Genomic DNA, 101499 nt, shown 5'->3' with positions numbered 1-101499 from the left:
CGTCAATCAGCATCGCAGCCAATCAAGGAAACACTAGAGCGAAGGTCTTCGTCGCCAGCAGCGCCGCCGCCCTCGTCAGTGATCGGGCTTATAGACCCTACCCATCGAACTAGTCAACACCAGCATTGTAAAAATTCTGACATTTTTGTAAGCAACTGATTTTAATAGGTAATTTTAGGAATGTGTGAAAAATCTGGTGTTTTATACCGGATCCTACGCGTTTTCCGGATTCATTTTACGCCTATTGCCGGAATCGCCCAGATCCGCACCCCAAACCAGCGCAAATCGCGCCGCCTGCGCAGACCCCCGGCCTCTCATTGCCAGCAAAACGCCCAGGACCTAATAGAGATCAAACGAACAGGGGAAGCAAAGCATGTTGCTTCTTCACAAGGAGCGGGCGCAAACGGGTTTGCCACACGAATCCGGCACCACTCTATATAGAGCGATATGGAGCCAGCAGGCGTGACATATAAAGTGCCTCCATTGCCGGAGCTTCCGGTCTCGCATGTGCTTGGCGATATCGGCACTGCGCTTTCCGGCCATGGGCGTGCGGTGCTGTCCGCGCCGCCCGGCGCCGGCAAGACGACGCTGGTGCCACTTTATCTTCTGGGACAGCCATGGCGCGGCGATGGCAGAGTCATCCTTCTGGAACCCCGGCGCCTAGCGGCGAGAGCTGCCGCCGCCCGCATGGCCTCATTGCTCAACGAGCAGGTGGGCGACACTGTCGGCTATCGCATGCGGCTCGACAACCGCATCTCTTCCAAGACGCGGATCGAAGTGGTGACGGAAGGCGTGTTCGCAAGGATGATTCTCGACGATCCCGAACTCTCGGGCATTTCGACCGTCATCTTCGACGAATTCCACGAGCGCTCGCTGGACGCCGATTTCGGCCTGGCGCTGGCGCTCGACGTGCAATCGGCATTGCGGGACGATCTGCGTATTCTTGTGATGTCCGCGACGCTGGATGTCGAGCGGGTCGCCGGCCTGCTCGGGCAACCGCCTGTTATTGAAAGCATGGGGCGAAGCTTTCCGATCGATATCCGCCATCAGGACAGGCCCGCGGGAGAGCGGATCGAGGATACGGTGACACGAGCTATCCTCGATGCGCAAGCCAGCGAACGGGGGTCTATTCTCGCCTTCCTTCCGGGACAAGCCGAGATCACCCGAACGGCGGAGAGGCTTCAAGGCCGGTTCGGACCGGAGACGGTGATTGCGCCGCTCTACGGCAATCTTAGCCAGAAGGAACAGGATGCGGCTATCCGGCCCGCACCGCAGGGCACGCGCAAGATCGTGCTTGCGACCTCGATCGCCGAAACCTCGATCACAATCGACGGCGTGCGTATCGTCATCGACAGCGGCCAGCAGCGGCTACCCGTTTTCGAGGCCTCGACCGGTATCACGCGCCTGGAGACGGTGCGAGTGTCGCGTGCCTCCGCCGATCAGCGTGCCGGCCGCGCCGGGCGAACCGAGCCCGGCATTGCCATTCGCCTTTGGCATCCCGGCCAGACGGCGGCACTCCCCGCGTTTACGCCGCCGCAGATTCTTTCCAGCGATCTCTCGGGTCTGGCGCTCGACCTCGCGCATTGGGGCGTGCAGGACCCCTCGACGCTTGCCTTCGTCGACCAGCCGCCGGCAACCACGCTCGCGGAAGCACGGACGCTCTTACGGCAACTGGGGGCGCTCGACGCCGAAAACGGACTGACGGCGCATGGCCGGCTGATGCGCGAGCTCGCCCTTCCGCCACGGCTGGCGGCCATGGTGATCTCAGCTGCGGAATTCGGCCAGGGGCGCGAAGCGGCGTTGCTGGCTGTGCTGCTGACGGAGCAAGGGCTCGGCGGCCAGAGCATCGATCTCGAGGAAAGGCTGCGCCGCTTCAAGACGGAAAAGGACGAGCGAGCGGAAGCCGCCCGCCGGCTGGCCGGGCGGCTTGCGTCTGCGGCCGGCGGCAATGGCGCCGTCACCACTGCCCCTTCCCTTGCGGGTTCGCTGCTGCTGCACGCCTTTCCCGATCGCATCGCCTTGCAGCGCGGCGGCCGCGGCCGTTTTGTCATGGCCAATGGGCGGGGCGCCGAACTGCCGGAGACCGAACGGCTTGCCGGCTCGCAGATGCTCGTGATCGCCGATCTCACCGGCCGGGCGGCGCAGGCACGTATTCTCGCGGCGGCGGAGATTTCCCGCACTGATGTCGAAGACCATCTGCCAGGCGAGATCCGCACCGAAGATCAGAGCTTTTTCGACAAAGCGAGCCGCCAGGTGCGGGCACGGCGAGCGACGAGGCTCGGCGCCATCATCTTCGAGGAGACGCCTCTGCCCCGCCCCTCCGGCGAGCAGGCTGCCAGGGCGCTGGCCGAGGGGATTCGCGAACTGGGGATCGACGTCCTGCCCTTTTCCAAGGAGGCGGCGCAGCTGCGCGACAGGATCGGCTTCTTGTATAAGACGATCGGCGATCCCTGGCCGGATATGCGCGACGAAGCGCTGCTTGCGCGGCTCGACGAATGGTTCACGCCTTTTCAGAACGAGGCGCGCGGCCTCTCCGATATTTCCGCCGGCGGACTTTCCAACGGGCTGATGGCGCTGGTGCCGCATGAGCTGCAGCGCGATCTCAGCCGGATGGCGCCGACGCATTTCGAAGCACCGACCGGGCAGCGTCATCCCATACAATATGATGGCGAAGAGCCACTTCTGACCATTCGCGTTCAGGAGCTGTTCGGACTGAAGCAGCATCCGGCGGTCGGCGGCGGCAGGCTGCCGCTGCTGTTGGAATTGACATCTCCGGCCCACCGGCCGATTCAGACGACGCGCGACCTGCCGGGCTTCTGGGCCGGATCCTGGAAGGATGTGCGCGCCGACATGCGCGGGCGCTATCCTCGGCATCCCTGGCCGGAAGATCCGGCCGATGCCTTGCCGACCACGCGCGCCAAGCCAAGGGGGACCTGACAATGGCACGATTCTTCCGAGGATTGGAAAAGCTGTCCGAGGCCGAGATCCGGGCGCAGGACGACCATCATAGCAGCCGGCGAGTGAGGTTGCAGACGCTGGTGCGCCTGCGCTGGCTCGCGGTCGGCGGCCAGACTGTCACTGTCATGATCGTCGCCTTCTGGCTGAAATTCCCCATGCCGCTAATGCCGTGCGGCGTGCTGATCGCCTGTTTGGCCTGGATCAACTTCTTCCTGACCCTGCGTTTTCCCCCGACGCACCGGCTGGAACCGCCGGCCGCCTTTGCCCTGCTCGGCCTCGATCTTCTGCAGCTCAGCGGGTTGCTGCTGATTACAGGCGGACTTGCCAATCCCTTCTCGGTGCTGGTCTGCGTGCCCGTCATCATTTCCTTTGCCTCGCAGCCGATTCGCTACAGCGTGACGCTGATCGCGCTTGCGATGATCTGCATCACCGGGCTTGCCTTCTCGCCCTTCCCGCTTCCCTGGTACGAAGGCGTCGCCGTGAACGTTCATAGCGTCATGCAGCTGGGCGTCTGGTGCTCAATCGCCTCGACCATGGCCTTTGCGGCCTTCTACGCCTATCGCGTCTCGATGGAGGCGTCACAGCTTGCCGATGCCCTTTCGGCAACGGAGCTGGTGCTGCAGCGGGAGAAGCATCTGTCGCAGCTTGACGGACTGGCGGCGGCGGCGGCGCACGAGCTCGGGACGCCGCTTGCGACCATCAGCGTCGTCGCCAAGGAGATGGAACGCGAGCTGCGCGAGGACGACCGTTTTCGCGAGGATGTGGCGCTGCTGCGTAGCCAGAGCGAAAGATGCCGCGACATCCTGCGGCGGCTGACGACACTTTCCTCGGAAGACGAAGCGCATATGCGGCGGCTGACGCTGTCTTCGATGATGGAAGAGATCATTGCTCCCCATCGCGAATTCGGCATCGCGCTGGAGCTGATCGAGAAGAGCCCACGCGCCGGCGAGCCGGTACTGTCGCGCAATGCCGGCATCATGTACGGGCTCGGCAATCTGATCGAGAATGCCGTCGACTATGCCCGCAAGACGGTGACCGTCACCGTGGAATACACGACCGACGTGCTGACGATCGTCATCGAAGACGACGGCAGCGGTTATTCGCCCGAAATCCTGGCACGGATCGGAGAGCCCTACGTCACGTCCCGGCAGCGCGACGATACGGCCGGGGGCCTCGGGCTTGGCCTCTTCATTGCCAAAACGCTGCTGGAGCGCTCCGGCGCCGCCCTTTCCTTTACCAATCGCGACCCGGAGACGCCCGGAGCCCGTGTCCGCGTCGAATGGCCGCGCGTGTTGATCGACAGTAATTCGACAAAATGATTTTCACGGCTTACAACAGCCTTGGTCAAAATCGTTAGAATATGCAGGCGGATGGTCGCCGGGATAGAAGATAGAATGACGGAAAAAGAGATCGCAGCCACACATATCGTGGACAAGGATGCCGCGGCCTATATCGGCGCGGATGCGACATTGCTGATCGTCGATGACGACGGCCCCTTTCTGCGCCGGTTGGCGCGTGCAATGGAAACGCGCGGCTTCGCGGTGGAGACGGCGGAATCGGTGGCGGAAGGCGTCGCCAAGACCAAGATCACCCCCCCGAAATATGCGGTCGTCGACCTTCGGCTCGGCGATGGCAACGGCCTCGAGGTCATCGAGGCAATCCGCCAACGGCGCGATGATACGCATATCGTCGTCCTGACTGGGTACGGCAACATCGCGACAGCCGTCACTGCCGTCAAATTGGGTGCAATCGACTATCTGGCAAAGCCCGCCGACGCCGACGATGTCTTTGCGGCCCTAACGCAACGTCCCGGCGAAAAGGCCGAGGTGCCCGAGAACCCGATGTCGGCGGACCGCGTGCGCTGGGAGCATATCCAGCGCGTCTATGAAATGTGCGAGCGCAACGTTTCCGAGACGGCACGCCGGCTCAACATGCATCGCCGTACGCTGCAGCGCATCCTCGCCAAGCGCGCGCCGAAATAACGCAATACCAAGAAAAGCGTGCGGCGGTTTTCCTTGAAGCACCGCCGTCGCTTGAGGGCTATTCCGAGGTGAAGGACTTGCCCGTCGCCCATTCGGCCAACAGCAGGCGCTGGGCCGCTGCGCGGGAGAAGTTCAACGTCACCGATTTGCGCGTCGCCGGCGGGAGGCGATGCTCGGGCGCTTCGCGGATCATGTGGGCGCCATAGCCATCCGATAGAAACAGCCCGCACTCCTCCGGAAATATATCCAGCGGCACCTCCTTGTGCGTGGCGAAGAACAGCCGGTCGCAATGCTGCCGATATTCGGGCCATTTGCGGTCGACGCGGAAATCCTCGATCGAGGTCTTGATCTCGATGATCCAGATCTCGCCCTTCTCGGAAATCGTGATGAGGTCGGCCCGGCGGCCGCTGGCAAGCGGCAACTCGGGCAAGATCGCGTGGCGCATCTCATGCAGTAATAGTTGCACGCCCTTGCGTACAAGCATCGCCCGTTCCGACTGCCGGCCATCTATTAACGGATTGTTATTGTAAACGTTCAAAATCGTCATGAATTGCCTCAAGGACAGGCAAGCATTGTTGCAAAAAAACCATGTCCCTCTAATTTGCGCGGCGACGCTATTTTGTAGCGTCAGAGCAGCTTGCAAAGTTTAGTTTAATGGAAAATAAACCGTAGACAACGATGGTAGATAACCATCCGATCCCCGCCACGAAATTTCAAGAGACTTCCATGCGCATCCGTAATGCTATGACCGCACTCGGCCTTGTCGCAATGCTCGCATCGGCTGGCTATGCCACCACTGCCGCAGCCGCGCCGACCGCTACCGCAAAAACCGCTGCTGAGACCATCAAGACATTCGATGGCGACTATGGCATCACCAGCGACAACGGTTTTCAGCTGCCGGCTATCCCGATCCAGAAGGTAAAGCCGCAGTTCCGCCGCCAGATCGTCGAGTACAAGTCCGACGAGGCTGAAGGTACGATCATCGTCAACACGCGCGAGCGCCACCTCTATTACATCCTCGGCAATGGCGAAGCGATGCGCTACGGCATCGGCGTCGGCAAACAGGGCTTCTCCTGGTCCGGCACCGCCTATGTCGCCTGGAAGCAGGAATGGCCGAGCTGGCATCCGCCGAAGGAAATGGCCGTCCGCCGCCCGGAAATCGCAAAATATGTCGACGGTGGCATGAACCCGGGCCTTTCAAACCCGCTCGGTGCTCGCGCCATGTACCTCTACAATGAAAAGGGCCAGGACACGCTGTTCCGCCTGCACGGCACGCCGGAATGGGCGTCTATCGGTACGGCAGCATCTTCCGGCTGCATTCGCCTGATCAATCAGGACGTGATCGACCTCTACAGCCGCGTCCTGCCGGGCCACAGCACCAAAGTCATCGTTATCCAGTAACTCGCTGGCATCGGAATTGAAAAAAAGGCCGCCGGATCGCGATCCGGCGGCCTTTTTGTTTGGGAAATTCCGGGGCGACGCTACGCCACTCCAACCCATCCTCGTCCTTCGAGGCTCCGCCTTTCACTGCGCGCCTCAGCAGGGGGGCTGATCTCCTCCCCCTCGCCACAAGGGTCTCTCCACCTCATCCCGAGGTGCCTTGCCGTCAAAGCGTCAGCGCAGACGACAAGGCCTCGAAGGATCGAGATGAACCCTCACGGACAGAAGGATCAACCCGCCTGCTTTGCCTTCAGTTCGATACGGCGACGATGCAGAACCGGTTCCGTATAGCCATTCGGCTGCTCGCGTCCCTTGAGCACGAGATCGAGAGCTGCCTGGAAGGCGACGGAGCCGTCGAAATTGCCTGACATGGCGATGTAGTTGGGATCATCGGCATTCTGCTGGTCGACGACGGCGGCCATGCGCTTCATCGTCTCGATGATCTGCGCCTCGCTGATGACCTTATGGTGCAGCCAGTTGGCCATGTGCTGCGCCGAGATGCGCAGCGTAGCGCGGTCTTCCATCAGGCCAACATTGTTGATGTCTGGCACCTTCGAGCAGCCGACGCCCTGATCGACCCAGCGAACGACGTAGCCGAGAATGCCCTGGCTGTTATTGTCGATTTCGCGCTGGATTTCCTCCGGCGTCCAGTTCGGCCGCGAAGCGACCGGCACGGAGAGGATATCGGAGAGCTTGGCGCGGGCGCGGCTCTTCAGGCTCTTCTGCACGTCGGCGACGTTGACGCGGTGATAATGCGTGGCGTGCAGCGTCGCGGCCGTCGGCGACGGTACCCAGGCGGTGTTGGCGCCCGCCTTGGGATGGGCGATCTTCTGCTCCAGCATGGCCGCCATCAGATCCGGCATGGCCCACATGCCCTTGCCGATCTGCGCATGGCCGGACAGGCCGCATTCGAGGCCGATATCGACGTTCCAGTTCTCGTAGGCGCCGATCCAGGCGGCCTGCTTCATGTCGCCCTTGCGGATCATCGGGCCGGCTTCCATCGAGGTATGGATCTCGTCGCCGGTGCGATCGAGGAAGCCGGTGTTGATGAAGGCGACGCGTTCGCGGGCGGCGCGGATGGCCTCCTTGAGGTTGACCGTGGTGCGGCGCTCCTCATCCATGATGCCCATCTTCATCGTGTTTCTGGGCATGCCGAGCAGATCCTCAACGCGCGTGAATATATCGACGGCAAAGGCGACTTCTTCCGGACCGTGCATCTTCGGCTTGACGACATACATCGAGCCGGTACGCGAATTCTTGCGGCGGCCATTCGGGCCGATGTCGTAAAGCGCGATCAGGCCGGTGATGACGCCATCCATGACGCCTTCCGGCACCTCGTTGCCATCGCGGTCGAGAATAGCGGGATTGGTCATGAGGTGGCCGACGTTGCGCACCAGCATCAGCGAGCGGCAATGCAGATCGAAGGTGCTTCCATCCGGCGCGGTGTAGGTCACGTCGGGATTGAGGCGGCGCGTGAAGGTCTTGCCCCCCTTGGCGACTTCTTCCGTCAGATCGCCCTTCATCAGGCCGAGCCAGTTGCGATAGACCTCGGCCTTGTCCTCGGCGTCGACGGCCGCGATCGAATCTTCGCAATCCATGATCGTGGTGATGGCGGATTCCAGGCGGACATCGGAAATGCCGGCCGGGTCGGTCTTGCCGATGGTCGTGGTTGTATCGATGACGATTTCGATATGGATACCGTTCTGCTTCAGCAGGACATGCGTCGGGTTGGCGGGAGCACCGAGGTAGCCGGCGAAATGGCTGCCATCCATGAGCTTCGATGCACCGTTCTTGGTGGCAATTGCAAGGGCGCCATCCTTCACGGCAAGGCCGGTGACGTCCTTCCAGCTTGCGCCGGCGAGCGGGACAGTGGAATCGAGGAAATCGCGAACCCAGGCGATGACCTTCTCGCCGCGCTTGGGATTATATCCTTTGCCCTTCTCAGCGCCGTCGGTCTCGGGGATGGCGTCGGTGCCGTAGAGCGCGTCATAGAGCGATCCCCAGCGCGCATTGGCGGCATTCAGCGCATAGCGCGCATTCATAACGGGAACGACGAGCTGCGGACCGGCGATCTCGGAAATTTCCGGATCGACATTTGCAGTCGAAATCGTGAAGGCCGGACCTTCCGGCACGATGTAGCCGATTTCCCGGAGGAAAGCGTCGTAGGCAGCGAGATCGATGGGAGCGCCATTCTTGCGATACCAGTCGTCGAGGGCCACCTGCATGCGATCACGCTTGGCGAGAAGCTCGCGGTTCTTCGGCGCGAGGTCGTGAACGATCTCGGAGAAGCCTGCAAAAAACGTCTCGGCGTCCACGCCCGAGCCCGGAAGAGCTTCCTTGACGAGAAAATCATAAAGTACCGGTTCGATCTGCAGACCGTTCTTTTCAATGCGGCTCATGCCAAATACTCCTCAAGGCCGTTTCACGGCTCAATTTTCATATGCTGCCACTTTGCGGGTTGTTTCGCTCTCCGTCAATTTGGCAATAATTCGAAAGATTTATGCAACACGGGAAACAATAGCCGGCAGCAATCGGAAAGTGTCAAAAAAGCCAAGCGGTTCAGTTTTTCGCTGAAACTCTGAACCGCTCAATCTCTTTGAATCTACGCATCAGGCTTTCCGAAAATCGTGTCAGATTTTCGGGCCGATGGCGTAGAATTGCTTTATCGCCGTGTCACGCGCATCGGCAATCCGCCGCGCGGCTGGGTCGTCAGCTTCTGCACCGGCCAGGGATCGGTGCCGTCGATCGCGTCAAAGCGGAAACGCCGCATCATCACGGCGAGGGCGATGACTGCCTCCTGCAGGGCAAAAGTTGCGCCGATGCAGACGCGCGGACCGGCGCCGAAAGGGAGATACTGGAAGCGATTGATCTTGCCGCGGTTCTCCGGAAGGAAGCGCTCCGGCATGAAGGCGCGCGGCTTCTCCCAGTGGAGCACATGGCGATGCAGGGTCCATGGCATGATCAGGACGGTGATCCCCTTCTCAATCGTCACCCGCTCGCCATTGGGGCTGGTCCATTCGTCATCGGTAATGGCGGCACGATTGATCGAGGGCGCCGGCGGATAGAGACGCATGGCCTCTTCGAAAGAGGCGCGAACATAGGGCATCAGATCAAGCCAGGCGACCGGCTCGGCATCGGTTGTAAGCACCCGGTCGATTTCCTCTTCCATGGCCTGACGGATATGCGGGCTTTTGGCGACGCAATAGAGCGTCCAGGCCAGAGCGCGTGCCGTCGTCTCATGGCCGGCGCCGATGAAGGTGAGGATATTGTCCTCGATCTCCTCCATCGTCAGCCCGTCGGGGCCGGCCTTCTCCAGAAGTAAGGTCAGAAAGTCGTCCGGTGCGCTTGCGCGATCCCGGCGCATACGCTCCAGGCGCTGGTCCATGGCCTTGTGGACGATGCCGCGGAACTTATCGAGCATGCGCTGGCCGCCAATGCGGGTGAGACGCGGCACCCAGGAAGGTGCGCGCAGGAGATCCATGGGATCGACGCGGCCCATGCGATGCAGCAGCTCGTTGACGTCGTCGGCGAAATGCTCGCTTTCGGTAACGATCTCGCCGGAAAACAAGGTTTCTGTCAGGATGGCGAAGGTCAGCTCGGTCATGTCGGCGGCGATGTCGAACACGGCACCTTCGCTGCCGATCCCCTCATATTTGTGCATGTATTCCAGGCTCTGGCTCAGCATCTGTCCGGCGAAGCCCTGAGCGTGGCGCGGCGTGAAGACGGGTGCGACGGCCTTGCGCGAGCGCTTCCAGACCGGACCTTCCGCCGTCAGCAGGCCATCACGCAGGATAGGGCGAAGCACGAGCTGGCGGATGTCGGCCATGCGGTAGTTGGCGGCATTGTCGACCAGAACATGCTTGATCAGGCCGGGATCGTTGACGATCAGCGTTCGCTCGTTGAAGAACTTCGTCTTGATCCAGGGCAGCGTATAGGAAGGTTCGCCCCAGAGTTCGAGCGGATTGCGCAGGATGGTCTTGATGATCGTCCAGCGCGACGGCGGAACGGTGCGTGGGATGGGCGCCGGCGGGGAGAAGGCTTCCGGAAGCATGTCCATGGGATCAATTCTCCTCGAAGGCCGGGCCATTGCCTGATCAAAGCCGCCCGAGCGGCGCACCCATCCGATATGGGGAACGCCGCCCGCAAAATCCAGACGATAGAACGTCGCGTTGGAATGCTTAGAGCAACGACTTCAGGTCGCTCAGCTTATCGTTGATGAGCCAGCCGTAGTAGTTCTCCTCCGGCCAGACAGGCTGAGAAGAACCGCGGTTCTTGGCTGCAAGGGCGGCGGCGCGCTTGCGGGAATTGCCGAGGTTGTAAAGCGTCGCGGTGATGCCGGGATTGCCTGAAATATCCATGCCGGCGATCGAACGATAGTCATCGATCGATTTGCGGATGGAAGCAGCGACGAAGGCCAGCGACAGATCGGGATCCATGATCGCCTTGTAGACGCCGCCGGCATCCTTCTCATCCAGCTTCGGGATACCCGAGGTGCGGCTGACCAGATCGGAGAGCTCCAGCGCCGTCAGCGGATTGACCTGGCCGAGGCCGAAGGTCTGGCCCGCATAGAAGGGCTGGAAGAAGACGGCGCTGAAGCGATTGTCCGGATAGGACTTGCCGCCGACCGTCTTGCCGCGGAAATCGTCTTCCCAGACATCCTCGCGGCAGATCCAGAGGCTGTAGGAATCTTGTCTGCTCTTGCAGGCGTCGAATTGCGGCCGGGCGATGAAATCGTCGACGTTTTCGCCGTTATAGGCGAAGCGGAAGCTCTGGCCCGCATAGGAGGCCGCCTTCACATAGTAGGACTGCAGACCATCATAGGCGTCGACATTGTAGGTGTGCTCGCCGACCAATGCGCCGATGATATGGATCGGATCGATGCCGTAGGCGCGCGCTGTCGACTTGATCTTCGACATCAGCTTCTTGTCGGTCGCCAGCAGCTCGCGCACCTTCTGGTATTTGCGATCGAAAGTGGAGCTGGTGCCGCGCGTGCGCCGCACGGACGCGCCGGGAACCGGCGGCTGCTCGGCATTGCGGTTGCCTGGAGGCACGGAGGTCGCGGCGTCCGCAGAGGCGGGGATCCAGGAGAGGCTGACAACCGCCAGAAGAAGAGTGATCAGTATACGTCGCAAGATGGCTGTCCTGTCGAAGTTTCAACCGATGTTTCCGTGCGACGGACTGGCGGATAATCTTGGCCGAATAAAGCCATCCGACATAAGGAAACGGGCCCTTAACTAAAAAGTTAAGGGCCCGTTGTCGAGTGTTTACTGTTTTAGATCGCCTTCAGCTGCCCGGTTACAGGATGAAGCGCGACAGGTCCGTGTTGGTTGCGAGGTCGCCGACATGCTCACGAACATAGGCGGCATCGATGGTCACCGACACGCCAGCGCGATCCGAAGCATTGTAGGAGATATCGTCCAGCACCCGCTCCATGACCGTCTGCAGGCGACGGGCGCCGATATTCTCGACAGTGGAGTTGAGATGCACGGCGACGTCGGCGAGCGCGTCGATCGCATCGTCGGTGAAGTCGAGCTTCAGGTCTTCCGTTTCCATCAACGCCTTGTACTGACGGATAAGGCTTGCCTGCGGCTCGGTGAGGATGCGGCGGAAGTCTTCCTTGGTCAGCGGGCGGAGCTCGACGCGGATCGGCAGGCGGCCCTGCAACTCCGGCAGCAGATCCGAAGGCTTCGAAACGTGGAATGCGCCGGACGCGATGAAGAGGATATGGTCCGTCTTGACCGGGCCATACTTCGTCGAAACCGTCGTGCCCTCGACCAGCGGCAGCAGGTCGCGCTGCACGCCTTCGCGGGAGACGCCGGCGCCCATGCCACCGTCGCGAGCCGCGATCTTGTCGATCTCGTCAAGGAAGACAATGCCGTCATTCTCGGCGGATTGCACGGCTTCGCGCTGGATCGCCTCGTTGTCGATCAGCTTGTCGGATTCGTCGCGCACGAGTTCCTTGTAGGAATCCTTGACCGTCGTGCGCACCTTCTTCGTGCGGCCACCCATGGCCTTGCCGAACATTTCGGAAAGGTTGAGTACGCCGATATTGGCGCCGGGCATGCCGGGGATTTCGAAACCGCCGGGCATGCCGGAGCCGGTATCGGACACTTCAATATCGATTTCCTTGTCGTCGAGCTGGCCATCACGCAGCTTCTTGCGGAAGCTGTCGCGCGTTGCGGGCGAAGCGGTGGCGCCGACCAGCGCGTCGAGCACGCGCTCCTCGGCGCTCATATGCGCCTTGGCCTGCACCTCATTGCGCTTCTTTTCGCGCACCAGGCCGATGCCGACCTCGACGAGATCGCGGACGATCTGTTCGACATCACGGCCGACATAGCCGACTTCGGTGAACTTGGTGGCTTCAACCTTGATGAAAGGGGCGCCGGCAAGCTTGGCAAGGCGACGGGAGATTTCCGTCTTGCCGACACCGGTCGGGCCGATCATCAGGATGTTCTTGGGCATGACTTCGTCGCGCAGATCGGGCTCGAGCTGCTGGCGGCGCCAGCGATTGCGCAATGCGATCGCCACGGCGCGCTTGGCCTCATGTTGGCCGACAATATAACGGTCGAGCTCGGAAACGATCTCGCGGGGGGAAAAAGTGGTCATTTCGCGTGTTCCCTGTCAGGGCTAGAAACTATCAAGAGAGGAACGTCTTAGGCTTCGGCGTCGAGCGTTTCGACGATCACATTGTGGTTCGTGTAAACGCAGATGTCGGCAGCGATATCGAGGGCGCGGCGGGCGACGTCTTCTGCTGACTTGTCGCTGTCCATCAGCGCGCGGGCGGCGGCGAGTGCATAATTGCCGCCAGAGCCGATTGCGAGCGCACCATGTTCCGGCTCAAGCACATCACCGTTACCGGTGATGGCGAGCGTTATGTTTTTATCGGCAACCAGCATCATGGCTTCGAGGTTGCGCAGATATTTGTCCGTGCGCCAGTCCTTGGCGAGCTCGACGGCAGCGCGCATCAACTGACCGGGATATTGTTCGAGCTTCTTTTCGAGGCGTTCGAGCAGGGTGAAGGCATCGGCGGTCGCGCCTGCGAAACCGGCGATAACATCGCCCTTGCCGATGCGGCGAACCTTGCGCGCGTTGCCCTTCATTACCGTCTGGCCAAGGCTCACCTGGCCATCACCAGCCATCACGACCTTGCCGTTCTTACGAATAGTTACGATTGTCGTCATTTAACACCTGTTTGCCCCCGTTCCGGCGGGCTTTCTGCCGGGCCGCGTATCGGCCCCGTCAGCACCTATGTAAGAGGGGTTTTGGCGATTGCAAATGGCAGCCGAACCGGATTGGTTCGAGCGAGCCGGCTAAAGACGAAGGCCACACGCGTAACTTCTGGATATTTCTCGATCCGCCTGATAAGGAACGGCCGTATTCCGATGGAGCATCCCATGGCAGAGACCGCAGCAAGCCGCACGGCAAGCGTTTCCCGCAAGACCAACGAGACCTCGGTCTCCGTTTCCGTCAACATCGACGGCAGCGGAAAATCGACGATTTCGACGGGGGTCGGCTTCTTCGACCATATGCTGGAACAGCTGTCACGACATTCGCTGATCGACATGGAGATCGACACCAAGGGCGACCTACATGTCGACGATCATCATGCCGTCGAAGATACCGGCATCGCGATCGGTCAGGCGATTGCCAAGGCGCTGGGCGACCGGCGCGGCATCACGCGCTACGCCTCGATCGATCTCGCCATGGACGAGACGATGACGAAAGCGGCCGTCGATCTTTCTGGGCGACCTTTCCTCGTCTGGGACGTTTCCTTCAGCGCCCCGAAGATCGGCACCTTCGATACCGAGCTGGTGCGCGAATTTTTCCAGGCGCTGGCGCAGAATGCCGGCATCACGCTGCATATCCTCAACCATTATGGCGCCAACAATCACCATATAGCCGAGACATGCTTCAAGGCCGTTGCGCGCGCATTGCGCACCGCAACCGAGATCGATCCGCGGCAGGCAGGCCGAGTGCCATCGACGAAAGGCACGCTCGCCTGAGCCCCAACATGGGGAATTGAGGAAATGGCAAGCTATCTGATTTTGTCTCCCCCCGGAGCGCCCAATCGATCCGAAGTATCGGATCGGTATCGTGATAGAACGCGATTCATCCGCGACGGCTTTTCGTGGAAGGCGTTTTTGTTTCCAGCGTTCTGGATGCTCTTCAATCGCCTCTGGCTGCACGCCGTCGCCGCCATCCTCTTGCAGGGCTTTGCCTTGGAGCTGATGCGCCAGCCGGGATTTTTCATTGCCGGAGCAGCCATTTGGCTGGGCGTTCACATTCTGGCGGGACTTGAGGGGCCGGATGCGGTGGGACAGCGGCTGATCAACCGCGGCTGGAAGATCGAAGATCTCGTTTCTGCGCACGATCTGGCAACTGCGGAAGAGATCCACTTCTCTCAAATCGAGCAGGAGTCAAAAGCGGATATCCATCCGAAGAATTGGAATATTCCGGCACCTAATAGCAATATCAGCCGCCCAGGCCCGAGCTTCGGCCTTCCCGGCTATGACGGAGGACGCTGACCATGCGCGTCGCGATTATCGACTATGGTTCCGGCAATTTGCGCTCGGCGACGAAGGCTTTCGAGCGGGCCGCCCGCGAGGCCGACATCGACGCAGCGATCGACCTGACCGATGACGCCGAGCGCGTCGCCACGGCAGATCGCATCGTGCTCCCCGGTGTCGGCGCCTATGCCGATTGCCGCCGCGGCCTCGATGCCGTGCCCGGCATGGCGGAAGCCGTTATCGACGTCGTCGAGCACAAGGCCCGTCCCTTCCTCGGCATCTGCGTCGGCATGCAGCTGATGTCGTCGCGTGGGCTGGAAAAGACGATCACGAAAGGCTTCGGCTGGATCAAGGGCGACGTCAAAGAGATGACGCCGAGCGATCCCAGCCTGAAGATCCCGCAGATCGGCTGGAATACGCTGGACCTGCGCCATCCGCATGCCCTGTTCGACGGGATCGCGACGGGGCCTGACGGCTTGCACGCCTATTTCGTCCATTCCTACCATCTGGCGGCCGAACATGGCGAGGACGTGATCGCGACGACGAGCTATGGCGGGTCGATGACCGCCTTCGTCGGACGAGACAACATAGCGGGCGCGCAGTTCCATCCGGAAAAGAGCCAGAAGCTCGGCCTTGCCCTCATCGCCAATTTCCTGCGCTGGAAGCCATAAGGCTCGCGCTCTAAGGACAGACACCATGATTCTTTTTCCCGCTATCGACCTAAAAGACGGCCAATGCGTGCGCCTCAAGCTCGGCGACATGGAGCAGGCGACGGTCTACAATCCCGATCCCGGCGCACAGGCAAAAGCCTTTGAAGACCAGGGCTTCGAGTGGCTGCATGTCGTCGATCTCAACGGCGCCTTTGCCGGCGAGACCGTGAACGGCGCTGCCGTCGACGCCATTCTCAAGGCGACCAAAAACCCCGTGCAGCTCGGCGGCGGCATCCGCACGCTCGACCACATCGAAAACTGGCTGTCGCGCGGGCTTACCCGCGTCATCCTCGGCACCGTCGCTGTGCGCGATCCGGCGCTGGTCATCGAAGCCTGCCGGAGATTTCCGGGCCACGTCGCCGTCGGCATCGACGCCAAGGGCGGCAAGGTGGCGGTCGAGGGCTGGGCGGAGGCTTCCGAGCTTGGCGTGATCGAGCTTGCCAAGAAATTCGAAGGTGCCGGCGTTGCCGCGATCATCTATACCGATATCGACCGCGACGGCATTCTGACTGGCATCAACTGGGCCTCGACGCTGGAACTGGCCGATGCCGTTTCCATCCCCGTCATCGCCTCCGGCGGGCTAGCCTCGCTTGACGATATCCGCCGCATGATCCAGCCGGATGCCCGCAAACTGGAAGGTGCGATTTCCGGCCGCGCGCTTTATGATGGCCGCATCGACCCGAAGGAAGCACTGGCGCTGATCAAGCAGGCCAAGGAGGCAGCGCAATGACCCTGAAAGCCCGCGTCATCCCCTGCCTCGACGTCAAGGACGGCCGCGTCGTCAAGGGCGTCAACTTCGTAAATCTCGTCGATGCCGGCGATCCAGTCGAAGCAGCGAAAGCCTATGATACCGCCGGAGCCGACGAACTCTGCTTCCTCGACATCACCGCCTCTTCCGACAATCGCGATACTATCTTCGACGTGGTGGCCCGCACCGCGGAGCAATGCTTCATGCCGGTAACGGTCGGCGGCGGCGTGCGCGCTATCGCCGATATCCGCAAGCTGCTGCTCTGCGGCGCCGACAAGGTCTCGATCAATTCGGCGGCGGTGAATAACCCGGATTTCGTGGCCGAAGCGGCCGATAAATTCGGCAACCAGTGCATCGTCGTTTCCATCGACGCGAAGCGGCGGCGCACCGAGGCACTCGGCGGCGACAATATGAGCGCCTGGGAGATTTATACCCATGGCGGCCGCAACGCGACCGGCATCGACGCCGTCGATTTTGCCCGCAAGATGGTCGAGCGCGGCGCCGGCGAGTTGCTCGTCACGTCCATGGATCGCGACGGCACCAAGGTCGGCTACGATCTGGAGCTGACGCGGGCGATCGCCGATGCGGTGCGCGTTCCCGTCATCGCATCCGGCGGCGTCGGCGATCTCGATGATCTCGTCGCCGGCGTCAAGGAAGGCCATGCCACGGCGGTTCTGGCCGCCTCGATCTTCCACTTCGGCACCTATTCGGTAGGCGAGGCAAAGCGCTATATGGCCGAGCGCGGCATTCCCATGCGGCTGGATTAGGAGACAGCGTAGCGATGAGCGGATTTACCCTTTCGGACCTCGAAAAAATCGTAGAGGAACGCTCCAAGGCATCGCCCGACGAATCCTGGACCGCCAAGCTTGTTGCGGCCGGCCAGCCGAAAGCCGCCAAGAAGCTGGGCGAAGAGGCGATCGAGGCCGTGATGGCGGCCGTCACCAACGATCGCGACAACCTCACCTATGAGGCTGCCGACGTGCTGTACCACCTTTTGGTCGTATTGAAGATTGCAGGCATTCCGTTGCAGAATGTCATGGGCGAGCTCGAAAGGCGCACCGCCCAATCCGGCCTTCAAGAGAAGGCGAGCCGGTAAAAAGTCATGACCTCAGCGACCAAGACCCAGCCTGCACCCGAGACGCTCGATATCTTCCAGGCGAAAGCCTATTCGCCCTATTTTTTCTTTTCCTCGGAGGAATGGGCAAAATTCCGGGCGGATACGCCGCTGACATTGACCGCAGACGAAGTGACGCGGCTGCGCTCAATGGGCGACCCGATCGACCTCAATGAGGTCCGGCGTATCTATCTGTCGCTGTCGCGCCTACTGTCCTCGCATGTTGAATCCTCGCAGATCCTCTTCGAGCAACGCAACCGCTTCCTCAGCCTCTCCGATGTCGCCAAAACGCCGTTCGTCATCGGCATCGCCGGCTCTGTCGCCGTCGGCAAATCCACCACCGCCCGCGTCCTGAAGGAATTGATGGGGCGCTGGCCGTCAAGCCCGAAGGTCGATCTGGTCACGACAGACGGCTTTCTTTATCCGAACGCCGAGCTGCAGCGCCGCAACCTGATGCAGCGCAAGGGCTTTCCGGAAAGCTACGATACGGCAGCGCTGCTACGCTTCCTTTCGGCGATCAAGGCCGGCCAGCCGAATGTGCAAGCGCCCTCCTACTCGCATCTCGTCTATGACGTGCTGCCGAACGAGTTCAAGACGGTCGACCGCCCGGATATCCTGATCTTCGAGGGCATCAACGTGCTGCAATCGCGGCATCTGCCCGCCGACGGCAAGATCGTGCCGATGGTCTCGGACTTCTTCGACTTCTCGATCTACATCGACGCCGACGAGGATCTGATCCACAACTGGTATGTCGCCCGCTTCATGAAGCTGCGCGAAACCGCCTTTCGCGACCCCCACTCCTTCTTCCATCGCTATGCCTCGATCAGCGAAGAGGAAGCGCTGACGATCGCCGAAGGGCTTTGGAAGAACATCAACCTCAAGAACCTGCGCCAGAACATCCTGCCGACGCGGCCGCGTGCCGATCTCATCCTGCAGAAGGGCAAGAACCATCTGATCGAGCAGGTTGCGCTCAGGAAGCTTTGACTGAGGCGTCCGCGATTGCATCCGCCGCGCCGGTTTCCGGCGATGCTCCATTGCGTTGGATGCAAATGAGCATGCACACCGCCAAACCGGCCGGGAACAGAGCTCCGAGCGGCATGATCGATGACGCAATCTGCTGATTGAACACGGGGTAGAGCCAGGCGAAGCCGAGTAAGGGCAGCAATCCCCGAGAATTGACGAAAAAATATAGAATGGCGACACTCAGAGGAATTGTGTCGTAGATGTAACCATAAGGCATGGCGACGAGCGCCAAGGTGGCCGTCAGGCAGACCCTGCTGCCGTGATCGACGCCCATCTTGCCGCGCCAGAGCCATATAGTCGCAACAATGGCCGCCATGGAAGCGATCAGCTGAAACGAATAGGATGCGGCAAGGCCTAGTCCGAATGACCGCGCCAGCATGAAGATTGTCGCCGCATTCATCTGATAGCCCTGTGGAAACGGGGCTTCCAGGATCGCCGTCATCAGCGGCCTCGTCTCTGTCACGAACAACCACCAGACCTCGAAACCGAACAAGAGACCTGTCGTGACCACTAGAAAAACCGCCGTTGCAGCAGCGGAGAGAATGGCACGGTAGTTGCCGCTGGCAAGCAGACAAAAGGGCACCAGCACACCCAATTGCGGCTTGACCGTCAGCAGACCAAACAAGATGCCTGCAATGATTGGTCGGCTCGGAGCAAGAAGCAATCCGGATAGCAGCAGGGCCGTGGTCAAGGCGCCATTTTGTCCGAAGATGACGTTTAGGATGGCCGCCGGCGAGGCAATGAGAAGAATACGCAGCCACCAAGCCAGATCGAGTGGCTTTGTCGCCAAGAACAGCAGGAGGAGCGTCCCCGAAGTCCAGACAGCGTATGCGGCGAAAATCGGCAACCTCGCCAAGGGAATACCGATCAGCAGCATAGAGGGCGGATAGCTCCATTCCTGGTCGGGCAGCAGGGGCGACAGGATCAGTCGAAGTTCCCGCCGATACGCCTCGGCATCGAACAGATAAGCGACGTTTCCCTTCTCGGCCATCAGCGTGCCACCCCAGAGATTGGTGAAATCCCAATAGGGCAATCGGTCGGAAAGGCTAGAGAATCCATCCGGTGTCAGGGTCCACAGACACTTTAGGAGATAGAGGCCGCATGCCAGTCCCAAGGCACCGATCAAAGCCGCAAAAAACTGTTCCGCCCTCGGTCTTGCCACGATGGTCCCTAACGTCCCCGGCTCCGGTCTATTGATCCATTTATGAAGTTACCCGTCTTAAGGTCAGGTTTATCCGGCCGCCGTTCTTCAGCAATGTCGATGTCGTCGGATAGATGCGGTCGACGCCGTGGAAGCAGAGTCTGCCTTCGCCACCGAGGACGATGATGTCGCCGCTCGTGAGCTTGAGGGACAGCGTGCGATCATTGCGGTTGAGACCGCCAACCCGAAAAAGGCAGGTGTTGCCGAGCGAAATCGACAACACGGGCGCATTGAGATCCTGCTCGTCCTTATCCTGATGTAGGCCCATGCGGGCGTCGTCGGCATAGAAATTCACAAGACAGGCCTGCGGCGGATTTTCATAACCTGCTATATCTCTCCAGAGATCGAGCAGTTGCGGCGGCAGGGCCGGCCAAGGTCTGTTGGTGACGGGATGAGTTGGCTGATAGCGATAGCCGCGCTGCTTGTCCGTGACCCAGCCGAGCTCGCCGCAATTGGTCATGCGTACCGACATTTCCTTGCCCGTGCCGGGCATGACCGGCGTGAACAGCGGCGCCTCCGTCACGATGGCGCGAACGGCCTCGACGAGCGCCTCCTGTGCAGGGCGATCGAGATATCCGGGCAGGTGGCGAATTCCGTTCGGAAGCAGCATTTGTGTTTTCCTGATGTTGCCGGCCAGGTGAATATGCCGATGCCAACGCCTCTGTGCTTGGCCCCTCACCCCAGCTCTCTCTCCGCTGGCGGGGAGAGGGAGCTTATCTTAGCCGACGCCAGCTTACTGCAAGTGGGAACTTTACTGTCTCGCTCGGTCGTCCTTTCTCCCCGCATCGCGAGGACAAGGCTAGATGAGGGGCTGAGCACAGAGCTGCCGCAAGGCAAAACCCGCCTGACAGCCCCAGCCACTAACTTAAGTGTGGAATCGTTTGAATCATCGTTAGCAATACCCCTTACAACGCCGGTTGTCGGGGGTAGTGTCTGCGCCAGAGGTTTTTTTGGAAGACCCAACGCGGCTTCGACGTCCTCTCCAAGACGTCCTGTACTTCGGATAGTCGCCAAGCACGAAAAATTGCGCAATTATGTAAGGCCCACCACGGTGAGCTGATCAGACTGGGACCAGTCCGTGGCGGAGCATGATCTCATTGACCTTAGCGAGATCCGGTTTGCCGGGCACGTTCACCGCCTCGGCAATTTCTTCGAAATAACGCCGTCCAATTGTACCCGGCGTGATGGTCGCCAAGACCTTGGCTGTGCCATCATGCAAGTTCTCATGATGGTGTACCGACCCTCGCGGAATGAATATGGCGTCGCCGGCGCGAATCTCGTGGGTTAGCCCATCGACGAGGACAGTGAGCGTGCCTTCGAGGCCGTAGAGGAATTCGTCGGCATCCCGATGATGATGTGGAGCGGGGACGCGCGCCCGAGATGGCACTGTGAATTCGAACACCGTCGCGCCGACTTCACTGATGAGAAAGCGCAGTTCGAGTTGCCCGATCCGCACAATGTCGTTTCGTACCGCTTCCATATGAGGCCTCCTCAATGTAAAGTAACTTTACATCAACAAGTAAAGTGACTTTACATATATGTCAATCCCATTGCTCCCGAATTCCATTCCCGACGCGTTGCCCGGCCCGCCGTTCTTCGGTGCGCTGCTGCGCGTTGTCTGGCAGCATGTGCGAGACCGCATGCTGCAAGCCATCCACGAGGCGGGGTTTGCTGACTTCCAGGAGGCGCATTTTGCGGTGTTCTCGTTTCCGCTGCCGGATGGCACGAGACCGTCCGAGCTCGCGCGTCAGAAGCGGATGTCGCGACAAGCCGTGAATTATCTACTTAGCCAGCTTGAAGACCTGGGCTATGTCGAGCGGCGCGCAGCCGACGACAGCGATCGCCGACTGGTCTATCTAACGCCACGGGGGCATGAAGTCGTCGCAGCCATTTTCGGATGTCTTCGGCAGTTGCATGAACAATGGTCCAAAGAGGTTGGCAAGGAGCGCTTCGATGACTTCGTAGATGTGTTGAAGCAGCTGTCGACCAAAGCACAGGAACCGACGAACCGTTGAGAAACTCAACTTTGCGACGGCGATAAGGCTGCCTCAGAACGGTTCGCGAACCGTACTCCGAAGGTAAGCCGCCCTGAACGCATAAATATTAGCCCATCGAAGTCTACGGGGAGTGAGGCCGCCTGGGGCCGAAAGCGGTCAAAGCTAAGAAATGTGGGACCGTAAAATTTTAGCGATTCCACATGTACGTTAATGGCTGGCCTGACAACCACCATTTTGCTCAACCAAGCCAAAATCGCAGCCCGAAAACTTAGTCGCCACCGACCTTGCCGCGCATCTTCTTCACTTCCGATCGCCCGGATTTCTCCTTCAGCCGGCGCTCGATAGAGCCCTTGGTCGGCTTTGTCTTCTTACGCGGCGGCGGCGGCGGGGCAGCGGCCTCGAGGATCAGCTCCTTCAATCGCTCACGCGCATCCTCGCGGTTGCGGTCCTGGCTGCGGAAACGGCTGGCCTCGATCATCAGGACGCCGTCCTTGGAGACGCGCCGCCCGGCAAGCCTGGTGGCGTTCGCCTTCACTCGATCGGTCAACGACGGCGAGTTCTGGACGTTGAAGAAGAGCTGGACTGCCGTCGCTACCTTGTTGACGTTCTGACCGCCGGGGCCGCCTGCCAGGACGAATTGTTCCGTCAGCTCCCAGCCGGCGATGGTAATCCGGTCGTTGATGTAAAGCGCTTCGCTGGCCATGGTTTTCTCCGCGACTGCAGAGGTCGAAGGATATCCGGCCGAAGCCGCCTCCCCGCTCTATCGGCAATCCAAGCATTTCCGGGCGGAAAACCGCTGAGCACTTTTCCTGAAATCGCTCTATTCCACATTGCAACGCGCTTGAAAACATCAGGCGAAACGAAAAACCCGGCGGAATGACCGCCGGGTTTCACGTGAGTCACTGCTGTTGCGAAAAGTCTACTCCGCCGCAACCCGCATTCCCGGCGCCGCGTCGCGGACATTGCCGTCCACATGCGCCTCGAACTTGGCAAAGTTGGTGACGAACATCTGCACCAGCTTCGCGGCCTGCGCATCATAGGCTTCGCCATCGGCCCACGTCGAACGCGGATCGAGGATAGCGCTCTCGACGCCTTCGACGGCAACAGGCACCGCGAAGCCGAAGTTCGGATCGATACGGAATTCGACATTGTCGAGATCGCCGTTCAGGGCTGCGGCCAGAAGCGCGCGCGTCGCCTTGATCGGCATGCGACGGCCGGTGCCGTAAGCGCCGCCGGTCCAGCCGGTGTTGACCAGCCAGCAGCCGGCGCCATGACGGGCAATCTGTTCCTTCAGCAGATTGCCGTACTCGGCCGGGTGACGCGGCATGAACGGTGCACCGAAGCAGGTCGAGAACGTGGCTTCCGGCTCGACAACGCCCTTTTCCGTGCCCGCGACCTTGGCGGTGTAACCCGACAGGAAGTGGTACATCGCCTGATCCGGCGTTAGCTTGGCGATCGGCGGCATGACACCGAAGGCATCGGCCGTCAGCATGATGATCGTCTCGGGGTGGCCGGTAATGCCGGATTCCGAAGCGTTCGGGATGAAATGCAGCGGATAGGCGCTGCGGGTGTTCTCCGTCAGCGAACCATCGTCGAGGTCCGGCCGGCCATGCTCGTCGAGCACGACATTTTCGAGCACAGTGCCGAAACGGCGCGTTGTTGCGTAGATTTCCGGCTCGGCTTCGGCCGACAGACGGATAGTCTTGGCGTAGCAGCCGCCTTCGAAATTGAAGATGCCGTTTTCACCCCAGCCATGCTCGTCATCGCCGATGAGCGTGCGGGTCGGATCGGCCGAAAGCGTCGTCTTGCCGGTGCCGGACAGGCCGAAGAAGATCGCTGCGTCGCCATCCGGGCCGACATTGGCCGAGCAGTGCATCGGCATGACGCGGCGTTCGGGCAGCAGGTAGTTCAGCGCCGTGAAGACCGATTTCTTCATTTCGCCAGCATAGGAGGTGCCGCCGATCAGAACGATGCCGTTGACGAAATCGCAGGCGATGACCGTCTCGCTGCGGCAGCCGTAGCGCTCGGGATCAGCCCGGAAGCTCGGCAGGTCGATGATCGTCAGCTTCGGCACGAAGCTTTCCAGCGCCGAGCGTTCGGGACGGATCAGCAGATTGCGGATGAACAGCGAGTGCCAGGCGAATTCGGTGATGACGCGTGTCGTCAGAGCATATTCGTGGTCGGCGCCGCCGATGAGATCCTGAACGAACAGGTCCTTGCCGCGCGCATGGGCCAGCATGTCTTCATGCAGCAGCGCAAAGTGTTCCGGCGACATCGGCTTGTTGTTGTCCCACCAGATCTGGTCTTCGGTGGTGGCATCGCGCACGACGAACTTGTCCTTCGGGGAACGGCCGGTGTGCTGGCCGGTGATCGCTCTCAGTGCGCCGTCGGCCGTCAGGTCGGCTTCGCGGCGGCGAATCGCCTCCTCATAAAGGTGAGCCTCCATGAGGTTATAGCGCACGCTGGCGGCGGCTCCCAGGCCGATCGATCCCAGTTCAGTCGCGGGATTACGGACGCCGAATTGCTCCATCACTTTTTTCCTCTGCAAGGGCTTGGACGTTAGAATTGTCTAAAGCGTAGATGTGTCTTTTTAAAAGCACAAGAGCAGAAAGCTAAAAATATTTAATGATATCAGATATTTAATCGATTTAAATAAAACGACGCAATTTTAAATCGTTTGAATGATGGACATCGGGACGTTTCGTCGCACAACCCTTGAGCAAGCAAATTGCTCCGCGACAATCCTCCCCTTTATCTTTGCCACAATTTGTTCCACCTTTATCCTCATAAGCGCGCCAGGTTATCGCCAACCGAGCTGGCAGACCGCCTGGGCTGGATTCCAAATCCGGGAGACGCGCACTGATGACGGAGACGAATACCATGTTGACAATCGCGCTCGTTGACGACGACCGCAATATCCTGACTTCCGTATCGATTGCCTTGGAAGCGGAGGGATATAAGGTAGAGACTTATACGGACGGAGCTTCGGCGCTTGACGGCCTGCTGGCACGGCCGCCGCAATTGGCGATTTTCGATATCAAGATGCCTCGCATGGACGGCATGGAGCTGCTGCGCCGCCTGCGCCAGAAGTCCGATCTGCCCGTGATCTTCCTGACGTCCAAGGACGAGGAGATCGATGAGCTTTTCGGCCTGAAGATGGGCGCCGACGACTTCATCACCAAGCCTTTCTCGCAGCGCCTGCTAGTCGAGCGCGTCAAGGCCGTGCTTCGCCGCGCTTCGGCCCGCGAAGCCGCGAACGCTGCCGGCGGCGGCAACGCGGTCGCGAAGCCGGGAGCGACACAGCAAGCCCGCTCGCTGGAGCGCGGCCAGCTCGTCATGGACCAGGAACGCCATACCTGCACCTGGAAGGGCGAGCCGGTGACGCTGACCGTGACCGAGTTCCTGATCCTGCATTCGCTGGCCCAGCGCCCTGGCGTAGTCAAGAGCCGCGACGCCCTGATGGACGCCGCCTATGACGAACAGGTCTATGTCGACGACCGCACGATCGACAGCCATATCAAGCGGCTGCGCAAGAAATTCAAGATGGTCGACCTCGATTTTGATATGATCGAGACGCTGTATGGCGTCGGCTATCGCTTCCGCGAAGCCGCTTAGAGCCGGATGATTTTAGGTCGAACGACCTAAAATCTGAATCCGCTCTAGGATCTAAAGAATGGAGCATGATGTCGTCCGAAAACCGCTTACACTTTTCGGCATCATGCTCGGATAGTTAACTGGACCATACGGCGCCCAATGGAATAAGAGCATGCGGACGGGATCGCCGATCCCGTTCTTTGAAAGGGCCGTAGGCTTGGCACAGCTGGTGCAGGACAGAGATATAGACGACTCGGAAAGCCCGAGCGGCGCTCGAATCGCGCGCCGCCGATGGACTCATCCGTTCGTTCTGATCCGCCGGATCTTCGGCAATGCCGTCTTTTCCAGCCTGACGCGGCGAATCCTGTTCTTCAATCTTGCCGCCCTCGTCGTGCTCGTCGGCGGCATTCTCTACCTCAATCAGTTTCGCGAAGGCCTGATCGACGCCCGCGTCGAGAGCCTGCTGACGCAGGGCGAGATCATCGCCGGCGCCGTCTCGGCATCCGCGTCGGTCGACACGAACTCCATCACCATCGATCCGCAGAAGCTTCTGGAGCTGCAGGCAGGCCAAAGCATAACGCCCGTTCCGAACGACGAGGATCTGGAATTCCCGATCGATCCGGAAAAGGTGGCGCCGGTGCTGACGCGGCTGATTTCGCCGACGCGTACCCGCGCGCGCATCTTCGATGCGGACGCGAACCTGCTCCTCGACAGCCGCCATCTTTATTCGCGCGGGCAGGTGCTGCGCTACGATCTGCCGCCCGTCGACGACGAGAAGCAGAGCTGGTCCGACTGGTTCAGCGGCCTGCTCAACAAGATGCTGCAGCCGGGCAATCTGCCTGTTTACAAGGAAGCGCCCGGCGGCGACGGCTCCATCTATCCGGAAGTCATGAATGCGCTCACCGGCGTGCGCGGTGCCGTGGTCCGTACTACGGAGAAGGGCGAGCTGATCGTTTCGGTCGCCGTACCGGTCCAGCGCTTCCGCGCCGTGCTCGGCGTGCTGCTGCTCTCGACCCAGGCCGGCGATATCGACAAGATCGTCCATGCCGAGCGCCTGGCCATCATGCGCGTTTTCGGCGTTGCGACACTCGTCAACGTCGTGCTGTCGCTGCTCTTGTCCTCCACGATAGCCAATCCGCTGCGCCGGCTTTCGGCTGCAGCCATCCGCGTGCGTCGCGGCGGGGCGAAGGAGCGCGAGGAAATTCCGGATTTCTCCGCGCGCCAGGACGAAATCGGCAATCTGTCGATCGCGCTGCGCGACATGACATCCGCGCTCTACGATAGGATCGACGCGATCGAAAGCTTCGCCGCCGACGTCAGCCATGAACTGAAGAACCCGCTGACATCGCTGCGCAGCGCCGTCGAAACGCTGCCGCTTGCCAAAAGCGACGATTCCAAGAAGCGGCTGATGGATGTGATCCAGCATGACGTGCGCCGCCTCGACCGCCTGATCAGCGACATCTCGGATGCCTCGCGTCTCGATGCCGAACTCGCGCGATCGGATGCAAGAACGCTCGATCTGGAAGTGCTGCTGCGCGACATGATCGATATTTCGCGGCAGGTAGGGCACAGCAAGAAGGCGGTCGAGATCGAATATGTGATCGACCGCAAGCCGGCCAACAAGGCGAAATTCACTGTCGAAGGTCACGACCTGCGTATCGGTCAGATCGTAACCAATCTGATCGAGAATGCCCGGTCCTTCGTTCCGAACGATACCGGCAAGATTACGGTGCGGCTGACGCGCACGCGCACGCGCTGCGTCATCTATATCGAGGACAACGGTCCGGGCATCCAGGCGGAAGATATCGATCGGATCTTCGAGCGCTTCTATACCGACCGGCCGGAATCCGAAGGTTTCGGGCAGAATTCCGGCCTCGGTCTCTCCATCAGCCGGCAGATCGCCGAAGCGCATGGCGGATCGCTTCGGGCCGAAAACATCATCGACAGCGACGGCACGACGCTGCTCGGCGCACGCTTCATCCTCTCGCTGCCGGCACAAACGACGGCATGAGCGGCCGCATGCCCGACGAAGCAACGAATATTCACGCCACTGCCATCGTCGTCGGCAAGACCGGGCTTCTGTTTCTCGGCCCCTCCGGAAGCGGCAAATCCACCCTCGCCTTTTCCTGCCTGGCAGCTGCCAAACCGCTGGGGCTCAACGCGATGCTGGTCGCCGACGACCGTGTGCTGATAGCAAAGCGTGAGAGCTCTATCATTGCCGAATGTCCGCCCTCCATCGCCGGTCTGATTGAAATTCGCTATACCGGCATCGTTCGCATACCTTACGTTTCAAAGGCGGAGATGCATTTTGCCATCCTTCCGGTCGATCCAGCCACCGCCGACCGATTGCCGCCGGAAGACGAACAGATCGACATTACGGACTCGATCCAGTTGCCTTTGATCCGATTGTCCGCAACCTCAGCGAACCCGCTCGCGGTAATAACTGCAAAAATCGGCGCAAGACTGGATTAAATGGCCCATTTGGCCCCGACACGCGCTCTAATCCTATATTTTAAGCTTGCACTTCGTCTTTTCATGGCCAAGATGTCCCCCCACCGGTGGACGCCATTGCTGCATTGCGATATGGGCCACCTGTTTGCGTAATGCGATGGGAGCAGTAATATCATGATCGGACTTGTGCTTGTCACTCATGGCAAGCTGGCTGAAGAGTTTCGGCATGCGGTCGAGCATGTCGTTGGTCCGCAGAAGTTCATAGAGACGGTATGCATTGGTCCCGAAGACGACATGGACAAGCGGCGGCAGGACATTCTGCAGGCTGTTGCCGGCGCCGATGACGGCCATGGCGTCATCATCCTGACCGACATGTTCGGCGGCACTCCTTCCAATCTCGCAATTTCCGTGATGAACAGCGGCCACACCGAGGTGATCGCCGGCGTCAATCTGCCCATGCTCATCAAACTCGCCGGCGTGCGCGGCGACAACAATATGGAAAAGGCGCTGGTGGAAGCATCGGAAGCCGGTCGCAAATACATCAACGTGGCCAGCCGCGTGCTCAGCGGCAAATGACGAGACAGCACCGCCTCCAATGACAGAGCTTTCCCGGGAACTCCTCATTATCAACAAGCGAGGCCTCCACGCCCGCGCCTCCGCCAAATTCGTTCAGACCGTCGAAGCCTACGACGCTGCCATTACCGTTTCCAAGGACGGCACGACGGTCGGCGGCACCTCGATCATGGGCCTAATGATGCTGGCCGCAAGCCCGGGCTGCAGCGTCATGGTGACGGCCAGCGGCAATCAGGCCGCCGAAGCGCTCGAGGCACTGGATCAGTTGGTCGCCAACAAATTCGGCGAGGAAATATAGGCTTTCCGGCCTGCCATCGCCTGGATATAAAGATATAAAGACTTCTTTATATCATCATTGATTTCCACTCTGAAGCCTGCTACACGGCATCATCCACACGCTATCGCGTGCAATTTTGGTTGCATTCGGCCGAGGCGTTTGTCCTTGGCGCGACTGCATCGTTCAGGCTGGAGACTTTCATGAGCACTGAAAAGGACTACGTCGTCGCGGATATCGGCCTTGCCGATTTCGGCCGTAAGGAAATCTCGATCGCCGAAACCGAAATGCCGGGCCTGATGGCTTGCCGCGCCGAATTCGGCGAAGCACAGCCGCTGAAGGGCGCCCGCATCACCGGTTCGCTGCATATGACGATCCAGACCGCCGTTCTCATCGAGACGCTGGTGGCACTCGGCGCTCAGGTACGTTGGGCATCGTGCAACATCTTCTCAACCCAGGACCACGCCGCCGCTGCGATCGCCGCCTCCGGCGTTCCGGTCTTCGCCGTCAAGGGTGAGAGCCTCGAAGACTACTGGATCTACACCGACAAGATCTTCCAGTGGACCGACGGTGGCGTGTCCAACATGATCCTCGACGATGGCGGCGACGCCACGATGTACATCCTGCTCGGCGCCCGCGCCGAAGCCGGTGAGGACGTACTCTCCAATCCGCATTCGGAAGAAGAAGAGATCCTCTTCGCCCAGATCAAGAAGCGCCTCAAGGCTTCGCCGGGCTGGTTCACCAAGCAGCGCGACGCCATCAAGGGCGTGACCGAAGAAACCACCACGGGCGTCAACCGTCTCTACCAGCTCAGCCAGAAGGGCCTGCTGCCCTTCCCGGCCATCAACGTCAACGACAGCGTCACCAAGTCGAAGTTCGACAACAAGTACGGCTGCAAGGAATCGCTGGTTGACGGTATCCGCCGCGCCACCGACGTCATGATGGCCGGCAAGGTTGCCGTCGTCTGCGGTTACGGCGACGTGGGCAAGGGTTCTGCCGCTTCGCTTTCCGGCGCCGGCGCTCGCGTCAAGGTAACCGAAGTCGATCCGATCTGCGCCCTGCAGGCCGCCATGGACGGCTACGAAGTCGTTCAGCTCGAGGACGTCGTTTCCTCGGCTGACATCTTCATCACCACGACCGGCAACAAGGACGTCATCCGCATCGACCACATGCGTGCGATGAAGGACATGGCGATCGTCGGCAACATCGGCCACTTCGACAACGAAATCCAGGTTGCCGCTCTGCGGAACCAGAAGTGGACGAACATCAAGCCGCAAGTCGACATGGTCGAGTTCTCCAAGGGCAACCGCATCATCCTGCTCTCGGAAGGCCGCCTCTTGAACCTTGGCAACGCCACCGGCCACCCGTCCTTCGTGATGTCGGCTTCCTTCACCAACCAGACGTTGGCCCAGATCGAGCTCTTCACCAAGCCCGACGAATACAAGAACGAAGTCTACGTGCTGCCGAAGCACCTCGACGAGAAGGTCGCTCGCCTGCATCTCGCCAAGCTTGGCGTGAAACTGACCGAGCTTTCCGAAGAGCAGGCTTCGTATATCGGCGTGACGCCGAAGGGCCCGTTCAAGTCGAACCACTACAGATACTGATTGCTAAAACAGTATCCACAACATCTTGTGGCCCTGGCATTGACAAATGCCGGGGCTTATTTTTTAGCCAGCTCCCTTCCCGCAGATTCCCTTAGGCAGTATTGTTTTTACACTTGATTCGTGACGAACCGGGCGTGCCCGGAGCCATGAAAATGGGATGTCTTGTCAGGATGCGGCACAGTAGAGCCGGATGATTTTAGGTCTGTTCGGCCTAGAATCTGAATTCGCTCTACAATCAGATAAGTAGAGCATGATCTCGTCCGAAAACCGTTTACACTTTTCGGCATCATGCTCTGAAAGACGGAGACAGACCTCTTATGTCTGAAGGGGAAGACAACCTGCATCAGCCAGCGCTAAACCGAGCGGCGGCGCGACTGCGGCAGGGTGGTGCATATTGGCTTTCGGCGAAGGCGAAGCGCGGCAAGGGCCGCTTGGCCTCCTTCAGCCGCATGCTGCGGCTCAGCGTTTTCGGCGGTCTTGTTACCGGCCTCGCGGGACCTGTTCTCGCTCAAAGCGACGTTGCGGCCCAGACGACTGTGCGCCTCTTCACCTCTTCCGAAATGGCCGTCTTCTCCGTCATCATCGGCGTCATTTCCGCAGCCCTGCTCTCGACCGTCTGGATGGTTCGGCAACGCGGCAATCTGGAAAGCGAAAGCCGCGAGATCCGCACGGCGCTCTCCGACGCCAACCAGCGCATCTCCCAATATCAGGCACTGATCGCCGACAAGAACCGCCGTATCGTCATCTGGGACGGCCAGGACGCACGGCCGGAACTGCTCGGCCAGCTGCCCGTCGAAACCGGCGCGCCGCAGGATAACGAGTTCCTCGCCTTCGGCCGCTGGCTGAAATCATGGTCGGCAGGCGAGCTCGACAAGGCGATCGACAAGCTGCGCGGCAGCGGCCAGAGCTTCGACATGGTCGTCGAGACCAACCGGGACGAAATTCTCGAAGCGCAGGGCCGCATTTCCGGCGGTCGCGCCTTCGTCCGCTTCATCGCACTCAACAATCTGCGCGCCGAACTGGCCGAGCTGAAGATCGAGCGCGATCGGCTGATGACCTCGATTTCGGCGTTCCAGAATCTGCTCGATGCCATCGACCTGCCGGTCTGGCAGCGCGATGCGGAAGGCAAGCTCACCTGGGTCAACCAGGCCTATGGCGAGGCTGTCGAGGCTATTTCGGCGGAAGAAGCAATTCGCGAAGAGCGTGAATTCCTGACGACGGTGGCCCGCGAGCGCATCCGCGCATCGGCAACGCCGGAATCGCCCTTCCACGACAAGATTTCAACCGTCGTGCACGGCAACCGCACGTTCTTCGACGTCATCGACGTCAAGTCGCCCAACGGCTCCGCCGGCATGGCGATCGATGTTTCCGAGGCGGAAGCGGTTCGGGCCGAACTGGCGCGCACGCTGAAGAGCCACGCCGAAACCCTCGATCATCTGGCGACGCCGGTCGCGATCTTCGACGGCGACCGGCGGCTGCAATTCTACAATCAGGCCTTCGTCCAGCTCTGGGAGCTCGATATCGCCTTCCTCGAGAAGCGTCCTGACAATAGTGAGCTTCTGGACCGGCTGCGCGGCGCCAAGAAGCTGCCGGAACAGCTGAACTGGAAGACTTGGAAGGACGGCGTCCTTTCCGTCTATCGCGCGCTCGATACGCAGACCGATCTCTGGCATCTGCCGAACGGCCAGATCCTGAGGGTGTTCGCAACCGCGCATCCGCAGGGAGGCGCGACCTGGGTGTTCGAGAACCTGACCGAGCAGGTCGATCTCGAAACGCGCTACAATACGCTGGTCAAGGTTCAGGGCGAGACGATCGACCATCTCTCCGAAGGCGTCGCCGTTTTCGGTCCCGATGGCCGCATCCGCCTGTCGAACCCGGCTTTCCGCATTCTCTGGAACATTACCGAGGCGCAGGCCAAGCCCGACACGCATATCCAGGCGCTGGCCGAAGCCTGTGCACCCTCCTACGATCGACCCGACGGCTGGAAGCGCTTCGCCGAACAGATCACCAGCTTCGACGACGAGCGGCCGTCTTCGCAGGGTACTCTGGAGCTCTATTCCAATCTCGTGCTCGACTACGCCGTCATTCCGCTACCGAACGCGCAGACAATGCTGACCTTCGTCAACAAGACCGACAGCGTCCGCGCCGAACGCGCACTCACCGAAAAGAACGATGCACTGCTGAAAGCAGACGAACTGAAGAACGACTTCGTCCAGCACGTCTCCTACGAGCTGCGCTCGCCGCTGACCAACATCATCGGCTTCACCGACCTTTTGAAGACGCCGGGCATCGGCTCGCTGAACGATCGGCAGGCCGAATATATCGACCATATTTCCACCTCCTCATCGGTGCTTCTGACGCTGGTCAACGACATTCTCGATCTGGCTACGCTCGACGCCGGCATCATGCGGCTCAACTATTCCGAGATCGAGCTCAGCGACCTGCTCGATGAAGTATCGATGCAGATCGCCGACCGGCTGCAGGAAAGCGGCGTGACGCTCGAAATCACCGTGCCGGCCCGTCTCGGCTCCATCGTTGCCGATCAGCAGCGGCTGAAGCAGATTCTGCTCAAGCTTCTGACCAATGCCGCGAACTTCGCCCCCGAGGGCTCGACCATTGCGCTGAAATGCGGACGCGAAGGCACAGATTTCGTCTTCTCGGTCGCCGACAAGGGTCCCGGCATACCGGAAGAGCTGATCCACAGCGTCTTCGATCGCTTTGCCTCGGGCGGCAAGGGTGGCAAGCGCAGCGGAGCAGGCCTTGGCCTTTCTATTGTCGAAAGCTTCGTCAGCCTGCATGATGGCGAGGTTTCCATCGAAAGCCAGCCGGGCAAGGGGACGACCGTCACCTGCCGCATCCCCTCGGCTGAACTACCCCACTCCGTCGCAGCAGAATGACAGCCTCAAACAGCAGCATTTCCCTCTTCCTCGCAGACGACGCCGCCACGGCAGAGCTTGGCGAGGATCTGGCGCTGGCCTTGAAGGTTGGCGACTGCTTGGCATTATCAGGCGATCTCGGCGCCGGCAAATCCTCGCTCGCACGCGCGCTGTTGCGCGCCATGGCCGACGATACCGAGCTTGATGTGCCGAGCCCGACCTTTACGCTCGTGCAATCCTATGAGCTGCGCATTCCGGTCTCGCATTTCGATCTCTATCGCCTCGGCGATCCCAGCGAGTTGACGGAACTCGGCTTTGACGAAGCCCTGCAGATCGGCACCTGTCTCGTCGAGTGGCCCGAAATGGCCGAAGGCGAGCTCCCGAAGGATCGTATCGACCTCAAGCTCACACATGAAGGCGAAGGACGGCGGGTCACGATCACGGCACCGGCCAAGCAGATGGCGCGCATCGAGCGCGTGCTTGCCATCCGCGCCTTTCTCGATACGCACGGCTATCGCGGCGCGCACAGGCGCTTCCTGACCGGCGATGCCTCGCTGCGGGCTTACGAATCCATCCATCCGGCGAATGGCGGCAGCCGCGTGATCCTGATGGATTGGCCGGGTCTGCCCGAAGGACCGCCCGTGCTCGACGGCAAGCCCTATCCCAAGGTCGCGCATCTTGCCTGGGATACCTATCCGTTCGTGGCGATCGCCAATATCTTGCACGAAAACGGCTTTGCCGCTCCGGAAATCTTCGCCGCCGACTACAATCAGGGCATCCTACTGATCGAAGATCTCGGCACCGATGGCGTGCTCGACGCCGAGGGCAAACCGATTGCCGAACGCTATCGCGAAAGCGTCGCCTGCCTCGCGCATCTGCACGGTCTGTCCATTCCACACGATATTCCGGTGACGCCGGATCACATCCATCACATTCCGGATTTCGACCGGACCGCGATGAAGATGGAAGCGCGGCTGCTGCTCGACTGGCATCTGCCCTGGAAGCGCGGCACACCGGCGAGCGATGAGGAACGTGCCGACTATCTGGCGATCTGGGACAAGCTGATCGATCAGCTTGAAGATACGGAAAAGAACCTGCTGCTGCGTGATATGCATTCGCCCAACATCATCTGGCGGGCGGCAAAAAAGGGCATCCAACGGATCGGCCTCATCGACTTCCAGGACGCGATGATCGGGCCGACCTCCTACGACGTCGCTTCACTCATGCAGGATGCCCGGGTGACGATCGAACGCGACCTGCATGACCAGCTGATGTCGGACTATCTTGCGCTCCGGCACGCCCAGGGCGGCTTTGATGAGGCCAAGTTCCTGAAGAGCTGGGCGATCATGTCGGCGCAGCGCAATTGCAAGCTCGCCGGCCTCTGGGTGCGGCTTTTGCAGCGCGACGGCAAGCCGGGATACCTGAAGCATATGCCACGCACGCTCGCCTATCTCGCCATCGCCTTCGAACACGAAGCGCTCGCACCCCTACGCGAATGGTGCGAGAAGGCCGGGATCGGCCGGGTTTAGGTTGTAGTAACGTTTCAACAGATGAGCGAAGTCAGAACATGCTTTTAGAGCGAAGGACGTTGTTTTCGATCGCTTGGCTCTCCGGCTGCATCTTTTTGGCAAAGCGCGTTTTTGGACAAGAATCGGCCGGTGCTGATAACCCAGAACCATTCGGTTACAAGACTGGCTGGTTGGCGATTAGCACCAGCGATACGACTGCCGTCATTGGCCAACTCGAACTCACCCAGGTGCAGGCCGCGACATGGCGACGAGGGCTCGAAGAAACTCATGTCTATCCCCCGAATGGGGTTCCCGTTTTTGTGTGCCCGCCGATCAATGGCTGGACGCTCATTGTCACCGGGCTAAACGTTGATGGTGATAGTAAGGCTTTGCGGAAAACCTTATGCGATCTATCGAAAAGATTTGGTGATGCCCAATACTTTGCCTCTTATCGCGTGGTCAACGCGCAGGTGTGGCAACGCGCACGCCACGGCGCAATGGAGCGGGCATTTAGCGTAGCTGATGGTACCGTTACTCTGAACTTTGGCGCGACAACGCGCGACGAAATGGATCTCGGCTTGCCGGAAATTTCGGCGCTTACACCAGAGTATCTCACCAAAGCATCCGATCCTTTATATGACCGTTGGATTCTTGGCTCAGAGGACAATCCATCACTGCTTGCCGAGAAGTGGAGTATCAATCCATTAAAAATTGGTACTGACTTCGCGACAACACCTTCGATGGGGCACTTAGCTCAGATGCGGTCAATCTGACAGACGGATCGGTGGCGAAGTGAAGCGGAAATAATCCGATAAACCTAGACCCCGCGACGGCTTTCCGGCCTTGTGCTAAGGAAAGCAGATAGCGAATCGAAAGTTCGAGACGAGATGACCATCAAGCAAGCCATGGTATTGGCCGCGGGACTCGGAACCCGCATGCGGCCGATCACCGACACCATCCCGAAGCCGCTGGTGAAAATCGCCGGCAAGCCGATGATCGACTATACGCTGGATGCTTTGGTGCAGGCAGGTGTCGAGCGGGCCGTCGTCAACGTCCATCACCACGCCGATCAAATGGAAGCGCATCTGCGCGGCTATCGCGGCCTTGAAATCCTGATCTCCGACGAACGGGACGCGCTGATGAACAATGGCGGCGGCCTCGTCAAAGGGCTGAAGCTGTTGAGCCGCGATCCGGTGTTCGTCATGAATGCCGATCTGTTCTGGGTCGGCGAGGAGCCCGGCCATCCAACGAACCTAGAACGCTTAGCCGGATTCTACGATGAGCAACGCATGGATATGGCGATGCTCTGCGTCGATCTGGAGCGAACTACGGGTCATAACGGCAAGAATGACTTCGGCATGGCGCAGGACGGCAGGCTTGCCCGCTATCGCGATGTCGGACGCGACGGCGTTGTCTATGCCGGCGCTATCGCGATGAGCCCGTCCTTTTTTGACGACGCGCCGAATGACGCCTTCAACCTCAACATCTATTTCGACAAAGCAATCCAGCGCGGCCGGCTCTATGGCACCATGCTCGACGGCCATTGGCTGACAGTCGGTACGCCTGAGGCGGTTGGCGAGGCGGAGGAAGCGATCCGGACATTCCGGGCGTTTGCGTGAGCCTATGGCGGGCGGACACCGGCAACGCATCCTGACGATTCCGGCAGGCCTGCCCTTCCTGAAGACTCTTGCGACTGCTCTTTGCGACGGCCGGCTGACGGAGCATTTTCGCCATGATCCGGAAGACCCGTTATCGCTCGCCAAGGTCAGCATATTCCTGCCGACGCGGCGTGCGGTGCGCGTGTTGCGCTCGGAATTCGTTGACCTGCTCGGCGGCCGTTCCGCCATTCTCCCTGTCATTCGCCCGCTCGGCGAAACCGACGACGACAGCGGCTATTTCGAGGAAAACCTGCCTGAGACAGCCGATCTGGCACAGCCGCTTGCCAACACGGCGCGGCTCCTGGAACTGGCACGGCTGATCCTTGCCTGGCGCAACAGGCTGCCGCAGGTCGTGCGCGACATTCATTCCGATTCGCCGCTGGTAGCGCCGGCAAGTCCGGCAGATGCCATCTGGCTCGCGCGCAACCTCGCCGAACTGATCGATTCGCTGGAGACCGAAGATCGCAAATGGAGCGAACTTGCCAATCTCAGCGCCGAAGAACATGCGCTCTGGTGGCAGCTGACGGCTGAATTCCTGCGGATCGCGAGCGCCTTCTGGCCGGCTCGCCTCGAAGAACTCGGCAAATCCTCGCCCGCCCGCAACCGCAATGCCGTTCTTCGCGCCGAGGTGCAGCGGATATCGACCATGCGGCATGCCGGGCCTGTCATCATCGCAGGTTCGACCGGTTCGGTGCCGGCGACGGCAGAACTGATCGCTGCCGTCGCCTCACTGCCGCAGGGCGTGATCGTACTACCCGGCCTCGATCTTTCGATGCCGGAAGAAGACTGGCAGCTGGTAGCGCCGGAAACGGCCGCCGGCGAGCGATCCGACCCCACCACCCGCAGCCATTCGCAATATGGCCTGTCGCTGCTGCTCAAGCGCCTGCACGTCACCCGCCGGGATGTGGAAGCCGTCGCAGAGGCCTCTGAAGCCATGCAGATGCGGGCAGAAATCCTGTCGCGCGCGCTGGCGCCGGCGAAAGCGACGAGCGGCTGGGGGGGCTGGCGCGAGACGCTTGCCGCTGACGCCATTGGTAACGCCTTCGCCGATGTCTCCCTGATCGAGGCATCGAACGAACGCGAGGAAGCGACGGCAATCGCTATTGCCTTGCGGCTGGCACTGGACAAGCCCGGGCGCAACGGTGGCGAGAGCCAGGCGGCGCTGATCACCCCGGACCGCAATCTTGCCAGGCGAGTCACGGCAGAGCTTGCGCGCTTCGGCATCAGCGCCGACGATTCGGCTGGCACGCCGCTCAACGCCACGCCGCAAGGCACGCTGCTGCAATTGCTGCTCGAAGCCACGCTTCGCCCCGGCGATCCCGTCGCGGTCGTCGCCTTGCTCAAACATCGCCTCGCCCGTTTCGGCGTTTCGCCGGAAGCGCACGGCCTCGGTGTCGATGCGCTGGAAATCCTGGCGCTCAGAGGCGGCGTCGCCAATATCGACGTCGGCACGCTGGAAAGCCTGCTGGATATCAGCATCGCCGAGCAGGCCAGCGACAGGCACGCGCCGCAATGGCGCAAATCGCTGCCGCCCGAGGCCATCGAATACGCACGCGAACTGGCGCGGCGGGTGACTGCTGCATGCGATCCGCTTACATCCGCGCTCTCCCTGCGGACTGTCGAAGGTCTACTGACCCTTTCGGAATGGGCGGAACGCACCGGCCGGGCACTGGAGGCGGTGGCCGCCGATGAGCGCGGCAACCTGGCCACCCTTTGGTCCGGGGAGGCCGGGGATACGCTCGCCAGCCTGCTGAAGGAGGTCATCGACACCGAGGGCCAGCTCGAGGCCGATGGCGTGCAGTGGATAGACATCACGACGGCGCTCTGTGTGGGTCAGGCGGTGAAGCCGCGGGCGCTCAGCCATCCGCGCCTCTTCATCTTCGGTACGCTGGAAGCCCGCCTGCAGAGCGTCGACACGCTGATCCTCGGCGGCCTGAACGAAGGATCATGGCCGGGACAGACGGCAAACAACCCCTTCATTTCCCGCAGCATGAAGACCGAGATCGGCCTTGAGCCGCCGGAGCGCCGTATCGGCCAGCTGGCGCACGATTTTGAAATGGCGAACGGCACCCGCGACCTGATCTATTCGCGTGCGCTGCGTCAGGGCTCAACCCCGACGGTCGCCTCGCGCTGGCTGCAGCGGCTGATCGCGCTCGGCGGCGAGGAACTGGAAAACGCTATGAAGGCTCGCGGCGACCAGTATCGCCATTGGGCCGGCATGATCGACGAGGGCGAAAACCAGGCGCCGGCGCTACGCCCGGCACCGAAACCGCCTGTGGAGTTGCAGCCGAAAAGCTATTCCTTCAGCGAAGTGGGGCGGCTGCGTCGCGACCCCTATGCCATCTATGCCCGGCGCGTGCTGCGGCTCGATCCGGTCGCCCCATTCAACCGCGATCCCGGCCCGGCCGAGCGGGGCACGCTCTACCACAAGATCATCGATCGTTTCGTCCGCGAGGGGCATATTGCCGGCACGCCGGATGCGACGCTGGCCATGGATCGCATCATCGCAGACCTGTTCGATGCCGAACGGCTGCCCGTTCATATCGACAGCGTCTGGCGGCCTCGTTTTCGCGAAGTGGCACGTGCTTTCCTTGACTGGGAAGCGGAACGGCGGCCGGGGGTTCACAAAACGGCGACGGAAGTGCCTGCAGGCGTCGAGATCGAGCCCATTGGCATTCGTCTTACCGGTGTTGCCGACCGCATCGACGTCAAGAGCGACAAGGCAGCCGACCTCATCGACTACAAGACCGGCTACAATCCCTCGCCGTCACAGGCGCGCGCGCTGCTCGACCCGCAGCTGGCGCTCGAAGCCTATGCGCTGAAGGCGGGCGCCTTCCGCAATATAGGCGCGCTGCTGCCCGAAAACCTGCTCTATGTCCGGCTGCGGCCCGGCGATCGCTTCAAGGTCGACCAGGTCAACAACGAGCATTCCAGCCGCGGCGGCAAAACGGAAACGAAGTCGGCTATGGATCTGGCGCAGGAATCGATGGACCAGCTGGTGAAATTCGTCTCGCTGCTACAATCGGGAGAGAAAGGCTTCTCCTCACGGTTGATCCCAGCCCAGCAGTTCGAGTATGGCGGCGATTACGATCACCTCGCCCGCGTATCGGAATGGTCGACGGCAGAGAGCGAACAGGAAGGCGGCGGCGATGAGTGAGCTTCCCGCCGACGACTTCGCCAACCTGCCCGAAAGCGACGATCCCGGCGTCTGGATCAGCTGGACGACGATCCAGCAATCCATCGCCTCCGACCCCGAGCGCTCGGCCTGGGTCTCGGCCAATGCCGGCTCCGGCAAGACGCATGTGCTGACGCAGCGCGTTATCCGTCTGCTTCTTGCAGGCGCGCGCCCTTCGGCCATCCTCTGCCTTACCTATACCAAGGCGGCGGCGTCCGAGATGTCGAACCGCGTCTTCGATCGCCTCGCGGCCTGGGCAACCATGCCGGACGAGGAGCTGAAGACGCGCATAGCCGACATCGAAGGCAAGGAGCCTGACATCTTCACGCTTGCCGAGGCACGGCGGCTCTTTGCCAAGGCGCTGGAAACGCCGGGCGGCCTGAAGATCCAGACCATCCACGCCTTTTGCGAGGCTCTGCTGCATCAATTTCCGCTCGAGGCCAACGTTGCCGGGCACTTTTCCGTGCTCGACGACCGGGCGGCGGCAACCTTGCTCGACGATGCCCGCCGCGCGCTGCTTTCATCCGCAACGCCGCATGGCGATGCCGAGCTGGCGGAGGCCTTCGCCTATGTGCTCGATCTCGGTGACGAATCTGGCCTGGAAACGCTGCTCGCCGATATCGTCGCCAATCGCAATGCCATCCGACGCTTCACCGAGGCAGCCGAGCGGCAAGGTGGCTTTGAGGCGGCCTTGCTGGCGCGGCTCGGCCTCTCCACCGGCGACACGGAAGACGGCATCGCCGGGCAATACTGGCCGCTTCCCGGCCTCTCCGGCACAATGCTTGAGCTCTATCTGACGCTTGCCGACCAGAAGGGCGGCGCCAAGGCGCAAGAGGTCGCCTACGCCCTGCGCCTCGCCAAACGCGAGACGGATCCGATCGCCCGCGCTGAAATCCTCGAAAAAACCATGCTGACGGCCAAGGGCGAGCCGAAATCCGACAGCCAGTTCTTCGTCAAGGCAATGCTGGCAGATGCCCCTGCCCTTGCCGAGGCTGTCGCTGAGGCACGCGCCCATGTGGTTGCCTGCCGCGACCGGTTGAAGCTGATGCGGATGTACCGCGCAACGCGGGCCGCCCTCATCCTCGCCGACCGGCTGAACCGGGATTACGAGGAGCTGAAGAAGCGTCGCAGCCAGCTCGATTTCGAAGATCTCATCACCCGCACGGCCGATCTCCTGACCAAGAAGGATGTCGGACCCTGGATTCACTACAAGCTGGATCAAGGCATCGATCATATTCTGGTGGATGAGGCGCAGGACACCAGCCCGATCCAGTGGAGTGTCATCCAGTCGCTGGCGGAGGATTTCTTTTCCGGCGAAAGCGCACGGCCGACGCTGCGGACGATCTTTGCCGTCGGCGACGAGAAGCAGTCTATCTACTCGTTCCAGGGCGCCCGTCCCGAACGCTTTTCCGAGGAGAGCGACCGCACGAGACGGCGCGTGGGCGCGAGCGGCCAGCAATTCTCGTCGATCCGCCTGCCGCTGTCCTTCCGCTCGACCGCCGATGTGCTCGGCGCCGTCGACCATGTTTTCACCAGCCCGGAGAATGCCCGTGGACTGAGCGCCGTCAACGAGCCGGTGGTGCACCGCTCTAGCCGCATCGGCCATCCCGGCGCCGTCGACCTTTGGGAGATGATCGCACCGGAGCCGGCCGCCAAGGAAGAAGACTGGACGGCACCTTTCGACTCGACGCCGGAAAGTGCTCCAGCCGCCATCCTGGCGCGACGGATGGCACTGACGATCGGCAATCTCGTCGGGCGGGAAACCATCATCGAGAAGGGCAAGGCCCGGTTCATCGAGGCCGGCGACATTCTCGTGCTGGTGCGCAAGCGCGACAGCTTCGTCAACGCGCTGACCCGCGCTTTGAAACGACGCGGCAATATTCCGGTCGCCGGCGCCGATCGTCTGGTGCTGACCAGCCATATCGCCATTCAGGATCTCCTCGCGCTCGGCCGCTTCCTGCTGCTGCCGGAAGACGATCTTTCGCTCTCCGCGCTATTGAAAAGCCCCTTGTTCGATCTCAGCGAAGACGATGTCTTCGCCGTCGCCGCCTATCGCGATGAAGAGGAAAGCGTCTGGAGCCACCTGCAGCGATTTGCCGAGGATGGCCATGATCGTTTCAAGCAGGCAGCCGAGCGGCTGAAAACCTATCTTTCGCTGTCGAAGAGCCTGGCCGTTCACGACTTCTACGCGCGCGTGCTCGGCTGCTTCGGCGGCAGACGGCAGTTTCTGGCGCGACTCGGCACCGAGGTCAGCGATATCCTTGACGAATTCCTGACTTTCGCGCTGGACCATGAGACCAGCGGTCTGCCTGGGCTGCAATCCTTCATCTCGACGCTGGAGCTTGAAGCGCCGACCGTGAAGCGCGAGCAGGACAAGGGCCGCAATGAAGTGCGGATCATGACGGTGCATGCCTCGAAGGGGCTGGAGGCGCCGATCGTCTTCCTCGTTGATGGCGGCGGCAAGGCCTTCACCCACACACACCTGCCGAAGATGCGGCTGATCGAGACCGGCCGGGACCAGATTCCGCTGCCGGTCTGGGTGCCTGTCTCGGCGCTTGCCAATTCGCTGACGCAGGCCGATACGGCGCGGCTGCAATCCCTTGCAGAAGAGGAATATCGCCGCCTGCTCTATGTCGGCATGACGCGCGCCGCCGACCGACTGATCATCTGCGGCTATCGCGGCATCCGCGAGAACGCCGATACCTGGCATGCCATGATTTCCACGGCACTACGCGGAGACGAGCAGCACTGCACGCCGAAGACCTTCTCCGGGCCTGATGGCGATTGGGACGGTTTGAGCTGGCACGTCGCGCAGGTGCAGCGCGAGTTCGAAACCATGCGCGAACCGGAAAAACGCACGGAGCGTACCGGCCTGCCCGCCGGCCTCAGCCGGCCGCTGCCGCCGTCGCGAAACCTGCCGCGCCCCCTCAGCCCATCCGGCGTCGGCACCGTTGTCGACGATGAGGCCGACAACCTGCTCGTCACGTCGGCGCTTTTCGGCGAAAAGGCGAAATCGGACCGCGCCCTGCAGAAGGGCCGCTTCATCCACCGCATGCTGCAAACATTGCCCGATATCGCGCCGGAAGACCGTGTCGATGCCGCACGGCGCTATGCCGAGCGGGCGGCTCGCTTCTGGCCACAGGCCGAACGGGAAGCCTTGATCAGGGCCGTCATGGCGCTGCTTGACCATCCGGAGCTGCAAGGCACTTTCGGCGCGCATGCACAGGCGGAAGTCTCGATCATGGGAACGCTGAAACTCGGCGGCCAGTCCTATGCCGTATCGGGCCGTATCGACCGCCTGGCTGACCTTGACGACCGCATCGTCATTCTCGACTACAAGACCAACCGAGTGCCGCCCCGCAACGAAAGCGACATCCCTTTCGCCCATAAAGCGCAGCTCGCCATCTACCGCGCCATCCTCTTGCCGCTCTATCCGGGAAAGCGCGTCGATTGCCTGCTGGTCTACACCGAAAGCGCAGCGATCTACACGCTATCCGAAGAGGCGCTTGCATGGGCGCTTGCGGAGCTCGAGACAAAGTGAAATACCAAATATTGAAATTTGGGCACCGCACCATCACATATTTAGCAACCGCAAATCCTGGTAAAGGAGCAGCCTATGGCTACCGTTAAAGTCGATACCTCCAACTTCGCTGCCGAAGTCCTGCAGTCCGCCGAGCCCGTCGTTGTTGATTTCTGGGCCGAATGGTGCGGTCCGTGCAAGATGATCGCTCCCGCTCTCGAAGAACTCGCAGTGCAGTTCGAAGGCAAGGTCAAGGTCGCCAAGCTCAATATCGACGAAAACCCGGAACTGGCTGCACAGTTCGGCGTTCGCTCGATCCCAACGCTTGCCATGTTCAAGGGCGGCGAAGTTGCTGACATCAAGGTCGGCGCCGCTCCCAAGACGGCCCTGCAGAACTGGATCTCCAGCGCATCCTGATCTCGGTATCGATCGCATGAAAAAAGCCCGGCTCGACCGGGCTTTTTTGTTGATCTCGATTTGGCTTACCGCGGCGGCGTGCCATTGTCGGCAAGCACATCGCCAACCAGATAGAGGGAGCCGCCGATCAGGATGCGCGGAGGTGGCGAGGCTGGCGCCGCGATAGCCTTAATCGCATCCAGCGCCTCGCCGACATCAGACATCGGTTCGGCCACCAGGCCGGCATCATAGGCGGCATTGGCCAGAATAACCGGATCGATCATGGCATCGCTGCCGCGGATCGGTACGCAATAGACCTTCTCGGCAAGACCGGCGAAAGCCTTGAAATAGCCTATCGGATCCTTGGTGTTGATCATGCCGATGATCAGGAATAACGGTCGCGGCTGGCGCTCCTCGAAATTAGCCATAGCCTCGGCAATGACTTCGCCGGCGCCGGAATTATGGCCGCCATCGACCCAAATCTCCGCCCCTTCGGGCGCGTGTGGCAGCAGATTGCCTTCGGTCAGCCGCTGCAGGCGGCCAGGCCACTCGACCGAGGTCATCGCCTTTTCCATCATCGCTTCGGTGACGGTGAAACCCGCAGCCTTGACGGCGCGGATGGCGGCAGCGGCATTGCCATACTGGTGACGGCCCGGCAGGCGCGGCAGTGGCAGGTCGGCCAAGCCGAATTCGTCCTGATAGACCAGCTTGCCATATTCCTCGTGGGCGGAAAAATCCTGGCCGAAAATGGCGGTCGGGCAGCGAAGCCGCTCGGCCGTCGCGATCAGCACATCGAGCGCGGCATCATATTCCTGATGGCCGATGACGACGGGATGACCAGATTTCATGATGCCGGCCTTCTCGGCGGCGATCAGCTCGACGCGATCGCCGAGATAGGGCTGGTGATCGAGCGAAATCGGCATGATGACCGAGACGGCCGGATCGGAAATAACGTTGGTGGCATCGAAGCGACCGCCAAGGCCGACTTCGATGACGGCGGCATCGGCTGGATGTTCAGCGAAGAGAAGGAAGGTTGCAGCCGTCAGGATTTCGAAGACGGTGATCTTCTGGCCGGCATTGGCAGCAGCTATGCGACGCAGCGCATCGGCAAAGACGGCATCGTCGACGAGTTGACCACGGCCACCTTGGATGCCCATGCGGTAACGCTCGTGCCAGTTCACAAGATGCGGCGAAGTATGGACATGCACGCTGTAGCCGCCGGCCTCGAGCAAGGCGCGGCAAAAAGCTGTGACCGATCCCTTGCCGTTGGTGCCGGCGACATGGATCACCGGCGGCAGCTTCTTGTGAGGATTGCCGAGGATATCGAGCAGCCGGGTTATTCTCTCTAGGGAGAGATCGAAACCCTTGGGGTGCAACTCCAAGAGTTTCTCGATTTCCCGCGCTGCTTCGCTCTTTGCGGATTGATCCATAGCCGTCATCCCGCACCTCCGCCTTTTGGCTATCTAGAGCGCTTCCGATCTTCTTCAAATCGCGAAATGCTCAGCCTCTTGGTTTCACGCAATTCCGAACGGGGAACCGCTACGCACTTTTCCTGGAAATGCTCTGTGATATCAGGCCTTCGCCGCTACCGGCAATGCAGCGCCGTTCTTGCTCTTGGCGGACACATCGTTTGCCGGCGCCTTGGTCAGAATCTTGAGAAGCGTAGCGAGAGTATCCGGAATGTCATGCCGCTTCACGACCATATCGACCATACCGTGCTCCAGCAGATATTCGGAGGTCTGGAAGCCTTCGGGCAGCTTTTCGCGCAGCGTCTGCTCGATAACGCGCTTGCCGGCAAAGCCGATCTCCGCACCCGGCTCGGCCATGTGGATATCGCCAAGCATGGCGTAGGATGCGGTAACGCCACCGGTGGTCGGGTTGGTCAGAACCACGATATAGGGCTGGCCAGCTTCCTTCAACAGGTCGACGGCAACCGTCGTGCGTGGCAGCTGCATCAGCGACAGGATGCCTTCCTGCATGCGTGCACCACCCGAAGCCGGGAACATGACCAACGGGCACTTCTCCGCAATCGCGCGCTCGAAGGCCTTCACGATGGCCTCGCCGGCCGCCATGCCGAGCGAGCCGCCGATGAAGTTGAATTCATGGACGACAGCCACGAGCTTCACGCCGCGAACCTTGCCGAGGCCAGCGAGAACGGTGTCTTCCTGCTCGGTCTTCAGACGGCTGTCCTTCAGGCGATCGATGTATTTCTTCGAATCGCGGAACTTCAGCGGGTCCTGCGCCACTTTCGGCTGCGGCAGGGCTTCGTATTCACCCTTGTCGAAGAGATCGGCAAGGCGAGCCTTGGCCGGCATCTTCATATGGAAGCCGGAGGCTGGAATGACCCACTTGTTGTCTTCCAGATCCTTGTGGAAGACCATCTCGCCCGTCTCGGGGCACTTGATCCAGAGATTTTCCGGAACCTCGCGACGGCCCAGCATGGAATTGATCCGCGGGCGGACGTAGTTCGTGATCCAGTTCAATTCGAAACTCCTAATCGACCGAATTAATCGATATCCTAGTCGCCACCAAATGCCCATAGGGCTCTTCCTCAATCCGCGAGGGATTGGGGAAAGGCCTATATGGGAAAACTATTCGGCGGCAACAAGGCGCGCAGAGCGCGTTCCTGTCGACAGGCCGCGCACAAGCGTGGCAACGGCCTGGATGGTATCTGAAGTCGCCTTGCCATCCTTGGTAAGGCTGGTGGCGATCTGGTTGACGATGGCGGTGCCGACGACGACCCCATCAGCCGAAGCGCCGATCAGCTTGGCATGTTCGGCCGTCTTGACGCCGAAGCCGACGCAAACCGGCAGCTCCGTATGCTGCTTGATGCGCTTGACGGCGCCCGAAACCAGCGACGGATCCGGCAGAGCCGAACCGGTGATGCCGTTCATCGAGACGTAATAGACGAAGCCGGTCGTGTTCTTGAGAACCGTCGGCAAGCGTTTGTCGTCGGTCGTCGGTGTCGCCAGGCGGATGAAGTTGATGCCCTTGCGGATGGCCGGAATGCAGAGCTCGTCATCCATTTCCGGCGGCAGGTCGACGACGATCAGACCGTCGATCCCAGCGGCAAGCGCGTCATCGAGGAACTTTTCGACGCCGTAGATGTAGATCGGATTGTAGTAGCCCATCATCACGATCGGCGTATCGGCATCGACTTTACGGAAATCGGCAGCAAGCTGCAGCGTCTTCTTCAGCGTCTGGCCGGCCTTCAAGGCGCGCTGGCCGGCAAGCTGGATCGCCGGGCCGTCAGCCATGGGATCGGAAAAGGGCATGCCGAGCTCGATGACGTCGGCGCCGGCTTCCGGCAGCGCCTTCATGATGCCGAGCGAGGTGTCGTAATCGGGGTCGCCGCCCATGAAATAGGTGACGAGTGCCGGGCGGCCTTCAGCCTTCAGAGCGGCGAAGCGTTTGTCCATACGTGCGGTCATGGCGTCTAACTCACATTCCCAGAATCTTGCCGACGGTGAAGATGTCTTTGTCACCACGGCCGGAGAGGTTCATCAGGATGATCTGGTCCTTGCCCATCTTCGGGGCGCGCTTAATCACCTCGGCGAGCGCATGGCTCGGCTCGAGCGCCGGAATGATGCCTTCGAGGCGCGTCAGCGTCTGGAAGGCATCGAGCGCCTCATGGTCCATGATCGGAACATATTCGGCGCGGCCGATATCGTTCAGCCAGGAGTGTTCCGGGCCGATGCCGGGATAATCGAGGCCGGCCGAAATGGAATGACCTTCCTTGATCTGGCCGTCGCCGTCCTGCAGCAGATAGGTGCGGTTGCCATGCAGCACGCCGGGCGAACCGGCGGTGATGGAGGCGCAATGCTCGTCGCCCTCAAGGCCCTTGCCACCGGCTTCGACGCCAACGATCTTGACGCCCTCGTCATCGAGGAAAGGATGGAAGATGCCGATGGCATTCGAGCCGCCGCCGACGGCCGCCACGACGAGATCCGGCAGGCGGCCTTCTGCCTCCAGGATCTGCGCGCGGGCCTCCGTGCCGATCACGGCCTGGAAATCGCGGACCATTTCCGGATAGGGATGCGGGCCGGCGGCCGTGCCGATCAGGTAATAGGTGTCGTCGACATTGGTGACCCAGTCGCGCAGCGCCTCGTTCATCGCGTCCTTCAGCGTGCCGCTGCCGGCGGTGACCGGGATAACCTCTGCACCCAAAAGCTTCATGCGGAACACGTTCGGCGCCTGGCGCTCGACATCGGTCGCGCCCATGTAGACCACGCAAGGCAGGCCGAAACGGGCGGCAACGGTCGCCGAGGCAACGCCGTGCTGGCCGGCGCCGGTTTCGGCGATGATGCGGGTCTTGCCCATACGCTTGGCAAGCAGGATCTGGCCGATGCAATTGTTGATCTTGTGCGAGCCGGTGTGATTCAGCTCTTCGCGCTTGAAGTAGATCTTCGCGCCACCGAGTTCGGCCGTCAGGCGCTCGGCGAAATAAAGCGGGCTCGGGCGGCCGATATAATGCGTGCCCAGCGACTTCAGCTCCGCCTGGAAGACCGGGTCGTCCTTCGCCTTGTTCCATTCCTCCTGCAAATCCAGGATCAGCGGCATCAACGTTTCGGCTACGAAACGACCGCCGTAAATGCCGAAACGGCCGTCCTCATCGGGGCCGGAGCGGAAGGAATTGGGTTTAGGCGTCTGGTTCACTTTCTACTCCCTGCTGCCGGTTCCGGCAGACATGCTTCTGCAAAAGCGTCGAAAAATTGGTCGATCTTGCCCAAATCCTTCACACCCGGCGCGCTTTCAACGGCGGAGGAAAGATCGATGCCCGTGGCCTTGGTGGATGCCAGCGCGCGGGCAACATTGTCCTTGTTGACACCGCCCGACAGCATGTAATCCACCCGATCGTCGAGCCAGCTCATCAGGCCCCAATCGAAGGACACGCCGTTTCCACCCGGCAGCTCCGAGCCAGCGGGCGGCTTGGCGTCGAACAGGAAGCGGTCGGCAATGCCGATATAGGATTCCACCCGCTTCAGATCGTCGGCGTCGCGCACCGACATGGCCTTCATGACGGGGACATTATAGACCGCTTTGATGGTCAGCACACGCTCCGGGCTTTCATTGCCATGGAGCTGCAATATGTCGGGCCGCACCAGCGACATGATCTCGTCGAGATCGTCATTGCTGGGATTGACCGTGACGGCAACGACCTTCGCCTTGCCGCGAGCACGCTCGGCCAGCAGGCCGGCCATGTCGGGCTCGATATAGCGCGGGCTCTTTTCGAAGAAGATAAAGCCGATATGGGTAGCGCCGCGCTCAAGAGCACGATCCACCGCTTCCGGCGTCTTCAGACCACAAATTTTGACATCGGGGTTCATGGCAGCGGAGTGACACGAAAATTGGAAAGAGTCGAGCCTAAAGGCGACGTTGGCGGGATTTTTGCGGGGCTCCAGGACCATTGTCTATGAAATAAAAGTGCCCCTCACCCCAGCCCTCTCCCCGTTTTGACGAGGAGAGGGGGCGACCTCACCAAACCTCTCCGCCCCGCGTGCGGGGAGAAGGTGGACTCGAACAGATGAGCGAGGCGAAGCTGTGTGAGGACGGATGAGGGGCTAACCTGTCCATATGCAGTCGCAAGCAATTGCCTTGGGCGCACTCCAGCTTGCTCCGGCAGAATGCCACTCAATCAAAATCGATTGCGTGCAGCTGGCTGCCGTGGCGCTTCAACCAGGCTTTGGCTTCGTCCATGTCGGGGCAGAGCTTGAGGCAGAGCGCCCAGAAGCGCGGGCCGTGGTTCATCTCGCGCAAATGCGCGACTTCGTGGGCGGCGAGGTAATCGATGACCAGCGGCGGCGCCATGACGATGCGCCAGGAAAAGCTGAGATTGCCCTGCGAGGAACAAGAGCCCCAGCGGCTGCGGGTATCCTTCATGGTGATGGAGGAGACAGTCGCGCGGATGGTCTTGGCGTGGATTGCGACGTATCTTTCCAGATCGGCGCGGGCCTCTTTTTTCAAGAAGGTGGCGATGCGGCGGCCGGCATGTTCGGGCATGCCGCTGACGCGCAGCACCGGCCGGCCATCGACGATAACGGCTTCGGTGAGGCCGCGCAGGGTGCCGGTATGCTCGATGTGGTGGCGCACGCCGCGCAGGAGGATTTCGCTGCCGCCGCGCAGGCTGTTGTCCGCCGTGAATTTCGCGAGCTTGGTCAGAAGCCAGCCCTGATGCCGGTCGAGGAAGGCATTGACTTCGCGGGCAGAAAGGCCGCGCGGAACAGTCATCTTCAGGGCCTTGCCGCCGGGCTCGATCCTGAGCGTAATGCGGGTTGCCCGCTCATGCTGGCGGATCGTCAGCGGCATCAGGCGGCCGGCGACGTCAAGGGTACGTGTTTCCTGCGCAGGCGGCTTGGCCTGCGGTTTGCGGGATCTGGAGAGCAGTGGAAACATGAGGCAGTTTTATATGATTCGCGGGAGGATCTGGCAAAGAAAAACCGGCACCCGATGATGCCGGTTTCGACTCTATGATGCGGCCGCTCTCACAGCCCGTCACGGGGTCTGGAATTCGGTCGGCGAGCCGCCATTGTCATGGCGCTTGACGCTGTTGCGTTCGCGCATGAAACGGTCAAACTCTTCCTGATCCTTGGCGCGGCGCAGTTCGCGAGCATAGGCGTCGAACTCGGCGCGCATTTCATCCAGCTTGCGGCGTTCCTGCTCGAGGCGCTCAAGCTCTGCCCGGCGCCAGTCGTCGAAGGCGACGTTGCCGGTCGAGGAGAAGGAATGGCGATGACGATTGCGATAGCGTCCGCAGCCACCAAACATGCCGTCGGTCCTTTCGTTTACATCCCGTTTGAATTCCCGCAAACGTTCCCCGAAGAGAATATAGGCGAGCATGGCGAGGCCGAGCGGCCAGAAGACCACGAAGCCTAGTACCATCAGGGCAATAGTAGCCGGAGTCCAATCCGGGCGAAGCAATGCAGATTGGTTCATTGTCAGGTATCCTCGCACGACGCATTGCCCTCCGACCGATACCGACCGATGGAAAGGTTTCTGCGCGGTTTTTAAAGCTCTACCTGCATCTCAGCGCGTTCCAAGGACGCGCGGCGCGGTAAACGGCCCGATCTCTGCGGTACCGCTGGAATCGAGATGGTAACCTCTTCGTGAGGCTTCAATGGGATCGCCTGACGGAATCCGACAAGTGTTTGAATCCGGCGGAATAATTCAACAAAAGCTAATAGTTTGCTGTTCCGACATGGCTGCAAGTTGCAGCCAGCCCGAAATCAATTCATCTATCTGATTTTATTGATATTTATGCCGATTTCCCGCCCTTGATGACACGCTTGACGACCGGGCGACCGGTGCGGGCATGTTCGCGCGTGAAGGCCAGGATACGCGGCGCGATCTCGCGGCGGAAACGCGAGCCGTTGAAGACACCGTAATGGCCGACATCTGGCTGCAGATAGTGCATGCGCATATGATCGGGGATATTGGTGCAGATGGTCTGCGCCGCATGCGTCTGGCCGACACCGGAAATATCGTCGTTTTCGCCTTCGACGGTCAAAAGCGCGATATTGCGGATGGCGGAGGGATCGACGCGCTGGCCGCGATGCATGAGCTCGCCCTTGGGCAGCGCATGCTTGATGAAGACCTGATCGACCGTCTGCAGATAGAATTCCGCCGTAAGGTCCATCACGGCCAGATATTCATCGTAGAAATCGCGATGCTTTTCGGCCGGCTCGCCGTCATTCTTGACGAGATGCACGAAGAAATCCTTGTGCGCGATCATGTGCCGGTCGAGGTTCATCGACATGAAGCCGGAAAGCTGCAGGAAGCCGGGATAGACCGGACGCATAAAGCCCGGCTGCGGCCAGGGCACATTCATGACGACATTGTCGGCAAACCATTCCAGCGGCTTGTCCTTGGCGAGCTGGTTGACGGCAGTCGGATTGATGCGGGTATCGATCGGACCGCCCATCAAGGTCATCGACGAGGGCGCCAGGCGATCGCCTGCCGCTTCCATGACGGCAGCGGCCGCCAGGACCGGCACGGACGGCTGGCAGACGGCAACGACATGTGTGTCCGGCCCAAGGTGGTGCAGCATCTCGATGACGTAATCGATATAGTCTTCCAGATCGAAGGTGCCTTCCGTCATCGGCACCATGCGGGCATCGATCCAATCGGTGATGTAGACGTCAGCGCCCGGGAGCAGAGCTTCCACCGTGCCGCGCAGCAGCGTGGCGTAATGACCCGACATCGGCGCGACGATCAGGATACGCGGATCGGCGGCATGTCCGGCCGGCATGCTGCGCTCGAAACGGATGAGATTGCAGAAGGGCTTCTTCCAGACGATCTTTTCGTACACGGACACCGGCTTGCCGTCGATCACAGTCTCATGCAGCCCGAATTCCGGCTTGCCATAGCGCCGAGTGGTGCGCTCGAAGACCTCTAGGCTTGCCGTCAGCGTACGGCCAAAGGCCGTGTGCGAGAGAGGATTGAGAGGATTGGCATAGGCCAGGCGCATCATATCGGCCGCAACGCGAAAAGGCGCGAGAGCCGCGTGATTGAGTTCGTAAAACTGATAAAACATGGGGGCTTTACCTTTCGTGATGCGGGCACCAGCAGCCTCGCAAATCACCTGATCAATAAAACGCACGCGCCTTGCGTGTCGCTTGCCTTTGCTGAGGCGCTCCTCCGGTCGCGCCGTACAGCAGGATGATCGCGGCTCCTCGGGCGCAATCCTCATCCTTTAAGCTCTTACTATCCAGCCTAACAGCTTTTTGCTGCAGAGCAACATAACCGCCGCCGGTTCTTGCGATAAAAAATGCCGGAGAATCGCTCTCCGGCATCAACATTGATCTCAAAACGTTAAAGTCCCTAAGCCTGCACGTCTTAGGCGTCAGCGAGGAACGTTTGCTTCTGGGTGCCGAGGCCTTCCATGCCAAGCTCAACGACATCGCCCGGCTTCAGATACTGCGGCGGCTTCATGCCCATACCGACGCCAGGAGGCGTGCCGGTGGAGATGACATCGCCGGGATGCAGCGACATGAACTGGCTGAGGTAAGAGACGAGGAAGGCAACGCCATAGACCATGGTCTTGGTCGAGCCGTTCTGCATCGTCTTGCCGTTGACCTTCAGCCACATGCCGAGGTTCTGCGGATCTGCGATTTCGTCCTTGGTGACGAGCCAGGGGCCGATCGGGCCGAAAGTGTCGCAGGACTTGCCCTTGGTCCACTGTCCCGAGCGCTCGGTTTGGAAGGCGCGCTCGGAAACATCATGCGAGACGCAGTAACCGGCGACATAGTCAAGCGCGTCGGCTTCGCTCACATATTTTGCCGTCTTGCCGATGACGACGCCGAGTTCGACTTCCCAGTCGGTCTTTTCAGAGCCGCGCGGGATCAGCACGTTGTCGTTCGGGCCGACGATAGCGGAGCTTGCCTTCATGAAGATGATCGGCTCCGGCGGCACGGTGGCGCCGGTTTCGGCGGCGTGGTCGGAGAAATTCAGGCCGATGCAGATGAACTTGCCGGTGCCGGCAACGCAAGCCCCGAGACGGCCTTCCGGCAGCTCCGGCAGGCTCTTCGGATCGAGGGCTGCGATCTTCGCGAGACCGGCAGGCGAGATAACCTCGCCGCCGATATCTGCGACATGAGCGGAGAGATCGCGGATTTTGCCATCGCTATCGAGAAGCGCCGGCTTTTCCTTGCCGACTTCGCCAACACGCAACAGTTTCATGGATTTTCCTTCCCTGCATTTTCAAAGACGAGATTGCTTTCAAAGCCAAGATTGATGGCGCCACATATGAACGAATTATTCACCAGTGTCACCAATCGATTTCGAAGAGCATAGCATGTCCGGCTTTCCCGCGCCGTAACAACGGTTTCTCTAAAGCGCGTCGCGATCTCTAAGAATCACTTCGTGCGCTTTAGCTTTTTGATTTTACGCATGTCGTTACCGCAAAACCGCTGCACACTTTTGCACGACATGCTTCAGGAGGCAGGCAACGATCTGGCGATTTCAAGGATGACGTTGAAAGCCGTGTCGATGTCATCGGCCGTCGCCTCGAACTGACCTGCCTGGAAACGAATGACGAGACGGCTGTCGACGCGGGTCTGTGTCAGATAGATCCGGCCGTCATTGTTGATTGCCGTTATCAGGCGCTGGGTATGCTCCTCCTGCGCGACGCCCGCAGGCGCCTTGTGATCGAAGGAGAACAGCGACAGGAATGGCTGGGTGACGATCTCGAAATCCGGTTCCTCAGCGAGGCGCTTAGCCAGATTCTGCGACCAGGTGACGTGATTGCGGATCATCGTCCGCAGCCCTTCCAGACCATGATAGCGCAGCAGGAACCAGAGTTTGAGCGCACGGAAACGGCGGCCGAGTGGCACGGACCATTCCGAATAGTTGATGATGCCGTCGTGACCATGCGTGCGCAGATATTCCGGCTGGATCGCCAGGGTCCTTACCAGGGCATCCGGTTCGCGGACGAACTGGACGGAGCAATCGAACTGCGCGCCGAGCCACTTATGCGGGTTGAAGACGACGGAATCGGCCCGCTCGACACCCCGCCACAGATCACGGAATTCCGGGCAAATCATCGCGGAGCCGGCCCAGGCGGCATCCACATGCACATAAAGGCCGTTTGCATGGGCAACATCGACGACGGCAGCGATATCATCGCAGGCACCGACGCTGGTGCCGCCGACGCAGGCGATGACGCCGGCGGGCAGCAGACCGGCGGCGCGGTCCCGCTCTATCGCGGCGGCAAGCGCCTGCGGATCCATTGATTTGTTCGGGCCGCCGGAGGGAATGCGGACCAGATTTTCAGCGCCGACGCCGGCAATCCAAATGGCGCGATCGATCGAGGTGTGAACCTGATCGGTGGAATAGATGCGCACGGTCTTGTTGGCCGCGAGGCCACAGCTGTTTCCCTGCCAGTCAAGCGCTCTCTCGCGCATGACAAGCACGGCTGCAAGAGTTGCCGTCGACGCAGAATCCTGTATGACGCCGGTGAAGCTTTCCGGCAAGCCGAGAGCCTGGCGTAGCCAATCGACCACCTTCGTTTCAAGCTCGGTGGCGGAGGGCGATGTCTGCCAGAGCATGCATTGGGCGGCGATGGCGCTGACCAGATATTCGGCGACCACTGAGACCGGAGCTGCATTGGCAGGGAAATAAGCAAAGAAGCGCGGATGCTGCCAATGGGTCATCCCAGGGACGAGGATATCCTCAAAATCCTTGAAGATATCCTCCATGGCTTCGCCTGTTATCGGTGGAGAATCAGCAATATGCGCCGATATTTCGCCCGGCGCCATCTTCGCCCGTACCGGCCTGTCGCGAAGCGAGGCGCGATAGTCCGCGCCCCAGTTTGCCGCCTTCTCAGACCATTGCCGGAACTCTTCCCAATTCATGACGGTCCTCCCCGCTTTATCGATTGAGGCGGACCTTAGACCGGTTTTGGCATAGGGTCGAGTATCAGAAGAGCTCGCCGAGAGCAGGCCCAAGCGGCACGATACCGCTCGGATTGAGCGTCGCTATCGAGTAATATCCGCGCTTGATGTGATCGAAATTGACCGTCTCAGAAATACCCGGCCAATCCAGCATGCGACGGCAGAAAGATTGAAGATTGGCATAGTCCGAGAGCCGGCGGAGATTGCACTTGAACAGGCCGTGATAGGCGACGTCGAAGCGGACGAGGGTGACGAACAGCCTGATATCGCTTTCGGTGGGATGGTTGGCAAAAAGGAAATCCCTGCCTTCCAGCTCCGCCTCGACGCGATCGAGACAGTCGAACACCTCGTTGAAGGCTTCCTTATAGGCAATCTGTGTTGTGGCAAAGCCGGCGCGATAGACACCGTTGTTGAGGGCGGGATAGATCCGGGCGTTGAAGCTGTCGATGTGCGCTCGTTTGGATGCCGGGTAAAGATCGATATCCTGACGGGCGAGATCGCCGAAGCCGTCATTCAGCATCCGCAGAATATCGGATGACTCGTTGTTGACGATCGTGCCGGTCTTCTTGTCCCAAAGGACGGGCACGGTGGCGCGGCCGTTGAAGGCAGGATCGGCCTTGGTGTAAATCTCGTGCATGTAGGTGGCGCCATTGACGACGTCATTCGTGGCGCCGGGATAGTCACCGAAACGCCAGCCCTGTTTGGAGAGCACGGGTTCAACGACGGAAACGGAAATGACCTCTTCCAGGCCCTTCAGCCTGCGCCCAATCAGCGTGCGCGATGCCCAGGGGCAGATCAACGCGACATAAAGGTGATAGCGGCCGGCTTCCGCCTTGAAACCACCCTCGCCCGTCGGGCCAGCCCGGCCATCGGGCGTGACCCAATTGCGAAAGCTCGAGGTCTGGCGGACGAAGCCGCCCTTTTCATCCTTGGCCTGGACCGGCTGCCAATCTTCCGTCCATTTTCCGTTTACCAGCAAAGCTCAGTCTCCGCGCGCGCGTTCCTTGTTGAGCCACAGCATAGCGGAACAGAATTTCACTGGAATAACGCAAACTTGAAACAGACTGTCTACCTGGCGCAAGCAGATGCGGCTATGTATGAAAACCTGCAACTTTTGATCAAGTTCACTGGAGCATCCTATGGCGAAATCCGTTTCCACGGTCCGGACCGATCATGCCAGCCGCTATCTGCAGCAACTCTGCAAGCACTGGAGCCACAAATTTGAGGTGGAATTCAACGAGACCGCCGGCAAGGTGCCGTTCAGCCCGGAGACATCTCTCGAGTTGGCGGCAGATGCGACCAACCTGGTGCTGACGTTGAACGTCGAAAAATCCGAAGATCTCGAGCGCATGCAGAATGTCGTGGCCGATCATCTCAAGCGCTTTGCTTTTCGCGAGGAGCTCGACTTCGTGTGGATCGCAGACGCAAGCGCCGCATAGAGCGTTTCCGCTTTTCTTGGAATCGCAAAAGCGCTCTATCTTTTGCTCTTACGCATTCCGAACGGAAAACCGCTTCGCACTTTTCCTGGAATTGCTCCAAATTTCCACCCAACTCCCAAGACCCACAACCGGTTCACTTTGACGAAAGAAGCCCCGATGACATCAAGCAACAGCCGCGAATCCCAATATCCGATCGACAAGCTTTTCCTGGACCGCTGGTCGCCGCGCGCCTATTCCAACGAACCCATGCCGGAAGCCGACCTGCTGACCATCCTCGAAGCCGCCCACTGGGCACCGTCCGCCTCGAACCTTCAGCCCTGGCGCTTCCTTTATGCCCTGCGCGGCTCGGAAAACTGGGACAAATTCCTGAGCGTTCTGATCGAATTCAACCAGGGTTGGGTGAAGTCCGCGGCCGCGCTGCTTTTCGTCATTTCCCGCACCCATAGCGGCGAGCTTGGCTCCGACGAACAGAAACCCAGCTACAGCCACTCCTTCGACGCAGGTGCAGCCTGGGGCTTCCTGGCGGTTCAGGCACACCTAGCCGGCTACGAAGCACACGGGATGACCGGCTTCCATGTCGAAAAGTCCTACGAAGTTCTCGGCATTCCGGACGGCTTCCGCGTCGAGGCCGCCGTCGCTATCGGCAAGATCGGCGACAAGAACCAGCTTCCGGAAAAGCTGCGCGAGCGTGAAGTTCCGAGCCAGCGCAAGCCGCTTTCGGACGTCGCCTTCAATGGCACCTTCATCGCCAAGTAATTGATACGAACGGAAAAGGCCCGCCTGGTCCATCCAGGCGGGCCTTTTTCTTTTTGACAATTTCGCGTGGAAGGCCGCTGCGGCGCTTTTCCTGCAGGCGCTGAGATCAGATGTCGAGGTTGGCGACGTTCAGGGCGTTGTCCTGAATGAATTCGCGCCGGGGCTCGACCTCGTCACCCATAAGGCGGGCAAACAGGCCGTCGGCATCCGTAGCATCGTTGACCCTCACCTGCAGCAGCGTGCGGACGTTCGGATCAAGCGTCGTTTCCCAGAGCTGTTCGGCATTCATTTCGCCGAGACCCTTGTAGCGCTGCATGGTGAGACCCTTGCGGCCGGCGGTGAAGATCGTTTCCAGCAGCTTGCGCGGTCCGGAAATCTCGGTCTCGCCATCACGGCGTACAAGCTTCGGCGGCACAATGTAGGTCTCTTTAAGCCGGGCGCCGAGCTGGTCAATGAGGCGCGCGTCCTGCGAACCGATCAACGCCATGTCGAGAAGAATGACTTCCTTGACGCCGCGCACCATGCGCTCGAAGCGCAAACCACCCTCGCCCGTGACGATGCCGTTCCAGCCGCGCTCGGTTTCCTCGGCAATAAGGTCGAGCCGCTTGGCGACGTCGTTCGCAAGAACCGTCGCCCGCGCCTGGTCGCTGACCAGTTCAGCATTGAGCGCGCCGGCAATCGCCGCCTGCTCGACGACATCGCGATTGTAGCGCGAGTGCAGATTATCGATCAGCGTGCGCAGGCGCAGTGCATCCGAGATAACCTCGCGCAGATCCTGGCCGGCGCGGACTTCGCCGCCGCCGAGCCGCAGGCTCGCATCGTCGAGGCCCTGCCCGATCAGATATTCTTCCAGCGCCTTCTCGTCCTTCAGATACTGAACCGACTTGCCGCGCGTCACCTTATAGAGTGGCGGCTGGGCGATATAGAGATGGCCGCGCTCGATGAGATCAGGCATCTGGCGGAAGAAGAAGGTGAGCAGCAGCGTACGGATATGAGCGCCGTCGACGTCTGCGTCCGTCATGATGATGATCTTGTGGTAGCGCAGCTTGTCGGCGTTGAATTCGTCCTTGCCGATGCCGGTGCCGAGCGCTGTTATCAGCGTGCCGATTTCCTGGCTCGACAGCATCTTGTCGAAACGAGCGCGCTCGACGTTCAGGATCTTACCGCGCAGCGGCAGAATGGCCTGGTTTTCGCGTGAGCGGCCCTGCTTGGCCGAGCCGCCTGCCGAGTCACCCTCGACGAGGAAGACTTCAGACTTGGCAGGATCGCGCTCCGAGCAATCGGCAAGCTTGCCGGGCAGCGATGCGATATCGAGCGCACCCTTGCGACGGGTCAGTTCACGCGCCCTGCGGGCTGCTTCGCGGGCGGCCGCAGCTTCGACGACCTTGCCGACCAGAACCTTGGCTTCGGAGGGATGCTCTTCGAGCCAGGTGCTAAGGGCTTCGTTGACCAGGCTTTCCACGACCGGGCGAACCTCGGAAGAAACCAGCTTGTCCTTAGTCTGCGACGAGAACTTCGGGTCGGGAACCTTGACCGACAGCACAGCCGTCAGACCTTCGCGGCAGTCGTCGCCCGTCAGCGTCACCTTCTCCTTCTTGGTGATGCCGGACGTGTCGGCATAGGAGGTGATCTGGCGCGTTAAGGCAGCACGGAAGCCGGCCATATGCGTGCCGCCGTCGCGCTGCGGGATGTTGTTGGTGAAGCAGAGGACGTTTTCGTGATAGCTATCGTTCCACCACATCGCCACTTCGACCGTGATGCCGTCCTTTTCGCTGCGGATCGACACAGGTTTCTGAACCAGCGGCTTCTTAGCGCGATCGAGATAGGCGACGAAGGCTTCCAGACCGCCGTCATAGAGCATCTCTTCCTGCTTGACGTCGGAATGCCGCTTGTCGGTCAGAAGGATGCGGACGCCGGAATTCAGGAAGGCCAGCTCGCGCAGGCGATGCTCAAGCGTACCGTAGTCGAACTCAATCATGGTGAAGGTTTCGGAGCTCGGCATGAAGCTCACTTCGGTGCCGGTCAAGTTGCCGGAATCACCTGTTTCCTTCAGCGGCGCATCGGCAACGCCGTGGGTGAAGCTCATTTCATGAATCTTGCCCTGGCGGCGAATCTTCAGCTTCAACCAGACGGACAGCGCGTTCACGACGGAAACGCCGACACCATGCAGACCGCCCGAAACCTTGTAGGAATTCTGGTCGAATTTGCCGCCGGCATGCAGCTGGGTCATGATGACTTCGGCAGCGGAGACGCCTTCGCCGGTGTGGATATCCGTCGGGATGCCACGGCCGTTGTCGGTGACCGTTACCGAGCCGTCCGGATTAAGAGTAACAGTGACGATATCGGCATGGCCGGCCAAAGCTTCGTCAATCGCGTTGTCGACGACTTCGTAGACCATGTGGTGCAGGCCCGAGCCATCGTCCGTATCACCGATATACATGCCGGGACGCTTGCGCACGGCATCGAGGCCCTTCAGAACCTTGATGCTGTCTGCGCCATATTCGGCGCTACCGCCATTTTCGGAAATATCGGTCATTTATTGAAGTCTTTCCAGTGTTTAGAGAATCTCGCCGATCGCTGCCGAATCAGCGGTTTTTCTTGCCCTGAATATAGGATGTTTCACCCCGAACTTCCAAACGGAAGGCCTCCACATACGGCATAAAGCAGGGGATTAAGGCGCTTTTCAGCCGGTTTTTCCGCCATTTTCCAAAACGCGGGCTAGCTCTTGGATCGTTGCGGCGTCAATGTTGCGAATCTTGACCGCCAGATGGTTGACGAAGGCCGTGTGTTCGGCCGAAAGCCCTGATGTATCGACCACGATGCGCGGGTCGGAAAATCGAGCGAGCAGAAACAGTTCCTCGGCCTCGTCCCAGATGATGTTGAAGTAGCCCGCGATGCGTTGCAGCAGATCGAAGGTCGGTGTGCCGCGCTTTCCATGCTCCAATGCGGATAGATAGGCCGGCGTCACATTCAGGGCCGCGGCCATCTGCTTCTGCGACACACCCTTGCGCAATCTCAGTTTACGTACCGCTTCGCCGAAGGGAGTCAAAGCTTCTCCCCTTTCCCGCGCGAGAGACGAATGTAAAGTGCGCCGTCGCCGCCATGGTGTTGAGCCGCCGTCTCGTAGGACGAGATCAGGAAGCGAAACTCGGGCTTGGAAAACCAAAGCGGCACGGCGCGCTTGAGCGCCCCTTCACTGCCCATCGAGCTGCCTTTGCCTGTTATGACGAGCACATGGCGCAGCCCGCGACTGTGGGCCCGCAGCAGGAAATCCAGAAGCATGCCATGCGCCTCGCTTTGGATCAGGCCGTGAAGATCGATGCGCGCCTCCAGAGCGAGCCTGCCCTTGGCAATCTTGCGCTTTACGGGACGTTCGAACGGATGATGCTGGCCGGAAGGCTGCTTTGCCGATGTCTGCGCATTTTGAGTGTCGACGGCTGCCGGAGCTGTTGCCGCCTTCGCGGCGCGGGTCTTTTCCTCGTTCTCCGCTTCCGCTGCCAGCGCTGCCTCGAACGCCTCCAGGTCGGCCATTCGACCAGGCATGGGCCGGGCGCTCTTGGCGACCCTGCCCCAGAGGATACGATCCTCCGTGCTGAGTTTGCGCTCCTTATCCTTTCGTTCCGGGGCCATCAGCCAAACCTTCGCGCTGCCGCCTTTGGAATGAATATGTAAAAATCGGCATCATCGCGCACGATGCCGGCGAGCTCGCCGGCATCATAGCCCGAACCGGTGAAGATATCGCCGCGCGCCGGGCCGACAATGGCGGAGCCGGTGTCGAGCGCCAGCATAAGCCGGGCAAACGACCTGCCATTATCAAGGTGCTTCAGGCTTTCCGAACGGATGAAGAATGGGAAGCCGAAGGTATGGATCAGACGGTCCACCGCCAGCGAGCGACCGGCAACCAAAGGCACCTTTGCGGCCGCGATCGGGCCGAGAGCCTCATCGCTGACATCGGCCTCGCGGAAGAAAATATAAGACCGATTGTGCGCCAGGACTTCGTCAACTTCTTCCGGATGCGCATAAAGCCAATCGCGGATCGTCTGCATGGAGATCGTCGCACGATCCAGCAAACCGCGATCGATCAGCAATCGTCCGACGGCTGAGAAAGGGTGTCCAGCCTTGGCGGCATAGGTGATGCGGCCAAGCCTTCCATCGGGATAACGCAGGCGCGCCGCACCCTGCACGTGCACGAAGAAGATATCGACCTTGGATTTGGCCCAGGCGATTTCCAAGCCCTTACCTTCAAGGTAGCCGCGATCGATCTCGCCGCGATCCGGATAGGCCGAGATCACCCCATCGCTGAGGCGCCCGAACATGTAGGAGGGGTCGAGGGTGGACGGTCGGTTGCTGTCATCAAGGTCGATCAGATCGTCCGGCCGGCGATAGAAGGGATAGCGATAGGTTTCATCCGCTGTGGCCGAGACTTCGATTTCCGGCTCGAAGAATGCCGTCACGAAACCGCTGCCGCCATCGCCGCGACGAATGAAGAAAGGCTGGCAATGTTCCTCGAAGAATGCGCGGGCTTCGGCCGCGCAGCTCGGCTCTCTCCCCTCTGCGGCGTCGAGAAGCGCCAGGAGATCGTCGGCCGTCAATCCGGTCTCGCCCGTGCGGTAAGGCTTCACATCGCGGATGTGGGTCCGACAGTCCCTCATGGCGCGAAAAAGGCTGGAAGGATCATCATCCTTCCAGCCCTTCAGATCAGCGAAGGTTGCCGGCTCAAGCCTGAATTCCTGCGATGGACTTGTCATTGTTCGGATTCGGTCGCCACAAGTTTCCAGTTGGGATCGCGGGAACGCGTGTCGCGGGCAAAGGTCCAGAGATCGCTGACCTCCGCCACGGCCTCGGCATCGCCGTCGATCAACGCGCCGGTCTTGTCGTAGGTTGCGGAGATCATCTGGCTGACGATGCGCATCGTAATAAGCGCTTCCGTTGCCTTCACGTCGGCGGTGACGATATCGGCCTTGTCGATACCGACGAAGGTGGACTTGACCTTCTCGCCCTTGGCTTCGCGATCGGCGATGGCGGCGTCGAAGCCCTCATAGACTTCGCGCGACAGAAGCCCCTTCAGGGACTTGCGATCGCCTTCGGCGAAAGCCATGACGATCATCTCGTAAGCCATACGCGCGCCGTTGGTGAACTCCTTCGGATCGAAAGAAGAATCGGCCTTGCTGACTTCACGCAGCGAATCATTGAGCTGGGTGCCGGCCGGCGTAAAGGCATCGATGGCGGCAAAATGGTCTTCCTCTTCGGTCGCATCGCGGCGCGGCAGGGTCACCACCTTGCCAGCGTCCGGCGAGGCTGGGCCACTTGCCGGGTCGGCGGAGCCATAGAGATCGCGCGGCGGCTTCTCGTTCCCCGTGCGGCGGCCAAGGACATTGCGCAACTGAAAGAAGATCAGTACCGCCGCCACCAGGAAAAAGATCGTCACAAAGTCGTTTGCACCCATCTCGTATCGGAACCACCGTTAAAATTAAAAGATCAATCCCCATATAGTCCGCATCGATCTATCATTCAAATAGCGGACCAGTTTCTTTATTATATGCGAGAAACCGCCGTTTACGCGAATAAACCCGCTATCAGGACCACCGTAACATGCGCCTATCACTTCTTCCTATCTTCGTTTTTCTGATGCCGCTGGCCGAAATCGCCGGCTTCATCGTCGTCGGAAAGCTGATCGGCGTCTGGGCAACATTGGGGCTCGTGGTCCTCAGCGTGATGCTTGGCGCCATGCTGCTCAGGATTCAGGGCATCGGCATCCTGCAGCGCATTTCGGCCGAGAGCCGCAATGGCGGCGATCCCGGCCGCGAAATGGTGCATGGCGCGATGATCGTCGTCGCTGCCTTTTTCCTGATGCTGCCCGGCTTCATCTCGGACATCATCGGCCTTCTGCTTTTCATTCCGGCCGTGCGCGATCTTGCCTGGACGATGCTGCGCAAGCGTATCGTCATCGTCGGCAATTCCCGCGCCTTTAGACGCGGACCGGCAGGCGGGCCGGGAAGTGGCGCGGGTCCGCACGCACGGCCGCGCGATGCGGGAACGGTGGTCGATCTCGACGAAAGCGATTTCCATCGTGAGCCTAAGCGCAACTCGCCATGGTCGGACCAGAAGCGGCTCGAAGACTAGAGCGACGGCCGGAAAGCGCCGGGGCATAAGGGTTGTAAGCCCCTATTCGAAATGCTAGATGGCGACACCCATCGAGACGTGAGAGGACACCCCCATGGCCAACGAGACCAACGGCAACGGTGCAGCGAGCCCGAGCCTCAGCATCCTTGCTCAGTACACCAAGGATCTTTCCTTCGAAAATCCGGGTGCTCCGCGCTCGCTTCAGGCCCGGGAAAACGCTCCGGACATCAACATCAATGTCAATGTGAACGCCAATCCGCTGTCGGACGAAGATTTCGACGTCGTGCTGACGCTGAATGCCGAAGCCAAGGATGGCGAGCGCGTGCTCTTTCACACCGAGCTGGTCTATGGCGGCGTCTTCCGCGTTACCGGCTTCCCGCAGGAGCACATGCTGCCGCTGCTCTTCATCGAATGCCCGCGCCTGCTGTTCCCCTTCGCCCGCCAGATCATTGCCGACGTCACGCGCAATGGCGGCTTCCCGCCGCTGATGATCGACCCGATCGATTTCGCGCAGATGTTCACGCAGCGTATGGCCGAAGAACAGGCCCGCGCTCAGGTTTCGGCCGTTCCGAACTAAGTCTGAATTTTCCATTCTGGAAACGAAAATGCCCGGGCATCGATCCGGGCATTTTCTTTTGGTGCTTTGAGATGCAGCCTCTTATTCGGAGGTGCGATACTTGGACCAGATTCCCTTCTCACCGAGTTTGGCAACCAACGCGGCATGGGCTGCCTGCTCTTCCTCACTCAGCCGGCTTGGCAGAGGATTGGGCCTTGCATAGACATCGGCGACGATCTCATCCGCATCGTCGTTCTGCCGCGAGCGCGCCGACGAACCATTTCCACTGCCAAGGCCGAGCGCAGTCTGTCGGCCACCGATCATCTCGATGTAGACTTCGGCCAGCAGTTCGGAGTCGAGCAGCGCGCCGTGCTGCGTGCGATGCGAATTATCGATGCCATAACGACGGCAGAGCGCATCCAGCGAGTTCGGGCCCATTGGATGCTTGCGCCTAGCCATGGCGAGCGTATCGATCACCATATCCGGCAGGATCGGCGGGCGACCCAGTCTTGCGAACTCGGCGTTGACGAAGCCCATGTCGAAGGTGGCGTTATGGGCGATCCACTTAGCATCGCCGAAGAACTCCAGGATCTGGTCGGCAACCTCTTCGAAGGGTGGCTTGTCCTTCAGCGATTCATCGGTGATGCCATGGACGGCCAGCGCATCCGGATGCACCTTGCGGTCGCCCGGATTGATAAAGAGGTGTAGCGTCTTGCCCGTCGGGAAATGGTTGATCAGCTCGATCCCGCCGATTTCGATGATACGGTCCGCCCTGTTGTCGAGGCCCGTGGTTTCCGTATCGAAAATGATTTCGCGCATGTCGAGGCTCCGCCTTCCTAGTTTCCGCCCTGCTGCTTGCGCCGCAGATCCGCAATGATTTCCTTCACCTGCTCGCGTGCCGCGTCGATGCTTCCACCGGTGTCGATGACGTAGTCGGCACGTGCCCGCTTTTCCGCATCCGGCGTCTGGCGGGAAAGGATCATATTGAATTTTTCTTCCGTCATGCCCGGCCGGGCAAGCACTCTTTCTCTTTGAATCTGTGGATCGCAGCTGACGACGACGATCTTGTCCAACCGCTTTTCCGCGCCGGTTTCGAACAGCAACGGAATATCGAGCACGATCATATCAGCGCCGACCTGACGATGACGCTCCAGAAACTGGTTTTCGCGCTCACGCACGAGCGGATGAACGATGGCTTCCAATCGTTTGAAGCCGGAGGGATCGCCCGCAAGCTTTCGACTGAGCTCCTGCCGATCGACTTTGCCGTTGCTGGTGGATCCGGGGAAAGCAGCCTCGACGAGAGGAACGGCTTCGCCGCTATAAAGATCGTGCACCACCGCATCGGAATCGTTCACCGGGATTCCAGCCTCGGCAAAGATCTTTGCCGATGTCGATTTTCCCATTCCGATCGATCCGGTCAGCCCGATCCTGATCATTAGTGCTTTTCCATGTCAGCGATGATCAAAGCTCTCAAGGTTTCATCAACCGCTGGACGCTTGCCGAACCACTTTTCGAAGCCGGGCACGGCCTGATGCAGCAGCATGCCAAGCCCGTCAACAATGGCAAAGCCCTGTTCCTCGGCTTGTGCCAGAAGCGGCGTTTTCAGCGGCACATATACAATGTCGGTAACGACGGCACCTTGCACAAGAGGCGAGAAGTCGATCCGCGGTGCCGCTTCGCCGTCCATGCCAAGCGATGTCGTATTGATGAACAGGCCGGCGCCCTGCATGACCTCGCCAAGCGCTGCCATCGGATGAGCATGAACGCGTTCGCCGAAGCGATCAGCCAATTCTCTGGCACGTTCGACCGTACGGTTGACCACATGAATTTCCTTGAAGCCGCGATCGCGCACGGCCTGGATGATGGCTCGGCTCGCACCCCCTGCTCCTAGGATGACGGCCCGATTACTGCGGTCCCATCCGTGATGGCGCTCATCCAGATTTGCGGTGAAACCGCGGCCATCGGTATTGGTCGCGTGGAGCAGACCATTTTCAAGCCACAGGGTGTTGGATGCGCCGAGTTCCCTGGAAAGCTCGTCCGGCCGATCCGCCAGTTTGAATGCCGCTTCCTTATGAGGGATCGTCACATTGCCGCCGACGAAGCCGCTCGTGCCGTCCTTCAACGAGGCAATGAAAGAGGAAAAATCCTCAACGGAGACTTCATGAGCGCGATAGCTGCCGGCAAGTCTGAGCTGGCGCAGCCAGTAGCCATGGATCAGAGGCGAGCGCGAATGCTTGACCGGATAACCCGTTACGAAAGCGTTTACGCCCGGTGTTTCACGTGAATCATCCATCGATTGTCCCCAACTCGCGCAATTTTTCCAGTAGCGGCAGCATCGGCAATCCGATGATCGTGAAATAGTCGCCGTCGATTTTGGAGAAGAGTTGGATGCCCTCCCCCTCGAGTTGATAGGCGCCGACGCTCGACAAAGCCTTCTCGCCTACACGGTTCAGATGCCGATGAATGAAATCCGATGATAGCGAGCGCATCGTCAGATTGGCATGGGACACGTGCTCCCAAATGATGTCGCCGTTGCGGGCGAGCGACATCGCGCTGTTCAGGCGATGGGTCTTGCCCGACAGCGTCTTCAAATGATTTTCGGCGTCCGCCATGCTCTTGGGCTTATGAAAGACCTGATTGCCGAGCGACATCGTCTGATCCGAACCGATAATGAGCGAGTTCGGGAAACGATCGCTTACCTCCTTCGCTTTCGCCTTGGCCAGTACCAGGGCAACAGCATCGGGGCTTGCGCCATTTTTCTCGAGCGGCGCCTCAATGGCGCGCTCGTCAATATTGGCGGCGACGGGCTGGAAATGAAGTCCTGCATTTTCCATCAGCATTCGACGGAACGGGCTGGAAGACGCAAGGATGAGCGGCAAGGTCATGACGGCTGCCTCTGACATTTGGATGTGGAGCGATTAGCGCAGCTTCGGGCGCAGGGCAACAATAGCCGCCGCAGTCTCTTCGATCGAGCGACGCGTGACATCGATGATCGGCCAGTTGTGCCTTGCGCAGAGAGAGCGGGCGTATTTCAGCTCTTCTGAGATTGCCGCACGATCGGTGTAGTCGCCGCGATCGAAACCAGGTGTGGAGCCGAGGATACGATTTTCGCGCACCTGCGAAATGCGGTCGGTGGTGGCGACCAGGCCGACGATCAACGGTTTGGTTGCCCTGGCCAGGCTTTCCGGCAGCGGCACGCCATGAACGATCGGAATATTGGCGGTCTTGATGCCACGGTTGGCCAGATAAATGCTGGTCGGCGTTTTCGACGTGCGGCTGATCCCGATGATGACCACGTCGGCATCGTCGTAATCATCGGGCATCTGTCCGTCGTCATGATCCATGGTGAAGTTCAACGCCTCGATGCGGGCGAAGTAATCGGCATTCATCACATGCTGCGCACCGACCCGCCGGCGCGATGCCGTGCCGAGATAGGTCTGGAAAACATTCATGACCGGCTCGAGCACGTTGACGCAGGGCACGCCCATTTCCCGGCAGCGCTCGTCGATGAAATCGGCAAGCTCGCGGTCGACGATGGTATAGAGGACGATGCCCGGGCTGTGATCGATCGCCTCCAGAACCGGCAGGAGCTGCTTGCGATTCCTGATCAGTGGATAGACGTGCTCGATCGGCTGCGTGGCATGGAATTGCACGGATGCAGCCCGGCCGGCGGAGATGAGAGTCTCTCCCGTTGAGTCAGAAATCAGGTGCAGATGAAAGAAGCTCGTTCGGTTTTCCACGCTACTTTCCATTGCCTGTTGATATCTTTGGATAACAGAGAGGTACGAGAAGGGGGCCATCCCGGGCAAGTGGAAAACCGCCGAGTTTTCCACATTTGGCGTTTCCGCGCAGAGGCTTTCGCGGCGGCTGTGGGCAATGTGGACAAAGTCGGCTAACTCCGGCAGCTCCCCAACTTATCCCCAGGCGCTCTTCAAACGGATGCGGCCATAAACCTTTCAAAAGATTGAAGGATTGAGCTATCTATCCACATATCTCGCCTTCGCCAGAATTTCTTTGCTCGATCGCTGCTGAGCCGCGACAAATTGGACAGGCGATGGATGAACTTTAATCCTTGATAGTCACCGACTCTAAGAAATAGAAACCTTAGATATATGTTTGGTTTTATATAGGACGACGGCTGTGACCGATGAACGCCGGAAGATCATGCGGGTATTGAGCGGTGAGACGCTTTCCCCTCCCCCTCTCTGGCTGATGCGTCAGGCGGGACGCTATCTGCCTGAGTATCGCGAGACGCGGGCCAAAGCCGGGAGCTTTCTCGATCTCTGTTACTCCCCCGATCATGCGGTGGAAGTGACGCTGCAGCCGATCCGTCGTTATGGCTTCGATGCAGCCATTCTCTTTTCGGATATCCTCGTCATCCCCGACGGGCTGAAGCGCAATGTCCGGTTCACCGAGGGACATGGTCCGGAGATGGATCCGATCGACGAGGCTGGAATTCTGGCCCTGAAGCCGGAGGGTGTGATTGCGCACCTTGCGCCTGTCATGGAGGCCGTTCGGCGGCTGCGGCAGGACTTGCCTGTCGAAACGACGCTGCTCGGCTTCTGCGGCGCTCCCTGGACCGTTGCGACCTATATGATTGCCGGGCACGGCACGCCGGATCAGGCCCCTGCCCGTCTTTTCGCCTATCGTTATCCCAAGGCTTTCGAACATCTGCTGATGCTGCTTGCGGATATCTCTGCCTCCTATCTCGTGGCGCAGATCGATGCCGGCGCCGACGCGGTGCAGATTTTTGATTCCTGGGCCGGCGTGTTGGGGGAGAAGGAATTCGAAGCTTTCGCCGTCAAGCCGGTTGCCAGAATGATCGCTTCGGTCAAGACGCAGCGTCCACAGGCGCGGATCATCGCCTTTGCCAAGGGCGCGGGGTACCAGTTGAAAACCTATCGGCAGAAGACCGGTGCTGATGCGATCGGCCTCGATTGGTCGGTGCCTTTGGCTTTTGCGCGGGAGCTGCAGCAGGAAGGCCCGGTACAGGGTAATCTCGATCCGATGCGTGTCGTTGCCGGCGGCAAGGCGCTGGAGGATGGGATCGACGACATTCTCCAGCATCTCGGACATGGCCCACTGATTTTCAATCTTGGGCACGGGATCACGCCGCAAGCCGACCCGGCCAATGTTTCGGCGCTTGTCGAGCGCGTTCGCGGATGGAGAGGCTGATGACGATGGAAAAGCAGACCGACGAAGCGCCTGGCAGAAAAGCCGGCTCACGGGCCTATTTCATGATCCTGATTTTTGCCGTTCTGGCGATCGGGCTGTTCGCCTGGCATCCGGTCGATCTCTATCTTTGGATCAAGGCCCTGCACATCATCGCCGTCATTTCGTGGATGGCGGGAATGCTCTATCTGCCGCGCCTCTTTGTCTACCACACCGATGCGGAGCCAGGTTCGCAGCAATCCGAGACGTTCAAGGTGATGGAAAAGCGTTTGCTGCGCTACATCATAACGCCGGCAATGATCCTGACCTGGATCTTCGGGCTCTATCTCGCCTGGTCGGTTTATGATTTCCACGGCGGATGGCTGCACGCCAAGATCGGGCTTGTCGTTATCATGTCCGGTCTCCACGGCTTTTTCAGCCGCGCGGTGCGCACTTTCGCCCGTGATGAAAACAAGCATTCGGCCCGCTATTGGCGAATGATGAACGAGGCGCCAACGCTTCTGATGATCGTCATTGTCATTCTCGCGGTAGTGAAGCCGTTCTAGCGGGATTGGCCCATTTTTGGTGGGGACGTTAAATTTCCTTCATTTCGCCGACCCCCCTTGCGGTTCAGAAAGTGAGTCGCTATTTTCCCGCCATCTCTTCTTCGTGGCATGTATCCATTCTGTCGCCCGCGAGCGCCCCCTATCGCGGTTCTGAATACGAGCAACATTGCCTTTCCCCTTCTAAAAAATGAGTAATTCCCTTCATGGCTGAAATGAAGCTTCAGGAACTGAAAAATAAATCCCCGACCGATCTTCTGGCATTCGCCGAATCGCTCGAGGTCGAAAACGCCAGCACGATGCGCAAACAGGAACTGATGTTTGCAATTCTGAAAGTGCTCGCAAGCCAGGACGTGGAAATCATCGGCGAGGGCGTCGTCGAAGTTCTGCAGGACGGCTTTGGTTTCCTTCGCTCCGCCAACGCGAACTATCTTCCCGGTCCGGACGATATCTACATCTCCCCTTCCCAAATCCGCCGCTTTTCTTTGAAGACCGGCGACACGGTCGAGGGGCCGATCCGCGGTCCGAAGGAAGGCGAGCGCTATTTCGCGCTGCTGAAAGTCAACACCATCAATTTCGACGATCCGGAAAAGATCCGTCACAAGGTCCACTTCGACAATCTGACGCCGCTCTATCCGAATGAGCGTTTCCGCATGGAACTCGACGTTCCCACGTCGAAGGATCTTTCTCCCCGCGTCATTGATCTGGTGGCGCCGCTCGGCAAGGGCCAGCGCGGTTTGATCGTCGCTCCGCCCCGTACCGGTAAGACCGTTCTCCTGCAGAACATTGCTCATTCGATCACCGCCAATCATCCCGATTGCTATTTGATCGTGCTTCTGATCGACGAACGTCCGGAAGAAGTGACCGACATGCAGCGCTCGGTGCGCGGCGAAGTCATTTCCTCGACCTTCGACGAGCCGGCGGTTCGTCACGTCCAGGTCGCCGAAATGGTCATCGAGAAGGCCAAGCGTCTTGTGGAACATGGTCGCGATGTCGTCATCCTGCTCGATTCGATCACCCGCCTCGGCCGCGCCTATAACACTGTCGTTCCTTCTTCGGGCAAGGTTCTGACCGGTGGTGTCGACGCCAACGCCCTGCAGCGCCCGAAGCGCTTCTTCGGCGCCGCGCGTAATATCGAAGAAGGCGGCTCGCTGACCATCATCGCGACCGCGCTGATCGATACCGGTAGCCGCATGGATGAAGTCATCTTCGAAGAATTCAAGGGTACGGGTAACTCGGAAATCGTGCTCGACCGTAAGGTCGCCGACAAGCGTATCTTCCCGGCCATGGATATTCTCAAGTCCGGCACGCGTAAGGAAGACCTGCTCGTGCCGCGTCAGGATCTGCAGAAGATTTTCGTTCTTCGCCGTATCCTCGCGCCGATGGGCACGACCGATGCGATCGAATTCCTCATCGATAAGCTTAAGCAGACGAAGAACAACCCGGATTTCTTCGACTCGATGAACACGTAACTCTCGTCAAATTGACTGTCTCTTTGGCAGAGGCTGTGAAATGATATGATCGGGTCGCCTCGGGCGGCCCGATTTCCGTTTGGAGCATATCGCGTGAATATATCGCACGGCTTCCCGTGCCAGTATGCGCGAGATCGAAAACGCAAGCGCGGCCGCGCCACTCCTTCAGGACCGATGAAGTTCCACGCCAATTGGCAAATAGGAATCGATTCGGAACCGGATCAAATTTATGAACGCAGCGAACCAGACAATCTATGCCCTCTCAAGCGGTAGCCTTCCCGCCGGCGTTGCCGTGATTCGGATCAGCGGCAGTGAAGCAATGCATGTGGTGAAATCACTTGCAGGATCTGTCCCTGCAGCTCGTCAAGCAACGCTTAAAACGATTCGGACTCGTAACGGTCTTATTCTGGACCGTGGCCTTATTTTGACCTTTCCAGGTCCGGCCTCTTTCACCGGAGAAGACTGCGCGGAGATTCACATTCATGGGGGCAAGGCGGTTGTCGCTGCCCTCCTGGCGGAGCTTTCGCTGTTCGAAGATTGTCGTTTTGCGGAACATGGGGAGTTTTCAAGACGCGCCCTTGAGAACGGCAAGATGGATCTTGTCGAGGTCGAGGGGCTTGCGGATCTCATCAGTGCGGAAACGGAAATGCAGCGACGCCTTGCGATAGAGCACGCGGCCGGTGGCCTTTCGGCTCTGTATGAGGGTTGGGCCGATAGGCTGACCCGCGCCCGCGCACTCATTGAGGCAGAGCTTGATTTTGCTGATGAGGATGACGTACCCGGATCTGTTTCCGATCTCGTCTGGAGCGACATGGAACGCCTGCGTTCCGAACTAGCCGAACATTTGGCTGGTGGGGACTTCGGCGAGATCGTAAGGGATGGATTGCGTGTCGTTATTGCCGGCCCGCCAAATGCGGGCAAATCCAGCCTCATCAACGCTCTGGCAAAACGCGAAGTCGCGATCGTCACCGATATTGCCGGGACGACGCGCGACGTCCTGCATGTGGATCTGAATATCGATGGATATGCCGTGAGACTCTACGACACTGCAGGCCTGCGAGAGACTGAAGAACTGGTCGAGAGAGAGGGTATCCGCCGAGCTCTGAAGACCGTGGCGGATGCAGACTTGGTTCTCTCGCTGGCGGAGATCGGTCAACCGGCGCAAACCGAATTTCCCGGCTTTACAGGCAGAGTTATCAAGCTTGGTACGAAGGCTGATCTTCGCGCGGGAGCGAATGGTGCGTACGATCTACTTATCTCCTCGACATTCGGCCATGGGCTTGCTGAATTGCATCAGCTTATCATCAATGACTTGCGGGATCGCTCGCCGTCTCTCTCTCTAGCCCTCCCTAGCCGGTTGCGCCATCGCACGCTCCTTAAACAAAGTCTTGATGCATTGAGCATGGCAGTAAGTTTTGATAGTCAAGGCCTCGACATCAGAGCGGAGCATTTGCGCCAAAGCGCCAATAGCCTCGGTAGGATAACGGGCCGGGTTGATGTCGAAGATCTTCTTGATGTGATCTTCTCTGAGTTTTGCATTGGCAAATGATTCACGTGAAACATGCCGATAGAATGCTCTTAGGAGCGTTTCACGTGAAACCTTCTTGACTCCGTGGATTGATGTGCCAAACAGACGGCTTCATCGAGGATCGTGATCATGCGGGACAATATTTATGATGTGATCGTTGTGGGCGGCGGTCATGCAGGCACTGAAGCTGCAGCCGCGTCGGCGCGGCTGGGTGCGCGCACGGCTCTTGTTACGCATAAGCGCGCCACCATCGGCGTCATGTCTTGCAATCCCGCCATTGGTGGCCTCGGCAAGGGACATCTGGTCCGCGAGATCGATGCGCTCGATGGACTTATGGGCCGCATTGCCGACGCCGGAGGTATCCAGTTCCGGATGCTCAACCGCAAGAAAGGTCCGGCGGTTCGTGGTCCGCGCACGCAAGCGGATCGCAAGCTCTACCGACTTGCGATGCAGGCCGAGATCGAGGGAACGGCGAACCTTGACGTCATCGAAGGCGACGCTTTCGATCTGACGATCGAGCATGGCCGCGTTTCAGCCGTCGTTTTGAAAGACGGAAGAGTGATCCGTTGTGGCGCCGTTGTCTTGACGACCGGCACGTTCCTTCGTGGCCTCATCCATATCGGCGACAAGAAAATTCCGGCCGGCCGCGTAGGCGAAGAGCCTTCGGTTGGACTTTCCGGCACATTGCTGCGCTATGGCCTGGCGCTTGGCCGCCTGAAGACAGGAACTCCTGCGCGTCTGGATGGCTCGACGATCGATTGGGAGTCTGTCGGCCGTCAAGGCGCCGATGAGGATCCGACGCCCTTCTCCTTCATGACTGATTCGATCGTGAATCCGCAGATCGAATGCGGCGTGACACGCACGACGCCGGAAACGCACAAGATCATCGCCGAAAATCTGAGGCGCTCTGCGATGTACTCCGGTCAGATAGAAGGGGTCGGCCCGCGCTACTGTCCTTCGATCGAAGATAAAATCGTCAAGTTCGGCGAACGGGATGGCCATCAGATATTCCTCGAGCCAGAGGGGCTTGATGATACCACAGTCTATCCAAATGGCATCTCGACGTCCCTCCCCGAGGAAGTTCAGGACGCTTTCATCAGAACTATTCCGGGTCTGGAACGAGTCCATATTCTACAGTGCGGATATGCCATTGAGTATGATCATGTCGATCCGCGCGAGCTGAAATTGTCACTGGAGGCGGAGAAGATTCCAGGCCTCTTTTTGGCCGGCCAGATCAACGGTACGACCGGCTATGAAGAAGCCGGAGCTCAAGGCCTCGTTGCCGGCTTGAATGCGGCGCGATTGGCTTCCGGCGGGAAAACCGTCGAGTTTAGCCGCACCGAATCCTATATCGGCGTGATGATCGACGACTTGACGTCGCGGGGTGTCGCCGAGCCTTATAGAATGTTCACTTCGCGCGCAGAGTATCGGCTGTCCCTTCGCGCCGATAATGCCGATGTGCGTTTGACACCGATAGGGCTTGCGATTGGCAGTGTTGGTAGCGCGCGCGCATCGCGCTTCAATGATTATATGGAGAAACTGGAGCGCACTAGAAGCCAGTTGAAGGAACTGACGATTACGCCCAGCGAAGCAGCGAAGGCCGGATTGCATCTGAACAAGGACGGGCAGAGACGTTCGGCCTACGAGCTACTGTCCTATCCTGATCAATCTGTAACGAGCCTTTCGCGGCTTTGGCCTGAGTTGGGTTCGTTAGAGCGCGGTATAGCGGAAGCGATCGAGATTGAGGCGGCCTATGCTGTTTATATGGATCGCCAGACCGCCGATATCGTGCAGGCTCGAAGGGAAGAAGAACGCGCCATACCGGCCGAGTTCGATTTTACCCTTCTCTCGGGATTGTCCAACGAGCTGAAGCAGAAGCTGACAGCCGCGCGTCCGAAGAATATCGCGCAAGCTTCTCGGATTGATGGAATGACGCCAGCGGCGCTCTCGCTACTTCTGGCTCATCTCCGAAAGATGGGAACGACCGATGAACAGAAGCTTGTTTCCTAGTACTGCAAGGTTTGAGAGTCCAACATATGGAATTGAACGGTGTGCGTGTTTCACGTGAAACACAGGAGCGATTGCTGCATTTTGCGGAGCTATTCCAGAAGTGGGCCAAGACCATCAATCTCGTAGCACCTTCAACGATTGGCGATCTTTGGAGCCGCCATATCGCTGATAGCGCGCAGATTTTCCAGCTTCATCCGCACACAGATCACTGGGTCGACTTGGGTAGCGGCGGCGGTTTCCCAGGTGTGATAACCGCGATTCTGCTGGCGGAACAAGGCGCTGGCCACGTCGATCTGGTTGAAAGCAACCAGAAGAAGGCCGCATTTCTGCGCGTTTGCTTGCGGGAATGTGAGGCGCGCGGTGCTGTTCATGCGATCCGAATCGAGGAAGCACCTGCGGTTATACAGCATTGCGACACGATCTCGGCACGTGCACTAGCCGAGCTGGATTTGCTGCTCAACTACTCGGAGCCTTGGCTGGAGCGCAACGAAAATCTGCATCTTGTGCTGCATAAAGGCCGGGATTACGCACGCGAGCTCCAGAAAGCCCGTGGTCGTTGGGAATTCGATCTGGTAAAACATCCAAGTGTCGTCGAGCGAGATTCCGTAATTTTGGAATTAAGTCGTATTCGGCGCCTGATTTAACCGAAATTGGATGTGCGGCAGATGATCGGCGAGCGAAACCGGATTATTACCATCGCAAATCAAAAGGGTGGCGTCGGTAAGACGACGACCGCGATCAACCTCGCGACGGCACTGGCGGCCATCGGCGAGAAGGTTTTGATCGTCGATCTCGACCCGCAGGGCAATGCCAGCACCGGGTTGGGCATCGAGCGGCGCGATCGTAAGCAGTCTTCTTACGATCTTCTGGCTGGGACGCATACGATTCTGGAAACTGTTCTGGAAACGGCCGTTCCGAACCTTTTCATTGTGCCCTCGACGATGGACCTGTTGGGCGTCGAAATGGAGATTGCGCAGCAGCCTGATCGGGTTTTCCGGCTTCGGCGAGCGCTCAATAGCCCGGATGCCCTTTCCTTCTCCTATATTCTGGTCGATTGCCCACCTTCGTTCAATTTGTTAACCATGAATGCCATGGCGGCCGCGCATTCGGTTTTGGTGCCGTTGCAGTGCGAATTTTTCGCGCTGGAAGGCCTCAGTCAGCTGCTTGAAACGGTTGATCAAGTGCGTCGTACTGTGAACCCGTCCCTGGATATTCAGGGTATCGTCTTGACGATGTTTGATTCCCGTAACAATCTTGCACAACAAGTGGTGAGCGACGTCCGTACGCATCTCGGCGAGAAGGTCTACCACACGTTGATTCCGCGCAACGTACGCGTGTCGGAGGCGCCGTCCTATGGCAAGCCTGCGATCCTTTACGATCTGAAGTGCGCGGGAAGCCAGGCCTATCTGCAATTGGCTTCGGAAGTGATCCAGCGGGAGCGGCAGCGCAAGGCTGCAGCCTGATATTTTTTTGTTTTAGAGTGAGTATCGGCGATGAATGATGACCTTTCGAAACGGCGCCTTGGGCGTGGCCTGGCAGCTCTCATCGGAGAGATGGATCAGCCTACGCCGGTGGAAGCGGGGAAGCCGGCGGTAAATCCGGATCGCCTGGTGCCGATCGAATTCATCTCGCGGAATCCACGTAACCCTCGCCGTTATTTCGATGAGACGGAGCTGCACGATCTCGCCAGTTCCATACGGCAGCACGGGATTGTTCAACCGGTCGTTGCTCGCACGGTTTCGGCAGATCGTTATGAAATCATTGCCGGCGAAAGACGCTGGCGTGCGGCGCAGTTGGCCGGGCTCATCGAAATCCCCGTCATCGTTCGCGACGTGGATGACAAGACGGCGCTGGAAATCGCCATTGTCGAAAATGTTCAGCGTGCCGATCTCAATCCGTTGGAAGAGGCGCTGGGCTATGAGCAGCTCATCGCCGAGCATGGTTACACGCAGAACGATCTCGGCGAAATCATCGGCAAAAGCCGTAGCCATGTGGCCAACTCTCTTCGCCTTCTGAAGTTACCTGATCCGGTGCGTGATATGCTGGCCGCCGGCAGCCTTTCGGCGGGACATGCTCGCGCTCTGGTGTCGACGTCGGATCCGTCCGGCCTGGCACGCACGATCGTTTCCAAGGGGATGTCGGTCCGTGATGCGGAGCGATTGGCGCAGAATGATATCAAGGCGCAGAACGACCCCCGTCCTGCCGGCGCGCATAGGGACGAAAAAGATTCCGACACCCTGGCGCTGGAACGGACGCTTTCGGATACGCTTGGGCTGGATGTTTCGATCAATCACCGCGGTAATGGCGGCCAGGTCAGAATATCCTACAAGACGCTGGAGCAGCTTGAAGAAATTTGCCGTCTGCTGGAGCGGCGCTGATCTCGGTTTGCTGCAGATTACCCTTGAAACATCAGCCCTTTCGGGCCGATTGCAGCGTTGTTGCCAGCAGCGTTTGCGTGGCGATCGTGTCTTCGAGGCTGGCACGCTGACGCGTCTGAAGAACGGCAGATTGTAGCCTGTTCATTTCGCGCGCTATGGCAGGAGCCGTCCAGGTTTTGAGTGCCTGCTCGACGATTGGCTTGCGGCGGAAATGCAAGTGGCGGCCGAGCGTCTGCATGACCTGGGCGGGAGCCAGCTTCCTTTCGTCCATTTCGGCTCGCATTGTGTCGAGCAGCTGAAACTGCTTCAGGCACCCCTGAAGCACGAGGAACATTGGCGTCTTGGACGAGGCGATCTTCTGTATCGCGTGAAGGAAGGTCTCCGGGTCGCCCTTCAGGATAGCGTCGACTGCGTCGTCGGTGGAGATGGCGCTGGCGTCGCCGATGATGTCGTTGACGTGGTCTTCCTCAATCGTGCCCTGCCCACGGCAATAAAGCGCAAGCTTGCGGACTTCGTTGCGCGATGCGATTCGATCGCCTCCGAGAAGCTCCAAAAGTGCCTGTCGCGCAGCTGGCGTTATTCGCAGATTTTCATTTGCCAGCTCAGTATCTATCAGCCCATTGAGCGCCCTGACATCGTCCGCATAGCACGGAATGGTAGCGATGGTACGGGCCGCCTCGGCGATCTTGCGCAGGCCCGATCCCTTCTTGAGATCGCCGGCTTCTATGATGACGAAACTTGCGTCTGGGGGACTATCGGCGATGATCTGCAGCGAATCGATCAAGGCCTTCTCGTTGGCGGCTCCTCGAATCCAGATGAGCTTTTCTCCGCCGAAAAGGCCGATTGCGTTGACCTCATCCAGCAGACGTCCCGCGTCGTTCTGCAGATCACCGACATCGAGTTTGATAAGGCAAAAAGCGTCGTTCAGATCGACGCCGGTCTTGCTGGCAATTTGCGCGGCCCGTTCGGAAACGAGACCGCGATCCGGGCCGTATATGACAAAAACCCGATAGTTGCGCGCGGCATTTTGCAGGAATCCGTCAAATTCATGAGACTTGATTTCCGCCATGCCGCGCTCTCTTTCACCGGCTTAGGGCAGCGGCGATATCGGCTGCAACCATCTCTGCAACCTCGCGGGCGGCCCGATCTTCCGAGTTGAGGATTGCCCGATACTTGGCGAATTCCTGCGTCGGGAAATCGATGAGCGACGTGACCGCGCGCGTGCTGGACTTCAGTACCTTACCAGTGTCCTTTTCCTTAAGCACGAAGGAAGCCGTAACGGTCGTGCGGCCGGCGGCAGACGTATCGGACGACGGAAGATAAAGAACACCACCTATACTCGAGCTAACGCTCAGATCGACTGTGTACCTAGGCGTCTTCGTCTCGCCAGCACCGCGTCCGGCGATGAAGATTAGCTGGTTACGCACCTCCTGGCCGACGCGGCTGCCCGTTTCGGAAAACGAGACTTGCGAGAGTTTCTGCGTCACGCCGGTGCTGACGGCATAGAGCGGCTTGACCTGGCAGGCCGACAAAAGGCCGGCAACTGCCACCAGGGACGCGACGCCGGCGATGCGAGCGAACTTGAAAAGGCTATCAGACGACAATGTTCACGATCCTCTGTGGAACGACGATGATCTTCTTTGGCGCCTGACCGTTCAATGCGCTCTTGACGGCATCCAGGGCGAGCACGGCCTGTTGCACGGCATTCTGATCTGCATCGCGCGCGATTGTCAATTCGGCGCGCTTCTTGCCGTTGATCTGGACGGGATAGACGATCTCGTTTTCGATCACGAGTGCTTCGTCGTAGACCGGCCAAGCGCTTGTGGCGATCATGTGAGTGTTGCCGAGCGCGGTCGAGCATTCTTCGGCCAGATGCGGGGTGATCGGCGCAACGAGCGCAATCAGGATCTCGACAGCTTCGCGGACGGCGGAGCGATAGCTAGCATCGGCTTGGCCTGCCGCAACCTTGCTCAGCGGCGCTGCGAGCGCATTGACGAACTCGTAGATGCGGGCCACGGCCTTGTTGAAGGCGAGCTTGTCGTAGTCGCCCTGAACAGCCTTCAGCGTGCGGTGAGCGATCTGCGAAATTGCCAGCGCCTCACCATCCTTAGCCGGATTCGATTCAACTGCCTTTAGTGCATCCGCAGCTTCGGATACGAGGCGCCACATGCGCTGTGTGAAACGGTGCGCACCTTCGACACCGGCTTCCGACCAGATGACGTCGCGATCGGGCGGCGAATCGGAGAGTACGAAGAAGCGTGCGGTATCGGCGCCGTAAGACGCGATGATATCGTCGGGATCGACGACGTTCTTCTTTGATTTGGACATCTTTTCGATGGCGCCGATGGTGATGTCTTCACCGGTCGAAAGCAGCGTGGCGCGGCGTTGGCCGTCCACCTCCTCAATGTTGAGATCGGCCGGCGACACCCATTCGCGCGTCAGGCCATTGCCGCGGCTGTAGGTCTCATGCACCACCATGCCCTGTGTGAACAGACCCTTGAAGGGCTCCTTCACGTCGAGATGGCCGGTTTCACGCATGGCGCGCGTGAAGAAGCGCGAATAGAGCAGGTGCAGGATCGCGTGCTCGATGCCGCCGATATACTGATCGACAGGCAGCCAATGGTTGGCGGCCTTCTGATCCGTCGGTTGATTTTCCCAAGGTGCCGTGAAGCGGGCGAAATACCAGCTCGAATCGACGAAGGTATCCATCGTATCCGTTTCACGGCGCGCATCCCTGCCGCATTGCGGGCAAGCGACATGGCGCCATGTGGCATGTCGATCCAGCGGGTTTCCGGGCTGATCGAAGGTCACATCGTCGGGCAGCCTGACCGGCAGGTCTTGCTTCGGCACGGGCAGCACGCCGCAGTCATCGCAATGGATGACCGGGATCGGGCAGCCCCAATAACGCTGGCGTGAAATACCCCAGTCGCGCAGGCGGAAATTCACCTTGCGCTCGGCCTGCGGCGCATTGCCGATGCTCGTTTCGGAGAGCTTCGTCGCCACGGTTTCGAAGGCCTGGTCGGTGCTCATGCCGTCGAGGAAGCGCGAGTTGATCATCACACCGCCACCGTCATAGGCGATATCGCCGACGCTGAAGCTTGTGGCATCACCATCTGCGGGCATGACGACAGGCACGACAGGCAGGCCATATTTGCGGGCGAAATCTAGGTCGCGTTGGTCGCCGGAGGGGCAGCCGAAGATGGCGCCAGTACCGTAGTCCATCAGCACGAAGTTGGCGACGTAGACGGGCAGTTCCCAAGATGGGTCGAAGGGATGGCGGACGCGGATGCCGGTGTCCATGCCCTTCTTTTCCGCCGTTTCGAGCGCAGCCAGCGAGGTGCCGGCACGGCGGCATTCCTCACAGAAGGCTTCGATAGCCGCGTCCTTGGCTGCGGCTTCCTTGGCCAGAGGATGGTCGGCAGAGATTGCGAGGAAGGATGCGCCGAACAAGGTGTCCGGACGCGTCGTATAGACCGTGATCTCACGATCGCTATTGGGTGCGGTTTCCGGAACGATCTCCCAGCGAATGGTCAGGCCTTCGGAACGGCCGATCCAGTTCTTCTGCATCAGCCGCACTTTTTCTGGCCAATGGTCGAGCGTATCCAGCGCATCCAGGAGATCCTGGCTGAATTCGGTGATCTTGAAGAACCATTGCGTCAGCTCGCGCTGCTCCACGAGCGCGCCGGAGCGCCAGCCGCGGCCGTCGATGACCTGCTCATTGGCAAGAACGGTGTTGTCGACCGGGTCCCAGTTGACCTTGGACTTCTTGCGGTAGACGAGACCCTTCTCCATCATGTCGATGAAGAGCATCTGCTGGCGGTGGTAATAATCGACGTCGCAGGTCGCGAATTCGCGGCTCCAGTCCAGCGACAGACCCATGGCCTTCAGCTGGGTGCGCATCGAGGCGATATTCTGATAGGTCCATTCCTTTGGATGCACCTTGTTGTCGCGCGCGGCGTTTTCCGCCGGCATGCCGAAGGCGTCCCAGCCCATCGGATGCAGCACGTTGTAACCGCGGGCGCGCTTGTAGCGAGCAACGACATCGCCCATGGCGTAGTTGCGCACATGGCCCATGTGAATGCGGCCCGACGGATAGGGAAACATCTCTAGAACGTAGTATTTCTCGCGCGGATCGGCGTTGTCGGTAACGAAGACTTCCTCTTCGTTCCATTTTTGCTGCCAGCGGGGCTCGGCGTCGCGCGGATTATAACGTTCGATAGACATCTGATCTTGTATTCCGGAAAATCATGGGGAGTAAGGCGTGACCTTCACCACGAAACCACCCAAGCGTCAAGTTTAGCAGGTGCAGCAAGTGCCTTATCTTGCAAAGCAAAGCCGGATTCGGGCGCTTTCGCCCTTGGCAAAGCCTGCCTTCGTCATTACTGCAGGGATTGAGAAGCAGGCGAAATATCGAGGCGAAAAGATGGAACTTCAAGAGCGTCTGAACGAAGTCCGTTCCCATATTGCTGCGGCCGAACGCCAGGCTGGCCGAAAAGCCGGTTCCGTGCAGCTCGTTGCCGTTTCCAAGACGTTCGACGCCGATCAGATCCGCCCGGCGATTGCGGCCGGCCAGCGAGTCTTTGGCGAGAACCGCGTGCAGGAGAGTCAGAGCAAGTGGCCAGAGCTGAAGGCCGAAACTCCAGGGATCGAGCTGCACTTGATCGGGCCGCTGCAATCGAATAAGGCCGCAGATGCCGTGGCGCTATTCGACGTCATCGAAACGATCGACCGGGAAAAGATCGCTCGGGCTCTGGCTGACGAAATGAAGCGTCAGAATAAAGCCGTCAGGCTCTACGTGCAGGTCAATACCGGGCTGGAGCCGCAAAAGGCAGGTATTGCGCCTGACGATACGGTTGCTTTCGTCGGCTTGTGCCGCAAGGAACTTGGTCTGTCGGTCGAGGGCCTGATGTGCATTCCGCCGGCGGAGGAAAATCCCGGGCCGCATTTTGCCCTGCTGGCAAAGCTTGCCAAGCAGGCCGGCGTCGAAAAACTCTCCATGGGCATGTCGAGCGACTATGAAATTGCCGTCGCCTTCGGCGCAACAAGCGTTCGCGTCGGCTCTGCGATCTTCGGGGCGCGATAACGCAGGCTTACACCCTCCAAAGCGTTATTTAGGCGGCGCCACAGCACGGGTTGCCCGGCTTCCCCACGCATAGCCGATAACATTTCCTATTGTCGTGCCAATGAACGACAGGGCGATGATATTGGTAATTTCCTCCCAGGAGATGGTGAAGGCGTAAGCGAGAAACGCGAATGCCAAAACGAGGAACGGCGCAAAGACCATCAGCATGACCAATGTCAGTGCTGAAAATATGATGATGATGCCGGTGACGATGAGCTTGTCGACTTCGACAAGCGAGTAGATGGTGATGCCGACGATCACGAAGACGATCGGCAGTATGATATGCTCGAATATCGCGAATTTCCCGAAAGGCCCCCGAAGTACTCGCCGCCGTGTCCGCAGTGCTGAAGCGACGGCAAAGATCAATCCGCACGCGTAGCTGTAATATCCAATGGCCAGGACCGACATAGCTGATGCAACTCTCGATGGTCGTTTCACCGAAGCCTACACAATATCCTTGTGGTTGTCTTGCTGCATAAGGACGCAACAAAAGCGTTATGTCGTCAATTGCGAGATGCCATGAAAAAAGCCCCGGTCGAAGACCGGGGCTTTGCATAATGTCCGCTTTGTCGGATCTTAGAACTGATCGTCGTCTTCGTCGTCGCGGCTCGTCGACTTCAGCGACTTGAGCTTGGCGAAAACGGCATCGGCGTCGATTTCCTTTTCCTTCTCGTCATCGCGGTCATAGCTGAAGCCGAGCTTCTCGGTCTCCTGAGCGGGCTGTAGCGTTGCGCCGAGCTCGGCAGCGGTCGGCAGCGGGCGACCCTTGGCGGCCTTTTCAACTTCCATATCGAGGTCGATCTGGCTGCAGAGGCCGAGTGTGACCGGGTCCATTGGCGCCAGGTTGGCCGAGTTCCAATGCGTACGATCGCGGATCTGCTCGATGGTCGACTTCGTGGTGCCGACGAGGCGGGAAATCTGCGCATCCTTCAGTTCCGGATGGTTGCGCACCAGCCACAGGATGGCGTTCGGACGATCCTGGCGCTTGGAAACCGGGGTGTAGCGCGGGCCGCGGCGCTTCGATTCCGGCACGCGAACCTTCGGCTCGGAGAGCTTCAGCTTGTGGTTCGGATTGCCTTCGGCGCGGGCGATCTCGTCGCGTGTCAGCTGGCCGGTCGAGATCGGGTCGAGGCCCTTGATGCCCTGTGCGGCTTCGCCATCGGCAATCGCCTTCACTTCGAGCGGATGCAGCTTGCAGAACTGCGCGATCTGGTCGAATGACAAGGCCGTATTGTCGACAAGCCAGATGGCAGTTGCCTTCGGCATGAGCAATTGTTGAGCCATGGATATAGTCCTTCTGTCAGTCCGCGCCGGTGTCGCGGTCCGGGGTGTAACACCACAATGTCCGGGAAATACGGCCCTATATAGCGATAGTGTCGCGTAATTGCAATTCTTTGCGCATGAAATGCACTTTGTCCAATTGCTGTCATGGTTTGACCTGCTATTGATTGCGCGGAAAGAGCACCCATAATTGCGAGAGAGGGTGCCAGGGTTCAAGGAGGAGACTATGTCGGAAAAGATTCATCCGGTGACGAAATCGGTCAAGGAACATGCTTTGATCGATGAGGCGAAGTACCAGAAATGGTATCAGCAGAGCGTCGAGGATCCCGACAAATTTTGGGGCAAGCATGGCAAGCGTATCGACTGGTTCAAGCCTTATACAAAGGTGAAAAATACGTCGTTTACCGGCAAGGTTTCGATTAAATGGTTCGAGGACGGCGTCACCAACGTCTCCTACAATTGCATCGACCGTCATCTGAAGAAGCACGGTGATCGCGTTGCCTTCATCTGGGAAGGTGACAACCCCTATATCGACAGGAAGGTCACGTATAACGAGCTCTACGATCAGGTTTGCCGGCTGGCGAATGTCCTGAAGAAGCACGGCGTCAAGAAGGGCGACCGCGTCACCATCTACATGCCGATGATCCCCGAGGCGGCCTATGCCATGCTCGCCTGCGCCCGCATCGGCGCTGTGCATTCCGTCGTCTTCGGCGGCTTCTCGCCTGAAGCACTTGGTGGCCGCATCGTCGATTGCGAATCCACCTTCGTCATCACCTGCGACGAGGGCGTTCGCGGCGGCAAGTCCATTCCGCTGAAGGATAATACCGATACGGCGATCCAGATCGCCGCCAAGCAGAATGTCGCCGTCAAGAATGTCCTGGTCGTGCGCCGTACCGGCGGCAAGATCGCCTGGGAAGCAGGCCGCGACCTCTGGTACCACGAGGAAACCGCCAAGGCGAAGCCGGATTGTCCGCCGGCGAAGATGAAGGCCGAAGATCCGCTCTTCATCCTTTACACCTCGGGTTCCACCGGCAAGCCGAAGGGCGTGCTGCACACCACGGCCGGCTATCTCGTCTATGCGGCGATGACGCATGAGTATACGTTCGACTATCACCCCGGCGATATCTACTGGTGCACGGCCGATGTCGGCTGGGTCACTGGCCACTCCTACATCGTCTACGGGCCGCTTGCGAATGCTGCGACCTCGCTGATGTTCGAAGGCGTGCCGAACTACCCGGATCAGGGCCGCTTCTGGGATGTCATCGACAAGCACAAGGTCAATATCTTCTACACAGCGCCGACGGCGATCCGCTCGCTGATGGGTGCTGGCGATCATTTCGTCAAGCGCGCCTCGCGCTCCAGCCTGCGCCTGCTCGGCACGGTCGGCGAACCGATTAATCCGGAAGCATGGGAATGGTACTACAAGGTGGTTGGCGACAGCCGCTGCCCGATCGTCGATACCTGGTGGCAGACGGAGACCGGCGGTCACATGATCACGCCGCTTCCGGGCGCGACCGACCTGAAACCCGGCTCGGCCACCCTGCCCTTCTTCGGCGTCCAGCCGCAGCTGGTGGACGGCGAAGGCAACGTGCTGGAAGGCGCCACGGACGGCAATCTCGTCATCGCCGACAGCTGGCCGGGCCAGATGCGCACGGTCTATGGCGATCATGAGCGCTTCATCCAAACCTACTTCTCTACCTACAAGGGCAAGTATTTCACGGGTGACGGCTGCCGCCGCGACGAGGACGGCTATTACTGGATCACCGGTCGTGTCGATGACGTGCTGAACGTCTCGGGCCACCGTCTCGGTACGGCGGAGGTGGAATCGGCGCTGGTGTCGCACAAACATGTGTCGGAAGCGGCTGTCGTTGGTTACCCACACTCGATCAAGGGTCAGGGCATCTATTGCTACGTGACTCTGATGGTCGGCCTGGAAGGCTCGGATGCGCTGCGGCAGGAACTGGTGAAGCATGTTCGCACCGAAATCGGCCCGATCGCCTCGCCGGACAAGATCCAGTTCACTCCCGGCCTGCCGAAGACCCGCTCCGGCAAGATCATGCGCCGCATCCTGCGCAAGATAGCCGAGGACGATTTCGGCGCGCTCGGCGATACCTCGACGCTCGCCGATCCGGCCGTCGTCGATGATCTGATCGCAAACCGCCAGAACAAGGCGGATGCTGCTTAAGGCCTGAATTCAAAGGCGCCATACCCTTGGGTACGGCGCCTTTTCAAAAGGTACTTCGAAAATTTGAGCGCTTACCGCTTGCTCTGCACGGCGCCCGGCTTGAGATATCTCAGCCGCTATCCCTAAAAATCGATCGCTCGACCATTGATCTCCCAGTCGCCGAAGCGTGCGGGGTCGGAGCCGCCGCGGCCGCCGATTTCCGGGGGCAGCTCTGCACTGGCCTGCGCCTGGCGGCGCTCCTCGGCTTCGGCAAGGGCGCGCTTAGCGGCGGGTGAGAGCGGTTTGCGGGTGACATCGCCGTCTTCAATGTCGATTTTATTGTCGTTATCTGCGGGGTGCATGGTCTCGAGCGACCTCCGAAATATTGAAATGAGGGGAGGAATAGCCAAATCATAGAGCATGATGCCGAAAAGTGTGAACGGTTTTCGGGTAACATCATGCTCTGTTTTTTATTTCGGAGCGGATTCAGATTTCAGATCTCTTAGACCTGAAATCATCCGTCTCCAATGCGTCCGGCCGCAAAGAAAAAGGTTTGGGCGCCAGATCTGTTGGAGACCTTTTGATGAATCTCATGCGTACCGCCATGCTGCTTGCCTTCATGACCGCCCTTTTCATGGGCGTTGGTTATCTCATCGGCGGTCAATCGGGCATGTTGATCGCATTTGTCGTCGCTGCCGGCATGAATTTCTTTTCCTACTGGAATTCGGATCGCATGGTGCTTTCCACCTACGGTGCGCAGGAGGTGGATGAGCGCAGCGCGCCGGAATTCTACCGTATCGTTCGCGATCTCGCCCGCAATGCCGGCCTGCCGATACCCAGGGTTTATCTCTACGACAGCCCGCAGCCGAACGCCTTTGCCACGGGCCGTAACCCCGAAAACGCCGCCGTTGCCGCCTCGACGGGCTTGCTGCACGCGCTGACGCCGGAAGAAGTGGCCGGCGTGATGGCGCATGAGCTGGCGCATGTGCAGAACCGCGACACGCTGACCATGACGATTACGGCGACGCTTGCCGGCGCCATTTCCATGCTCGGCAACTTCGCCTTCCTGTTTGGCGGCCGCCGCGACAACAACAATCCGCTCGGCATGGTCGGCGTTCTCGCCGCGATGATCGTTGCGCCTCTGGCCGCGATGCTGGTGCAGATGGCGATCAGCCGAACGCGCGAATATTCCGCCGACCGTCGTGGTGCGGAGATCTGCGGCAATCCGCTTTGGCTTGCCTCGGCGCTCGGCAAGATCGCCCGCGGTGCCTCGCATATTCCGAATGAGGAAGCCGAAGGACATCCGGCAACGGCGCATATGTTCATCATCAACCCGCTGTCGGGCGAACGCATGGACAATCTGTTCTCGACCCATCCGAATACGGAAAACCGCATCGCGGCGCTGCACGAAATGGCCCGCTATGGCGGCGGCGGTGCCTCGCCGATGGCGCCGTCTTCAGGCCCATCTGCGGGCTTTGGCTCGACGGGGCCGGTCTTGACTGCTAATCCGGAGCGGAAATCGCGCTCCGTGCCGAATACGGGTCGCGGTGGTTCACAACCGCCGAAGGGTCCCTGGTCTTGAGTTCTGACACGAAAAACAAAGCTTTCAACAAAGACGGAAGAAGATCCGGCAAGGGCTCGGACAAGTCCAGGCCGCATGATTCGGCGCCGGCGAAGCCCGGTTTTGCGGCGCGAGCCGCGGCGACGAAGATCCTGGCCGCCGTCATCGATCGCAAGACGCCGCTTGATGGAATGCTGGACGCGGAAGGCGGCAATCCCGCCTATAAGGCGCTCGGCGAAAGCGACCGGGCGTTGGTGCGCGCCATCCTGAACAGTGCGCTGCGGCATCTGCCGCGCATCGAGGCGACGATTTCGTCGCTGCTCGATTCACCGCTGCCGGAAGGCGCCCGCGCCCTGCACCACGTCCTCGTGGTCGGTGCGACGCAGATGCTCTATCTGGATGTGCCGGATCATTCAGCCGTCGATCTTGCCGTCGAACAGGCCAACCGCGACCCGCGCAATCGCCGCTTTGCCAAGCTGGTCAACGCTATTCTTCGCCGCATCGGGCGGGAAAAGCAGGACATTCTCGAAAAGGTCGCAGGTGTGCCCGCCATGCCGGCCTGGTTCCTTTCCCGCCTGGAAACGGCTTATGGGGTAGCGGCAGCGCTCAAAATTTCCGAAACCCAGCTCGAGCCGGCCGCCATCGATCTCACCGTGAAATCCGATGCCGAAGGCTGGGCGAAGCGCCTCAACGGCGTGGTCCTGCCGACCGGTGGCGTGCGTCTCGCCGCTTTCGAGGGATCCATTCCCTCGCTTGAAGGCTTCGATAAGGGCGAATGGTGGGTTCAGGATGCAGCTGCCAGCATTCCGGCGAAGCTGTTCGGCTCGCTCGCCGGCAAGCGGGTCGTCGATCTCTGCGCGGCTCCCGGCGGCAAGACGGCGCAGCTTATTCTCGCAGGTGCAAAGGTCACGGCTCTCGATCAGTCCGCCAACCGGCTGAAGAGATTGTCCGGCAATCTGGCGCGTCTCGGCTTCGAGGCCGAAACAGTCGGCGCCGACATGAGCAAATATCAGCCCGACGAACTTTTCGATGCGGCCCTTCTCGATGCGCCCTGCTCTTCGACCGGAACGACACGCCGCCATCCCGATGTGCTCTGGACCAAGGGACCGGAGGATATCGCCAAGCTCGCCGCGCTGCAGGAACGCCTGCTGCGTCATGCGCTGACACTCGTCAAGCCCGGCGGCATCGTCGTTTTCTCCAATTGCTCGCTCGATCCCGAGGAGGGTGAAGATCTGGTCGCGCGCCTTCTTGCCGACAGCGACAATGTCGAGCGGGTTCCGATCGCAGCAAGCGACTGGCCGGGCCTCGAAGCGGCGATTTCTCCGCTCGGCGCCTTCCGCACGACGCCAGACATGTTGCCGCTTACCGATGGTTTTGCTTCCGGCCTGGATGGCTTCTATGCGGTCATGCTTCGGCGTGTGCGATAGAGCATGATGCCGAGAAGTGTGAGCGGTTTTCGGTCGACATCATGCTCTACGTCTTTGATTCTGAAGCGGATTCAGATTTCAGGTCGAGCGGACCTAAAATCGTCCGGCCGTAGCGTGGTTTCCACAGGCTTTCGAAAGTGGTTCAAAAGTCGGTAACCTGTTCTTAATTGGTATATTTGTAACCTCTTTTTAACCACGGGTAATGAGAGTAAGCAGAAGCAAATATGCAGGTCTGCGGCAGGGTTTCGTGAGTTCATACGTGCGGGAAGCATGGCGGCGGATGTCTCGCCGCGCGGCGTTGACGCGATTGCGTCTCACCCGCCACACGATGCGTGTGCCGGAACGTCTCATCGTGGCTCCGACGGATCTGCGCAGTGTCGACCCGTTTTTCGTCGAGGAGCTTCTGAACGGCCGCATCCTGCTGGCTGGCCGGGTTCTCGAAACGCAAGGCGGTTCCCCTTTCTCGCTTGAGCTTCCGTCCAAGGCTTTTGCTGCGCGGCTGCATAATTTCCGCTGGCTGCGGCATTTGCGGGCCGAAAAGAGCGACCAGGCCTCGGCCATGGCGCGCTCCATTCTCACCGATTGGATTGCCGTTCACGGCCGGCGACTGCATGGGCTTGCCTGGGCGCCCGACATCGCCGCACAACGGCTCATCGCGCTCCTGTCGCACTCGCCGGTGCTTTTGCACGGCACGGATAGCGGTTTCTATCGCCGCTTCATGCGCGTGCTCGTATTGCATGTCCGCTTTTTGCGCCGCATGGCGTCGTCTGCGCGGGATGGCACGACCCGTTTTCGCGTGCGCATCGCGCTTGCCATGTCGTCCGTCGCCATGCCCAACGGCGCGCTGGCGGTGAAGCGGGCGGGGCAGGCGCTCGATCGTGAAATCGACAGACAGATTCTGGCAGACGGCGGCCATATCTCCCGCAATCCGCGGGTGTCGCTGGAGCTGCTGCTCGATCTGCTGCCCTTGCGCCAGACCTATGTCAATCTCGGTCATGACGTGCCGATACGGCTTATTCCCGGCATCGACCGCATGTACCCTGCCCTGCGCTTCTTCCGCCATCAGGATGGCGATCTGGCGCTGTTCAATGGTGCGACCTCGACGCTTGCCAACGAGCTCATGTCGGTGCTGCGTTACGACGAGACCGCGGGACAGGCCTTCAAGGCACTCCCGCATACGAAATATCACCGGCTCGCCGCCGGTCAGGCAGTCGTCATCATCGACGCGGGCGCTCCCGCCTCGACCGATCTCAGCCGCTCGGCGCATGCCGGCTGTCTCTCCTTCGAGATGTCGTCGGGCAAGACGCGCTTCATCATCAATTCCGGATCGCCGGAATTTGCCGGCGATCGCTATATTCAGGCCGCACGGGTGACGGCTGCGCATTCGGCCGTCACGCTCAACGATACCTCGTCGTCGCAGTTCTCCAAGTCGAAGTCCCTTGGGCCGATCATGGTCGGAGGTGTGAAGAAGGTCATTGTCGAGCGAGCCGAGACAGAGGATGGGCGCGACTATGTGCGCGCCGCACATGACGGCTATCTCTCGCCTTTCGGCTATGTTCACGAGCGCGAGCTGAGTCTTAACGCCAAAGGCACGATCCTGGCCGGCCGGGATCGCTTCTTCGTACCGGAGGGCAGGAAGAAGCCACCGAAAGGCGAAGGCATCGCCTCGGCGCGTTTCCATGTCCATCCGTCGATCAGCCTGCTGCAGACCGAGACAGACTCCGCCTTGCTGATCGCGCCCGACGGCGAGACCTGGGTTTTCTCTTCGCCAGGCAACGAGGTGCTTGTCGCGGAGGATATTTTTTTCGCCGATCCCTCTGGTATGCGCTCTTCCGACCAGCTCGAGATCGTCTTCCGGATCACCGAAAAGCCGGAAATCCGTTGGTTTTTGTCCCATCGGCCATAGGCTAAGCGCCTCAGCTATGCTAACGGGGCGGCATTGTCCGTCCCGCGCCATTTCCGCCGGACGCCTCGTCTCCTCATGCCAGAGCGATCTCGCTCTACTTTTTGTTATTGCGCAATTCCGGACGGAAAACCGCCGTACACTTTTCCTGGAATTGCTTCAGCCCGGAGAAAGCCCATGGCCGTCGTTTCCAAGAAAATTCCTGCTCCCGACAAGGTGAAGGTGAAAACCGCGCTTCTGTCCGTCTTTGACAAGACCGGCATCGTAGAGCTGGCGCGCGCGCTCAGCGAACAGGGCGTCCGGTTGCTGTCGACCGGCGGCACGCACAAGGCGATTGCCGCGGCCGGCCTTGCCGTGACCGACGTGTCCGAAGTGACGGATTTTCCCGAGATCATGGATGGCCGCGTCAAGACGCTGCATCCGAAGGTGCATGGCGGCCTGCTCGCCATCCGCGACGATGCCGAGCATCAGGCTGCAATGAAGGCGCACGGCATCGAGGGCATCGATCTTGCCGTTATCAATCTCTATCCCTTCGAGGACGTTCGCAAAGCCGGTGGCGATTACCCGACGACGGTCGAGAATATCGATATCGGCGGCCCGGCGATGATCCGTGCTTCGGCCAAGAACCATGCCTATGTGACGACGCTGACCGATCCCGCCGATTATTCTGAGCTGCTGGCCCAGCTCTCCGCCGATGCCGGCCAGACGACCTATGATTTCCGCAAGCGTATGGCCGCTAAGGCCTTTGCCCGCACCGCAGCCTATGATGCGATGATCTCCAACTGGTTTGCCGAAGCGCTCGATATCGCCACGCCGCGCCACCGCGTCATTGGCGGCGTTCTGCGCGAGGAGATGCGCTATGGCGAAAACCCGCACCAGAAGGCGGCATTCTACCTGACCGGCGAAAATCGCCCCGGCGTTTCCACGGCAACGCTCATCCAGGGCAAGCAGCTTTCCTACAACAACATCAACGATACCGATGCGGCCTACGAGCTCGTTGCCGAGTTCCTGCCGGAAAACGGCCCGGCCTGTGCGATTATCAAGCATGCCAACCCCTGCGGCGTCGCCACCGGCCCGAGCCTCGTGGAAGCCTACAAGCGCGCGCTCGCCTGCGATTCCACCTCGGCCTTCGGCGGCATCATCGCCCTGAACAACCTGCTCGATGCCGAAACCGCCGAAGAGATCGTCAAGCTCTTCACCGAAGTCATCATCGCGCCTGACGTCACTGAGGAAGCCAAGGCGATCATTGCCCGCAAGCCGAACCTCCGCCTGCTCTCGGTTGGCGCCCTACCCGATCCGCGCGCTGCCGGCCTGACCGCAAAGACCGTCTCCGGAGGCCTGCTCGTGCAGAACCGTGACAACGCACTGGTCGAGGATATGGAGCTCAAGGTCGTCACCAAGCGCGCGCCGACGGCTCAGGAGCTTGAGGACATGAAGTTCGCCTTCCGGGTCGCCAAGCATGTGAAGTCGAATGCCGTTGTTTACGCCAAGGATGGCCAGACGGCCGGTATCGGTGCCGGGCAGATGAGCCGTGTCGATTCCGCTCGCATCGCAGCCATCAAGGCCGAGGAAGCCGCCAAGGCCATGGGGCTGGCAGAGCCGTTGACACGCGGTTCTGCAGTCGCCTCTGAAGCCTTCCTGCCGTTTGCCGACGGCCTGCTGTCGGCGATCGCCGCCGGCGCCACGGCCGTCATTCAACCTGGTGGTTCGATGCGCGACCAGGAAGTGATTGACGCGGCCAATGAGCACAATGTCGCGATGGTCTTTACCGGCGTGCGCCATTTCCGCCATTGATCAGCGGATATACCTGATTGGAAAAATTTATATCCCGGCTGGTTCGCCAGCCGGGATTTTCTTTGCTTACTTCGCTGTTTTGTCGGCCGGATAGGGCGTCGGCAGCAAAAGAAGAAGGCCGCCGGCAAGGAAGATGACGAGCGTTGCCATGCCGAGGCGGGCAGAACCACTGAAATGGGTCACCAGCGAAAAGAACAACGTTGCCATGAAGCTGGTGGCGCGGCCCGAGAGCGCGTAGATGCCGAAATAGCGCCCGGCTTCCGAGAGGTTTACGCTGCGAGCGAGATAGGAGCGGGAGGAGGCCTGCACGGGGCCGAAGGCGATGCCGATCAACAGGCCGTAACCGATATAAGCCTTTTCCGCTGCTGTGCCGAACAGGCCGCCAGTGCTGACCGTGGAAAGCGGAACGAGGCCGAAAAGCGTGAAGCCGGGGCCTGTGGAGATGATGCCGAAGGTGGCGACCAGCAGCAGCGTCAGACTGATGACGACAGTCGTTTTCGAGCCCAGCCAGCGGTCGACGTAGCCGGCGGCGAAACAGCCGAATATGGCGATGACATTGAGGATGATGCCATAGATGCCGATCTCGATCGTCGCCCAGCCGAACATGCCGGCGGCGAAGGTGCCGCCAAGAATAAGCAGGCCGTTGACGCCGTCCTGATAGACCATGCGGGCAAGAAGAAACAGGCTGATGCCGCGTCGCCGCTTCAACTCGCCCAGGGTTGCGGATAGCTCTTGCAAGCCGGTACGAACGGCCGCGCGAAGGGGCAGGCCGCGAGCAGCATCCGGCGTGAAGAGAAACATCGGCAGGATGAAGACGAGATACCAGACGGCGGAAATCGGCCCGGTGATGCGTGCATCCTCGCCAAGTGAGGCATCGAGGCCGAAGAGCGGCGCCAGGCCGAGGATGGTCTTGCCGGTTTGCAGGTTGCCGGCGAGCAGCGCGACGACGGTGATCAGCACGATCATGCCGCCGAGATAGCCAAGCCCCCAGGCAGCGTTCGACAGCCTGCCGACATCGTCCTTAGCGACTAGCCGGGGCATCATCGAATCGTTGAAGACGATCGAGAATTCGGCCGAGATCGAAGCCAGGATCATGAAAATGACGGGATAGATGACAGGCGATCCGGGCGCTGCGCCCCAGAGGCACGCAAGGCTAACGATCTTGATGACGGCGAAGAAGGCGATCCACGGTTTGCGAGCGCCGGATTGATCAGCGATCGAGCCGAGCACCGGGGAGAGAATGGCGATGATCACCGAGGAAATCGTCGCCATGTTGCTCCATGTCGTCTGGGCGGAGACGGGATCGGCAGTCAGCCGCGCGACGAAATAGGGGCCGAAAATGAAGGTAGTGACGACGGTGAAGAACGGCTGAGCCGCCCAGTCGAAGAACATCCAGCCCCAAATGCCTCGCGCCGGCACTTTTGCCGGCACGTCGTTGTCAATCTCGGTCGTCACCAAATCCAGCCCCTTGCTCCCTCACCCGTTACCGGGTCGGGGCGGACTGTGTCACCTTGCCCGGCCGTTCGCAAGGTCGCTGAGCAGGCCGGCGGCAACGGTGATGCGGGCGAGATTGGGATCGCCGCTTTCGCTGAGGCCGCCGAGCTCTTCGGCGATGCGATTGATGCGGATACGGTCTTCCGCATGCCATGCCTGAACCGGCTGCTTGTCCTTCGGGTGGTTGGACAGTGCGGAGATCACGATATCGCGGCGGGCGCCGGCGATCTGGTCGAGGCTGCGCGCAAGCGCGAGGCTCTCATAGTGATCGCCGGTGACGATCCGGTTGCCGGCTAGCAGCAGGCGGCCGACGCGGAAGGTCTGCGAGACGGTGAAATAGCTTTCCGCCGCCCGGTTCAGCGTATCGCCGGTACGCTCGGCGATCTGCATGATTTCCGGAACGAGGACGAGCGCATAGATCGTGGCGATCTCCGAAGCCAGCTTCTCAGGCAGGCCCGCTGCCAGATATTCCGCTTCGCGTGCCGTGATCTCCGCTGCGAAATCCGTCGGGATGTGGGTGAGGAAGACGGGCCGCAGCTTCTTCAGTGCTGCTCGAAGCCGGCTAACCGTCTCTTCAATGTCACCCTTGGCTGCACCGGTTTTCAGGAGCAGGCGGGTCAGCACCGTGTAGACCTCGGTAATCTCGCCATAGACGCGGTTTTGCATCTGGCCGCCGACTTTGCCGTCAAGCGCATCCGTCTCGTTCCAGAGCCGGTCGAGATCGAAGCCGTCGCGGGCGACCACAGCCGCCTTGACCACCTCGGCCGCCGATGCCGCTGTCGCGTCCATCATGCTGACTGCAAAGCCCGGACCGCCGCGATTGATCGCTTCGTTGGCGAGCGCCGTGGCGATGATCTCGCGGCGCAGGCGATGCGTCTCGATATCGGCGGCGTTCGAGCGCTGCATCTTGGCCGGGAAATAGCGGCTGAGGGTTGCGGCGAAGTAGGGATCGTCGGGTAGGTCGCTGGCGACCAGCGCGTCGAAGAGGACGATCTTGGCGTAGGAGAGCAGAACGCCGATTTCCGGGCGCGTCAACGGCCGGCCGTTGGCGTAGCGTTCGGCGAAGGTCTGGTCGTCGGGCAGGGTCTCGACCTTGCGGTTGAGCTGCTTTGCCGCTTCCAGCACGCTCATGAAGCGGCTGAGTTCCAGGCCGTTGCCGGTGCCCTTGCGCTCCGTCAGCGAGATCGCCAGGGATTGCAGGTAGTTGTTGCGCAAGACAAGCACGGCCACTTCGTCGGTCATGGAGGCGAGCAGCGTGTCGCGCTTGGCGCGCGTCAGCCGGTCGTCGAACATGGCGGAAGCCAGCGCGATCTTGATGTTGACCTCGACGTCCGAGGTGTTGACGCCGGCGGAATTGTCGATGGCGTCAGAGTTGCAGCGACCGCCCTTGAGACCGTAGGCAATACGGCCCTTCTGCGTGACGCCGAGGTTGGCACCTTCGCCGATCACCTTGGCGCGAACTTCGTCGGCTGCGATGCGGATCGGATCGTTGGCACGGTCGCCGACTTCCGAATCCGTTTCGGACGGGGCTTTGACGTAGGTGCCGATGCCGCCGAACCACAGCAGATCGACCGGAGCCTTGAGGATCGCCGTCATGATCTCGAAGGGCGTTGCGACCGATTTGTCGATGCCGATGGCGGCAACCGCTTCCGGGGTCAGTGTCACAGATTTCGCTGAGCGGGAAATGATCATGGCGCCCTTCGACAGGACGGACTTGTCGAAATCCTGCCAGCTCGAGCGCGGCAGGTTGAAGAGGCGCTGCCGTTCGGCCAGCGTCTTTTCCATATCCGGATCGGGATCGATGAAGATGTCGCGATGGTCGAAGGCAGCGAGCAGGCGGATCTTCGGAGACAGCAGCATGCCGTTGCCGAAGACGTCGCCCGACATGTCGCCAACGCCGACGACGTTGAATGGCGTCGTCTGGATGTCGATGTCCATTTCGCGGAAATGTCGCTTCACTGTTTCCCAGGCGCCGCGGGCGGTGATGCCCATCTTCTTGTGGTCGTAGCCGGCCGAGCCGCCCGAGGCGAAGGCATCGTCCAGCCAGAAGCCGGCTTCCTGCGCCAGTGCGTTGGCGGTGTCGGAGAAAGTGGCGGTGCCCTTGTCGGCAGCAACGACGAAATAGGGATCGTCACCGTCAAGCCGCACGGTGTCGGCCGGCGGAATGATATCGGCGCCGGAGATGTTATCGGTGATCGACAGCAGCGTGCGGATGTAGGTCTTGTAGGCCTCGCGGCCGGTGTTGAAGATTTCGTCGCGGCTACCGCCGACCGGAAGCTTCTTCGGATAGAAGCCGCCCTTTGCGCCGACAGGCACGATGACGGCGTTCTTGACCTGCTGCGCCTTCACCAGGCCCAGCACTTCGGTTCGGTAGTCTTCCGCACGATCCGACCAGCGCAGACCGCCGCGCGCCACCTTGCCGAAGCGCAGATGCACGCCTTCGACCTCGACGCCGTAGACGAAGACTTCGCGGAAGGGCCGCGGCTCGGGCAGGCCGTCCAGCAGCTTCGGATCGAGCTTGAAGGCAAGCATGGCCTTCGGCGTGCCGTCCGAGTTCCTCTGGAAATAGTTGGTGCGCAGTGTCGCGTCGATGGCGTTGACGTAGCGCCGCAGGATGCGGTCGTCGTCCAGGCTCGGCACGTCCGCGAGCTCGCTTTCGATAGCCTCGTGCAGCTCGGAAAGCTTCTTCGTGCGGTTCTTGTCGCTGAGCTTCGGGTCGAGCGTGTTGCTGAACAGGCGGAAGAGCGAGGCAGCGATGCGCGGATATTTGTCAAGCGTCGCGGCGATGTAATCCTGCGAATAGGCGATGCCGGCCTGGCGCAGATAACGGGCATAGGCGCGCAGGACGTTGGTTTCGCGGGCGGAGAGATCGGCGGAGACGATCAGCCTGTTGAAGGCGTCGTTGTCGATCGTGCCGCCGAAAGCGGCGAGGAAGGCCTCTTCCAATGCTGCGCCGTGACGGGCGAGATCAATCGTCAGGCCACTGCGGGCTTCGAGTTCCATGTCGTGAAGCACGACATGGCCGGTCGAACCGTCCTTGGCCGTGACGTAGATATCGAAGGTGCGCTCGCTAATGACGTTGAAACCGAGGTTTTCCAGGAGCGGCACGCGGCGCGTCAGCGCCAGGTTGCCCTGTCCGTGGAAGATCTTCAGCGAAAGAATGTCGCCGGTCTCGTCCTTGCGGATATAGAAGCCGATGCGGATCGGTTCGGCGCCGGCCGTGGCAATGATGTCAGGCAGATCGGCAAAGGCGTCTTCCGGCGAGAAGGCTTCCTGGAAAGCCTGGCTAACGGAGATGGCCGGCGCTTTCGGGCCTGCCAGCATGACGAAGCGCTCGTCCCAGCGAGCGGTGATGGCGCGGATTGCCTCTTCGAGATCGGCCTGCGAAACATGCGGCGTCTTGCCGGCACTGCGGCCGATGATGAAATGCACGCGCGCCACGCCACCTTCCGGGAAAGCCGGGTAATAGGCGGAGACGCGACCGTCATAGACCGTTTTCAGATAGTTGCCGATTTTCTCGCGGACGACGGAATCATATTCCTCACGCGGGACATAGACGATCACCGAAACGAAGCGGTCGAAATGGTCGATGCGCGGCAATGCACGCACGCGCGGCCGGTCGGTGAGATCGTTGATCTGTTCGGCAAAGTTTGCCAGCAGCGAGGTGTCGATCTGGAAGAGGTCGTCACGCGGGTAGGATTCCAGCGTGTTGTCGAGCATGCGGCCGGAATGGCTTGTCGGGTCGAAGCCGAAGTGATCCTTGACCTTCTGCACCTTCGAGCGCAGCAGCGGCACTTCGGCAGCAGCGCTGGTGTATGCGGTCGAGGTGAAGAGGCCGACGATGCGCAGCTCGCCGGTGACATTGCCTTCCGAATCGAAGCGCTTAATGCCGACATAATCCATATAGGCGCGGCGATGCACGATCGATTTGACGTTGGCCTTGGTGACGATCAGGAAATCCGGACCGTTGAGGAAGGCGAGGATTTCCGGCGTCGTGGTGACGGCGTCCTTACCCTGCCGCAGCACGCGGACGTCGGGATTGGAGAGAATGCCGAGGCCGGCGCCGCGGTCACGCTCGATCGTGGCATTGGCGCCTTTGCCCGAATAGACATATTCGCGCATGCCGAGGAAAGTGAAGTTGCCATCGCGCAACCAGGCAAGGAAGGCAAGCGCCTCGTCGCGATCGCTCTTGCGGCGTCCTGCCGCCTCATAGGTGGAAAGCTCCGAAATGACGGTATCCAGGCGCGACAGCATCGGCTTCCAGCCGGAAACGACGAGATGTGTCTGATCGAGCACGGTTTGCACCCGCTTGACCAGGTCCGCTGCTTGCGCTGCCGTCAGCGGAGAGAGATGAAGCTGGATGTGGCTGACCCGATGGGCGGGATCGCTCGGATGATCGGCGGAATAAAGGCCTGCCGCCTTGCCCTCTTCCATGACGAGGATCGGGTGCACGGCCATGTAGAGATCGCGGTAGCTGCTGCTGACCTCTCCCATGACTGATTCGTAGAGGAACGGCATGTTGTGGTCGGTGATCGAGAGGATCGACACGGCGACGCCATCGGGCTCGATGCCGGCCACTTGCTCGATGCTGACACGCGGAGCTGTCTTGCTCCAGGCTGCCAGTTCCTTGGCAGCATGAACTGCGGCAAGAGCCAGCATGTCCGGGCTGTAACGCCCCATGTCATCGTTGCTAGCCCGGCCGAACAGGATTTCGGGGTCGAGGTGAGCCCCGCCCGTCGCAGCGGCAATTTTCTGTGCCGCTTCGATCTGTTTTTCCCGTTTCGGATTGGTCTTGGGCGCCATGGAATTCCTCCCGATTTTCGAATTTTGACCACAGTATCAGAACGTTTAGCGAAAAAACTGGCAAAAAGATTGCCAATTTGGATCGTTTCGGACTGATTTTGGGCCGTTTTTTTAAAAAACTTGCCGGAATGCGTGATCCCGGCAAAAAGCGGATATTGTCGACGAGAAATTGATGGAATCAGTTCGTCAACAGAGGCTTTCATGACTCTGTGAAGTGCCGTTGACAGAGTGCCGCCAAAGGGACCATCAACGATCTGATTGCAGTTGAAGCCCTGAACTTGAAAGCAAGCATCATGTCGCAAGTGTCGGCCGGCGCCGTTATCGTCATCTCCAGCCATGTCGTCCGTGGATCCGTCGGCAATCGCGCCGCGGTCTTTGCGCTTGAAACGCTGGGGCACCCTGTCTGGGCGCTGCCGACCATTGTTCTGCCATGGCATCCCGGCCATGGCCGTTCGACGCGGCTGACCTTCAACGAAGCGGATTTCGATCATGCGATCGACGATCTCATTGCCGCTCCCTGGCTTTCCGAAGTCAAAGCCGTGCTATCAGGATATTTCGTCAATGCCGCGCAGGCACATTCCGTCGCGAAGCTAGTGAAAGCGCTGAGAGAGAAAAACCCGGACGTTCTTTATGCCTGCGACCCGGTGATCGGTGATGCCGGTGGGCTTTATGTGCCGGTTGCCACGGCAGAGGCGATCCGCGACCATCTTATTCCGCTCGCCTCGCTGGCGACGCCGAACCGTTACGAGCTTGCCTGGCTCGCCGGTGCGCCGCTTGAGGACAATAATGCCATCATGGAGGCTGCGCTCGCGCTGGGGCCTTCGCGCATGCTGGTGACGTCGGCGGTGCCGATGATGGCCGGCGGCATCGGAAACCTCTATCTCAGCGGTCGAAACGCGCTGCTTGCCGAACATCGCAGTATAGAAGGTGCGCCAAATGGGCTCGGCGATCTGCTGGGTGCCTTGTTCCTGTCGCGTCTCCTGTCCGGCATGGATGAAGAACGGGCATTGCAACTGACGACCGCAAGCGTCTATGAAGTGTTGGCGCGCGCCGTCAAACGCGGCAGCAACGAACTGACGCTTGCCGTCGATTCAGCGAGCCTTTCGACGCCGATGGCAATGGTGCAACTTCGTCATCTCGTGCACCCGGCTCAACGGCGGAAAAAATAGGGTTTCGCAACGGTTAACGCTTTTTGCAGCGCAGCAGTTGCCATCCGCCCCGGTGCGCTGTAATTCCATATCATGCAAAGGTTTCCCGACACCCTTCTGAACGGCTATCGCAACTTCATGAGCGGGCGTTACGTCGATGAGCGCGAGCGCTATCGCAATCTAGCGGAGCTCGGTCAAAATCCGTCTACGCTCGTGATTGCCTGTAGTGACTCCCGCTCGGCGCCGGAGATCATCTTCGATGCAGGACCGGGAGAGCTGTTCGTCATCCGAAACGTCGCCAATATGGTGCCGCCCTATGAGCCGGACAGCAATTTCCATGCGACCTCGGCAGCGCTCGAATTCGCGGTTTTGTCGCTGAAGGTCTCCGACATCGTCGTAATGGGGCACGGTCGCTGCGGCGGTATCCGCGCCGCCCTCGACCCCAATGCCGAACCGCTGTCGCCGGGCGACTTCATCGGCCGGTGGATGGCGCTGCTGAAGCCTGCCGCCGAGCAGATCCAGAGCAATGACATCATGACGCAGACCGAACGTCAGACGGCACTGGAGCGCATTTCGATCCGAAATTCACTGAACAATCTTCGCAGTTTCCCGGAAATCAAGGCGCGCGAGGAAGAGGGCAAGTTGAACCTGCACGGTGCGTGGTTCGATATTTCGACCGGCGAACTATGGATCATGGACCAGAATACCAGGGATTTCATCCGACCGGAGATTTAAGGTCGCCTCCACGTCCGGTGGATAGAGTTGGGTCAAAAGAAAAGGCGCTGCAGTCCGTCCGGTTGCAGCGCCTTTTCGATTCAAGCGTTGAGCTTACCTGCCGTCGATCTGCTGACCGATATAGGCGATTGCCTGCTGATAGACCCTGGCGTCGTTCCAGCCGGCAATGGCAGAGAAATTCGGTTCTCCGGGCTGATAGCCGGCGCCTGGCTGCCATCCGTGACCGCGCAGGAAGTTCGCCGTCGAGGCAAGCGCGTCTGCACGTGATCCCACAAGATCGACCCGGCCGTTTCCGTCTTCATCGACGCCGTAAAGCACGACGTTTTTGGGCATGAACTGCGTCTGGCCGATTTCGCCGTGCGCCGCGCCGCGCGCCGACGGGCTGAGATAGCCTTCGCCCACGAGCTTCAGGGCGGCATAAAGCTGTTCGGTAAAGAATGCAGAACGGCGGCAGTCATAAGCAAGGGTGGAGACTGCAGAAAGCGTATGCTGGTCGCCCATATAGCTGCCGAAGCCGGTTTCCATGCCCCAGATTGCGATGATCGGGCCGGCGGGGACGCCGAAGCGCTTCTCGATCTTGGCAAAGAGCGCGGCATTGGCCTGTTTCATGCTCTTGCCGCGATTGATGATCGTCTGGCCGCCGCGCTTCTTCATGAATTCCTCAAAGGAAAGCTTGAAGCTCTTCTGGCCGCGATCGGCGCGGATGGTGGGTTGGTTGTAATGAACGTTGGCGAAGGCCTTGTCGAGGACGGAGGGGCTGACGCCCTGTCCCTGCGCTTCGCGCTTGAATTCCTGCACCCAATTCTCGAAACCGGCAGATGTGTTGCCGCAGGATGCAGCGTTTGCCGTAATCGGCATGGCGAGCAGCAGCCCGCCCGCGACGAGAGCTGCCATTCCAGACTTTGTGATGCGCATTCAGTGTCCCCGAATTCTCACCGCGCTGCTAACGCGGTAACCGTTTTTGGAAGGCGCATAAACCCGCCAATCTTCAGGCTCATGCGCGGCCTAGTCATCACTGGACCATGCCAGCATCCGACCGTCATGTCATTAATACATTTTAGCGATCAGTATTTTTGCTTCACGTGAAACAGACCGCCAAGTGTATTTGTAAAAAAGCCCCGCCTTTCGGTCCGAAATGGCGAGGCTTCCATGTAGTCTTGCTTAGCTAAACAAGGTTTATAAACCGTAAATTGGTTTAGAAATGCTTATGCAGCCTGCTTGCGCGGCTTGATCAGGCCGCGATTGACGAGCAGTTCGGCGATCTGGATGGCGTTGAGAGCGGCGCCCTTGCGCAGATTGTCGGAGACGACCCATATATTGAGACCGTTCTCGACGGTCGCATCTTCACGGATACGAGAAATATAGGTCGCATCTTCGCCGGCGGATTCGTAAGGC

At 60.0% G+C, this 101499-nt stretch carries 87 protein-coding genes (1 of these 87 running past the window's edge); 45 read left to right on the top strand and 42 right to left on the bottom strand.

Going from position 1 to position 101499, the window contains the following annotated elements; translation table 11 throughout:
* The first annotated feature begins 447 nt into the window (after window positions 1-447).
* The 3 genes from hrpB to GGD46_RS14700 all read left to right on the top strand — a co-directional run bounded on the left by hrpB (window position 448) and on the right by GGD46_RS14700 (window position 4940).
* Window positions 448-2937, top strand: coding sequence for an ATP-dependent helicase HrpB (gene hrpB / locus GGD46_RS14710; RefSeq protein WP_184705019.1), 2490 nt, complete (start codon window positions 448-450; stop codon window positions 2935-2937).
* Between the two features lie 2 nt (window positions 2938-2939).
* Window positions 2940-4277, top strand: coding sequence for an ActS/PrrB/RegB family redox-sensitive histidine kinase (locus GGD46_RS14705; RefSeq protein WP_184705017.1), 1338 nt, complete (start codon window positions 2940-2942; stop codon window positions 4275-4277).
* Window positions 4278-4352: 75 nt separating this feature from the next.
* A complete protein-coding gene (locus GGD46_RS14700; RefSeq protein WP_184705015.1) occupies window positions 4353-4940 on the top strand; it encodes an ActR/PrrA/RegA family redox response regulator transcription factor in 588 nt (195 codons plus the stop codon).
* 58 nt (window positions 4941-4998) lie between these two features.
* On the opposite strand, the gene GGD46_RS14695 is transcribed toward GGD46_RS14700, so the two are convergent.
* The gene (locus tag GGD46_RS14695; protein WP_184705013.1) at window positions 4999-5487 is read right to left on the bottom strand and encodes an MmcB family DNA repair protein; all 489 of its coding nucleotides are present in this window, start codon (window positions 5485-5487) and stop codon (window positions 4999-5001) included.
* A gap of 179 nt (window positions 5488-5666) precedes the next feature.
* On the opposite strand from GGD46_RS14695, the gene GGD46_RS14690 reads away from it, so the two are divergent.
* Entirely contained in the window at window positions 5667-6341 is a 675-nt protein-coding gene (locus GGD46_RS14690) for a L,D-transpeptidase (RefSeq protein ID WP_004127592.1), read from the top strand.
* A gap of 269 nt (window positions 6342-6610) precedes the next feature.
* On the opposite strand, the gene GGD46_RS14685 is transcribed toward GGD46_RS14690, so the two are convergent.
* The 5 genes from GGD46_RS14685 to hslV all read right to left on the bottom strand — a co-directional run bounded on the left by GGD46_RS14685 (window position 6611) and on the right by hslV (window position 13561).
* Window positions 6611-8779: a malate synthase G gene (locus GGD46_RS14685; RefSeq protein ID WP_184705011.1), complete on the bottom strand. Its 2169-nt coding sequence runs from the start codon at window positions 8777-8779 to the stop codon at window positions 6611-6613.
* Window positions 8780-9042: 263 nt separating this feature from the next.
* Window positions 9043-10437, bottom strand: coding sequence for a cytochrome P450 (locus GGD46_RS14680; RefSeq protein WP_184705009.1), 1395 nt, complete (start codon window positions 10435-10437; stop codon window positions 9043-9045).
* A gap of 121 nt (window positions 10438-10558) precedes the next feature.
* Window positions 10559-11512: a DUF1402 family protein gene (locus tag GGD46_RS14675; protein WP_184705007.1), complete on the bottom strand. Its 954-nt coding sequence runs from the start codon at window positions 11510-11512 to the stop codon at window positions 10559-10561.
* Window positions 11513-11675: 163 nt separating this feature from the next.
* A complete protein-coding gene (hslU, locus tag GGD46_RS14670) occupies window positions 11676-12986 on the bottom strand; it encodes an ATP-dependent protease ATPase subunit HslU (RefSeq protein WP_184705005.1) in 1311 nt (436 codons plus the stop codon).
* A gap of 47 nt (window positions 12987-13033) precedes the next feature.
* A complete protein-coding gene (gene hslV, locus GGD46_RS14665; protein WP_184705003.1) occupies window positions 13034-13561 on the bottom strand; it encodes an ATP-dependent protease subunit HslV in 528 nt (175 codons plus the stop codon).
* 213 nt (window positions 13562-13774) lie between these two features.
* Here hslV and hisB point away from each other — a divergent pair, with 213 nt between their 5' ends.
* The 7 genes from hisB to coaA are packed head-to-tail and all read left to right on the top strand — an operon-like array spanning window position 13775 to window position 18443.
* Complete coding sequence (gene hisB, locus GGD46_RS14660) at window positions 13775-14383, top strand: imidazoleglycerol-phosphate dehydratase HisB (RefSeq protein WP_184705001.1); 609 nt, start codon at window positions 13775-13777, stop codon at window positions 14381-14383.
* A 24-nt stretch (window positions 14384-14407) separates the two neighbouring features.
* Window positions 14408-14905 (top strand): DUF2628 domain-containing protein, encoded by a 498-nt coding sequence (locus GGD46_RS14655; RefSeq protein ID WP_184704999.1) that lies wholly within the window; start codon window positions 14408-14410, stop codon window positions 14903-14905.
* Window positions 14906-14907: 2 nt separating this feature from the next.
* Window positions 14908-15558, top strand: a complete 651-nt coding sequence (hisH, locus tag GGD46_RS14650; RefSeq protein WP_184704997.1) for an imidazole glycerol phosphate synthase subunit HisH — start codon at window positions 14908-14910, stop codon at window positions 15556-15558.
* 25 nt (window positions 15559-15583) lie between these two features.
* Complete coding sequence (gene hisA, locus GGD46_RS14645; protein ID WP_184704995.1) at window positions 15584-16327, top strand: 1-(5-phosphoribosyl)-5-[(5-phosphoribosylamino)methylideneamino]imidazole-4-carboxamide isomerase; 744 nt, start codon at window positions 15584-15586, stop codon at window positions 16325-16327.
* Window positions 16324-17112: an imidazole glycerol phosphate synthase subunit HisF gene (hisF, locus tag GGD46_RS14640; protein WP_184704993.1), complete on the top strand. Its 789-nt coding sequence runs from the start codon at window positions 16324-16326 to the stop codon at window positions 17110-17112. The genes hisA and hisF overlap by 4 nt, the downstream gene beginning before the upstream one ends.
* 14 nt (window positions 17113-17126) lie before the next feature.
* The gene (locus tag GGD46_RS14635) at window positions 17127-17441 is read left to right on the top strand and encodes a phosphoribosyl-ATP diphosphatase (RefSeq protein ID WP_184704991.1); all 315 of its coding nucleotides are present in this window, start codon (window positions 17127-17129) and stop codon (window positions 17439-17441) included.
* A 6-nt stretch (window positions 17442-17447) separates the two neighbouring features.
* The gene (gene coaA / locus GGD46_RS14630) at window positions 17448-18443 is read left to right on the top strand and encodes a type I pantothenate kinase (protein WP_184704989.1); all 996 of its coding nucleotides are present in this window, start codon (window positions 17448-17450) and stop codon (window positions 18441-18443) included.
* Here the strand turns inward: coaA and GGD46_RS14625 are convergent.
* From GGD46_RS14625 to GGD46_RS14615, 3 genes are all read right to left on the bottom strand, one after another.
* Window positions 18430-19644 carry a glycosyltransferase family 87 protein gene (locus GGD46_RS14625; protein ID WP_313206298.1) on the bottom strand — a complete coding sequence of 405 codons (1215 nt, stop codon included), beginning with the start codon at window positions 19642-19644 and terminating at the stop codon, window positions 18430-18432. The two genes, coaA and GGD46_RS14625, sit on opposite strands and share 14 nt — an antisense overlap.
* A gap of 40 nt (window positions 19645-19684) precedes the next feature.
* Window positions 19685-20293, bottom strand: a complete 609-nt coding sequence (locus GGD46_RS14620; protein ID WP_184704988.1) for an alpha-ketoglutarate-dependent dioxygenase AlkB family protein — start codon at window positions 20291-20293, stop codon at window positions 19685-19687.
* Window positions 20294-20743: 450 nt separating this feature from the next.
* Entirely contained in the window at window positions 20744-21163 is a 420-nt protein-coding gene (locus tag GGD46_RS14615; protein ID WP_184704986.1) for a cupin domain-containing protein, read from the bottom strand.
* A gap of 58 nt (window positions 21164-21221) precedes the next feature.
* On the opposite strand from GGD46_RS14615, the gene GGD46_RS14610 reads away from it, so the two are divergent.
* Entirely contained in the window at window positions 21222-21698 is a 477-nt protein-coding gene (locus GGD46_RS14610; RefSeq protein WP_184704984.1) for a MarR family winged helix-turn-helix transcriptional regulator, read from the top strand.
* A gap of 250 nt (window positions 21699-21948) precedes the next feature.
* On the opposite strand, the gene arfB is transcribed toward GGD46_RS14610, so the two are convergent.
* Window positions 21949-22383, bottom strand: a complete 435-nt coding sequence (gene arfB, locus GGD46_RS14605; protein WP_184704982.1) for an alternative ribosome rescue aminoacyl-tRNA hydrolase ArfB — start codon at window positions 22381-22383, stop codon at window positions 21949-21951.
* 216 nt (window positions 22384-22599) lie between these two features.
* On the bottom strand, window positions 22600-24210 hold the full coding sequence (locus GGD46_RS14600; protein ID WP_184704980.1) for a phosphoenolpyruvate carboxykinase: 1611 nt from the start codon (window positions 24208-24210) through the stop codon (window positions 22600-22602).
* Between the two features lie 350 nt (window positions 24211-24560).
* Here GGD46_RS14600 and GGD46_RS14595 point away from each other — a divergent pair, with 350 nt between their 5' ends.
* From GGD46_RS14595 to trxA, 13 genes are all read left to right on the top strand, one after another.
* Window positions 24561-25295, top strand: coding sequence for a response regulator transcription factor (locus tag GGD46_RS14595; protein ID WP_210325574.1), 735 nt, complete (start codon window positions 24561-24563; stop codon window positions 25293-25295).
* A gap of 196 nt (window positions 25296-25491) precedes the next feature.
* Window positions 25492-27285 (top strand): sensor histidine kinase, encoded by a 1794-nt coding sequence (locus GGD46_RS14590; RefSeq protein ID WP_184705045.1) that lies wholly within the window; start codon window positions 25492-25494, stop codon window positions 27283-27285.
* Window positions 27286-27293: 8 nt separating this feature from the next.
* Complete coding sequence (locus GGD46_RS14585; protein WP_184704976.1) at window positions 27294-27746, top strand: HPr kinase/phosphorylase; 453 nt, start codon at window positions 27294-27296, stop codon at window positions 27744-27746.
* 153 nt (window positions 27747-27899) lie between these two features.
* The gene (locus tag GGD46_RS14580; protein ID WP_004127534.1) at window positions 27900-28301 is read left to right on the top strand and encodes a PTS sugar transporter subunit IIA; all 402 of its coding nucleotides are present in this window, start codon (window positions 27900-27902) and stop codon (window positions 28299-28301) included.
* A gap of 19 nt (window positions 28302-28320) precedes the next feature.
* Window positions 28321-28596, top strand: coding sequence for an HPr family phosphocarrier protein (locus GGD46_RS14575; RefSeq protein WP_174176445.1), 276 nt, complete (start codon window positions 28321-28323; stop codon window positions 28594-28596).
* Window positions 28597-28775: 179 nt separating this feature from the next.
* The gene (ahcY, locus tag GGD46_RS14570) at window positions 28776-30176 is read left to right on the top strand and encodes an adenosylhomocysteinase (protein WP_184704974.1); all 1401 of its coding nucleotides are present in this window, start codon (window positions 28776-28778) and stop codon (window positions 30174-30176) included.
* A gap of 449 nt (window positions 30177-30625) precedes the next feature.
* A complete protein-coding gene (locus GGD46_RS14565; RefSeq protein WP_246806314.1) occupies window positions 30626-33073 on the top strand; it encodes a PAS domain-containing sensor histidine kinase in 2448 nt (815 codons plus the stop codon).
* Complete coding sequence (gene tsaE / locus GGD46_RS14560; protein ID WP_184704970.1) at window positions 33070-34581, top strand: tRNA (adenosine(37)-N6)-threonylcarbamoyltransferase complex ATPase subunit type 1 TsaE; 1512 nt, start codon at window positions 33070-33072, stop codon at window positions 34579-34581. The genes GGD46_RS14565 and tsaE overlap by 4 nt, the downstream gene beginning before the upstream one ends.
* 38 nt (window positions 34582-34619) lie before the next feature.
* Window positions 34620-35333: a hypothetical protein gene (locus tag GGD46_RS14555; protein ID WP_184704968.1), complete on the top strand. Its 714-nt coding sequence runs from the start codon at window positions 34620-34622 to the stop codon at window positions 35331-35333.
* 114 nt (window positions 35334-35447) lie between these two features.
* Entirely contained in the window at window positions 35448-36179 is a 732-nt protein-coding gene (locus GGD46_RS14550) for a nucleotidyltransferase family protein (protein ID WP_184704966.1), read from the top strand.
* 4 nt (window positions 36180-36183) lie between these two features.
* Window positions 36184-39375, top strand: a complete 3192-nt coding sequence (gene addB / locus GGD46_RS14545; RefSeq protein WP_184704964.1) for a double-strand break repair protein AddB — start codon at window positions 36184-36186, stop codon at window positions 39373-39375.
* Window positions 39368-42934 carry a double-strand break repair helicase AddA gene (addA, locus tag GGD46_RS14540; RefSeq protein WP_184704962.1) on the top strand — a complete coding sequence of 1189 codons (3567 nt, stop codon included), beginning with the start codon at window positions 39368-39370 and terminating at the stop codon, window positions 42932-42934. The genes addB and addA overlap by 8 nt, the downstream gene beginning before the upstream one ends.
* A gap of 75 nt (window positions 42935-43009) precedes the next feature.
* Window positions 43010-43330: a thioredoxin gene (gene trxA / locus GGD46_RS14535; RefSeq protein ID WP_047633967.1), complete on the top strand. Its 321-nt coding sequence runs from the start codon at window positions 43010-43012 to the stop codon at window positions 43328-43330.
* Window positions 43331-43395: 65 nt separating this feature from the next.
* Here trxA and GGD46_RS14530 read toward each other — a convergent pair whose 3' ends face one another.
* The 11 genes from GGD46_RS14530 to GGD46_RS14480 all read right to left on the bottom strand — a co-directional run bounded on the left by GGD46_RS14530 (window position 43396) and on the right by GGD46_RS14480 (window position 55675).
* Complete coding sequence (locus GGD46_RS14530) at window positions 43396-44748, bottom strand: folylpolyglutamate synthase/dihydrofolate synthase family protein (protein WP_184704960.1); 1353 nt, start codon at window positions 44746-44748, stop codon at window positions 43396-43398.
* 132 nt (window positions 44749-44880) lie between these two features.
* Window positions 44881-45792, bottom strand: a complete 912-nt coding sequence (gene accD / locus GGD46_RS14525) for an acetyl-CoA carboxylase, carboxyltransferase subunit beta (RefSeq protein ID WP_184704958.1) — start codon at window positions 45790-45792, stop codon at window positions 44881-44883.
* Window positions 45793-45900: 108 nt separating this feature from the next.
* Window positions 45901-46740 carry a tryptophan synthase subunit alpha gene (gene trpA, locus GGD46_RS14520; protein ID WP_184704956.1) on the bottom strand — a complete coding sequence of 280 codons (840 nt, stop codon included), beginning with the start codon at window positions 46738-46740 and terminating at the stop codon, window positions 45901-45903.
* A 10-nt stretch (window positions 46741-46750) separates the two neighbouring features.
* Window positions 46751-47965 carry a tryptophan synthase subunit beta gene (gene trpB / locus GGD46_RS14515; protein ID WP_184704954.1) on the bottom strand — a complete coding sequence of 405 codons (1215 nt, stop codon included), beginning with the start codon at window positions 47963-47965 and terminating at the stop codon, window positions 46751-46753.
* Window positions 47962-48636, bottom strand: coding sequence for a phosphoribosylanthranilate isomerase (locus tag GGD46_RS14510; RefSeq protein ID WP_184704952.1), 675 nt, complete (start codon window positions 48634-48636; stop codon window positions 47962-47964). Before GGD46_RS14510 ends, trpB begins: the two co-directional genes overlap by 4 nt.
* A gap of 304 nt (window positions 48637-48940) precedes the next feature.
* Window positions 48941-49702, bottom strand: a complete 762-nt coding sequence (locus GGD46_RS14505) for a M48 family metallopeptidase (protein WP_184704950.1) — start codon at window positions 49700-49702, stop codon at window positions 48941-48943.
* A 99-nt stretch (window positions 49703-49801) separates the two neighbouring features.
* Window positions 49802-50242: a DUF2852 domain-containing protein gene (locus GGD46_RS14500; protein ID WP_184704948.1), complete on the bottom strand. Its 441-nt coding sequence runs from the start codon at window positions 50240-50242 to the stop codon at window positions 49802-49804.
* Between the two features lie 319 nt (window positions 50243-50561).
* Window positions 50562-51839, bottom strand: a complete 1278-nt coding sequence (locus GGD46_RS14495) for a polyhydroxyalkanoate depolymerase (protein ID WP_184704946.1) — start codon at window positions 51837-51839, stop codon at window positions 50562-50564.
* A gap of 302 nt (window positions 51840-52141) precedes the next feature.
* Complete coding sequence (locus GGD46_RS14490) at window positions 52142-52984, bottom strand: fumarylacetoacetate hydrolase family protein (RefSeq protein ID WP_184704945.1); 843 nt, start codon at window positions 52982-52984, stop codon at window positions 52142-52144.
* A gap of 254 nt (window positions 52985-53238) precedes the next feature.
* Window positions 53239-54657 (bottom strand): pyridoxal phosphate-dependent decarboxylase family protein, encoded by a 1419-nt coding sequence (locus GGD46_RS14485; protein WP_184704943.1) that lies wholly within the window; start codon window positions 54655-54657, stop codon window positions 53239-53241.
* A gap of 64 nt (window positions 54658-54721) precedes the next feature.
* Entirely contained in the window at window positions 54722-55675 is a 954-nt protein-coding gene (locus GGD46_RS14480) for a glutathione S-transferase family protein (RefSeq protein ID WP_184704941.1), read from the bottom strand.
* A gap of 160 nt (window positions 55676-55835) precedes the next feature.
* On the opposite strand from GGD46_RS14480, the gene GGD46_RS14475 reads away from it, so the two are divergent.
* The gene (locus GGD46_RS14475) at window positions 55836-56135 is read left to right on the top strand and encodes a DUF2218 domain-containing protein (protein ID WP_184704939.1); all 300 of its coding nucleotides are present in this window, start codon (window positions 55836-55838) and stop codon (window positions 56133-56135) included.
* A gap of 156 nt (window positions 56136-56291) precedes the next feature.
* On the top strand, window positions 56292-56891 hold the full coding sequence (locus GGD46_RS14470) for a nitroreductase family protein (protein ID WP_184704937.1): 600 nt from the start codon (window positions 56292-56294) through the stop codon (window positions 56889-56891).
* A gap of 106 nt (window positions 56892-56997) precedes the next feature.
* Here GGD46_RS14470 and gyrB read toward each other — a convergent pair whose 3' ends face one another.
* From gyrB to GGD46_RS14445, 5 genes are all read right to left on the bottom strand, one after another.
* Window positions 56998-59427 carry a DNA topoisomerase (ATP-hydrolyzing) subunit B gene (gene gyrB, locus GGD46_RS14465; protein WP_184704935.1) on the bottom strand — a complete coding sequence of 810 codons (2430 nt, stop codon included), beginning with the start codon at window positions 59425-59427 and terminating at the stop codon, window positions 56998-57000.
* Window positions 59428-59574: 147 nt separating this feature from the next.
* On the bottom strand, window positions 59575-59940 hold the full coding sequence (locus GGD46_RS14460) for a helix-turn-helix domain-containing protein (protein ID WP_184704933.1): 366 nt from the start codon (window positions 59938-59940) through the stop codon (window positions 59575-59577).
* Complete coding sequence (locus GGD46_RS14455) at window positions 59937-60521, bottom strand: Smr/MutS family protein (protein ID WP_184704931.1); 585 nt, start codon at window positions 60519-60521, stop codon at window positions 59937-59939. The genes GGD46_RS14460 and GGD46_RS14455 overlap by 4 nt, the downstream gene beginning before the upstream one ends.
* Window positions 60521-61639: a murein transglycosylase A gene (locus tag GGD46_RS14450; RefSeq protein WP_184704929.1), complete on the bottom strand. Its 1119-nt coding sequence runs from the start codon at window positions 61637-61639 to the stop codon at window positions 60521-60523. Before GGD46_RS14450 ends, GGD46_RS14455 begins: the two co-directional genes overlap by 1 nt.
* The gene (locus GGD46_RS14445; protein ID WP_184704927.1) at window positions 61636-62337 is read right to left on the bottom strand and encodes a Tim44/TimA family putative adaptor protein; all 702 of its coding nucleotides are present in this window, start codon (window positions 62335-62337) and stop codon (window positions 61636-61638) included. The genes GGD46_RS14450 and GGD46_RS14445 overlap by 4 nt, the downstream gene beginning before the upstream one ends.
* A gap of 146 nt (window positions 62338-62483) precedes the next feature.
* Here GGD46_RS14445 and GGD46_RS14440 point away from each other — a divergent pair, with 146 nt between their 5' ends.
* Window positions 62484-63014, top strand: a complete 531-nt coding sequence (locus GGD46_RS14440) for an FxsA family protein (RefSeq protein WP_184704925.1) — start codon at window positions 62484-62486, stop codon at window positions 63012-63014.
* A 94-nt stretch (window positions 63015-63108) separates the two neighbouring features.
* Window positions 63109-63591, top strand: a complete 483-nt coding sequence (secB, locus tag GGD46_RS14435; RefSeq protein WP_112339883.1) for a protein-export chaperone SecB — start codon at window positions 63109-63111, stop codon at window positions 63589-63591.
* Between the two features lie 81 nt (window positions 63592-63672).
* Here secB and dnaQ read toward each other — a convergent pair whose 3' ends face one another.
* Genes dnaQ through GGD46_RS14410 form a run of 5 tightly spaced genes read right to left on the bottom strand, consistent with a single transcriptional unit; the run spans window position 63673 to window position 67310 of the window.
* The gene (dnaQ, locus tag GGD46_RS14430; protein WP_184704923.1) at window positions 63673-64389 is read right to left on the bottom strand and encodes a DNA polymerase III subunit epsilon; all 717 of its coding nucleotides are present in this window, start codon (window positions 64387-64389) and stop codon (window positions 63673-63675) included.
* 17 nt (window positions 64390-64406) lie between these two features.
* On the bottom strand, window positions 64407-65006 hold the full coding sequence (gene coaE / locus GGD46_RS14425; protein ID WP_184704921.1) for a dephospho-CoA kinase: 600 nt from the start codon (window positions 65004-65006) through the stop codon (window positions 64407-64409).
* Window positions 65006-65863, bottom strand: coding sequence for a shikimate dehydrogenase (locus GGD46_RS14420; RefSeq protein WP_184704920.1), 858 nt, complete (start codon window positions 65861-65863; stop codon window positions 65006-65008). Before GGD46_RS14420 ends, coaE begins: the two co-directional genes overlap by 1 nt.
* Window positions 65856-66455 carry a Maf-like protein gene (locus GGD46_RS14415; protein ID WP_184704918.1) on the bottom strand — a complete coding sequence of 200 codons (600 nt, stop codon included), beginning with the start codon at window positions 66453-66455 and terminating at the stop codon, window positions 65856-65858. Before GGD46_RS14415 ends, GGD46_RS14420 begins: the two co-directional genes overlap by 8 nt.
* 33 nt (window positions 66456-66488) lie before the next feature.
* A complete protein-coding gene (locus GGD46_RS14410; RefSeq protein ID WP_184704916.1) occupies window positions 66489-67310 on the bottom strand; it encodes a pyruvate, water dikinase regulatory protein in 822 nt (273 codons plus the stop codon).
* Between the two features lie 400 nt (window positions 67311-67710).
* On the opposite strand from GGD46_RS14410, the gene hemE reads away from it, so the two are divergent.
* From hemE to GGD46_RS14370, 8 genes are all read left to right on the top strand, one after another.
* Entirely contained in the window at window positions 67711-68745 is a 1035-nt protein-coding gene (hemE, locus tag GGD46_RS14405; RefSeq protein WP_184704914.1) for a uroporphyrinogen decarboxylase, read from the top strand.
* On the top strand, window positions 68745-69287 hold the full coding sequence (gene hemJ / locus GGD46_RS14400) for a protoporphyrinogen oxidase HemJ (protein WP_184704912.1): 543 nt from the start codon (window positions 68745-68747) through the stop codon (window positions 69285-69287). The genes hemE and hemJ overlap by 1 nt, the downstream gene beginning before the upstream one ends.
* Window positions 69288-69490: 203 nt before the next feature.
* On the top strand, window positions 69491-70756 hold the full coding sequence (rho, locus tag GGD46_RS14395) for a transcription termination factor Rho (RefSeq protein WP_004127423.1): 1266 nt from the start codon (window positions 69491-69493) through the stop codon (window positions 70754-70756).
* 229 nt (window positions 70757-70985) lie between these two features.
* Window positions 70986-72305 (top strand): tRNA uridine-5-carboxymethylaminomethyl(34) synthesis GTPase MnmE, encoded by a 1320-nt coding sequence (gene mnmE / locus GGD46_RS14390; protein WP_184704910.1) that lies wholly within the window; start codon window positions 70986-70988, stop codon window positions 72303-72305.
* Between the two features lie 108 nt (window positions 72306-72413).
* Window positions 72414-74294 (top strand): tRNA uridine-5-carboxymethylaminomethyl(34) synthesis enzyme MnmG, encoded by a 1881-nt coding sequence (mnmG, locus tag GGD46_RS14385; protein WP_184704908.1) that lies wholly within the window; start codon window positions 72414-72416, stop codon window positions 74292-74294.
* A 26-nt stretch (window positions 74295-74320) separates the two neighbouring features.
* Window positions 74321-74938, top strand: coding sequence for a 16S rRNA (guanine(527)-N(7))-methyltransferase RsmG (gene rsmG, locus GGD46_RS14380; RefSeq protein WP_184704906.1), 618 nt, complete (start codon window positions 74321-74323; stop codon window positions 74936-74938).
* A 21-nt stretch (window positions 74939-74959) separates the two neighbouring features.
* Window positions 74960-75757 carry a ParA family protein gene (locus GGD46_RS14375; RefSeq protein WP_184704904.1) on the top strand — a complete coding sequence of 266 codons (798 nt, stop codon included), beginning with the start codon at window positions 74960-74962 and terminating at the stop codon, window positions 75755-75757.
* 30 nt (window positions 75758-75787) lie between these two features.
* Window positions 75788-76672, top strand: coding sequence for a ParB/RepB/Spo0J family partition protein (locus GGD46_RS14370; RefSeq protein ID WP_184704902.1), 885 nt, complete (start codon window positions 75788-75790; stop codon window positions 76670-76672).
* A gap of 31 nt (window positions 76673-76703) precedes the next feature.
* Here GGD46_RS14370 and holA read toward each other — a convergent pair whose 3' ends face one another.
* From holA to leuS, 3 genes are read right to left on the bottom strand one after another with little or no spacing between them, the layout of a single operon-like run.
* Window positions 76704-77741: a DNA polymerase III subunit delta gene (gene holA / locus GGD46_RS14365; protein ID WP_184704900.1), complete on the bottom strand. Its 1038-nt coding sequence runs from the start codon at window positions 77739-77741 to the stop codon at window positions 76704-76706.
* Window positions 77742-77754: 13 nt separating this feature from the next.
* Window positions 77755-78276, bottom strand: a complete 522-nt coding sequence (locus tag GGD46_RS14360) for an LPS assembly lipoprotein LptE (protein ID WP_184704898.1) — start codon at window positions 78274-78276, stop codon at window positions 77755-77757.
* A complete protein-coding gene (gene leuS, locus GGD46_RS14355) occupies window positions 78266-80896 on the bottom strand; it encodes a leucine--tRNA ligase (RefSeq protein ID WP_184704896.1) in 2631 nt (876 codons plus the stop codon). Before leuS ends, GGD46_RS14360 begins: the two co-directional genes overlap by 11 nt.
* Before the next feature lie 199 nt (window positions 80897-81095).
* Between leuS and GGD46_RS14350 the strand changes: the two genes are divergently transcribed.
* Complete coding sequence (locus GGD46_RS14350; RefSeq protein ID WP_184704894.1) at window positions 81096-81755, top strand: YggS family pyridoxal phosphate-dependent enzyme; 660 nt, start codon at window positions 81096-81098, stop codon at window positions 81753-81755.
* 24 nt (window positions 81756-81779) lie between these two features.
* Here GGD46_RS14350 and GGD46_RS14345 read toward each other — a convergent pair whose 3' ends face one another.
* Both GGD46_RS14345 and GGD46_RS14340 read right to left on the bottom strand, forming a co-directional pair.
* Window positions 81780-82202 carry a hypothetical protein gene (locus GGD46_RS14345; protein ID WP_184704892.1) on the bottom strand — a complete coding sequence of 141 codons (423 nt, stop codon included), beginning with the start codon at window positions 82200-82202 and terminating at the stop codon, window positions 81780-81782.
* 168 nt (window positions 82203-82370) lie between these two features.
* Window positions 82371-83078: a DUF1013 domain-containing protein gene (locus tag GGD46_RS14340; RefSeq protein WP_184704890.1), complete on the bottom strand. Its 708-nt coding sequence runs from the start codon at window positions 83076-83078 to the stop codon at window positions 82371-82373.
* A 223-nt stretch (window positions 83079-83301) separates the two neighbouring features.
* On the opposite strand from GGD46_RS14340, the gene acs reads away from it, so the two are divergent.
* A complete protein-coding gene (gene acs, locus GGD46_RS14335; RefSeq protein WP_184704888.1) occupies window positions 83302-85260 on the top strand; it encodes an acetate--CoA ligase in 1959 nt (652 codons plus the stop codon).
* Between the two features lie 122 nt (window positions 85261-85382).
* Here the strand turns inward: acs and GGD46_RS14330 are convergent, their stop codons facing one another.
* Window positions 85383-85601: a DUF1674 domain-containing protein gene (locus GGD46_RS14330; RefSeq protein WP_184704886.1), complete on the bottom strand. Its 219-nt coding sequence runs from the start codon at window positions 85599-85601 to the stop codon at window positions 85383-85385.
* A gap of 221 nt (window positions 85602-85822) precedes the next feature.
* On the opposite strand from GGD46_RS14330, the gene htpX reads away from it, so the two are divergent.
* The 4 genes from htpX to purH all read left to right on the top strand — a co-directional run bounded on the left by htpX (window position 85823) and on the right by purH (window position 91924).
* Complete coding sequence (htpX, locus tag GGD46_RS14325; RefSeq protein WP_184704884.1) at window positions 85823-86821, top strand: zinc metalloprotease HtpX; 999 nt, start codon at window positions 85823-85825, stop codon at window positions 86819-86821.
* Window positions 86818-88227, top strand: coding sequence for an RsmB/NOP family class I SAM-dependent RNA methyltransferase (locus GGD46_RS14320; protein ID WP_184704883.1), 1410 nt, complete (start codon window positions 86818-86820; stop codon window positions 88225-88227). The genes htpX and GGD46_RS14320 overlap by 4 nt, the downstream gene beginning before the upstream one ends.
* 202 nt (window positions 88228-88429) lie before the next feature.
* Window positions 88430-90133 (top strand): heparinase II/III family protein, encoded by a 1704-nt coding sequence (locus GGD46_RS14315; RefSeq protein WP_184704881.1) that lies wholly within the window; start codon window positions 88430-88432, stop codon window positions 90131-90133.
* Between the two features lie 174 nt (window positions 90134-90307).
* A complete protein-coding gene (gene purH, locus GGD46_RS14310) occupies window positions 90308-91924 on the top strand; it encodes a bifunctional phosphoribosylaminoimidazolecarboxamide formyltransferase/IMP cyclohydrolase (protein WP_184704879.1) in 1617 nt (538 codons plus the stop codon).
* A 66-nt stretch (window positions 91925-91990) separates the two neighbouring features.
* On the opposite strand, the gene GGD46_RS14305 is transcribed toward purH, so the two are convergent.
* Entirely contained in the window at window positions 91991-93382 is a 1392-nt protein-coding gene (locus GGD46_RS14305) for an MFS transporter (protein ID WP_184704877.1), read from the bottom strand.
* Window positions 93383-93430: 48 nt separating this feature from the next.
* Window positions 93431-98221, bottom strand: coding sequence for an NAD-glutamate dehydrogenase (locus GGD46_RS14300; RefSeq protein ID WP_184704875.1), 4791 nt, complete (start codon window positions 98219-98221; stop codon window positions 93431-93433).
* A 293-nt stretch (window positions 98222-98514) separates the two neighbouring features.
* Between GGD46_RS14300 and pdxY the strand changes: the two genes are divergently transcribed.
* Entirely contained in the window at window positions 98515-99390 is an 876-nt protein-coding gene (pdxY, locus tag GGD46_RS14295; RefSeq protein WP_184704873.1) for a pyridoxal kinase PdxY, read from the top strand.
* 72 nt (window positions 99391-99462) lie between these two features.
* A complete protein-coding gene (locus GGD46_RS14290; RefSeq protein ID WP_184704871.1) occupies window positions 99463-100104 on the top strand; it encodes a carbonic anhydrase in 642 nt (213 codons plus the stop codon).
* Between the two features lie 93 nt (window positions 100105-100197).
* Here GGD46_RS14290 and GGD46_RS14285 read toward each other — a convergent pair whose 3' ends face one another.
* Window positions 100198-101019 carry a lytic transglycosylase domain-containing protein gene (locus tag GGD46_RS14285; RefSeq protein ID WP_184704869.1) on the bottom strand — a complete coding sequence of 274 codons (822 nt, stop codon included), beginning with the start codon at window positions 101017-101019 and terminating at the stop codon, window positions 100198-100200.
* Window positions 101020-101309: 290 nt separating this feature from the next.
* Window positions 101310-101499 carry the final stretch of an aspartate-semialdehyde dehydrogenase gene (locus GGD46_RS14280; RefSeq protein ID WP_184704867.1) on the bottom strand. 845 nt of this gene lie beyond the right edge of the window, so only the last 190 of its 1035 coding nucleotides appear in the window; the start codon falls outside the window, past its right edge; the stop codon is at window positions 101310-101312.

The sequence above is a fragment of the Martinezella lusitana genome (assembly GCF_014207095.1).
In the GTDB taxonomy this organism is placed as follows: Bacteria; Pseudomonadota; Alphaproteobacteria; order Rhizobiales; family Rhizobiaceae; genus Rhizobium; species Rhizobium lusitanum_B.
Note: the sequence above shows the minus strand (reverse complement) of the source record. Positions and strands in the feature narration are given on the sequence as shown.

Bases quoted from the DNA above. Each gene is read 5' to 3' on its own strand.
- hrpB (WP_184705019.1), top strand. From the start codon at position 448: ATGGAGCCAGCAGGCGTGACATATAAAGTGCCTCCATTGCCGGAGCTT.
- GGD46_RS14705 (WP_184705017.1), top strand. From the start codon at position 2,940: ATGGCACGATTCTTCCGAGGATTGGAAAAGCTGTCCGAGGCCGAGATC.
- GGD46_RS14700 (WP_184705015.1), top strand. From the start codon at position 4,353: ATGACGGAAAAAGAGATCGCAGCCACACATATCGTGGACAAGGATGCC.
- GGD46_RS14695 (WP_184705013.1), bottom strand. From the start codon at position 5,487: ATGACGATTTTGAACGTTTACAATAACAATCCGTTAATAGATGGCCGG.
- GGD46_RS14690 (WP_004127592.1), top strand. From the start codon at position 5,667: ATGCGCATCCGTAATGCTATGACCGCACTCGGCCTTGTCGCAATGCTC.
- GGD46_RS14685 (WP_184705011.1), bottom strand. From the start codon at position 8,779: ATGAGCCGCATTGAAAAGAACGGTCTGCAGATCGAACCGGTACTTTAT.
- GGD46_RS14680 (WP_184705009.1), bottom strand. From the start codon at position 10,437: ATGGACATGCTTCCGGAAGCCTTCTCCCCGCCGGCGCCCATCCCACGC.
- hslU (WP_184705005.1), bottom strand. From the start codon at position 12,986: ATGACCACTTTTTCCCCCCGCGAGATCGTTTCCGAGCTCGACCGTTAT.
- hslV (WP_184705003.1), bottom strand. From the start codon at position 13,561: ATGACGACAATCGTAACTATTCGTAAGAACGGCAAGGTCGTGATGGCT.
- hisB (WP_184705001.1), top strand. From the start codon at position 13,775: ATGGCAGAGACCGCAGCAAGCCGCACGGCAAGCGTTTCCCGCAAGACC.
- GGD46_RS14655 (WP_184704999.1), top strand. From the start codon at position 14,408: ATGGCAAGCTATCTGATTTTGTCTCCCCCCGGAGCGCCCAATCGATCC.
- hisH (WP_184704997.1), top strand. From the start codon at position 14,908: ATGCGCGTCGCGATTATCGACTATGGTTCCGGCAATTTGCGCTCGGCG.
- hisA (WP_184704995.1), top strand. From the start codon at position 15,584: ATGATTCTTTTTCCCGCTATCGACCTAAAAGACGGCCAATGCGTGCGC.
- hisF (WP_184704993.1), top strand. From the start codon at position 16,324: ATGACCCTGAAAGCCCGCGTCATCCCCTGCCTCGACGTCAAGGACGGC.
- GGD46_RS14635 (WP_184704991.1), top strand. From the start codon at position 17,127: ATGAGCGGATTTACCCTTTCGGACCTCGAAAAAATCGTAGAGGAACGC.
- coaA (WP_184704989.1), top strand. From the start codon at position 17,448: ATGACCTCAGCGACCAAGACCCAGCCTGCACCCGAGACGCTCGATATC.
- GGD46_RS14620 (WP_184704988.1), bottom strand. From the start codon at position 20,293: ATGCTGCTTCCGAACGGAATTCGCCACCTGCCCGGATATCTCGATCGC.
- GGD46_RS14615 (WP_184704986.1), bottom strand. From the start codon at position 21,163: ATGGAAGCGGTACGAAACGACATTGTGCGGATCGGGCAACTCGAACTG.
- GGD46_RS14610 (WP_184704984.1), top strand. From the start codon at position 21,222: ATGTCAATCCCATTGCTCCCGAATTCCATTCCCGACGCGTTGCCCGGC.
- arfB (WP_184704982.1), bottom strand. From the start codon at position 22,383: ATGGCCAGCGAAGCGCTTTACATCAACGACCGGATTACCATCGCCGGC.
- GGD46_RS14600 (WP_184704980.1), bottom strand. From the start codon at position 24,210: ATGGAGCAATTCGGCGTCCGTAATCCCGCGACTGAACTGGGATCGATC.
- GGD46_RS14595 (WP_210325574.1), top strand. From the start codon at position 24,561: ATGTTGACAATCGCGCTCGTTGACGACGACCGCAATATCCTGACTTCC.
- GGD46_RS14585 (WP_184704976.1), top strand. From the start codon at position 27,294: ATGCCCGACGAAGCAACGAATATTCACGCCACTGCCATCGTCGTCGGC.
- GGD46_RS14580 (WP_004127534.1), top strand. From the start codon at position 27,900: ATGATCGGACTTGTGCTTGTCACTCATGGCAAGCTGGCTGAAGAGTTT.
- GGD46_RS14575 (WP_174176445.1), top strand. From the start codon at position 28,321: ATGACAGAGCTTTCCCGGGAACTCCTCATTATCAACAAGCGAGGCCTC.
- ahcY (WP_184704974.1), top strand. From the start codon at position 28,776: ATGAGCACTGAAAAGGACTACGTCGTCGCGGATATCGGCCTTGCCGAT.
- GGD46_RS14565 (WP_246806314.1), top strand. From the start codon at position 30,626: ATGCTGCGGCTCAGCGTTTTCGGCGGTCTTGTTACCGGCCTCGCGGGA.
- tsaE (WP_184704970.1), top strand. From the start codon at position 33,070: ATGACAGCCTCAAACAGCAGCATTTCCCTCTTCCTCGCAGACGACGCC.
- GGD46_RS14555 (WP_184704968.1), top strand. From the start codon at position 34,620: ATGCTTTTAGAGCGAAGGACGTTGTTTTCGATCGCTTGGCTCTCCGGC.
- GGD46_RS14550 (WP_184704966.1), top strand. From the start codon at position 35,448: ATGACCATCAAGCAAGCCATGGTATTGGCCGCGGGACTCGGAACCCGC.
- addB (WP_184704964.1), top strand. From the start codon at position 36,184: ATGGCGGGCGGACACCGGCAACGCATCCTGACGATTCCGGCAGGCCTG.
- addA (WP_184704962.1), top strand. From the start codon at position 39,368: ATGAGTGAGCTTCCCGCCGACGACTTCGCCAACCTGCCCGAAAGCGAC.
- trxA (WP_047633967.1), top strand. From the start codon at position 43,010: ATGGCTACCGTTAAAGTCGATACCTCCAACTTCGCTGCCGAAGTCCTG.
- GGD46_RS14530 (WP_184704960.1), bottom strand. From the start codon at position 44,748: ATGACGGCTATGGATCAATCCGCAAAGAGCGAAGCAGCGCGGGAAATC.
- trpA (WP_184704956.1), bottom strand. From the start codon at position 46,740: ATGACCGCACGTATGGACAAACGCTTCGCCGCTCTGAAGGCTGAAGGC.
- GGD46_RS14510 (WP_184704952.1), bottom strand. From the start codon at position 48,636: ATGAACCCCGATGTCAAAATTTGTGGTCTGAAGACGCCGGAAGCGGTG.
- GGD46_RS14505 (WP_184704950.1), bottom strand. From the start codon at position 49,702: ATGTTTCCACTGCTCTCCAGATCCCGCAAACCGCAGGCCAAGCCGCCT.
- GGD46_RS14500 (WP_184704948.1), bottom strand. From the start codon at position 50,242: ATGAACCAATCTGCATTGCTTCGCCCGGATTGGACTCCGGCTACTATT.
- GGD46_RS14495 (WP_184704946.1), bottom strand. From the start codon at position 51,839: ATGTTTTATCAGTTTTACGAACTCAATCACGCGGCTCTCGCGCCTTTT.
- GGD46_RS14490 (WP_184704945.1), bottom strand. From the start codon at position 52,984: ATGAAACTGTTGCGTGTTGGCGAAGTCGGCAAGGAAAAGCCGGCGCTT.
- GGD46_RS14485 (WP_184704943.1), bottom strand. From the start codon at position 54,657: ATGAATTGGGAAGAGTTCCGGCAATGGTCTGAGAAGGCGGCAAACTGG.
- GGD46_RS14475 (WP_184704939.1), top strand. From the start codon at position 55,836: ATGGCGAAATCCGTTTCCACGGTCCGGACCGATCATGCCAGCCGCTAT.
- GGD46_RS14470 (WP_184704937.1), top strand. From the start codon at position 56,292: ATGACATCAAGCAACAGCCGCGAATCCCAATATCCGATCGACAAGCTT.
- gyrB (WP_184704935.1), bottom strand. From the start codon at position 59,427: ATGACCGATATTTCCGAAAATGGCGGTAGCGCCGAATATGGCGCAGAC.
- GGD46_RS14455 (WP_184704931.1), bottom strand. From the start codon at position 60,521: ATGGCCCCGGAACGAAAGGATAAGGAGCGCAAACTCAGCACGGAGGAT.
- GGD46_RS14450 (WP_184704929.1), bottom strand. From the start codon at position 61,639: ATGACAAGTCCATCGCAGGAATTCAGGCTTGAGCCGGCAACCTTCGCT.
- GGD46_RS14445 (WP_184704927.1), bottom strand. From the start codon at position 62,337: ATGGGTGCAAACGACTTTGTGACGATCTTTTTCCTGGTGGCGGCGGTA.
- GGD46_RS14440 (WP_184704925.1), top strand. From the start codon at position 62,484: ATGCGCCTATCACTTCTTCCTATCTTCGTTTTTCTGATGCCGCTGGCC.
- secB (WP_112339883.1), top strand. From the start codon at position 63,109: ATGGCCAACGAGACCAACGGCAACGGTGCAGCGAGCCCGAGCCTCAGC.
- dnaQ (WP_184704923.1), bottom strand. From the start codon at position 64,389: ATGCGCGAAATCATTTTCGATACGGAAACCACGGGCCTCGACAACAGG.
- coaE (WP_184704921.1), bottom strand. From the start codon at position 65,006: ATGATCAGGATCGGGCTGACCGGATCGATCGGAATGGGAAAATCGACA.
- GGD46_RS14420 (WP_184704920.1), bottom strand. From the start codon at position 65,863: ATGGATGATTCACGTGAAACACCGGGCGTAAACGCTTTCGTAACGGGT.
- GGD46_RS14415 (WP_184704918.1), bottom strand. From the start codon at position 66,455: ATGACCTTGCCGCTCATCCTTGCGTCTTCCAGCCCGTTCCGTCGAATG.
- hemJ (WP_184704912.1), top strand. From the start codon at position 68,745: ATGACGATGGAAAAGCAGACCGACGAAGCGCCTGGCAGAAAAGCCGGC.
- rho (WP_004127423.1), top strand. From the start codon at position 69,491: ATGGCTGAAATGAAGCTTCAGGAACTGAAAAATAAATCCCCGACCGAT.
- mnmE (WP_184704910.1), top strand. From the start codon at position 70,986: ATGAACGCAGCGAACCAGACAATCTATGCCCTCTCAAGCGGTAGCCTT.
- mnmG (WP_184704908.1), top strand. From the start codon at position 72,414: ATGCGGGACAATATTTATGATGTGATCGTTGTGGGCGGCGGTCATGCA.
- rsmG (WP_184704906.1), top strand. From the start codon at position 74,321: ATGGAATTGAACGGTGTGCGTGTTTCACGTGAAACACAGGAGCGATTG.
- GGD46_RS14375 (WP_184704904.1), top strand. From the start codon at position 74,960: ATGATCGGCGAGCGAAACCGGATTATTACCATCGCAAATCAAAAGGGT.
- GGD46_RS14370 (WP_184704902.1), top strand. From the start codon at position 75,788: ATGAATGATGACCTTTCGAAACGGCGCCTTGGGCGTGGCCTGGCAGCT.
- holA (WP_184704900.1), bottom strand. From the start codon at position 77,741: ATGGCGGAAATCAAGTCTCATGAATTTGACGGATTCCTGCAAAATGCC.
- leuS (WP_184704896.1), bottom strand. From the start codon at position 80,896: ATGTCTATCGAACGTTATAATCCGCGCGACGCCGAGCCCCGCTGGCAG.
- GGD46_RS14350 (WP_184704894.1), top strand. From the start codon at position 81,096: ATGGAACTTCAAGAGCGTCTGAACGAAGTCCGTTCCCATATTGCTGCG.
- GGD46_RS14345 (WP_184704892.1), bottom strand. From the start codon at position 82,202: ATGTCGGTCCTGGCCATTGGATATTACAGCTACGCGTGCGGATTGATC.
- GGD46_RS14340 (WP_184704890.1), bottom strand. From the start codon at position 83,078: ATGGCTCAACAATTGCTCATGCCGAAGGCAACTGCCATCTGGCTTGTC.
- acs (WP_184704888.1), top strand. From the start codon at position 83,302: ATGTCGGAAAAGATTCATCCGGTGACGAAATCGGTCAAGGAACATGCT.
- GGD46_RS14330 (WP_184704886.1), bottom strand. From the start codon at position 85,601: ATGCACCCCGCAGATAACGACAATAAAATCGACATTGAAGACGGCGAT.
- htpX (WP_184704884.1), top strand. From the start codon at position 85,823: ATGAATCTCATGCGTACCGCCATGCTGCTTGCCTTCATGACCGCCCTT.
- GGD46_RS14315 (WP_184704881.1), top strand. From the start codon at position 88,430: ATGAGAGTAAGCAGAAGCAAATATGCAGGTCTGCGGCAGGGTTTCGTG.
- purH (WP_184704879.1), top strand. From the start codon at position 90,308: ATGGCCGTCGTTTCCAAGAAAATTCCTGCTCCCGACAAGGTGAAGGTG.
- GGD46_RS14300 (WP_184704875.1), bottom strand. From the start codon at position 98,221: ATGGCGCCCAAGACCAATCCGAAACGGGAAAAACAGATCGAAGCGGCA.
- pdxY (WP_184704873.1), top strand. From the start codon at position 98,515: ATGTCGCAAGTGTCGGCCGGCGCCGTTATCGTCATCTCCAGCCATGTC.
- GGD46_RS14290 (WP_184704871.1), top strand. From the start codon at position 99,463: ATGCAAAGGTTTCCCGACACCCTTCTGAACGGCTATCGCAACTTCATG.
- GGD46_RS14285 (WP_184704869.1), bottom strand. From the start codon at position 101,019: ATGCGCATCACAAAGTCTGGAATGGCAGCTCTCGTCGCGGGCGGGCTG.